Consider the following 115343-nt stretch of genomic DNA (forward strand, 5'->3'; position numbering starts at 1 on the left):
TATTGAAAAAAATCCAGTCTACTTTAATGGACGACCTGACTGGTTATCCAGAAGGCTATAGAAGTATCCCTGTGGCTCTGCAAGATGGTGATGGACATGTCAGTTATCAACCTCCAGCTTTTAATGAGATTCCGCCTCTAATGAGGGCATTCTTTTCCTGGCTTTACACGAGTGTAACTGGGTATGAAAATCCATATGAGACTACATGTGCTGATTTTAATAAGAAGATTCATCCCTTGATTATTTCTGGAATTACTCATCATGTAATAGGTTATATCCATCCATTCCCTGATGGTAACGGGAGAACTGCTCGTGCATTTTCTACTCTGGTTGGTTTAATACACAGTGATCTTGCTACAATAAAGGATGCATTTAGTGTAGAGGAATATTTCGATAAACGAATTGAAGATTACTACGACACGCTAATGGCTGCTACTCAAGGTAACCTAAAACCGTTCATTGTTTTTTATCTGGAGTGTGTCAATGCGTCACTTACCAAGGTTCTTAAAGAATTGCAGCGTTATGATAAAATAAAACACATTCGTGAATTGTTAGGTAAAGGACATGCAAAAACAATGTTTGAATTAATCAGTAGGATGGATGATGGAGAGGTGCTTCATAGAAAATTGTTTGACGATATTCTAGAAGCTTCTCCCTCAAGTATAGCCAAAAATATTAACAAACTTAAGGAGTTAGGTATTATTAAGCCTGGGACTGGACGCGGTGAATATATCGTTTGTATCGTGGAGTAGTTTCTGTTAAAGATCAAAAACGATAACTATAACCATAATAAAGAGCACTGTTTCTCTACATTTGTTGGGATCAGTGCTCTTATCTAATTTCATTGAATTCAATTGTGTTACTGATAAAATTTAAATATCTTTAACCGCATATAAAAAAAGAAGCGTTTTGATTTATATCTAGTCCTGATTGATGCTTTTAGAGGCATTATACAATTTATTATTATAGAAGATGGCTCTGAGCGTTTACTTTTTTTAAGGCTGGGACTGTTCTCTGACCAATGGTTGCTTATTCTCGAAGATCAGGATCGTTTTGCTGCTGGCAATGTAGCCGACAGTTGTATCCAGTTGCTCAGAGATAAATCGCACAGGGACGAAGGCTTTTCCGTTTCGCATTAACAGAGGTGCATCATTCATCATCAGTTGATCATTCACTCGCACCTGCTTGTTATCAGCGTTCCAATGAATGGTCTGATCATTCTGTGTAATGGTAACCTCATGCGCAGCGGCATTCCAGTCCACATGGGCATTTAACTGCTCTGAGATAAAGCGTAAAGGAACGTAAGTCCGACCTTCATCAATGAAAGGTGCTGCATCCAGGGCGTATGCCTGATCCCCCACATAAGCTGTCGTAGAACCTTCAACTAAGCGTTGAAAACTGCCTTGAGGGGTTCGTTTCTGCTCCCGTACATTCATCTGGTTCAACAAGCGCATCGTGTTACTGCCGCTGGTTACATCCAAATAGTTATTCTGTACCGTCAGCCCCCCAGATTCACTCTCGGTAACCGAGGTCTGCACATTCGTAGCAAAGGATACCGAAGCGTTGATATCCGTGATGGTGTTCGTCGTATCTGTCCGAGTAAAAGAGAGCCCCGCGATTGGGCTTAGATCCCACACCCGATTATTGGCTAGTTGAAGCGCCTTGAGCTGGGTCAATGACGCTAGCGGTTGTAGGTCATATATTTGATTCGATTCAGCGTTCAGCTCGGTTAGATGGTGCATGTCTGCAATGGCATGTAAATGCTGAATCTGGTTGCCGCTAATATCGAGCGTCCGTATTCCTGTCATATGTTCAATGGGCGTTAGGTCTAAAATTTCATTTCCCGCCACATTGAGTTTACGGAGGGTGTCAGGCAGATCAGCGAGATCGTCCAGATGCTGAATTCGATTGTTCGCTACGTTCAACTGCTGCAGCTTGGTGGAATGTGCAAGTGGAGAGATGTCTGCAATCTTATTGTTAGCCAGCTCAAGCCAAGTTAGATCAGACAGATCCGTCAGCGGTGTAATATCTGTAAGCTGGTTACCGCTAGCAAAGAATGTATGTAGCCGGGTGAATTCATCAATAACATCAATAGAAGAAATTGAATTATTGCTAATCAAGAGCCTTCCGAGATCCTTCAGATCTGCAAGTGCATCAATAGATGTAATGTAATTGTTCCGTACATCAATCTCTCGAAGCTGGGTCAGATGCGTTAGCGGTGTTAGCGTTTCAATCTCGTTACCGTATAGTCGCAGATGCGTCAGGTTAGACGCCTGTTCAAGCCCTGCTAGACTTTGAATGCCTGCATTGCTCAGATCTACGACGGTGAGTTGCTGCAGATCAGATACGGTTAGGGGAGCATCCAGCGGTTTATTCAAAATAAGTTTCAAGCCATCTTCCAGTGCAGGATCTTCAATGAGTCTGTCACCTGATTCGCCGGTTGAATACGCCAAAGCTTGCCCGGATGAGCCAATACTTAGGATAAATAGTAGTACTAGTAGAGTCACTCTTCTCATTACAACGGTTCCCTCCGATTCTATGAATTGATGATGCGCCATTCGTTTGCATAACTTCTATGTAGTTCAAGCCTTATCGTCATGATATAGAGAGATCAGGATGCACACATCCCTAGTTATTAACCCATCATATGATAAAAGGAACACCTTATTTAGGATAAGCCAATAACTCTAGTTCTATTTTATATTAATAAACCTTACACTGCACACTTCTGAGCATCTTTGCGCCAAAAAATTTAAATGCCTTCTTCTATTGTAATTCAATGCACGTTAAGAAGGGGTATAGATAGGTAAATACGCTATTTGGAGGAGAAGGTGCGAGTATGCGTCAAGCCATGATTATCAGTAATCCATCGTCCGGTAAAGAACAGGCTCAGCAGTATGTATCCCAAGTCAAAAGAATTTTGGCATCACAGCAGTATGAGGTTGTCATCAACGAAACGGCTCAAGAAGGAGATGCGACCAACTTCTGTCTAGATGCATGTAAAAACAGATGTGATCTCGTTATTTCAATTGGAGGGGATGGAACGCTGCATGAGACGATTAACGGCATGATGGAGCAGGATCACCGTCCTACGCTTGGCGTCGTACCCCTTGGTACGGTCAATGATTTTGCACGAGCACTTCATATCCCCCTTGATCCGGAAGAAGCTATTCGCGGGCTGAGTTCGAATCAAGTGCGTGCGGTGGATGTCGGGAATATGAATGGACGACTATTTGCCAATGTTGTAGCAGCAGGTTCACTAGCCGAAGCGTTGTCCTCTGTTTCCTCAGAAGAAAAATCAAAGCTGGGTTCATTTGCCTACCTGAAGGAAGGTCTGAGGGACTTGGTAAATACCCCTGCGAAACGGCTCACCATTGAACATGACGGTCAGATCTGGGAGGGCGACTCTCCCTTATTCCTCGCTGCACTAACCAATTCCGTTGGTGGATTCGAGAAGCTGTCTCCAGATGCGGTGGTCGATGATGGGGTTATTCATTGTTTTGTGATCCGGAACATGAGTATGTTTAACACACTGACTTTGGGCACATCCTTGCTGTTCGGTAGCTTGAAAGACCATAAAGATGTGGAGTATTTTACTGCAAAAGAAGTACGTGTGACATCTGATGAGCCAATTGGAACCAATGTAGATGGAGAGGAAGGGCCGTCGCTACCCATCCAGATTCAAGTTCTTCCTCAGTATATGAAGGTGATTGTCCCAGAAGAAGTAAAGGCCGATGAAGATTAGGGAATAACCGTGCTGTGCGTCATGGTTAGTCACAAACGGTCATTTTTCCATAGAAGAATTCTAAAAACCCATTGAAACCGATTGCAGATGTATGTCACAATCATAGACGGAAGACAAGTACCATCAACGATGATTGTAGCAATACAATTAAACAAATATCCGAATATGGAGGGGAATCATCTTGAGAACAATTAAACTTGGCAGTAGCTCGCTGGAGGTACCGGTTGTAGCGGTTGGCTGCATGCGTATTAATACATTAGAGGGTAAAGAAGCGGAGCATTTTGTTCGTTCTGCAATGGAGATTGGAGCGAATTTCTTCGATCACGCCGACATTTATGGAACAGGAAAATGTGAGGAGATCTTTGCAGAGGCTGTGCAGATGAGCCCTCAAGTTCGGGAAAACATCATCCTGCAATCCAAATGCGGGATTCGCAAGGGTATGTTTGATTTCTCGAAAGAGCACATTTTGAATTCAGTCGATGGCATTTTGCAGCGTCTGAAAACGGACTATTTGGATGTACTGTTGTTGCACCGTCCGGATGCACTTGTTGAGCCGGAAGAGGTGGCAGAAGCCTTTGACCTATTGGAGCGCGAAGGTAAAGTTCGTCACTTCGGGGTATCTAACCAGAATCCGAACCAGATTGAATTGCTTAGAAAATATGTTAAACAGCCACTGGTCGCTAATCAGCTCCAGATGAGCATTACGAATACAACGATGATTGACAGTGGAATCAATGTGAACATGGAGAACGAAGCTGCAATTAACCGTGATGGCAGTATCTTGGACTATTGCCGCCTGCATGATATCACGATTCAGCCATGGTCTCCTTTCCAATATGGATTCTTCGAAGGGGTCTTCTTGGGTAGCGATAAGTTCCCTGAACTGAATGCGAAGATCGATGAGATTGCAGCGAAGTATGATGTGAGTAACACAACGATTGCAATCGCTTGGTTACTGCGTCATCCAGCACAGATGCAACCCGTGACAGGTACGATGAATATTGAACGTCTGCAAGACTGTGTTAAAGCATCGGATGTACATCTTACTCGTCAGGAGTGGTACGACATCTATCGTGCTGCTGGAAATGTATTGCCATAAGTTTAGTAACATTGGAGTAGAGTTCTCTTAGAAACAGTCATGAAAACACGGGTGGATCTTCGCTCGTGTTTTTTATGCTGTTCCAGGTTATCAGGATGACGCTTTTATAGCATAAAATTGAAGGAATATTACGGTGATACAAAAGGATTAAATTGTAATTAATACAAATTAGTTCAAATTATTTTGTTGACCCCTACTTAATAAATACATATAATTATTTTGAAAATATCTTTTATATGGAATTCATTTCATCAACGTGATGAAGTGGATTCATTCGTTTTTTATTTTGGAGGGTGGTGTTCGTTTGGAGTCCACAACCACGATACGCGATCATTTGGAGAGTTATCTTAAGCGTGAGCAGAGGTCTATTAGCTTCTTTTCAGACACGTCAGGCATTAATTCAGGTACGCTGAGTAACATTCTTAATAAAAATCGCCCGATTGCTATGCAGCAATTGGATCGAATTACAGCGGCTATGGGATTAGAAGAAGGTCATTTCTATGAACTATACATAGATGAGTGTTTTGTGCATGCGACTCCTGACTGGCGGAGACTAGGGCCATTCCTCCATCGTTGTGCCGATTTGAGTAAGTTGAATTGTATTGAAGAAGTTATCCGCTTAATGATGGATAATCTATCTTATATTCCCTTGTTATTCGAAGTGGCAGAAGAATTCTACCGTGATGGCAAATACGAACCCGCGATCCTTTTATACGAAACGATTGCTGAGAGTGAGAAAATGCAGCACTCGGAGCGGTTAGCCTTATGCCAATACCGATTGTTCAAGCTCGGCCTGTCCAAGGATCAGCAACGGAATCTGATCATCGCAGCACAGTTTGAATACTATGTAGATCGCCTGGATGAACGATATCAGTTGGATGCCTTAAATGAGCTTATTAATGCGTTTGGTGCACTACATCGTTGGAATAAGGTACAAGAGCTATCTGAAAAGTTAAGAGTGAAAGCAACAATTCATTATGAATTGAATGGTAGGAAGAAGCCGGAAGAAACCAAACGACCCATCATATTTTATATCTTGTATTCATATCTAGCAGCAGGTAGTGCCTGTTATCAGCTCAAAGATTATGATCATGCACTTGAGTACGTGTCACTCTACGCGGTTAACGATTGGGTGAAAGAGTGTAACGAGGAAGAGGCGCTAGTCATCACTCAGTTCCAGGAATGGGCTGTGGGGAATCGTTATATCTACCGCTTGATGGCAGGGCAGTTTGAAGTGTTGCCTGATTATTTGAACTATATATCAACGAGAGAGAATGAGATATTTCCAGCATTATGCGATATCGTTACAGCGGCCAATCGATATAACGGAAATATCGATTTGGTGTTGGAACAGTACGAATCTTATTTCACATATCAGGAACAGAGCAACCGAATTGGGAAGGTCAGCAAACAAGTCACTGATGATCGATATGTACGTCTTTTAGCTGATTTGGCTGCATATTATCTGAAGAAAGATGAGTTTCATAAAGGTATTGAATTTGTCATAAATAGTCTGAAATTTTCACTTGAAATTTGTAGTGGTAGAGGTATGCTTAGAGGTGTCGGGCTGTTTGAGCAATACAGGGATTTTGCGACAGATACCGCTAAACAGCAGTACAAAATTATAATTAGTGAGGTGCAGAAACTCAATGAAGAGAACGTTGGCTTTGCTGATAGCCACATGTAGCATTTGGGTAAGTATCGTAATTCCTGCTCCTGAGCCTGTCTCTGGAAACGAAGCTCCAAGCCCTTCAATAGCGAGACCTGCTGATCATGGATTTGGTACTTAGAACATAACAAAATTAGAAGACGCCTCTGAAGCCTATTCAGGGGCTTTTTAGTTTGGAAAAATAAGTAATGTCATATGACTATAGTCCTACCGATTGACATAATCAGCTAAAATATGACAAAAGGAGGGGACACTATGGAACATACTGCGTTAATCGTCCAGATTGAATCGGCTAGGGAACTGCTGTACACCATTGAGATGAAATATGGGAATCTGCTGCACCCGGAAGTTATTCAGCAGTCCGTAGTGTTAGACGGTCTTATTAATCAATTCAATCAAGCCAAGCAGAAGGCATCCGTGAGATCATGCTAATGATTTAACTTAGCTAGCTTAGCAACGGTTAGGGCTTAGACTCTGGAGTTAATCTAAGTGAAGCAGTTTTAATTTTGAGAAAATAAAGATGAGTATGTATTTGACTATTTACTTTGCTGCCTTCGTGTACTATAGTTAGTTACATGAGTAACCAACCAACTAACTGAATGACAAACCAACTAACACAATAGACACAGATATTATCATTAAATAACGAAAGTTGGATCTGCATGAAATCGACTTTGGATGAATCACAGCCTATTTTTCATCAGATTGCGATGATGATTATGGACGATATTGTAGAAGGCCGACTAAGGGTGGAAGAGCAGGTTCCGTCCACGAATGAGCTTTCACGGTTCTACAATATCAATCCAGCCACAGCGCGTAAGGGACTTCAATCGCTAGTGGACAAAGGCATTATTTACAAACAGCGGGGAGTAGGCATGTTCGTAGCGAAGGGAGCGCGAGATACGTTGCTAATGGAACGAAAGGAACATTTTTACGAAGAGTATATTAGACCACTGCTTGAGGAAGCGCGAAGAATTCATATGAATGAAGATATGATTATTGACTTGATTAAGGGCAAGCAAGATAAGGAGGATGAGTCATGATCCAATTAGAGCAGGTTAGCTACAGCTATCAACAGACCGCCGTACTAAAGAATCTGAATTTACATGAAACGGAGCCTGTCATCAGCGGGTTATGGGGGAGAAATGGTGCTGGTAAAACGACACTAATGAGTTTGATTGCGGGTCATAATCGTCCTGCAAGCGGCACAATCCGTGTAATGGGACAGAATCCATACAACAACCTAAAGGTGCAAGATCAGCTATGTTATATCCAAGAATCGCATCCACTCGGCAAAAGTTGGACTGTTCGGGATCTGGTTCGATTCGGACAGTACTTTCACTCTAGTTGGGATCAGGATTTGGCGGAACGGCTTATTGAGATGTTTGAACTACCTACAAAAAAGAAAATTGCCACCTTTTCCAAAGGTATGAATTCTGCGGCACAGATGATATTGGGACTCGCTAGTAAAGCCGATGTTACCATATTGGATGAACCGACAAATGGATTGGATGCGGAGAAACGTAAGTATTTTTACCGCGCATTATTGGACAGCTATGAAGACCACCCGCGATTAATTCTCGTGTCCAGCCATCATATTGAAGAAATTCAGCCATTGTGTGAGTCACTTATTGTTCTTCATGATGGGGAGATCCTCATACACCAACAGATGGAGGAGATACGCGAACAGGGAATTCTGCTAACAGGGTCAGTTCAAGATGTTAATGAAGTGGTGCAACATGCTAAGGTGCTAGAATCTTCTGAACTTGGCTCAACGTTAAAAGTGATGATCGATGCCCCATACTCTGCCGAGTGGAAGGAACTTGCTCGTGATCAACGCCTTTCCATTGAGAAAGCTACGCTACAAGATTATCTCATAAACATTACACGGAAGTCGGAGGGGGTGAGGGGATGAATGCGATTCGCGGAACACATCGACTGATTCTGGATGATATGCGTTGGTTTCTTAAATTGTTTACCTTGATAACCTTGTTGCTGGTTCTAGCCTATGTCACAGTAGGGCTTATATTTGATGTGAGTTTCCCAGCAGCGGCCTTTGGCCCTATGTATGGGGGGATATGCGGATTTGCTGTTTCAGGGATGGTTGCTATATTTCCTGTTGCCATCGGGCTAGGCAGCACAAGAACTCAGTTTATGAAGTCGTTCTACCTGAACTCAGTGGGGATGGTTATTGGAGGCATTACCGTCCTGAACGTGATTTATGTTCTGATGCATTTACTCCATGCGAGCGGAATACTGGGTGTGACATTGTATCAGCCAGGTCAGTTGTATACGAGTGCGTACGAATGGTACTCCTATTATTGGATCGATCTCATGGTTGGATTACTAATACTGGGTCTTTCTGCATTCGTTACGGTTAGTTGGATACGTTTAGGCTTCCGAAACTTTTTCATCCTATTCTTCACCATTGCGCTTGGACTCACGTTATTCATTACGCTGTCTGATCTAAGTGGACTGATTCGCTGGATTACGGAAACGAACAGTGTCCTGCTATTCACTCTCTTAGGTGCAATCGGTGGTTGCCTGCTACTATCCACTTACCCTATGATGAAACATGCGCCCCTTGTACGAAAAGGTAGCAAAGACTAACGATAAGCCGGTGAAAGGCCTGAAGGGAAAGACGTTTCCCTCGTAACGAACCCAAAAGTGGGCAAATAGTGAGTTAAACACGTAGTAACGCATAGTGATAAGAAAAACACGAGGGAGCATATGCTCCCTCGTGTTTGTTTATGCACGTTTGTTTTATTTAATTTAAGCCTGAGCTTGCGGTTTGAATCCTTCCTCATGAAGATATTCACCAGCTTCACTGCGTGATTCAAAAGCCATCTCTAGATCATGACCGGTAAATACACACCACATGTCATTATCATATTTTAACGTGAGTGTTTGTCCTTCTTCATTGATCCAGACTCCGCCGCCAGACGAGAGTGTAAGTGGGACAAATTCTTGTGGAATGTGTGCTTTCTCAACCACTTCAACTGCTTCTGGATTATAAGACATCGCTTGGATTGTTGCATCCAGCAATGTGCGCAGATCCGCTTCGGAGTAATCACGAATATTGACGAACCCTTTAGCATCCGTCTCGTAATTTGGCAGCAGCCCTGCATAGATATAACCATTACCGTTCGGGTGAATATGAAGCGCTACAACCTTCTTCTCATAGGCGCTGTCCTCGTAGTGGAAATTCACACGCCCAAGAGAAACATTTTTGCGCTGAAGTTGAGGATACGATTCTAGAATTTCAAGCTTTTGTTCAACGTTAAGCATATGTGCCTCCTGTTACTTGTTAGGTAGAGGGATTATACCACAGGTGAAGGTTGTAAACATCTTCTGCTCATGAGGAGAATGCGGCATTACGAACAATCCTCTTCATTATGATCCTTATGCCCCCATGATAATACGTTGCCCGAGCGCTTTCAGGTGTTCCATAACTTGCAGATAAGGGTATGGCCCATAGCTGATTCTTGCTACACCTAGTGCAGCCAGTTGGCTGGGTGAAGGCTCGGGGGAAGTGACCATTACGTTGACGGGAAGCGGCGACTGATCACAAAGTTTTTTGATCCATTGTGACTGCTGTAATCCTGGAACGAATAGACCGCTAGCCCCTGCTTCCGCGTATGCCTGGGATCGTGTGATGGCTTCATTGAGTAACACTTCATTATGCTGCTCTGGAGCCTGTTGCAGAAATAAATCTGTGCGTGCATTGATAAAAAGAGGAATGCCTGCTTGCTCTGCAGCTGCTCGAGCGGCAGATAACCTCAAACACTGCTCTGTGACCGTGTACAGACCTTCGCCAGCGGGAAGCTGATCCTCGATATTGATGCCTACCGCACCATGATCAATGATTTGCGATACATTTTGCTTCACTTCTGACGCGAACCTGCCATACCCTCCCTCTATATCGATGGTTACAGGCAAATCTACGCTTTTTGTAATGCGTGCGAGGTTAGCAAGTACCAGCTGGAACGGCAGAGCTTCTCCATCCTGCTCACCGTGGGCTGCGGCAACAGACCAGCTTCCGGTAGCAATAGCTGCGGCTCCTGTAGATTGAATGGTCTGTGCACTTCCAGCATCCCACACATTCACCAGTACAAGTGGTTTCCCCTTCACATGGTATTGATGAAATTGCTCAGCTTTATCTCTCATCGTGCGTTTGTTGGCGTTCATCTTGACTCACTCCTTTATATAAAGAAATGCGATGCTGAAATTTACTGTAACGACCTCTGTTTCTCGTGTTGGAGAAGCCAGTTTTTGCGAGAGATTCCCCCGCCGTATCCGCCAAGTTCACCACTTGTATTGATAACTCGATGACATGGAATGACGATCGCCAGTTGATTCGCTCCATTGGCTTGAGCTACAGCACGACAAGCTGTCGGTTTACCCAGAGCGATTGCAATCTCTTGATAGGAGCGTGTTTCCCCTGCTGGAATCAAAGATAATTGCTCCCACACCTTCTTCTGAAATGGTGTTCCTAAATAGAACAACGGTGTGTCGAACGTTGTCAGTGTTCCGTCGAAATATTGTTCAAGTTCTTGCTCAATGGATTGAATGGGCGGAGTCATGCCAGGTACAATCGCTGACTTGGTTCGTATCCGTAGGCGTTCTACCTCGCGTTCAAGCCCTCGACGATCAATAAATTCAAGCAAATATAGTTGCTTCTCATCAGCTACAGCCATCATGGGGCCAAGACGGGTGTCAATCCAGGACGCTTTAAGCACTTGGCCATCATTTACATGTGTTGGGGCAGCACCCATAATGCGTGAGAACGCATCACGAAAGCCACTACTGGATTCATACCCTGTAGATAGCTGGCTATCAATGACGGTGTGACCTGAACGGATATTTTTAAGTGCAAGTCCCATACGGCGAGCACGAGCATACTCCACAAAAGTCATGCCAAAGCGTTTTTTGAATTGACGCCTCGCCGTTGATTCATCAATAGACAGGTCTTTGAAATCCTGTTCTTTCCACCTTTTTTCCGGGTTATTCTCAACAGCCTCAACTAGAAGACGTACAACGTCAGATACGTGATTGGGATGGGATAGCGGACGACAGCGCTGGCAAGGTCGGAATGAAGCGAGTAAGGCCTGCTGAGCAGTCTCATAGAACTCGCAGTTTTCGAATTTTGGTTTTCGAGCTGGACAAGTTGGGCGGCAGAATACACCTGTTGTTTTGACTCCAACATAAAACAGTCCTTCATACTCTGAGTCTTTGGCAAGAAGGGCTTGATAATATTGTTCTTTCAGATCATCAGCAATCATGGGCACACATCCTTACGTTCTGAGAGTGGATCATCGAACTACATGCTTCTAGTATAAAAAAATCCCACCTACATTATCGCCGAAAATCAGGCATGGATTTTTTATTTTTTTTAGCTATTTCCGTCGAAATAATGCGTAAATGATAGATTTATGCTTATTTTTATAGAAATCTGCCGATGTTGTTCAGAATTTGTTTAGAATGGAGTGGTATAATGTACCTACCTACAGGGATTAGTATAGGTCTATGATACCTACTTACAAATATAGGTGAGAGGGAGTACTGACCCTTGAACAAGTGCAAAATAATAAACGGATTACGCATTTGTAGCGTGATGACTGAAGACATCGGAGATAGACAAATTGCGCGATTGTTGTTTGAAGGTCCAGGGGGGATCATCATGCGCTCGTTACATATAGGAATAGGAGCCAGGTTCGGAGGTTGACGAATTGATGAGACACTCAACGTATCAGAGCATTTATAAACCGGTGAGTTCAGCATCGGTCCAATGGAGTACGGGCGAGCTTAGAAAAAAAATATTTCAACTTAAGGCGCGACCGTTGTTATTGAAAATTGCCATCATCTCTCTTATTGTGATTATTGGTTGTAGTACGATGTTGACTGCATTTGCAGGCGGAGAGGAAGACCTGCTTTCGGGGAGAAAGGTCATTGTTTCCCAGGGGGATACGCTATGGAATCTTTCCGTAGAGTATAAGCCGCAACAAATGGATACGCGGGTATTTGTAGAAGTGTTGAAAAAAATAAATAAGCTATCTTCTAACTCTATTCAAGCGGGGCAGGTCTTAATTTTGCCTCAATATGATGATAAGTAAAACAGTATGGCGTTATGATTAGCCCATGTGTGTAGCCGCCTCAATGGTCTGCTACGCCGAAGATAAAGCAAACTAAAACGAGCCTAAATATCAGAAATGATATTTAGGTTTTTTTATGTCCAGCAATAGGGATTACATAATATGGAGCTTCATGAGGAAGGATAACGTGTATTAGTTATTGAGATGGTTCAATAAATGAATACTTTTTTGAACACGTACTTATTGACAGGAGGGATTCAATGATGAAGATAACATGGATGAGATCGACACGTTGGATATTTGCGTTAATATGCATTATGGTGCTAACGAGTGCATGTGGCGCTCGTAACAATAATGAATCCGTACAGGAGCATGCTTATCCGCAGTCGAAGGAGCCTATAGCCGAAGCAGGACCTGATTCGATCCCTAATGCGGATGCGAAACAGGACAATGGATCATATTCTGCGCAATCTGAATCCTCAGCAGATGCTGGAGATGGAATTATGATCGACATCGATCAATCGGACAAGCTTACGGAAGCAAAGAGCTTTCGTTACTCGGTGAAGGGTGTGCCAGAAGGCTACACGTTATCTGAACTGCGGTGGACATCCAATCAGATCACGATCATCAATTCAGTACAAGAAGCAACCGAGCATGAAGTAGGCGAGAATAAAGCAGACGGCAAAAAAGAAGGTTTCTACATCAAGGACAATGGTCAGCTCAATGAATTCAAATACACAGATGAAATGAAGGGTGAACGTGGTAAAGTAACGTTGGTTTATACGAATGAAGCTGGACAAGAGGTTCTGGCGGAGCAGGAAGTTAAGCTGAAGAAATAGACAGCATTTCTAGGCTCGCCCGCTTGAAATGGTATGAGCGCGAATGAATGTGATACGCTAGAAATACAGCACCTCCAAATTCATCAACCGATGTTCAGACGGTTTGATTAGCTTGGAGGTGTGATTTGTTTTTGGATTAAATAGAGCCTTAAATCTAGAATCTGTGATTGCTACATAAAGTCGAAGAAATAGCGCACAACATGGAACATGACTGGTGATGTGTAGGTAAGGCTATCGACCCTGCTTAGGTAGCTTTTTTTGAGTGCGTCAAACTTGTTATCGTCCCCAATCAACAGATCTCGCTTCAATACGGATACGGTCAGACTGCCAAAGAAACCTGCAAGGCTAATCAGCACCCCGATGAACAGGGCGAATCCTGCATCAAACGGCGTAAGGTACGGATGGATGAAGTAGGAGGCCGCTGTTGTAATTACAAAGGAACAAGCAAATCCTTCCCATGTCAAAAATGGATTAGCCGTAGGCACCACTTTTCGCTTGCCCAGATAGAGAGAGACCACATAATGGATGACATCATTAAGCTGAGTTAGCACAACTAAGAATAACACCAGCTTCGAACCATACTCAGGTGTAGCAAAAGGGAAGTAAGCAAGGTGACTGAGTCCGAACACCATGAGCATAAGTCCCCACTGTGTGGAACTCACGCTGCGTAGGAAGCCAACCGTCCCTTTGTTAATTAAGCGAGGGAGAGGCAGCACTAAGAAAACATATAGCGGAATGAAAATGATGAACATCCCATACCATCCAATATAGATCCAGTAGAACTGAGCGGGTACCGCTAGATATGCCCATAGGAACAACCTGCGATCTGCTTTGCGTGTACTGCGGATCATGGAGAAGTATTCCTTGAGTGCGAAGAATGCAAGCACCATAAGGGAGAGCAGGGAAACGATAGGGTTAAATAGTGTAGCGAGGCAGAAGATAACGAGCATGCCCCACCAGGTTTTGATTTTGTTGCCGATGCCCGAATAGTCTTTGTCCGGCTGTAGCTTTGCAATGATTTTGTACACGATATGTATGACAAGTAGTGCAGTGAATATTAAGGTTAATGTGAATAGTGAACTGCTCAACGAAGGATCACCTGCTTATCTAAAATAAGATTCCATAAAAGGGTACCTATGTTATTATGAAGGAATAGTGACCACATGATAAGGGGAAATTTTGTTATGACCGATCAACGCTCCATCTATATCCTGCTCACGAATACAGGAACCTTGTTTACCAAAGTCATTCAGAGTTACACCAAAGCACCCTATAATCATGCCTCGATCTCGTTTAACCGGGAGTTATCCGAGTTATATAGCTTCGGTCGTAAACATCCAAGCAATCCACTGAACGGTGGGTTTGTGAAGGAAGATATCCAGACAGGTACATACAGTAAATATCCGAACACAACATGTGTTATTTACGAGCTTCAGGTGACAGAACGTGAAGTTGAAAAAATGAAACGTGTGCTACATATCTTCATCCGTAGCCGCCAGAAATATATGTACAACCTGCTTGGCGTAATTGGCATTACGCTGAAAGAGCCTGTCGAGTTTAGCAACTCCTACTTTTGTTCACAGTTTGTAGCAGAAATATTACAGCGATCCGGAATCAAGCTGTGGAACAAACTGCCTGCCTTGGTGACCCCGGATGATTTTCGCCAAAGTGAACAACTAGCGCTTGTATATGAAGGGAAGTTGAGCGAGTACAGACCGGGAAACAACGATCAGGACGTGGGAGAATAATATTACACAAACAGCCTGCTGCCATGGATTTCTGGCTAACAGGCTATTTGTGTCATATTAAGTAGAGGGTGATGCAGGACGATTGAAGTCAACTTCTTCGAGGAATTCAATGACTTCACCGTTGGGACTATGAACAACTGCATTTCGAACTTGAAGTGGAGGATTACCAAGTGCAATCCAATCGGGTGGGACATAAGGCCGTGCACCAGAGGCAAGGGCTTTCTCGTATATTACGTCCACATTGTCTACGTATAATGCGAAATGCAGCAGAGCCCCATGTCTTACAGCTTCGGGGGAGGCCGCTGGTTCGCCTTCAGCTGCGATTACGGCTCCCGGGTCAAATAGTTCAATGCATGTGCGTTGATCCGGTGAAATTAGCATGCAGGCCTCGGTAATGCGGAAGGCCGGTAGACTCCAAGAGTGTCCAACTGTAAATCCCAGTACATTCGTATAGAAAGAAAGTGTATTCTCATAATCACGTGCCTGAATCGCTATGTGAGCAAGTCCATTTACACTCATACTCCATCGCTCCCTTCATCAAGTTGTATTCCTAAAATATAAAGGGAGTTGTACATTGGAACCATGCAGTTTCAAAGGATATACGGGAGTATGGCTTACACTTTATTAGCTCTTTTATTCAAATAAACTTATTAAATGAGATTGATTCTTGGGAGGGTCTATAGGTGGGTTATGTTATAGATGAAGTTGACCAACAGATTATGCGTTTGCTTCAACACCATGCACGGATGTCTATTGTACAGATTAGCAAAGAGGTTAACATGTCCCAACCTTCCGTCAAGGAGCGAATCCTCAAATTAGAGGAAAACGGAATTATATCGGAATATTCGACGATCTATGATCTAGCACAACTAAATCGAGGTACAACAACTTTTATTTTGCTCAAAACAGAGCGCTGTGAGGAATTCGTTCGCTTCTGTGAGCAGGCTGTTGAAGTCACCGATTTATATCGGATTAGTGGTGAGTACAACTATCTCATCAAGGTACAGACGGCAACGATTGAAGAGCTTGCTGAGTTTCAGGAATCCCTTGTAAAGCTTGGTCCATCCAAATCCCATATTAGTATGAAAAATATAATGGAACATCGCGTGCTGCTCTAAGGGAACTATAATCAAAGCATGTTCAACAAGTGCATGGGGGGGCTTCCCCTTGGAATCGAATGTATATAAGAACTGTAGGTAATTGCAGATCAATATGATATTGCAGCGCTTCTCTCCAATACCAATAATAATTGGGAGAATTCACGGCTCATCCTGTTCTTCTAATCACTGTTCGTTCATAGAGGACTCCTCCATAACCTTCGTGTCTCTGTTGGCACGCAAATAATCAAGATGTGATTTTCCCCAACCACACATACCATCTAGAAGAGTCCCTACAGTCTGTCCGTGCTCAGATAAGCTATACTCCACCTTAGGAGGGACATCTCCATAGAGCGTGCGAATAATAATCTGATCCTGCTCTAGCTCCCGCAGTTGTTTGGTTAATGTCCCCTGTGTAACGTCAGGAATCATTCGTCGTAATTCTCCAAAACGTTTAGTGCCTTCCTTCAGCAAAATAAATAAGATGAGCGGTTTCCATTTTCCATTAATGGTCTCCAGTGTGGTCATTACTCCTTGTAAACGTGGTTCTTGTAAATCCATAGTATTCACCTCAATTTATAGATATATATATGAGATTATTCTATCATACTCGATTTCTAGGATTTGAGATGAAATAAACCTGTCCAATTAGACTGCATGTTCTCCATGAGTGGTTTTTAGTGCCCGCATGGTGAGCTGAAGATCACCAACCTATAGTACGAAATTTCATACTTAGTACGATTGAATTGCGTACTGTTCAACATCCTTCATTTCATTAATAATGGACAAATCATTGGTGCATAGCCAGTAATTATGATGTGAAGGGACAGATAAGGAATGAGACAATATGCATTGCAAAACCAACGTGTCGTTATTATTGGGGGCAGCTCGGGAATTGGACTTGCAACAGCGCTGGAAGCAGCGGAGGCAGGAGCGCATGTAATTATTGCCGGCAGATCAGCCCCCAGGCTGGAAGAAGCAAAGGAGCAGATTGCTCGTGAAGCGAGTACGTCGGGGAAACGGACAATTGAAGGTTACGTGTTAGACAATCAGGATGAGGAGCAACTGAAATTATTCTTCAATCACGTAGGCGAGTTCGACCATCTATTTACTCCTGGAGCTGTATATACCCGAGGATCACTGAGTTCAGATCGGGAGACAGCTGAAAGTTGTTTTAAGGGAAAGTTTTGGCCTCAGTATTTTGCCGCTAAATACGCTGCTCCACAGTTGTCTTCTTCCGGTTCAATAACGTTAATGTCTGGTGGATTCAGTCAGCGTCCTTTGGATGGAGGAGCCTCTTATGCCGCATGTAATGGAGCTATTGAGAGCTTGGGTAAAGCACTTGCTGTTGAGCTTGCGCCAGTACGCGTAAATGTCGTTTCTCCGGGAACGATCTGGCGGGAAGGGCAAGAAGGAACTCCGCGAGGGGAGCACTTCAAGGACTATGAGAAGCTTGCGTTACTCCAGCGGGTGGGACGAAATGAGGAAATTGCGCATACTGTTACCTATCTGATGACTAACACGTTCACCACAGGCAGTACATTATTCGTCGATGGTGGGTATACGCTAATCTGATGGTAAAGATTCGATCTATTGTAGATCGGGTCTTTTTTTCTTTGCGCATCCTCCATGTTCAGAATCGGTCCAGAGCGTTTTACTACAATACAAATAACACAGAACGGGAGGACAGAATACATGTTATTCAAGCGGTTTATCAGTTTTATGTTGGTTGTAGTGATGTTGGTGCCACTCATTAACGTGGGGGGCGTAGCCAGTGCAGATGAATTATCGCCTCGTGAACGTCTTAATGAACAGAGGAATGATTATTTCAATAACTCAGGATCGAACATAATTGCTAATGTCCAGAGTATTTTGGAGGAGCCGGAATTCATTAGTTTGCCGGCTGACTATAGTTTATTAAGCAGTAGTCAAAGATTGGAGATTGCAGAAGGTGTAGTGAATTTCTTCTCGAACAATGTCCAGTATGTGGAGGATCGCCAAGTTGAGTATACTGCACATCTTGTATACAATTTAGTGAAACTTAATATCCAATTAGATGCAGCTATATTTCAGGAGACATCAGAGTCACTGTTTGAATTGTTTGATCAAGTGAATGATTACTTTCCAAGTGATAGTGATCAACAATTGAATCAAATTCGTTATAGTGGCTCATATCATACTCTATTGGGCGTGGATAAAACGCTGTTACTCAATACGGCATACTTTAAGTACGTAAAGGCAAACTTTGGTGATCATGTCTCTTATGAAAGCAAGTTAAGTTTTATGACGACGCAATTGGCTCTTTTTAATGGTGTGAACGGTACAAGTGTTAGTTCTGCTTTAAATCAACTTTATAGCATATATGCTGCTACTCAAGATTATATTCAGCATCAAGATAGCAGCTTTCCGCCATTTGCACTCAATTTGAGTAAAATGTCCGAGATTGTTAATGATGATGAACTTAGCGAATTGACGGATTGGATCATTGATAACAGACCAGAGAGTGGATATTATGACACTGTCGCTCAAGTGCAATCTGCATTCGATTCATTCTTCGCAGGTGTACCATGGTTGGATCAGTATAACGAATTCAAAAAGACTGCTAACGAGAATAATTTGGAAGATATCGAGAAAGCGATAACGTTCTTTAGCGATGAGCAATTCTTAGTTTCACCTGAGTTTAAATCTCTTTCTACTGAAGATCAGCAGGCAGTAGCAGCATACTTATTAAGAATTGAAGCTCAGACAAGTGCCGGATATACAAGTCAAGGACAAGTTCAAATCATGGTCGAAGTAGCTATGCGGGCACTCGATGTGATGCACCAGATTGGAGGGCCAACTGCGAAGACTGCACTTGATGCGTTCTATACGAAACAAGCGGAACGTGTGATTTACTTTAATGATGCCGCTGAAAGAGCGGAATTCTATCGTCTCGTTAATGCATATCTCACTTCCTCTGATCTTGAAAAGCGCATGACGGCATACCGATTCGAAATTAGGCTCAGTACAAACTCAGCGATCAATCGCGTCATAGGATATACCGAGTCAGCGGTGGAATTGACTCCATATCTTAACCGGATTGAGACGAAAGAAGATATGAAGGATGCAATAGAGAAAATTGCTTATATACAGAGCAATGTCGAAACATATAACACCAACAATCCGACTAAACCGATGGAGGAGTTCCCGCTAGATTTCAGTGAATTCAATAAGCTAACTGGTACGGATAAAAATGAATTGGCCATGCATATGTTGGAGAAACGTCCGAATGCAGGATATTTATCCTATGCAGATATTCAACATGCTTTTGATCAATATTTGAATCCGGATATTGATAATGGTAATAAATCTGATCTGCGTGATGTGAATTATGCAAGAGAGGACGAAGATACAGATGATATGATCATGGCTATAGAACATCTGGAAGACATCACGTTGCCTCAGGAATATTCCAACTTCACGCCAGAATTAAAAAAATATGTAGCTAAATTCTTGATCTATCAAGTAGGGGAAGACTATGAAACAGAGTCACAAGTTCAATATATGATTGAACTGGCTGTGCAGGCACAATTAGTCTGGGAGCAAAAGGAACTGAGTGTCCTTCAGAATAAACTAGATATTCTAGCCCAATCCTTGTCCGATGGTCTTGAGCACTTTAATGATCGCAAGACAGAGGATCTGCATAATATCGGGCAGCGTTATCTTGAACTCAGTAGAGCGAACAAAACTATTTTTGCATATACCTTCTTACACTTATTGGCGAAGGAGAAGTTGGAAGGAACATCAGCAGGGGACATCCCCAACCCTGAGTTTATTCTTGAACTACTCTCTACACCGTACGAACCAATTGAGAATGCTATTACGGTAGACCAAATGGATCAATGGCTTGATACAACGATGAAGGATCAGTTGAGTGGTGAACAATTTTTCCATGGCAAAAAGTTCGACTTCTCAGGTTCCATTAATCTGTCCAGAAGAGTTGGACTTAGCAATGCAGACAAAAAGGAATTAGCAGAATGGGTTCTGGAGCATAAAGAGAATGGTTATAAGAATGTTCTCCATTTGCAACATGTCATTGACCAATTCTTCACCGCTCCTAATGTAACAGCGGACAACACGAATAAGAAATTAATCGGTCTAGACTCTACCATGGAAATCTCCTTTGATGGAGGTCTGAACTGGCTTGATTTAGCATTGATTAACCGTTTGGAACTTAATCGAAATGTAACTGTGCTGGTACGTTATAAAGCGATCGAAGATGAACTGCCAGGGCGTGCTCTGAAATTTGTCTTCACAGCCAAAGACTCAGATGGTGGTAATACAACAACACCGCCAACGACACCGACTAATCCATCAACACCTAGCCCATCTACGTCAACACCAGTTACTGGAGGATCAAATACAACACCTGCTCCAGCTACGAAACAGGAACAGATTGTTGTAGATGTCAACGGTGTTAACGGCACGAACTTGACCAAGACACCAATTACTCGTACAACTGAAACGAATGGTGTCATCAAAGATTTGGTGAAGATGAGTGAAGCGATTGCGAAGGAGTCCGTAGAAAAAGCAAAACAGCTTGGCACAGATACAGCACGTATTGTCATTCCAGATGCCCAAGACGCTGTGTCCGAGACACGGATTGAACTGCCAAAAGCAGCCGTTAAGGAACTGAATGATGGTGCACTTAAACTTGAAATCTCTACAGGCAATGTCGTAATTTCTGTTCCAACGAGTTCGATTGCTGGATTCGATCAAGACTTGTATTTCCGCGTTGTTCCACTGAAACTGGAATCGGAGCGTAAGGAAGTAGAAGAACGTGCGAAGAAGGAGCGGTTGATTCAAGAAATTGCTCCCGATACGAATGTACGTATACTGGCTCGTCCAGTTGAAATTGAAACGAATATGCAAAGCAGAGAAGTAACGTTAACATTACCACTGCGTAATAGCTTGCCGACCGATCTAGCTGCACGTCAGCAAGCATTGGACAACCTAGCAATCTACATTGAACACAGTGATGGTACCAAAGAATTGATTCAAGGTAAGCTGGTGAAACTCACAGATAATAGTGAAGGCATTGAGTTTACTGTAACTAAATTCAGTACGTTCACACTTGTTGTCGTGGATGGCTTGAAAGCTTCGCAAAGTTCACAGCTTCCATACATTCAAGGTTTTGGAGCAGATTTCCGTCCAGATGCGTTGGTAACACGTGCGCAAATGGCGGCCATGCTAGCTCGTAACCTGACTGAGGGAGCTGGATCAAGCTCTGCTGCTAGTGTGAGCTACACGGATGTATCTGCAACGCACTGGGCTATCAGTGAGATTCAGAAGGCTCAATCCGCAGGCATCATGAACGGGTTGAGCACTACAAAATTTGCGCCGGAAGGCTCCATTACCCGTGCACAGATGGCAACGATTGCGTATCGTTGGATGCAGCAACAAGCAAGTGAAGCAGAAGCTTCGTTCACAGACGTATCTGCAGACCTCTGGGCATCGGATGCGATTGCTTATGTACAGTCTTCAGGCTTGATGGTTGGTTACAGCGATGGTACGTTTAAGCCAAATAACAAACTGACACGTGCGGAAGCCGTGAAGGTACTGAATGTGCTGTTCAATCGCACACCACTCACAGGAGCGGTGACACTTTCCTTCAGCGATGTACCAGCTACACACTGGGCATATGCGGACATAGAAGCGGCAGCGCAAAAATAGTATTTCATACAGAATGATAGATTCTAGAATAGTAGGGAAATATAGCAGATAAGAAAAGAGCTGTTCCAAGTGCCATACATTGGCTAGGGACAGCTCTTTTTTGAGTTTTCGTCTAACTTACACTACTTTGTCGAATCATCTAGTTCCGATGCTTTCCAATCTAACGAATCGAGGAGACGCTACTTACAGCAAATTCAACAAACCGAATATCTAACGAATTATAGCGACGTTATTCCACGATAAAGTAGAAGATTTGGCTACTTTGGAAGCTTTCTTTTACAAATAACTTCGCTCAGGTTCGTTATAATCGGCATCGCAGCTTTATCGGTCATATAAGACTTGTATGATTCGTTAGCGCCTCAGGTTTGGATTATTGGAGAGAAATGATGGGACTCCTGTTAATCCATTTTATATAGAGAACTCATTTATGCGCTCAGGGGATTCCAGACATTATCGTTATCGTAAAATACTCATTCTTGCGCAGAGCTTGGATAGAAGCTACCCTCTTGCAGCTGGTTTACAAATCCCTGAAGCCAAATATAATATTGCTCCGCATGTTGAAGTTTGTGCAGGTCACGCAGTGCCTCATTTCGGTCTTCTGGCAAGGTATGCTCCGAAAGGATGATCGCCGACAGATCAGGAATGACTGCTCGTATGCCTTCTAACATCACATCTACTTCCCGTTGTAGCTTCGATCCGAAGAAGTTCTGAAAGGTACGATAGAAATCCGTTTCCGCCAGATACTGATCCTGACGATCTTTCTTCTCATCTAGTTTATATATCATCTGTGACTCGGTAAGTGAACGAACCGCATAACTCATATTGCTTTTACTCATGTTCATAGAGTTCTTCATCTCTTCAAGTGTCATGGGTCGATCCTCAAAATACATAATTCCATACAGCTTGCCAAACGTATGATTAACCCCATATAGATCCATCGTGTTCGCGATGGCGTCGATGACTTTCTCCCTCAGCTCATACCGATCGGGTAATGAAGAATGATTCGGGTTCCCGGTAGTTTCTTTCACCACTATGTCACCTCAAGTTTATGATAGCGTTCCCACTAGCTTCTTCATATTTTACATGAATCAATTCAATTTTAACATAACTATGAAATAGATTTTTCAATACAAGTGTACAATCATTTTTGTACGGAATAAACAAAAAGACGTTTCATGCCAAATATTCCTAAAAGATTAAAGAAAAATTGAACATAAGGAGTGGGGGAATTGCGATTAAAGCTATGGAGGGAGTCTGAAGCGGTATTCTTCACGTTGCCGGCTCTAATTCCGTTGCTGGTGTTCTGGCTGGGGCCTCTCGGATATATCGTTTATCTCAGTTTCACCGATTGGGACTTCATGAGCCCAGACAAGTTATTTATTGGTTTAGATAATTACAGCTATCTGTTGACCAACTCTGAATTCTACCAATCTTTGAAAGTAACGTTGTTATTCGGATTAGGAAGTGTAATTCCAACCATCGTGGGTGGACTAGCACTCGCTATGCTTATGAATAGCAAGATCAAATCAACGGGCATCTTCCGGACTTTACTCTTCTCACCATGGGTAACGCCAACCGTTGCGGTGTCCATCGCATGGTCCTGGATTTTTGAGCCAGAGGTGGGACTTGCCAATCTCATGCTTGGCTGGGCGGGAGTATCTCCTATTGGTTGGTTGCGTGACATGGATTGGGCACTGGTTGCGGTACTGATCGTTACCTTGTGGAAGTCGATTGGTTGGGCAATGGTGTTCTATCTGGTTGCACTGCGAAATCTTCCATCTGATCTGCTCGAAGCGGCCTCCATTGATGGAGCAGGTAGTTGGGACAAGTTCCGAAGTATTACACTACCGCTGATCTCACCAACGACGTTCTTCCTTTCCATTATTCTGACGATTCAGTCTCTTCAGGCTTACGACCAGATTAACGTCATGACTCAGGGTGGACCGGCGGGATCGACAAGAACGTTGCTGTATATGTATTACCAATCTGCATTTGAATCCTTCAATGTAGGTGAGGCTTCATCCATCGCTGTTGTAATTATTCTGATCTGCGTATTGCTCTCGGGAGTCTCCTTCCTGCTCGGCAGACGTTTGGTGCACTACTAATGACAATGACGATGCCTAATAAGAAAGTCCAGAAAAGGATGAAGCGCAAGGAGATGCAGAATGTGCCGTTAAAACTGAAAATAAGTAAAATCATCCGCTATCTGTTATTGGCAATTATTGCGCTCGGTACAGCATTTCCTTTCTATTGGATGGTTATTAGCGGATTTAAGACGAATGATGAGATCTGGCAGTTCCCGCCGACCTTCTGGCCGGAAACCTTCCTGTGGAGTAACTACGTGGATGCTTGGAATGCCGCGCCATTTGCTCGTTACATCCTGAACAGTACCGGGGTAGCCTTGGCTATATGTCTATTCCAGATCGTTAACTCCAGTATGATGGCGTATGCACTGACTCATATGAAATTCCGCCTCAAAGGTACGCTGACCTCCTTAATTCTGGTGGGTTATATGATCCCGAGTACGGCTGTGTATCTGCCTAGTTACATGGTGCTTAGCGAGCTTAACTTGCTGGATTCCTACACAGGCTTGATTGTATCCAACTGTGTTAGTGTGTTCTCGATTTTCCTGATCCGCCAAGCATTCATGCAGGTATCTCATGAATTGGTAGAAGCCGGACAGCTGGATGGTGCATCACATTTCCGAATCTTATGGACCATTATCGCGCCATTGGTTCGATCAAGCTTCGCCGTAATGGTACTGATTACGTTCATCGAGCAGTACAACAATTATTTCTGGCCGATGCTGATCACCAAAGACCCTGATCTGCAGCTCGTATCGGCTGGTCTGAGAAGCTTCTTCGTCGAAGGCGGGGCATATGGATTGGCGTGGCCGCAAATTATGGCTGCGAGTGCCTTCACCATCGCACCACTCCTTGTTCTCTTCTTATTCACCCAGAAAACGATCATGCAGAGTGTCAACATGACGGCCGGTGTGAATAAGAACTGATTTGAATCACCGAACATCCTGCATCATCTAGATACACGGTACCAATTGTACGAACCAACATTTCACCTAAACGGGAGGAACAACAATGAAATGGAGTCAAGCGAACATGACATGGAAAAACAAACTGAGGTCCAACTGGAAGGGTGGCATGTCCCTCGTACTAGCAGCGAGTTTTGCTCTACTGACAGCTTGTGGATCATCTGCACCAGCTGAGTCCGACACAACAGCTGCTGCAAGTGGAACAGAAACTCAGGCGAAGGCGCCGGTAGAGATTGAGTTCTGGTATGGTCTCGGTGGTAATCTGGGTGACAACATGAAGAAAACGATTGATGCGTTCAATGCTTCTCAGGACGAAGTCGTTGTCAAAGGCATTGTACAAGCAGATTACACGGAGACAGAACAGAAGCTGCAAGCAGCAATTGCTTCCAAGAAGGTTCCGGCGGCTGTGCTGAGTGCCAATATCGACTGGGCGCGCAAAGGTTATTATGCACCTATGGATGAAATGATCGCAGCAGATTCGAATTTCCAAAAGGATGACTTCATTCAAACGTTCCTGAACCAAGGCGAAGTCGACGGGAATCAATACTTCCTACCGATGTACGGAACAACTCAAATCATGTATTACCGCATGGATACGCTCAAAGAGAACGGAATCGATCCAGCAAGCCTGACTTCATGGGAGAAACTTGCTGAAGCAGCAGCGAAAATGAGCAAACAAGAGAATGGCAAGACCACCTTCTACGGATGGCAACCAATGTGGGGTAAAGACAACATGATTGATGCCGTAATGGGTAAAGGTGGACAGATTCTTAGTGATGATGGCAAGACCGTTATGGTTGATTCCCCAGAGTGGATCGAGACATGGGATCTGTTCCGTAAATGGATTCACGAAGACAAGATCATGGGCATTGAGTATGGTGGTCAAGGTTGGGAATATTGGTACAAAACGATTGATAATGTGATGAAAAACAAGGCAGCAGGCTACACTGGCTCCAGTGGTGACCAAGGTGACCTAGACTTCAGCATTGTCGCTGCGATGCAACAACCAGGATGGGAAGGTATTGGTGAGGGTAAACCAGTTGCCAATGCGATTCTGGCAGGTATCCCGGCAGCAGCAAGCCCTGAGCAACAACAAGCAGCTTATAAATGGCTGACGTATTTCTCCAAAACTGAGAATACAGCTGCATGGTCGATGAACACAGGTTATATCGCAGTTCGTCAATCTGCTCAAGAAGATCCAGAGTTTAAGAAATTCAGTGAGGAAAATCCACAAATTACAGTACCTCTTCAACAGGCAGCTCATGCATCTGCTCCATTCCGTGATCCAACAGGTGGCAAGATCAATGATGCATTGAAGGATGCAGCCGATAAAGTGCAGATCAACAACGTTCCTGCAGCAGAGGCGCTGAAGGAAGCGAAGGAGAAAGCTCAGAAGGAGCTTGATCGTATCGCGAAGTAAGATTCAATTTCTCTATACTAATAAACAGATTAACCAAGCCGGGAGGGCGGTACATGCACGATGTACCGTCCTTTCGCTTCATTACGATCGTAGATAAGGAGTTTAATCAGATGCAACAAGAGGGGACGTATGTAGGGGGATCACCCCATCCGATTCAAGCAGTCCTATTTGACAAAGACGGGACGTTACTTGATTTTACAGGTATGTGGGGGTTCTGGACCGATTGTGTACTGAATGACTTCAGAGAACGGTTGGCTACCAGAGACATGCATATTCATGCGTCAGATATTCCGCAGATCTGGGGCACGTTCCATGATGAACAAGGACGTATGAACGGGTATGATGTGCGCGGACCACTTGCCATGGGAACGATGGATGAGGTATATGCCGTGCTGACCTGGCATGGATACCGAGCAGGATTGAGCTGGGCTGAAGCCAAGATTATGGTGCGAGATTGCCTGGCGCATGCAGAAGAAGCGATGGAGATTCATCGTCCAGCACGTCCGCTACCAGGTGTCCGTGAATTCTTAGAGCAATGCCGTAACCAAGGTGTTGCAATGGGGGTTGTCACGGCAGATGATACCCATAGTGCGGTGAGACATCTGCAATGGATGGGGCTGGATGCATTCTTCGACGTCATAATCGGTACGGATCTCGTGGATCGCGGCAAACCTTTTCCTGATATGGTGTCGCTCGCCTGTGAGAAGTTAGGTATACCTGCTTCGCAGGTCTTGGTTATTGGTGATACGGACGGTGATATGGAGATGGCACGTGCGGCTGGTGCAGCTTACAAGATTGGAATCGGAGAACTGGGGCGACTTACACTCGCGGATCGAACGATTCAGTCATTTCATGAACTTCTGAATGGTGGGGTAGCAAATGACTAATGCTCAAACATATCTGGGTTGGGTACTGCTCGCCCTCGCCATTGGACTGGAGCTGAGTGCCACCATTTTGCTCAAAGTATCGGATGGTTTCTCTCGGTTATGGCCTTCCGTTATGATGTTTGTCTGTTATGGAGCAAGCTTTACGTTTCTCAATTTCGCGGTGAAATATATGCCTCTAGCGGTGGCTTATGCGATCTGGTCTGGCGTCGGTATTACACTTATTGGTATTGTGGGTCATTATTATTTTGGTGAACGTCTTCGGTTGACCTCTATGGTATGGATTGGCTTTATACTGATCGGCATTATTGGACTGAAATGGAGTGATTCCTGATGAAAAATGAACATTTGCCTGAGCTGCCACTGGCCAGCTTTCAGGTGATTACGGATACGCATGTACGAGATGATGCAGATCATATTCATAACCGGCATTTGGAGCAGGCTTTGGCCGATATAGCTACCTTCAGTCAAGGAAGCAGCGGTATAATGCATGTTGGCGATGTGACGGATCGGGGGCTACCGAGTGAGTATCGTGAACTAGAGCGCATACTGAAGCAACACGCTGGGAACTTGCCTGAGATCCGTTATACATTGGGGAATCATGATATTGGCGCTATTGTATTTCAAGACCCTCCACTGTTTCTGGTGGGCATGACGTCTACCGAAGTAGCAGGTTTGTTAGAGCAAGATGAACATGTGGAGCCCACGATAACGCAAACGAAGGCTGAATCGGCTGCATTGGTTGAGCAGTTATCCCGCGGGTTGTATACTGTACCTGCTCATGTTTCATCAGATGGGAAGCCTGCTCCTTCAGAGGCTGAGCCGATTACGATTGCCGAGTTGTGGCATCGTCGATTGAGTGATTTTAAAATAACTACAGGTATGAAACGTCCTTATCACGATCACTGGATTGATGGGTATCACTATATCTTCTTAGGTACGGAGCAGCCTCATCCGAAGGATTGCGAGTTGTCTGCCGAACAATTGGTATGGCTTGAACTTACGCTGTCTGAGCATGCGACGCCAGATCGTCCGATCTTTCTGTTCCTGCATCAGCCACTCATGAATACAGTGGCAGGATCCATGAAGGAACAAGGGTGGTATGGGGTGAATCAGGATGCTGAGCTTAAGGCTGTTTTAGCCCAGTATCCGCAGGCTATTCTTTTCACCGGACACACTCACTGGCAGCTTGAAGCACAGCGTACAATGTACGATGGAGAAGGGCACATGCCAACCATGTTCAATGCCTCTTCTGTTGGTTATCTCTGGACAGATCAGGATGAGCATTTGGAGGGCAGTGAAGGTCTCCATGTGGAGATCTACAAGGATCGGGTCGTTGTGAAGGGGCGGAACTTTGTGACGGGTGAATGGATTGAGGGTGCAGAGTTTACGGTACATTATCCGGTATTAGATTAATCATGAGATAATTATAAATGAACAGAAGCAGTCCACAAGCGGTGAGTTATATAAGAGGGTCATCCTTAGATAAGGATGGCTCTTTCGGTTTTAGGTAGATTATACCAATCAAATTTTGGTACAGTGTAGATTGGATTGGTTTAACATGGCTTCGCTGCAACTGAAAGTATACATACAGCATATCCATGAGGACATTAGTACTCATGGATCAGTCCAGAAAATATGGAAGGAAGGAGTGTCCCTGTTATTCATACATATCAGCTTAATCGTATCGGATGTTTCTTTTATGGATTAGATTAGATCATACAGAGGTGGAACTTACGAATGCCGCAAGACAGAAGTTACAGTTTGAAAGAGGTAGTTAAACAACTAGGAGTAATACTGCTACTGCCTGCAATCTTTTTTATCATTACATCCTTAATATTAGAGATGTTAGGCGTGAAAAATGTAGATACAACGTTTGTGTTCATATTGTTTCAAATCATAACGTATACGTGGTTCCTTGCTATTAATAAAAGGTTCAGAGAATACATACGTGATCCATTATGCTCCAAAGTAAAGATAAGAACGGCAGCCTTCTATATCATCGCTGGGTTTGTGTTGATGGCACTAACTTCAGTGCTAGTCTTAGGCACTGGAATAGAAACGAATGAAGGTCAGCGAGAGACCTTTAGTCTGAGTAGTCTCCATTCCGTCATGACGCTTCAAAATATTTTTGTTATTATAGCCATTTCTATAATTATTCCGTTCTTCGAGGAGCTGCTGTTTAGAGGATTGTTCTTCACGACACTCTCCAGTAAATATGGACCATGGTGGGCATTAATCATCTCTTCGGTGGTTTTTGGTATGTTGCACGGTGGTGTTTTTATAGCTACATCCATTTTTGGACTCGTGTTTGGCTACATTTTTTATAAAACAAAATCACTGATTCCAGGGATTTTACTCCATATGATCTGGAACTCATTAAGTGTGTTTCTCACATAAGACACGCCTACAGAAAGGTCAAGTTTATATAAGAAAGTTCCACGTGAAACGTAGTTGTAGGACGATATCTGGGTAAAGTTGTAAATGGGTATGCCAACGATTTATACTCAAATAGATACACATGCGAATCACTAAAAGTACGTGTTCAGAAGCTTACTTTTTGAAAAACCTTTTAAATGTTAGTTTAACTATCCATGGAGAGGAAGTAGAAGCGGCATGAGAGAACTTCAAGTTGAAACGAAGTATGGTACAGTTCAAGGCGAGCTTTTGCATGGTACACGTGTGTGGAAAGGTATCCCGTATGCCAAACCGCCAGTAGAGGAGTTGCGTTTTCAAGCGCCAGTACCACCGGAATCATGGGATGGAATAAGACAGGCTACACAATTTGGGCCTGAGAATATACAGCCTCGTCACGAATCAGATTGGACAGGTGGGCAACGGCCAGTGGAATCAGAAGACAGTCTATATCTGAACATCTGGGCACCGGAAAAAGAAAGCACTAATCCTCTACCTGTTATGGTATGGATTCATGGGGGCTCATTCGTATCGGGCTCAGGCAGTCAGCCGATGTACGATGGGACACAATTGGCGCATAGAGGCGATGTTATCGTTATCACCATCAACTACCGACTCGGGCCACTCGGTTTCCTGCATATGGCTCCACTCGGTGAATCCTATGTGACGAATGCGGGTCTGCTTGATCAAGCGGCTGCGCTACAATGGGTGAAGGATAACATCTCGGCGTTTGGCGGGGATGCGAACAATGTCACGGTATTCGGAGAGTCAGCAGGCAGCATGAGTATTGCAGCTCTAATGGCTATGCCTGCCGCTAAAGGATTGTTTAACCGTGCCATCATGCAGAGTGGAGCTTCACAGTTCATCACTGCAGAACAAGCATCTGCGATGCGTGAGGGGATGTTGAAGATTCTTGGCGTTGAGCCAGACAATCTGCAAAAACTGAGAACCATTCCGGCAGAGGAGATTATCGCAGCAGGTGAGATTCTTAAACAGCAGATCGGAGCTGGGATGGCTCTGTTATTCCAGCCTGTACTGGATGGCAATACCCTACCTCAGACTCCACTTGAAGCGGTGAACGCAGGTTCCGCGCAGGACATTCCTGTATTGATTGGAACAACACGGCATGAAGGTGCTCTGTTTATCCAGCCACATGTACCTTTCTCACCCGAGATTGATATGGTACAAGGTGTGGACTTTATGGCACCAGATCTGGAGAACCGTGTGGCCATTGCAGATCGTTATCCCAAAACGGCAGATGGCCAAGCTCAAGTCATGACGGATCTTTTCTTCTGGCGCTCATCACTACAATATGCGGCGGCACAGCAGAAGCACGCACCCGTATGGATGTATCGTTTCGATTGGGTGATGCCAGAGCATCCATTGTTAAAAAGAGCCATCCACAGTATTGAAATGTTCTTTGTGTTCAATACATTACCTGTGTTGAAATTCATGAATGCTGAGCCGGACGAGGCAGCGGCAGAGCTTGCACTTAAGGTACAGGATGCATGGATATCCTTTGCCAAGCATGGTAAGCCGGAGACTGCGGGTGTAGCTTGGCCTGCATATGAACAGGATCGTGCAACGTTAATTTTTAACCATGAAATTGAAGTCGTGCATGATCCTGAAGCGTCTAAGCGGGAGTTACTAGGTCTATAACGTATAATGTGTATAACGTGATATAACGAAGTTCGTTACTCTATTTTCCCAAGAGTATGAACACCGCGGTGCACATTTGGATTCTCATATTTAAAGGTCAGCTGGGTTGGAACAAGAATAAGGCGACTTCCATTTTACTGTAGATGGGAGTCGCCTTTTCTTATGCAGATTGATGGACGTTAGTATCTATAGAAGCCTACATCTATTTTCTAGAGGCGCGCGTGTGGGATACCTCGTCAAAGTAGAAGGAACGTTTGCCTCCAGAGAACAGCACCATCAACACATGAATGATAAGGATGACGTAAACGACCATGTACAGCATAATCATACCCACCGACAGCCAGATCAGATAAGGCTGTAGGAGCCCATCATGTGTATTTTGGAAGGCATAGTCGTTAACCAATCGAATGATCGTAAAGGACAGCCATGGCACATAAAGAGCAATGAATCTTTTGAATATAGAGCTGTACGTAGGTTCACCTGTCTGTTGATTAACATAGCGGAATTTCAGGATGGCCGAACCTGGAGTTACTCCGTTTCGAAGCCATGGAACACAGAACAGTACAATAAATATACCTACGGAAGTGTTCAACACGTCGTTGATCACATTCGAATCGGTGAAGATTGACATCACATTAGAGATAAACACGACGATAATCCCATCTATCATCAATGCGAGCAATTGTGCCACAGGATATACGCGGTTCTGCTCCACGATCTGTTCGCTTTTCGCTTGGATGCTTGCTCGTGAGGGGAACAGTGCGAGTAGAATGGGTGCTGCAAAATATCCAAGCACGGCTCCTGACGTGTTGGCTAATAGATCATCCACATCAAATAGTCGGTAGGGACAACTGTAATAACCGTAAAGTCCAGTGAGCTGCGTTAGCTCGAAGAATAAGGAAAGTCCGAAGCCGCTAAACAAAGCAACTTTCCAGTGAGATCTCTTTTGCAAGAAATATCGGATATACACACCCAGCGGCATGAGCAATAGAATGTTAAACAAAACCTGCAGGAAAGCTCTGCCCTGAATCATGCCAAGATAGGTGGAGGGCTGTGACCAGATGATGGGTGTCTCTCGCATGATATCCTTCACAAACGTGAACGGAACGAGGTTGTAATAGATCGTGTCAGCCGCTTGCTGCACACATGTGTTCCGTGTTGATGGCAATGGAAGAATGACGAGACAGTAGGCAGCCAAAATGTAGAAGATAAAAGAGAAGCTAACGAAAAAGCGAGACCAGCTAAAGAAGCCGTCTTTGCGATAACCGTAGATCAGCCATGGAACGAGCAGGAACATGGACATGACAACAAATATAGCCAATGCCGCCTGTACAGGAAATACATAAGAAGACATGAGTGAGAACTCCTTTATATCGAATTATAGTAAGATTGTGATATGTGCTCCCTCAGGGGGAAGATTTATCATTTATCGTTCAGCGTGTTGTATTGGATAGTTATATGTTAAAGCGATACCCTTAATGTAAGGGATGATTGAACCTTAAATTTGGTTTAAATCCGGTGAATTCACGTTAGACTTAGGTCGTATCTAGGTGGAAGAATGTGACGTAATCCCTTATACTTGCGAGGAAGCCAATATAAGAGGTTGTAAGAAGGAGAGTTTAATACATATGTCTAATTTGCCTAACTGCCCGAAATGTAATTCCGAGTACACCTACGAGGACGGAAACCTGCTCGTTTGTCCAGAATGTGCTCATGAATGGTCTTTGGACGCTGAGAATGAGAACGCAGAAGATAGCAAAGTTGTGCGGGACGCGAACGGAAATGTGCTTAATGATGGGGATACGGTAACGGTCATCAAAGATCTGAAAGTGAAAGGCAGTTCGCTCGTCGTGAAGCAGGGTACGAAGGTGAAGAATATTCGTCTAATCGACGGAGATCATGATATTGATTGCAAAATTGATAGCCTGGGTGCGATGAAGCTCAAGTCCGAATTTGTGAAAAAAATCTAGCTATATCTTAGTCTAAGTCGTAGTCCAGCCACCTATAAACTGAATTAAGTATTAAAGAACGTTCAATTTCGCATGATTGCGGACTGGATGTTCTTTTTTGTTATTAGACACTTCGATAAATAAATGAACCTTTCTAAGCACGGCTTTGTCTATAGATTTGAAGCAGGCAGAAGTACAGAAAGGAGGGTGGATTTTGAGCGATAAAGAATTGTTCGAGATGTACAACAAGGATGTGTACCGCACCTGTTATTACATGCTCCATCATGCGCAGGATGCGGAGGACGTGTGCCACGATGTATTCATCACCGTATTTCGGCAGGACTGGAGAAAGGTTGAATATATGAAGACGTGGTTGATGAGAATCACGGTAAACCATTGTCTTAACTTTTTGAAGAAGAAGCGCTCTGCTAAAGAGCGGGAGAAAAAGCAATTTATGCTCACAGCGCAGACCACGGCTCATTCCGCTGATCAGGCGATGGAACAACTAGAGGAATCGGAAGCGTGGAAACAATGGATTCATGAATTACCTGAGAAGATACGTTCAGCTATATTGCTGCGGTATGTGAATGAACTGAGTTTGTCAGAAGCTGCAGAGATTCTAGAGGTGCCGATCGGAACGGTGAAGTCCAGAGTGTATAAAGGGCTGCGATTATTACGAAAGAAATGGGAAAAGGCCAGAAAGCTTCATCAGAAAGGGGAAGTGTATGGTGAAAAGTACAGAAAATCAATTGTCTCATCATCTGAAAAATGATAAAGATATGCCTTATCCTGACTTTGATGCAATGTGGAATCAGATTAGCCAGGATCAAGAACGTTGTCCCGCTTTACATGTGTCAGGAACCAGAGAATACGCAGGACGACGTATACAATTCAAGAAGACGGTACTGATTGGAACGGCCGCAGTTGTGTTGTTGGCAACACCGGTATATGCAGCAGTTCATTATAACTGGGATGATCTTCTGGATGGCAGAAGTGGGATTCAGCATGCTTTACAGATGGAGCTTGGACAGCAGCTTAACCAGTCGATGACGTTAGACGGAGTAACGTTGACGCTGGATACTGCTTTTACAGATGATAACCGTACGGTCATCTTGTATACACTTGATCCGGGGAAGTATACGGGCGACAACATCGAGTTCTCCTCTATCGGTCTTCAGGGCGAGGATGGCAAGCTGATTGAGGGCAGGTATCACCATGTATATGATACGGATGAAAGCAAGTTTAAGGGATACTTTGAGACCGAGTGGACACCGAAAGGCAAGCTTGCAGATGTTCACTTTACCGTGGGCGGCATTCAGATGTTAGTTCCTGCAGAGGCTCCACTTACGATTGATCCGTTGCAAAAGGATGTGCAGACCTTCAACATCGATAAGGATGGTCTGGGTACGTTAGAAGTAAGTGCGTTCAACGACAAGCAAAATCAGGTGATGTTGTCTACGTCTCTGACTTTTGAGCAACCTGAGGTTCGTGAATATGCGTTTCCACAGGTGATTATCTATGATCACGATGGAAATGTAATCAAGGAAAGCACCGGTGGTGTCTTTGGTACACCGGGCGATCATGGCGAATACACAGCAGAGCAGAACTACAACCTAGAGACGCTGAAGCAATCGGCTGCATCCTATGTGCTGGCCTATAATAGACAGGAAAGTCAGGTGAGTCAACCGTTTAACATCGGCATTCAGTTGGATAAGACGGAGATGCTCAGTGGAACGAGTACAAGAACTCTGGACTTACCTATGGAAGGTCTGCCAGAAGGGGCGCAGATCAAAGAGGCCATTATTACCCCTACACAGATCAGAGTGATTATTAGTCACCAGGAGAAATATATGCCATTGTCCTATGTGAATTACACACTGGATGTGGAGGGAGCAACGTTGTACGGTGGGTTGATGAACAGTGGCCTGGAGTATGAAACGGAGCTTCGTTTTGAGATAACGCCGGGTATGGAAGTGAATCAGGACACCCCGATCACCTTGATTGCTAGTCACAAAATCAACCGATTCCACGGTGAATTTGAGCCGGTTACGCTGACACAGATCAGTGAAAAGCCACAACAATTGGATACCGTGCTCGGGGGTTACGTTGTTCATTGGACATATTATCGCAAAGATGGGGATTTGTATGTGGAGCGATATAGCGACGATCCTCGCTTTGGCGGGGTGAATCAGACATATATGATCGAGAACGGTAAACGAAACTATGGCAAAATGTCTAAGGCTCAATTCTCCGGTGATGGCGATAACAAAGGTATTGATCAATACAAGCAATACACATCCGATACGGCAACTGTGTACCCTTGGGCGTACAGCACTGAGGAGCCTGAAAGTGAAGTATCGGTTCAATTGCAAGAGAGAACGAAATAAGATTGACAGGAAATATATGGGTGAACTATACTGGTTAGAATTTATTGATCTAAACGATAAACGCGATGATCAGGAGTATTAAGGATTACGGTTGGTTCAGAGAACTGTCGCTATGGTGTGAGGCAGTCCAGCCCGTCCCCCAACTCGCCTGTGAGTGGCAGGATTGAATGGTGTATATGCGGTTTATGCCTAGGCCCGAGCTGAAGTACATGCCGAATATACAGAGCTTCAGTACAAAGCCAAGCCAACTGTAGATCCTGACGGTTCATCTCCGTGATCAGATCCTAAGATTCTATGACTTATTCATATGTATATGATGAATTCTGTCATGGATGAAGAAGAGTGGTACCGCGAAGTTCTAACCTGTCGCCTCTTAGCTGAGGCGGCAGGTTTTTTACTTTTTTTTCAATCTACATACTCAGAAAAGGACAGGTGGATAAAGGATGAAGAGAGAGCGCATTATTGATTACTATTCGGGTTTCGATGAGTGGGGAAGGCTGGAACGAGAACCGCTTGAATTCATCATTAATATGCACTACATCAAGGAGCATCTTCCGGCTGATGGCTGTATTCTGGATAATGGCGCTGGGCCAGGGAAGTATGCTATGGAGCTGGCTAAATTGGGGTATCACGTTACCTTGTCTGATCTGACACCTGTCTCGGTCGATATTGCACAGCAGAAGGCGCTGGAGCTTGACTTGATAGAGCAATTTGATGGATTCCATGTGCTTGATGCAACTTCGCTCTCAGGTATCGCGGATGAAACGTATGACGCATCCCTGATGCTGGGGCCGTTATATCATCTACAGACCGAAGAAGAACGCGTGGCTGCTGTACAAGAATTGCATCGGGTGACCAAACGGGGAGGTATGGTCTACATCGCTATGCAGAGCCGAATGCGTATGAGTATCAATTCGTTGCGGTCACCGCAGCAATGGAAGCCGAACGATAGTATGGGAGCCATCCGTTCTTTTGTAGAAAAGGGGACTTTCGATCATCAGGATGAGGGACGATTTACGGGAGCATATTACTTCAACATTCAGGACGTCACCCCGTTTATGGAACAGCATGGCTTCGCGACAGAAGCGTTAATTGGTTCATCCAGCCTAGGCGCTATGCTCACAGATGAGCAGCAACAATATTGGCGAGATCGCGGCGAATATGACGAACTGATCCGTTATATGATTGAAGCGGCGAAAGACCCGTCGATACTGGGTGTCTCGTCGCATCTGTTGTACATCGGAAGGAAAAAGTAGTACCCAATTAACGTTGGAGATACGTATAAGCAACCTATAAATATAGAAAAAATAAGAAAAGTGCCCTCTGAAGACAGAGGGTACTTGTTTTTTTTCTCAAAATAGTTCAATATTAAGACATATTACAAAAGGTGATCTACTTACAATAGGTTAGATAGATGACGGATCGCTTCATACCAGGGAGGAACAGGACAATGGAAATCGGAATTAGTACATTTGTGGAGACGAACCCGGATGTAAAAACAGGAGAATTGATCAGTCATGCACAGCGGATTCGCGACGTAGTTGAGGAAATTGTGTTGGCAGATGAAGTGGGGTTGGATGTGTATGGCGTAGGTGAACATCATCGTGCCGATTATGCCGCTTCATCACCTGCCGTTATTTTGGCAGCAGCAGCTTCACAGACGAAGAACATTCGGCTGACTAGTGCAGTAACGGTATTATCCTCGGATGATCCAGTACGTGTATTTCAGGATTTTGCAACACTGGATGGTATTTCGAACGGACGTGCAGAGATTATGGCAGGGCGGGGCTCATTTATTGAATCCTTCCCATTGTTCGGCTATGATCTGAACGATTACGACGAGTTGTTTGACGAGAAACTGGATCTATTGCTGAAATTGCGTGATTCGGAAAAAGTAACCTGGGAAGGCAAACACCGCCCTTCCTTCAACAACCTGGGCATCTATCCACGCCCGGTACAGGAGAAACTACCGGTATGGATCGGCAGTGGTGGTAACCAAGAGTCGGTTGTGCGTGCAGGGTTGCTCGGCTTGCCGCTGGTGCTTGCTATTATCGGTGGTCGTCCTGTGCAATTTGCACCATTGGTAGAACTGTACAAAAAGGCAGCTGCTCATGCAGGACATGATGCATCCAAACTGACCGTTGCTTCTCACTCTCATGGCTTTATCGCAGATACGATGGATGAAGCGGTAGAGAAATTCTTCCCACCAGCACAAGCGGTGATGAACATGCTGGGACGCGAACGTGGCTGGGGACACTACAGCCGAGCAACATTTGATGCGGCACGCAGTCTAGAAGGCGCATTGTACGTAGGTGACGTGGATACCGTAGCTCAGAAAATCATCTACCTGCGCAAAGAAGTGGGCATCACTCGCTTCATGTTGCACACCCCACTCGGCACAATGCCGCATAATGAGGTTATGCGTGCAATTGAGCTGTTAGGTAAAGAGGTTGCTCCAATTGTACGCAAGGAAATTGCACGTTGGGAAGCAGAGAACGGCGAGAATAATTAATAGAATAAATTTAGTTGTGGGATACTTGACTTGGGAGATGTAATTCCCATATAATATCCGATAACTTCAATAACTAGAAAAAGCTGTGAAGAGAAAGAGTACCATGGTGATATCTTTCAACAGAGAGCCCCGGTTGCTGAAAAGGGGTAAAGAATAACCTTGGGAATATGGTCTCTGAGCTGCGCACCGAAACCTCATGTGGTGGTAGGCTGCGCCGGAACCCGCCACCGTTATATGGCTAGGGTATACGCGCAGAGTCTGCGTTGTACCTGAAGAGGTCAATGTCGTGAGGCATTTATAAATTTGGGTGGTAACACGTGAGCACAACTCTCGTCCCTTTGGGGATGAGGGTTTTTTTGTGTCCAAAAAAAAGGAGGTTGTTTGAAATGAAGCATGTTTTTATTGGTGGTGCTTGGCCCTATTCCAATGGTTCATTGCATTTAGGACGTCTTGCAAGTCTGCTTCCAGGTGATGTCCTTGCCCGGTATTATCGTGCGAAGGGGTCAGAAGTGCTGTATGTATCGGGAAGTGATTGTCATGGTACACCCATTGCCGTCAGGGCAGGTCAGGAAGGAGTTACACCAAGTGATATTGCTGACAGATATCATCAGGAATTTGTTGGCTGTTTCCGCAAGCTTGGATTTTCGTATGATCTGTACTCAAGAACGGATCAGGAGACGCATCACCATATCGTGCAGGAGATTTTTTCGAAATTATTACAGCAGGAATACTTGTATACTCAAACGGTTCAACAAACGTATTGTGAGATAGATCAGCGCTTTTTACCTGATCGTTATGTTGAGGGAGATTGCCCCGTTTGTGGTCATCGTGCACGAGGAGATCAATGTGATTTTTGTTCCTCCTTACTTGATCCCGTTGATTTGACCAATCGGACCTGTAAACTATGCGGACACCCTCCTGTAGAGCGTCCAACAGAGCATTACTATTTTGCACTTTCGAAGTTTCAAGATTTCTTAAGTGAGTATGTGGATCTTGCTGAGGGTTGGCGGGAGAATGCTACACAGCTAACTCGACGTTATTTGGAAGAAGGGCTACACGATCGGGCAGCTACACGTGATCTTAATTGGGGCGTGAACGTACCAGTAGAGGGATTTGAAGAGAAAAAGATATATGTATGGATCGAAGCAGTATGTGGATATTTGTCCGCAAGTAAACAATGGGCAGCAGAGACCGGAGGACAGTGGGAGCCATTTTGGCTAGGGGAGGATCGAGAAATTCTTTCTTATTATGTACATGGTAAGGATAATATCCCTTTTCATACGTTGATATGGCCAGCAATATTGCAGGGAACTGGCGAGTCTCTACATTTACCAGATCGAATTATATCTTGTGAGTATATGACGCTGGAAGGCAAGAAGTTCTCGACAAGTAACAACTGGGCGGTATGGGTTCCTGATATTCTTGAACGCTATCAACCGGATTCCATTCGTTACTTTCTTATAGCCAATGGCCCGGAGAAAAGGGATGGGAACTTCTCGTGGCGTGAGTTTATTCATAGTCATAATGGGGAGTTATTAGGTGCATTCGGTAATTTCGTTAATAGGACATTAGCTTTTGTTGAGAAGTTTTACGATGGTCTCGTTCCTGAAGGGACAATAGATTTGGATTGGGAGCGTGTAACCGCACAGCTTTATTTGAAAAGTGGTCAACTCATAGAAGAAGGCCATCTGAAGGAAGCGGTTGAGCATATTTTCACCTATATTCGTCTGGCCAACAAATATGTTGATGATACCAAACCGTGGATCCAAATAAAGGAGGATAAGGCTTCTTGCAGCAATACATTGTTTACTTGTATTCAAATCATAGCTAATTTATCAAATGTGTTAGAGCCGTTTGTACCTTTTGCGTGTGAGAAAATTAGACGTTTCCTTACGTTGGAGCAACCTAGTTGGCAGCCTATTAAGGCTCCAGCTAATCAGAAGATCCGCGAACTGGAGTTATTATTTGAAAGAATTGATCCCACTCGAATTGAAGAGGAGGAGCAACGACTCGCTAATCAATAAGTGTATGGTTGGGCGCTGTTCACGAGAATACTTTGAGAGGTTTCTCAAGAACAGCGCTCTTATGAAGAAAGGAAGAGCTAACACTCTTACTAAGCCACATTTATATCTAGGGCACCGATCTTCGCAAGTTATCCTTGCACAGAAGGGTTGATCAGTGTGTTCATAATCATCGTTACAGTATGGTCATAGAGCCTCTTGGCTGCTTCTTCACTCTCGATGTGCCCACCTAAATATAGATGAATTACACCATGCAGAGGAGCCCAGATTAGGCGAACGGCAAGTAGAGGATCCTTCTCCTGAATGAGACCTTGCTTAATCGCAACTTCAACGAGTCCGGAGATCTGTTTCAAGGCTGTTGCTGTTCCTTGCAAGCTCTCCGCATCTGGCTTGAATTCGGCAAACGAACCACCAAACATCAGTTGATAAAAGCTGGATTGCTGTATGCCGAAGTCCCAGTAAGCCTGAGTTAGATCTCGGAAATAAATATCAAATGCTGCTTGCGGTAGCACGTTCTCGAACGTCTGAGATAGAAGAGAGCACCCTTCCATATACAAATGCTTCGCTAACCCTTCCTTCTTACCGAAGAGGTTGTAAATAATTTTAGTCGAGCATTCCATCCGTTCTGCCACACGACGCACAGTGACTGCCTCTGGCCCATGCTCTTGAAGAAGGGCGGCAGCGGCATGAACAATATTTTGCCGTAAGTTCTCAGAATGCTGAAGTCGGGCTTCTTGGAATGTGGTTACATTATGTGTTGATTCCTTCGAATTGGATAACTGATCCTTCATTTCTTTCATCCTCATAACCTTATTGTTGTTGAATTGAAACCATATTTCTTATGGTCATTCTACTGTTTAACGCAAGATAACGTCAATTGGATTGGGGATGAGTTGACAAGGTCAATCACTCAAAGATACAATGGTTTCATTAGGAAACACTGTTTCCAATGGAAAACGTAGTTTATACTATTTGCGAAGGATGGTTGAATTCATGGAAAAGGAACAACTGCAATGGGCTCTTATTACGGGTGCCTCATCAGGGATTGGAGAGGTTTTTGCGATTGAAATGGCATCAAAAGGGATGAATGTTGTCCTTGTAGCTAGATCTGTATCTAAGTTAGATAACCTCGCAGCACGAATTAAACGTACATATCAGGTCAAGGCAGAAGTTATTGTAGCCGATCTATCACAAGCAGAAGCACCAAAGCAAATATATGAGGAGTGTCAGCGTCGTGGTCTTCAGATCAACATGTTAATTAATAACGCTGGCTTTGCTACACATGGACTCTTTGAGGAGTTAGATAATATGAGGCAACAAGAGGAAATCATGTTAAACGTGTTGGCGGTATCCAACTTGACCCATCTCTTCTTGCCAGCTATGTTGCAGAATCGGAGAGGGACAGTTATTAATGTTGCTTCCACGGCTGCATTCCAGCCCGATCCCTATATGGCCGTGTATGGAGCAACAAAAGCTTTTGTTCTATCTTTTACCGAGGCATTATACGAAGAAAATCGGAAGCGTGGCGTTCAGTTTTTGGCATTGTGTCCTGGCTCGACGGATACGTCCTTCTTTGACATCGTGGGTGCAGAAGAAGCCTCCGTTGGGAAACGGGATACACCCCAGCATGTGGTGCAGGTTGCAATGAAGGCACTAAAATCGGGCAAACCCTATGCAGTACCAGGGATTAGAAATTACTGGGTTGCTCAGTTCGTTCGGCTCATACCGCGCAGACAGATACTACAGATCGCAGGTAACATGCTTCGTCCTCGTAACAAAAGCAGTAAAGTCCAGGCTCAGGCGTAGTTGATCACATCGAGACGAAACATGTAAATACGGTAAACAGGCGCTGGCCGCGAAAGTACTTCTCACGAACAGCGCCTTTTTCATACAAGCTTGTTAACTACCAATTCATGCACAAGTACAAGCCAACAAACCCATTAATTCGTATGCAATGCTGCAAATAGGATGCTAAGCGCAGATGCGCTTAATGCGGTCAACTGCGGTTTGAGACCCAGTCCTTTGAAATCGAATACGGTGGGTAGCAGCCAGTACAGCATAAGAAGTGTCCAGCAAACACTCGCGATACCTGCGATGAGCAGTTGTTTGCCTGAAATATCCCGTACCGCTGACCCCAACAGACCTGGGAACATCGTGTCACCCATTAATCTCACATTCCAGTACGCAATGAGGAAGAAAATAAGTACCACCAGCATAGTACCCATAATCATCATTGTATCTTTACTCAGCCATAGCTTGATCGCTGTCTGATTTGCACGTTTCATGCCACCGAAGCCGATCAGAAAAAATATAAATCCCACAACTAGCCCAGTGCCAGACGCGGCAGCGCATAGAATTTGAAGGATGATTCCGGCGATACCGACAATCCATACGATCATTCCATCACCTGTTTCCAAGAATGAGGCAAGCTTGAGAAACTGTACAATTGTTTACTACGTCAGTTCGCTACTTGTTAGTATCATTCTATATTGTTATGACTCATTGTACGCCCCATCTTCGTTAGACTCAATATGAATCCACGGTATGTTAGTACATCACAGACCACATAGGTACAGGTAACTACTCGTCAGCTTGTTCGTAGTTTTCTCGGTGCTCCTTCTTCATTTGCACATAATCGGAATCAGACTTGGCAATCTCCCATTGTGCTTTGAAAATAGCTGCGGCCTCTGCTTTTACCTCGTCGTTCTGATACGGCAGAATGGAGCCATCCTCCTTCGAATACTTGCGTCCACCTTTATGGTTGGTGTATCTTCTGGCTCGGGTGTACCCCATCTGGAGGAATTTGCGCGCCATGTCCATTCCCACAAAATCTCCTTGTTCTTTATATTCCAAAAACAGATCATAGATCTTCTGCGAGGATTCGGTTGCAATCTCTGGTGTTTTGAATCGCCAATGCGGAAGGATTTCGCTTTTGTATGGTTCAACCATGAGCACCCCTTGCTCTCCGCGTCCTACAGTATACAGTTCAGGCTGCTTGCGCAGGTCAAGCTCTTTGTAATTCAGGTCGTAATCGAACTTTTTCATCTGCTTGTCATCCTCCTTCATAGTTTTGATTAGGGCTTGCTCTCACATTGGGGAAGACTACTCTGTTTAGTTATTCATTGATAACGTTATACCCGCGAAGATAATATATGAAAAAAGAATAATTGACATATAATATGTCGTTTGTATAATGAGAATAAGTGAGTGACATAAAATACGTCAATAGGGGAGTAATATGAGTCGAGTGAATATGGCATCAATGACGGTTCTGCAATACTTGGCGATTGTCCATCAGTTATCTTACACCGAGTTGTGTAAAACAATCGGAATGACGCCTCAACAATTCAATGATTGGGTCAAGAAACGACGTCCAGTCCCACAAGATCGACTACAGCAAGTAGCACAATTTTTTCAAATAGACTCTTCAGTACTCGTATATGAGACCAACTATTTACGTGATCTCACTCCAGAGAACAAAGTACAGGTGCAGATGATTTATATCAAGCAGCAGCTTGAGCAGGAGGGTGATGCAACTGAACAAGAGGTACTTAGACAAAAGCTCATTCAGCTACAGGAGGAGAAACGAAAACAGACCTTAATCACTCAGTTTGCAGTAGCTGTTAACCAAGCGGATGAACAGCTACTTCAGGAGTACGAGCAATTGGTAAATAGATTAAGCACCTCAGCTAATAGAGATGCACGTTTAGTACGAGAGGAGGACAAGGAATGAGCACGGCTTTCACACTGCAACTACAGGGAACAACTTGGGTATGCAAAAACCAGGATGTTATCTACGATGGTGTCTATCTGTTTACAAATCAACGAGGACTAAGCAAAACAGCCTTGATGCCACCGCCCTCGATTCCTGCAACTTGGATCTCTGTCTATGGCAGTCTTACTATCTCTCAGGTAGGCAAAGAGAATCCGAATGGAGGAATAAATGAAGCGGGTCTTGTTGTTGAACAAACAACACTTTGGTCAAGTGAATATCCAACAGTTGATGAGCGTTCTGCAATAAGTGAGTTGCAGTGGATGCAGTATCTTCTGGATACTAGCAGTACGGTCGAGGAGGCGTTGAAATGTGTTGAAAATATTCGCATAGCCCGAGCCACGTCTCGACTGCATTATTTAATCGTGGATCGTAGCGGAGATTACGCCATCGTTGAATTTATTAGTGGTCAGATGTTTGTGCACCGCAGACCGTTACCGTTTGCTGCGATTACTAATACAGCTTACTGTGAGGCAATTCATGATTTGAAGGCAGGACAGAGTGAGTGGGCATCTAAGACGGACTATGAGCTTAATTCGATGGAGCGTCTCCAAACGGTCACCGATGCTCTTGCTAGTACGAGTCCTAGGCTGAATTCTGGAAACATAATGAATCTTTTTGATCTGCTAGGTTCCTCTAGTCGTCCAGACACTGTTTATTCTTTGGTATATGATCTCGAACATTCCGAGATTCGTATAACAACTAAAAATCACGCGAATTGTATTGGGAAGATACGGCTGAAGGATTTTAACTTCGATAAGTCTTCGCCTGCTCAAGTATTAGATGTGCAAACGGGATGGGGAGCACATAGAGCATTGGTTTTCCAAGATTATTCGGCTGAGCTGAATATGGCAGCAGTGCGTTCCTTTTTCCGAGATCCTGTATTAACATCTGTGTTCCAATGGGAGATTTCCGAGGAAATGATCCATCATATAGCTCATTATCCCGATTCTTGTGTCTGAACAGAGGTTAATGGTGGACAAGAGCAATCATCGTTCAGGAGGGATAAGACTATGGGAATGTCCGGCAGATATGTTGTGGTTACCGACGAGTTAGTTGAATCCATCAAGTCGGGAGAAGTCAGCGTGCACGATTGTCCCGTTGATCTCGATATTGATAAAGTGTGGCAGATGCTGCAGTTCACGTTGACAGGGAAAATGGCAGAAGGTGAGCCACCTCTCGGCTACGTGGTGCCGCTCGCAGGTGAGCAATATCTGGGGAACTACTCGGATATGGATCTGTTTCTACTTACGAACGAACAGGTATTGGAGGCCTACATGGCGATGGAACAACTGGATCGCGATGAATTGAAGGCACGTTTTAGCTTACAGGACATGATGGATAAAGACGTCTATCCTGTGATGGAAGGCTGGGATGAAGAGGCGACATTCCAAGAAATTCTTCAGACCTTGGATGAGGTTCAGGCATTGTACCAAGCGACGGCTGGGAGCGGAAATGGGATAGTCTTTTATATTTTCTAGGTGCGAAGCTGTAACCTGTTTGACCCACCTATAATCGGGTTATTGATAGAAATAGGGCTTACGCCTTAATCTATAAATCCGGTAGAAGAGAGGGAATAGGATATGACACAAGAACAGAACCAGAACGCTGAGAATGAAGAAAACAAAGCCATTCAAGACGATGAACCGGATCAATTTGAAACGCCTGTAACTGCGGAAGACGAAGAGTCGAACAGCGGCAGCGAGGAGAACTCTGGAGCATAAGTGAAGAGCTTGTCTGATATATAGTATTGTGACGAAGACCGGAACTATTTCCGGTCTTTTTTGGCATTTTTTTGTTAATCTGGTTTACAACAATTACCTATAGCCTTCATAATAGGAGTGAACCGTATTATTCGAAGGAGGAGATCATATTAAGAATCGAAGGTTAGCTAAATGGATCGCCGTGCCACTTGTTTTAATGATGGTTGCGCTTACGGGGTGTCAGGCTGTAGGCGGGGTTGATATTAGCAAAGCAATGGCTCAGAGCACAACGGTGAAGTCTGTTGAATCCAAACAATCACTGAAAATTAACATTGAACCAGCAACAGAGCTGGCAACTGCCAAAGACCTTGAAATGATTGAGCTTATTAACTCTATTTCTCTAGATATTAGTGATGCAAAAGTGAAAGACACAAGCACAGCATCCATTGAAGGTGCAGTTGGTTTTCAAGGGAAGAAGTTGCCTTTCCATCTCTCCATGAATGAGAAGGAAATGGTGATTGATATGGAAGGAGCCCAGAAGCCTCTTTACATATCTCTGGAGTCACTTGAGGGACAGGACGACCTGCTCATGATCGACACGGAGGCACTTGAGAAGCAGTTCGAAGAGCTTTCTCCTAAATTGCTTTCTTTTGTAATGAAGCATCTCTCTAATCCGAAAAACATCTCGGTAACACCAGTGCAGGAGTCCGTAAACGGTGAAACGCTAAGTCTCTCGAAATTGCACATGGAGATTACCGGTGAAGAATTGCTCGCAATGGTGAAGCCGTTCTTGGAAAGTGTAGCGAAGGATGAGCAAGGACTGAAAGACCTGATTGGTGATCTGTATGATGTAGTTGTACCGATTATCGCAGCTGTTAATCTGACAGAGCCTACCGACGGCGTTGACTTGAATGCAATGATTCCTGAGTCCAAGGAAGTTGCTGTTGCATCCATGTACGCGATGGTGAAGACAGGTCTGGATGAAATTCTGGTGAGTTATGATCAGGAGCTGGATAAGCTGTTGACCGAGACACCTGAGCTGAAAACGGTGTTTGGTACAGAAACTAAGCTTGTACTCGACTATTTCCTGGACAGCAAACTCGACATCCGTAAACAGACTTTTGAGATGAAGGTAGCATTGCCAGCATCCCAGGATCTTCCGCTCCAATCTGTGACCGTATCAGGTGACAGTGAGCAGTGGAATATTGGCGGCGAAGTGACTGTGGATGCAGTAGACACATCTGCAGGCGTACTCGATATTATGACAACAGAGATCACTCCAGGTACAATGCTACGTAATTTCGATTCAAATTCTGTGATGTATCAGTTGTTAAAAGATGAAGTAGGCATCACAAACAAACATGTGATGTTGGCACCAGATGATGAGTACTTTGGTGTGGTAACTGAGAAAAATACAACATTTGTCCCGCTTCGTTACCTGTCTGAGCAATTGGACGCTGAGGTGAAATGGACAAAAGGCTCGGATAAAATCGTTGTCATTGACGATATCACAGGCAACGAAATTGTGCTGACAGTAGGCTCTAACCAAGCCACCGTCGCAGGTGAGGAAGTTACACTAACTCACCCAGCTTATGTGAACAAAAGCGGCACAACCTATGTTCCACTTCGCTTTGTAGCTGAAGCTCTCGGAGCGACAGTAGACAAGGAGAAAGAAACAGGCTGGATTTACATCGTACGTCCATAAGTGTTAAGAAGCAAAAGACCTTCTCCAGTAATAATTAGGGAAGGTCTTTTTTTAAAATATTCATAAAATGAACGATACACTTACATCTGCTGTAACATTTGAAGCCTTTTGCTAAATCCAGTGCTCCCAGCCGTATAACCCATCTGTGCATAAAACTCATGAGCAACCTGGCGCTCTGGTCGATTGCCGCTGTTCAGAGAAACTGTTGTGATCCCATGGGCAGATGCCCAATGTTCCGCAGCTTGAATGAGAATTCGGCCAATGCCGGTGCCTCTATGTTGCTTATGAACGACCAGAGCTGCAATGCGACAATGACTACCATTTTGCTCATACATATAGAATGTCTGCAATCCAATCATACCGACTGCTCGCCCGTGTAACTCCGCCACCAGTGTCGTATAACTAGGATCTGAAGCAAGATAGGTATAGCGCTCTAGCATATCTGCATACGTTGTTGGATACCCAAGCTGATCCATGAGAGTGACCAAATCTGGAAGATCATCCGGAGAGCTGTGCCTTATCGTAACATCTGTATTCATCCACTCTTCGCCTCTTTTCGTCGTTGTTGCAGGGAGAGTTCAATAATGGAATCCAGCAGTTTGGTAAAAGAGATACCCGCAGCATCTGCACTCTTGGGCAGTAGACTGTTGCGAGTGAGTCCGGGAAGCGTGTTGACCTCAAGCACATAAGGCATGCCATCCCGGATGATCATGTCCACACGTGCATAGACGCTGCATTTTAACACGCGATAACAGGTTAATGCGGTAGCCTCCACATTTTTATGGATGTCGGCAGGTAATTGAACAATCCGTTCCTCGGCGCCGCCGTCATCATACTTGGAGGCATAATCGAAGAACACACCACTTGATCGAATCGAAATGACAGGCAGCATCTTGCCATCCAATATGGCACATGTAATCTCTTCACCCTCAATATATTGTTCAATCATAACGGTATTGTCCCAAGCCAGTGCTGCCTCAGTAGCTTCACGCAGTGCACCAGGCTCATGTACAATCTGCGTGCCGATGCTGGAGCCGCCTGAGTTAGGCTTCACGACCACCGGATAGGAGAGTTGTGCTACTTTTGTGGAAGACAACTCCTCCAGATCACTGACTTGCAGCCATTCTACCGTGGGCACACCAGCTTGCTGCATAATTCGCTTGGAGATATCCTTATCCATGCAGACACTACTTGCGAGTACACCACAGCCTGTATAAGGAATACCCAGTGAATCAAGTGTACCCTGAATGGTACCATCCTCGCCGTATTTGCCATGCAGAGCGAGTAGCGCAATATCCAACCCTATGGACTTCTCAATGAGTTCTCGTTTGTTATTGATAACGACGGGGATAACCTCATACTTCTGTGGATCCAGATGCTTGATCATCTCTTGTCCGGTAAGCAGAGAAATGTCCCGCTCCGAAGATGTTCCACCCATGATGACGCCAACCTTCATGCGTAATCCTCTCCATTCCATAGAATTTTAGCAACTACATTCAACCAGGTATCACTGCATCGTTCTTGCCGTCTCACCTATGATCCCAATACCTTTGCGTATATTGTCATCGCTCACTCTGGAGAAACCCAGACGCATCGTGTTCAGCCCCTGTCCGGGTTCGAGATAGAAGGTATCTCCTGGAGTGAAGGTGACCCCCTTTAATTTGCAGGCAGTAAGCAGATCCCTTGTGCGGAATGCTGCTGGGAATTGTACAAATAAGTGCAGTCCTCCTTCGCCGGATATGCGGCACATGGGGAGATGCTGGCGCAAGCAACGAACAACCAGCTCATATTTGCGCTTATATTCGGTTCGAGCACGCTTCAGATATTTATCGAAATTACCATTGCTCAGATATTGATAGAGCAAGGATTGGTCCAGTGTTGAGGTATGAATGCTCCGAGCCCGTTTCATACTTTCCAGATAATCAATCAATGCAGCATCCGCAATGACCCAGCCTACACGCAGACCCGGAAAAAGAACTTTGGAGAAGCTCCCCAGGTACACCAGCCCATTCCCTTTACCCATGCTGGCGATGAGGGGAGAGACGTGAGAGCCGGAGTAACGCAGTTCTTCATTGAACCCATCTTCGATAATGGGTACGTGATATTGATTCATTAAACGAATAATCTCAGCCCGTTTGGCGGGTGATGTCACAATGCCTGTTGGATTATGGTAGGAAGGCACCAGATAAGCGAGATCATACGAATGCTTCATCAGTTCCTGTTCGAGTTGCCCTAGATGAAGGCCATCTGGCTCCATTTCCACGCCGGTAAGGTGGAAATTATGAAGCTTTAGGTTTTTGATTGCCGTGTGGTGGGTGGGATTCTCACATAACGCTCTACCGCTTTTTTTGCGAAGAGCTCCAAGCACAAGATCGAATCCTTCCGTGAATCCATTCGTAATAAGAATGTCCTTACCACTCAGATCCACGCCTTTGTTCTCCATATATTGACGGAGATACTTCATCAGAGGGCGGTACCCTTGGGCATATCCGTAATTCAGGAGCACTTCTCCTTCAAGCGACATTCGATCAAGGAAAGCCCTCTTCACGTTGTGAAGATCAAACAGCTTCTCATCTGGCGCAATGCTGGTGAACGAGATTTCTCCACGTTCGGCGCCAGAGCCATGCTTCATCAGATCGTATTGCTCCGCCTGAATCGCATAGTCGCTAACGTGACTGTTCCAATCGAGCGTCCAACCCGAAGTCGATTCTGGTGTATCCACCGCAGCACTGACATAGTTTCCTTTGCCTTTGACGGCATAGATCAGTCCTTCCTCTTCAAGCTCGGCATATGCGAGCAGAACGGTGCTTCGGCTTACTCGCATAAGCGTACTTAGTTCTCGGGTTGAAGGAAGCTTCTGGTCTGCCTGTAGGCCGCCTTTGAGTATGAGTCGCTTCATATAATCTTTAACTTGTATATATACAGGGCGGTCGTCCGTCAATTGTAGATCGGAATACATCCCATCACTCCCTCTATGTGCTATCTTGCCATATTATAAATACGCCGGAAAGAACCACGATACCTTTGTTTCGCAGCATAGGTGGTTAAGTAGCTATTAGAGGTTGTTCAAAAAGTTCGCTTTTGATTACGAAGGATGCCTAGCAGCATCTCAGCATCGAATATGGAATTCAGCCGAAATAAGTGGGATGCTTACGAAGGTTGTTTCCTTCGGAAACAATGTAGTTGCTCACGTAGCTTTCCCTACGCTCCGCTACTCCATTTCGATCTTCATCCCATCTTCTCGGTACTGAAAACCGACCTTTTTGAACACGCACTATTGTTCAAAAGACAAATAAAAAAGCCCTGGCTTCTGCCGGGCTGTCTGGTAAAACTAGATCCTGTTTTTTTCTATAGTTCTGCTGCTATAACGTTCTAAGATTGCATGGCATGACTAATCTCTCTAGGATCAAAAGCTACTTGTCCTTCTACGTGTGTCTATTTAGTTCGTACGACTATCATTGCAGGCTTTCTACATGAATCCATTGCTATAACATTCGTCAATCTAGTTCTTGCTACGTTTGCTTGCTGCAAGGGTCGAATAGATGATAAATCTAAAAGCTGTTGGCTAATTGTGACACCGACTGTACTCTTATGTGGCCACATGACGAATTCAGTATGAAAAAGAGTGCCAATCATAGGGTACAATAGACGTGAGTAGATATAAAGACGTATGTCTTAGTGCCCAATTTCTTCCTCATACCCCTATAGTACCACTTTGAATCAGGGAAGTTAACCTTTTTTTTGAAATATTTGTCGTAATAGTTGAAAAAAGCGTGAATTGTGCGTCTAATAGTGCAAATTCAATAAGAATGGCTGGTTGAATGACATCTTTTACATTGAGATGCATTAGGCATCCGTCGTAATTAAAAGTAGAATTTTGGAACAAACTAACAGAATGAAATAGTCTCCTTTTACAATATGTGATAGGATGTAAGCCTATAGATAATGAGGAAGTGAGCCAATTGATTCAAATTACTGTGCCAACACCAGATGTCACCATCACGAAGCAGGTTAATCCACAGCTTAGCCATATTTACGGATTTACTGATTTTCATCTCATCACACGTGAACAGGGCGGCATTTATATGTTCTACAATGCTGATGAAGAGTTGTTATTTGTCGGAAAAGCGAGAAAATTAAGACCACGCATTAAGAAGCATTTTGAGGACACTGTATCCCCAATCAAGAATCACCGTGAAGAAGTGACGAAGATTGAAGTATGTCTGGTTGAAGATCCGATGGATCGTGAAATTTATGAGACGTATATCATTAACACGATGCGTGCGAAATACAATGTAGATAAAGTGTTGTATAAGTAAGTTTACGAGTACGAGTAAGCTGAACAAGTAAGGTAAGGTGAAACCGCACTGTTGAGGGCTATCCTTCTCAGGTGTGACTTACGGACACGGGTGTGATCTTACGGTTACATCCGTGTCTAAGTTTCTTCAGAACAAGGCTGTAGTTAAGACCGAGATGAACGGGGTGTGACTGACCCTCGTGGATTGCAGGAGTTATACCGTACCCAAAGAGATGCGTATAGATGCAATAGTAGTAGTATAACAACCAACCAGCATCCAACACCAAGGTAGATTAAGCTCTAATAGAAGCACAAGTAGAAGTTCTATAGGAAACAGACAATTAGAGTGTATTACGTTTTTGAGCATCAACATTACATAGAAGAGGTGATTGGTTTGATCGGTCGTAGTGGTAATCCGACACTGAAAGAAAGTACATTTGAAGGCAACAGAGGATATGGAGATGATCGATATCAGCAATTCATGACGATTAACGGTACAGTTAACAAGGCATTTATCACGTTGATCATCTTGCTAGGTAGTGCATTTGCTACGTGGATGATGTTTTTTAACGGACATGAGGTGCTTCCACTGGCTTATGGTGGGCTGATCGTTGGTTTTATTCTAGCGCTAATTATTTCATTTAAACCAGTAGCTGCTCCCTACCTTGTACCGATCTATGCCATCGCAGAAGGTATGTTCCTCGGTGCGTTCTCCGCAGCATATGAATCGTTGTACAACGGAATTACGTTGCAGGCAGCTCTGTTGACGATGGCTGTCTTTGTCGCATTATTAGTGGCCTACAAAACAAGATTGATTAAGGCGACGGAGAACTTCAAGCTGGGCGTTGTGGCTGCAACTGGCGGTATTATGATTATGTATCTTCTAAGCTTCGTACTGCGTTTATTCGGAATTACAGTACCTTACTTGCATGACAATAGTCTGATTGGGATCGGCATCTCAGTGGTAATCGTCATTGTGGCAGCGCTGAATTTGGTGCTTGATTTTGACTTTATCGAGCATGGGGCAGAGCAGGGAGCACCCAAATATATGGAGTGGTACGGAGCATTTGGTTTAATGGTCACGCTGGTGTGGCTATACATTGAGATTGTGCGTCTTCTCAGCAAATTGCGGAGCAGAAACTAAGGGCAGTATTAGTTGGATTAGCTAGACCAAGGCTGTAGGAATAAGCAATAGAGCTAACGCGTGTCTATACACAACGTTGGCTTTTTTTGTTTATACTCCTTAATTAGTAGGATAACCATACGAATTTCACAGATATAGATTGACCTTACGAAAAATAATATGATACCTTAAATGATAATGGTTCTCATTTATCCGAAAGGAGTCATCTCATGATATTCGATAAGGGAACACATGCCGCTAAACCAACACATGCTGAATCAAGACCAGTGACGAGCCGAAGCACCAAGACAGATATCGCTAAAGTTAAGACATATATGGCTCAACATTATAACTTACCATTATCTATTGCTGATCTGGCGGCAAGAGCCAATATCAGTCCCAAATACTTTGTAGATTTATTCAAGAAAACCTATGGGCAGAGTGCCATGGAGTACTTAACCGATCTTCGCATTAATCATGCCAAGCGATATCTGAAGGAGTCTGGAGATAAGTTACGCGACATCGCACTGAAGGTGGGGTATAGCGACGAGTATTATTTTAGCCGGAAATTTAAAAAAGAAGTGGGCATTTCTCCATCAGATTACGCAAGAAATACGAAGAAACGCATCGCCACATACTCCTCCAATATGATTGGGCAGCTTCTGGCGCTTGGTGTCATGCCTGTTGCTGCGCCCATCGATTCAAAGTGGACAGCATATTATTATAATGCGTATCGCACAGAGATTCCGTCTCATCTGAAAATGACAGACCCTTATACAAGCTGGCGAATGGAAGTGAATGTAGAGAAGCTGGTGCATATTCGTCCAGACGCGATAATTGGTAGTGACGAGATTAGTGAGCAGGATGAGGCGAAGCTGGCCGAGATTGCTCCGTGCTGTGTCGTACCTAAGCATCCATCGGATTGGCGTACACAATTGCGTACGATTGCTACTTTTTTGGAACGAGAAGAGCAGGCAGAACAATGGATCAATGCATATCATCAGCGGGCGCAAGAAGCGCGGAAACATGTACAGAAGGAAATGGGTCAGGAAAAGGTACTCGTACTTCGTGTGTATGGCGAGTACCTCTATCTCTACAGCAATCCGGGTATACAAGAGGTATTTCATCATGCGCTCCAACTAGATACAATGCTCGATATGAACGCTAGTGTACCTATAACAATGGAGAAACTCGCTGCGATGAATCCAGACCACATGCTCGTGATGGTGTGTCCTGAAGCGGCATCACGGGCAACATGGCTCAGCTTACAGCACTCGCCTATATGGCGACGGCTTAAGGCAGCGCAGCATTATCAGATCCACCTGATCGCAGGTGATCCGTGGTTCGACTACTCTGCTGTCGGCGTGATGCGTATGCTCAGCGAAGCCTTGCTTATGTTTACGGGATATTGTCCAAATGGTTATCTGGATACTGTCCATGGTGATTCACGAGTGACATGACATATAATCCTACTATCTAAATGAGAATGTTTATCAAGGGGGATATATCATGTTTCCACAGAGTCAATCAAAGAGACAGCAATTTGTTGCTCAAAAACTACGTCATGTACGGGTGTCTGTCTTCGTTTTACTATTGCTTATCGCGGGTCTATTATCTGCCTGTAGTTCCAATTCAAGTGCAGAGCAAGCCGGGGAATTGCAGCAAGAGCAGCCGACAACGGAAGCCGCAGCGCCAGCATCCTCTAACACAGATGTGGAGGAGGATCAGGCTCAGGAGGCAGTGGAGGAGCGCACAGTAAAGGATGAGCTAGGCCATGATGTCATTGTCCCGACTAATGTAGAGCGAGTCTTCGCACCCTATCTGGAAGATTCCCTGCTCACGCTGGGAGTTAAACCTGTTGCGCAATGGGCGAGCGGCACGCAGGGGCATGTGTATTTGCAGGATCAGTTAAGCGATGTTCCAACGCTCGACTTCTCCAGCGGGTTGCCTGCGCCTGAGGCATTAATGGCGTTCAACCCGGATTTTATTATTTTGCATACAGCGAATTATGCGGAGAATGGTGTGTACGAGAGTTATTCCAAGATCGCACCAACCTATGTATTTAGCAACGCTTCGGGTGATGTAGAGAAGTCCTTGGAGGTCATTGGCGATCTGTTGGGTAAATCCGCTGAGGCGAAACAGGCGATTGAAGACTATCATGCAGAAGTCGAATCAGCCAAAACCAAACTGGCTCAAGTGACGGAGGGTAAAAAGGCAGCGATCATCCGGTTTGCCCCGCGTGGCATCACCTTGATGGGAGGAAACTATTTCAGCGGTTATGTCGTGTACGAGCAGCTTGGCTTAGGGAAGCCAGCATTGGTGGAGACGGAGAATAGCGCGATGGTATCGACCGAGATATTGCCTGAGATCGATGCAGATTTTATTTTCACGGTAGAGCAAGGCCCTGGTAGCATGAAAGAAATGACGGAGACCGCAGTATGGAAAGGCATTCCTGCCGTAAAAGCAGGCAATGTGTACGACGTTGAACCAGCCTCTTGGCTAGGCGGTGGATTGATCGCATATCAACGTGTAATTGATGATACGTTAAAGGCATTGACGGAATAATAGAGAGTTGAAGTGGCTCCCATAGAGGTGCTGGTAAGGAGGATTAACGATCATGACGTTTCAGTCCAAGCAACCCCAATTAGATGCACCTGAACAAGAAAATGCACGAAGTGTGGTGAAGATTCCACGCGCCGAACAATGGAGTATGAACCCCAGCACAGGAGGTCATGCGTATCAGATTATGGTTTATGAGCCAGCGGAGGAAGCCCCTGCGTCAGGGTATCCGGTCATCTATGTGCTGGATGCGAATGCTGTATTCGGTACGATGGTAGAAGCCGTTCGTCTGCAGGGTCGTAGACCAGAGAAGACGGGAGTAATCCCGGCCATTATTGTAGGCATCGGTTATCCAACAGAGGCGACCTTCTCACCTCATCGATATGCTGATTTTACCCCGGAGGCCACTACGGAGTATACAAATCAACCGGATGGTACACCTCTGCCGCCACAGGGTGGTGCAGATCAATTTTTGCAGTTTATTGAAGACGAATTGAAGCCGAGAATAGAAGCACAATATCGAATTAATCGGAGTAGACAAGCGATCTTTGGCCATTCTCTGGGCGGGTTGTTCGTTCTACATACACTGCTGACGAAGCCAGAAGCTTTTCGTTATTATATCGCTGGCAGTCCGTCACTGCATTGGAATCAGAAGTTGATGCAGACGGAGGAAGAGGCATTTATTGCCCGTTTGGATTCAGATCCGATTCAGGCCGAGGTATGGATTGGTATAGGAGAACAGGAAAAGATCCATCCTGCTGGTAATAACGGCAGAGCCTTAGGGCTCACGGAGCGTCTATCTAGCGTGAATCATCCAGGTTTGACGATTCAATTTACGGAGTTTGAAGGCGAGAATCACGTATCGGTATTGCCCTTTCTGATCAGCCGCTCGCTTCGCTTGGCATGTAGCCCGGAGACAATCTGAGGTATAAAATACAACACAAAAATAAGGGGCAATTGCCCCTTATTTGCGTATTGCTTGAATTAAATCGTGAACCGTAACGACATCATACGTTGTAGGCAGTGCTAATCCTACAGAACAGGCTGCCAGCATATGTCCATCATCCAGTCGCTCGCTGTGAAAGCGATAGGCTTCATCCTGCTCACAATGCCAATCTCCCTGATCATTAGGAAGAATGGCGAAGGAGTCCAGTGGTATGGAGAGCCCTTTGCCTACGGCCTTAATGTAGCTCTCCTTGAGCGTCCATAATCGATAGAAGGTTTCAAGCTGCACATCGGCTGGCTGGCTGATCAGATAACGATTCTCCTGTGGAGCGAAGAAACGGTCTGCAATCTGAAGGTCAATTGGTTTTATTTGCTCCACATCGATTCCCACAAGATCATGTCCACCCGAGATCATAACAACCCAGTCTCCAGAATGGGAGAGGTTGAAGGGGAGATCTGCATGGTCACGCAGGAAAGGTTTCCCGTACTCATTCTGGCTAAACGATATATCCCTCACCTGTCCACCAATCTGATCGGCCAACGTAACCCGAGCCAATGCTTCGCCCAGTACAGAACGATAGGCATCCGCCTGATGTACATAACGAGCTGCACCCGCACGTCGCTCAGCGGAAACCATAGAGAGTAACAGTTCCCATTCGTCTTCCAGCAATATTGAAGGTACTTGCATAACTTGTAATTTCAACATTATTTATCACCTGTCGATAGATTCGACATGTAGCAGCACCAATCCTGTTTAGCACATGGAGCGACTCGATAGTACAGCAGCATACATTCAGCAGTCATAGCTCTAACAAAACGACAGCTTACGTGCAATGTCTCTTACAGCTCGCTTGCTTAAACACCGTATGCATAGTGTTCTCAGCTCTTTTGTGTTCTCTTCCAGTCCTCGTGTGCGGTCTGTACCTGCTTCCACATCTCTTCGCGTTCCATCTTACTGTACCGTATCAACGTTTCATGAAATACGTCAGTGAGTGTGCTAATCCACTCGTGGAAGGTTCTAATCTCCATCTTACGAATACCTTCAGCATCATGGATTCGTAGCATACATCCACGTAGTTCATGACTACGCAGGGCGTCTCTTTGACGAAGAAGAAATGTGTTATGCCAAGGTGACTGGATCGACTGGCTGTAGAATTCATGCTTTGGAATGAACTCATCCAGTTGGCTGACCCAATCCGGGGCATAGTCCACACCTAGACTTGGACCGTTCGGTTCATATTCGAGCCTCCAGCCCTCCGCAGCTACTGATGATGAAATTAGATTATACGTGAAAGGTGCCTGCCCATAGGTACCATAACGCAAGGGAAGCGGCTGAAATGGCATACCACCAAGCCCGACATCTACAATCCATTGTTCTTCTTGATTCTCTGATCCAGGTAGCAGTACAGATAGTCCTAAATGAAACGAGTTAACGCGTGGTTGCTCCCCATGGGGTTGCACACCTGCACGATGCCATCGCACAGTGTATCCAAGCGAGTGAAGCAGCACGCTAAACGCACCATTCAAGTGAAAACAGTATCCGCTACGCCCGTTCAATATGAGCTCTACAGATTCTCGAAGGTGAATTCCGGCGGGGCGACCTGCAAAAATATCAACGGTCTGCCAAGACAGGTACTCTACATGTGCCGCTTGCAGCTCGGATAGAAATTCAAGTGTTGGCGGCTTTATCTCATCAATACCTATCCGTCTAAGATAGGCTTTAATTTCAGTTGGATTCAACGTGTACATTGGCCTAACCTCCAATCATATGTGGAGCCATCACATGTTTCATTGATAATGGCTCCTTCATCTATTGTAGGTACGGCACAGGTTACTGAACACCGCCGTTTCTCTCCATTGTACCGGTACAATTTTGTGTAAGCAGAGTCTAAAATTTCGTGAACTTGCCTCTCATTTCGCTATATTGAATATGAATTCGGTTCTCTGGATGTTTGTCTGTAGTATATAGAACCAGTAAGAAGATCCATTCCAGAGGTTTCATGAGTAGATAGACAAGATCCGCTGTCCAGCGGGAACGAATATGTTTACTCACCGGATAGCCATAACGATCATATAACCCACGAATTAGGCGATGGAATCGGGGCGTGTACTGTTCCAATACATGTTCAAAAGCATTTGCGATCATTAATTGTCGATTCACTTTAATAACGTGGCCGTGTCGTATGCCATCTCGCACTGGTTTGACCCAATTGGCATGTCCACCAGCCGCAACGGTGCACAAATAGTGTCCATTACCCGGAATGATATCAGGCGGTGGGATAGGGAGACGAGAGTAATTGTAGCTGCTCGTATCCAGGAAGGTTCGAATGGCACTGTCAGGTCGCTGACCAAATAAGACAAGAATGAGCTGGACCACCAGTTGTAGTGGGAACATGAGAATCACCCAGACAAGCGATGCAGTGCGAAAACGAATGATATGCCGATACAGGAATCGTTGCCATCCAGGCAGATGCTCCATATCCGTTAGCAAACGCTGTCCCTCAACATGAGCTTGTACAAAACCATCCCACGAGCGCTTCAGGCGACCAACATATAGGAATATGAGCGATAAGTAGCTGCTCTGTAACGTAAGCACGGAAAACGTTATGAGCAGTCCTGTTTCGTAATACCATGAAAGACCTGTATGTGTAATATAGGCGATTCCCCAGACGATACTGAGAACGAGAGCGCTGTTGCATAGTGTGTACACGATTGGCGAGAGTTTATTTGAGCGACTAAACAGCAGGATATACGCCAACAAACCAACGATATGAGTTGTAATAAATACAGGAAGACTGTAGTGGCTAATCGTCGCATAGTTGGAAGCCAAATTGCCTGTATCTTCATACACAGACAGTGGTTCTCCCCCGTTAACACCTGAAGAATCGAAGGCTATGCCTATGGCAAAGCCAACGACTGTAAATCCCATTATAAAAATTTCGCATACGGTGAGGAATATTCGTCCATTCCCAGCCGCCTTTTTGATGAAACTATTCAGCATAACCCATCCTGATGCAGCCGGGATAATTAGAAACAAGCCTAGGAATTGAAGTGTAGCAATCAAGAGATGTCCTCCTTCGATTTCAGTATTCCTATTGTAGGTTAGTGAGAGCTTGTTGGCAATATTAACCATTATAATATTTAGGTCTAACGTCTCATATTAGGGGAGGAAAAACCCTACTTGGGGTGGGGAGCTGATCGTATAACCGAGCTTACCTCGGAGCGCATACACTTCTTCCCATGTATGGGAGAGTGGATTCTCTTTTTCTTGGGTATGTTAACCGTTTAGAGTGGATATAGGTTAGAATAGAGATAGAAAGCAGGATTAGGAGATGTTAATATGGCTAATGATGAAGTGATTTTGACGCAGGAAGGCTTGGAAAAGCTGGAGGACGAGCTACGGGAATTAAAGACAGTTAAGCGTAAAGAGTTGGCCGAGCGTCTGAAACTCGCGATTAGTTACGGTGACCTGAAGGAAAATAGTGAGTATCATTCAGCCAAAGATGATCAGGCATTTATGGAAACCCGCGTTTTGATTCTAGAGAAAATGTTGAAGAATGCACGAGTGATTACAGCGGACAACATGGACTCGAATAAAGTGGGCGTTGGCTCCACAGTGTTGCTTAACGACATTGAGTTTGCGGAGAAAATCGAATACAAACTTGTTGGACCTGCTGAAGCTGACGTTTCAGATAACAAAATCTCGTACGAGAGCCCTCTAGGCAAGGAACTAATGGGTAAAGAAGTGGGTAGTACCATTCATGTTAATGCACCGATGGGCGTGATCAAATATGAGTTGCTCGAAATTCGGATCTAATCACGAACGTCGACTTTTCAATTATGAATAAATTAACCTTGTTGAATAAAGAGAGGATTCGAAGCTAATTATAGCCGAAGAACCTCTCTTTTTTTGGTATTTGTGAAACATCGGGAGTGAAATTCGAGCTTTATCACATACTGTAAATAAACAAGCTTGATGGTAATTCCCTTTAAAGCGTTAGTGTAAAAAAATAACATTATGATTAATTTCATTTTTTCAATGACCTGACACGATGAGTAGTATATAATTACGGGAAATAATAGAACAGATGGAGTAGATAAGATGAATTTTAGTAAGTCACCTCTAGAACAGAACAACTCGGGCAAGGGTGAACGCTTCTCCCGTGCAGGATTCATTTTGGCTGCCATCGGTAGTTCAGTTGGACTTGGTAACATGTGGAAGTTTCCGTATATTACGGGAGAGAATGGGGGCGCAGCGTTTTTCCTGCTCTTTATCGTCTGTCTGTTACTCATTGGTCTGCCTGTATTGCTGGCGGAGCTTGCAATTGGTCGAAGTGGGCGCGGAAGTGCAGCTACAGCGTTCATCAAAGCTGGCGGACATAAAGGGTGGCTAGCAGCAGGACTACTGCAAGTTTTGACACCGTTTATTATCCTTTCTTTTTACGTGATCATTGCAGGCTGGACACTCCAGTATGCGATCACCTCTTTCAGTGGTAGTCTGTTTAGTAACGCAGATTTTGGTGGGCAATTTGATTCCTTTATCGGTGGGTATATGCCGATTGTATGGCAGTTCGTTTCCGTGCTGATCACAGGCTGGATTGTAGCTAAAGGGGTCTCTAACGGAATTGAGAAGTTTAATAAAGTGCTCATACCAGCGATGTTGGTATTGCTTATTATACTGATGATTCGAGCCATTACATTGCCAGGAGCAGGTGCAGGGGTTTCCTTCTTCCTGAATCCAGACTTCTCTCAATTAACGACCGAATCGGCATTGGTTGCACTTGGACATGCCTTCTTCTCCCTATCTCTAGGGATGGGTATTCTCGTGACCTATGGTTCGTATGTTGATAAAAATCAGTCTCTTGGCGCGGCGACAGTAGCCGTTGGTGCGGGTGACCTCATCTATGCCTTTATCGCAGGTTTAATTATTTTCCCAACGACATTCTCGTTTGGTATCGCACCGGATCAAGGGCCTAAACTGATCTTCGTTGCGCTGCCTGCTGCATTCTCAGCAATGCCGCTGGGCTTCCTGTTTGGCGGATTGTTCTTTATCCTGTTGGCTATTGCAGCATTAACATCAGCCGTATCGTTGCTGGAAGTTCCAGTTAAGTATTTCATGGAAAGATTGTCTTGGAGCCGTAGCCGTTCTGTATGGGTTATTTCACTGGCGGTCTTCATTGTAGGACTTCCTTCTGCTCTGTCCATGGGACTTGTTCCTGAATTCAACATTAACGGTACGAACTTGTTCGACTGGATGGACTTCATGGCGTCCAACATCATGCTTCCGGTCGGTGGATTGCTTGTCACAATATTTGCCGGTTACTTCTGGAAGACAGCAGCAGAAGCTTCAGGTCTGAAATCAGGCTGGTTCAACGTTTGGCTGTTCATGCTGCGCTATGTGGCACCAATCCTGGTACTTCTGGTATTGCTACACACATCCGGAATTATTCACTTCTAAAGTGTACAGGATGGTAATGAGTATCAGGATGACTACACAGATTTACCAAGCATAAAACCTCTTGGAAGAATTGCAAAAGCCCTTGTGTTCCAACGACAATTTTGGGACAATACGGAGTAGAGGTTTTTTTGAAGTAAAAACCGATGAGCCATATGCTTTTTTTCGAAAAGAGGACTGCGTAATGAACCAATCATCCATTTATGGATTAACATTAGAGCAATTACGTTCCTGGTTGCCGGAACACGGGCAGAAGAAATCCCGTGCTTCCCGGATCTGGGAATGGTTATATCAAGAGCGTGTGCATCAGTTTACAGACATGACCGATGTGCGCAAGGAATGTCTGGACGTGATCTCCGAACACTTTACGATGAACTCTCTGAGTGAACATGTGAAGCAAGAATCGGCAGACGGCACAGTGAAATTTTTGCTGCGCTTGCAGGATGGGAACCTGATCGAAACAGTACTTATGCGTCAAAAGTACGGTCTCACGGTATGTGTAACGACTCAGGTGGGCTGTAATATTGGCTGCAGCTTCTGCGCGAGCGGGTTAATCAAGAAGAGCCGTGACCTTTCCAGTGGCGAAATTGTAGAACAGATCATGCACGTACAACGGCATCTCGATGCAGCAGGTCAAGGTGAGCGAGTGACCAACGTTGTTGTGATGGGGATTGGCGAGCCGTTTGACAATTTCGAGAACATGAGCAATTTCATCGAAGTGGTGAAGGATCGTAAGGGACTAGCGCTTGCAGCGAAACGGATTACGGTGTCTACAAGTGGTTTGCCAGACAAAATCAAAGAGTTTGCAGACAGCAGTCTCCAGGTCAATCTAGCTATTTCCCTACATGCACCGAATAATGACCTACGCACACATATCATGAAAATCAATCGGGCTTTCCCGATCGAACAACTGATGGATGCAGTCGATTATTACTTGGCTACGACGAATAAACGTATTATGTTCGAATACATTCTGCTCCGTGATGTAAATGATCAACGTGAGCATGCGGCTGAGCTGGCTGAACTATTATCCAGCCGGAAGAACATGGTCAGTGTGAACCTGATTCCTTACAACCCAGTGGATGAGCACAGTCAGTATCAACGGAGTACAGAAGAGTCGATTCTTGGCTTCTATGATACGCTCAAAAAGAATAATATCAACTCCACAGTTCGTATGGAGCATGGTACAGATATCGATGCAGCCTGCGGGCAATTGCGGAGCAAACAGATGAAGAATGATGCATCTGAGCCGCAAGCGGGTCGACTTGCCCTGGGATAAGGTCATACTTGAAGTAAGGGCGATGCTCTCAGAGCAGTGACCCTAGCTTCAGTGTCTAAATAGTAAACGCCTCTGTAGATCACTAAGAAGTGGTGACAGAGGCGTTTTTCGTGTAATTATTTTCAAGCGTGCCCTAGTTTCTTGACCATCAATAGATGCGGAATGCCATCTTCCATAAATACATCGGATGCTGGGGCATACCCAAGCCGTTCATAGAATCCGGAGGCTTGCACCTGAGCGTGTAACTTGGCTGTCTCTAGTCCTTGGGCTAGAGACATCTGTTCCAGTTTATCGATAAGAATACGACCAAGACCGTGCTTGCGGTATTCCAGCATGACGCAGATTCGTTCCAGCTTGGCAACATCTTCCACAATGCGCAGTCTGGACGAAGCGGCAGGCACACCATCTACATAGAGAAGAATGTGTCGGGCTTCCGAACCCAGTGCATCATAAGCATCGAATTCATCTTCAGCAGATACACCTTGCTCTTCAACAAAAATAGCGGTGCGGATAGCAAAAACAGCTTCAAGTAATTCCTGATTGTTGACCTCAACAACAGTGATGTTCATTAATGTGTCTCCTTCGTTCAATCGTAATGGTATGCTGACATGGTAGACTATCCAAAATCATATTTGAGTCAAACCATATGCGATCTACCCAATTTGAGATTATTATTTAAAATTAGTTATATCACTATTTTTGTTGTGAATGCAACATAATATCAAACAAGGACGTGAGTGCAATGAAGGATGTATTACGTGAAATTGGCATGATAGCGCGCTGTCTGGATTCCATCAGCAACGTCGAATTTCAACATTTGAATCTATCACGGGGGCAATACCTATACCTATATCGCATATGTGAGAATCCTGGCATTATCCCGAACCAGCTCGCCGAGCTCATCAAAGTGGATCGAACGACAGCGGCTAGGGCAATCAGTAAGCTAGAATCCGACGCATTTATTCGTAAGCAAGCAGCAGTCGATAATAAGAAGAACAAGGAGTTATATCCAACCGAGGCCGGTCTTGAGGCGTGGGAGTTTATTCGTAGAGAGGGGGCTCACTCTGATCAAGTGACCTTGGCGGGATTAACGGAAGAGGAGATTGAGACGGCCGTATCTCTGCTACGCCGGATGCGTCACAACATTGAGGTTGATTGGCGGTTCGTGAAGAAGGGTGGGCGTAGACCGTATATGGATCAGGAGGAATGATCAGCTCTTCGATCGATCACTTTCGAGGAAAAATACAGGAGGACAAGATGAGGAACATGAGCCGGAAAGGGCTGTTATGGCTGCTTATTGTCGTTGCTAGTATTATGGCGGGGTTAATGAGCTATATAAAGGGGTATTGGGTAGTGGATGAACCAACTCCAACAGCTGTATTTGTCCAGCATCATATGACCAATCCGAACGGTACGCTGGCTTCTTACCTGAAGGATGCTATATCGGATACGCCTGATGTTGTAGCAGGTCGGGAAGCGTTGTCCGAGTCCCTGGGGTTATGGATGCAATATGCTGTTGCCAAGAACGATGAGGAATTATTCAAGCAAAGTTACGATCTGCTAACGACCTATTTTCTAATGCCGCAGAAATATATTGCCTGGAAGCTTGATGCTGAAGGGGAATCTTTGGTGACCACCAATGCACTAGGGGATGATCTGCGAATCATAGGTGCGCTGCTATCGGCTGCGGAACTGTGGGAACAGGACAAGGCCAGAATACTTAAGACGGCTGCAGAACTCACCCAAACATTGAATCAATCGGTGCAGATGAAAGGCTATTATGTCGATTTTCATGATTTTGCGAATGGAATCTCTTCAGATACATTAAGTCTGGTGTACGTGGATTTACCAGCGTTGAAAGCGATGGAGCAGCATGAATTGCTAGAGCCGGGGACGTATGAGAAGTACGAGTACATGCTAAAAAGCATGCCGGATGATGGTGTATTTTATCCTAAATCGTTCAATGTTATCACCAAAACATATAACTATGATGAAAAGGTAAACCTGATTGATCAGTTAATCGTGGCTAATCATCTGGCAACAACCAGTCAGAAGCCGGATAAGCTTATTTCTTTTCTAAAACAAGAGTTTGCGACCCGCAAGCAGTTGGCAGGACAGTACCAACGAAGTGATCGTACGCCAGTCGTATCCTATGAATCTCCATCTGTATATGGACTTGCGATTCTACTTGCAATCAAGTCAGGTGATCCAAAATGGGCTAAACAACTGTATAACCATATGATCACATTCCGGAGCCAGGATTCAAATTATCCGGGTGGTTACGTATTTAACGGGGACACGCATGCATTTGATAATCTTTTTCCATTAATTGCTGAGACAGAATTGAAAAATAATCTTAAAAAGTAATATTTCCGTCATTTTATCAAATGGCTAATATGATAGCATGTATTTTGTATTATTTTGTCGCAAATTAGTGAAATATTCAGTAGGGCATATAAATAACATAATTTACATGCAGAAGGGAGAAAAGATGAGAAATAAAGCACCTATTCGCCGTATTGGATGGGGGTATGCCAGCTTGATTGGACTCGCTGTAATTCAGCAACTTGTTGTATATCTCAAAATATATATGAATCAAAGTTATACCACGCTAGACGTCATTTTTAGTGTTGTGTCATTAGCTGCACTAGTTCTCGGTTTTATATTACCTGTCGGTGTATCTGTTGTTGTCATATTTGTGTACCTGGTTTCTTATTTTGTGTGGTTGGTAACCTATGCCGATGTTAATGTGCTTACATTCTCATGGTGGTTACTCATTCCCGCTAATGTTGCTGTGGCTGCATTCATCAAGGCCAGTCTTGTGCGGAGCGCACGGATTATGGATCGCTTGCAGGAGATGCAGGATCGCAATCCAGAGATTGATCTCGATACCTCGCTTGGCAACAAGGAGGCACTGACGGATACGGTCATTAAGCAGAGTAATCTTGCTAAACGGTATTCAGAGCATTATGGATTCAGTATGGCGATGTTTAAAATTGAATTTCTACCCTTGGTTATGGAGTCTCTCGGATCAGTGAGATATGCGCAGTTTCTGTTGGAGTTGTCCAGTACGATCCAGAAGCAGATTCGATTTGAGGATTACAAATTTTTTGTGGATCGTGGGCGTTTTGTCATTCTATGTCCGATGGTGAACGTAGAGTATCTTCCCGTGCTTACCCAGCGGATCAAAAGTGCAATGATGGATCTATCTTTTATTGATAAGAAGGGAAATGAACTACAGACGGTTATTCGCTCAGGAGCACTCATTTTTCAGAAAGAAAATTTCAGTAAGTACGAAGATATTGATGCGGTTATTGCTGCGCTTGAACGGAACACAGAGACAGATCTCATTGGTGAATATATCTAAACTAGCTAGAAGGAGAGAAGCTCCGTGAACTATGTAACCTGGTTCATCCCCATATGTATCGCTATTAGCTGTATTTTTATGTTGTGTACAATAGGCTTAACCATTGCCACGCTTCGATTCCGCTCAAAAGTCTATCGCAAATATGATCGGAGGAAATTAAGTGGCTGATATTCTTTTACTGTTATCAATTTTTAGTATCTGGATAGCTGTATTTGAGTCCATCCTCATCATGACAGGAGCCATTCGTTTCATTCATAAACAGGAGAAAATAGGCGTTCATATCCCTAAAGATATGGATCATTATCCGACAGTAACAGTTATGGTACCTGCTCATAATGAGGGTTTGGTTATTGTAGCTACCGTGGAACATATATTGCAGATGAATTATCCCGAAGAGAAGGTACAGGTTATTGTTATTGCAGATAACTGTACAGATGATACTGCTGCGAAACTGCATGCCTTCCTAAGCAAAACCCGTTATGTCCATCGTAATGTAACTGTGATGGAGCGCAAAGGAACTGGAGGAAAGTCCGGTGCATTAAATGACGGATTGGAGCTAGCGACTGGGGAGTGGATTTGCATTTTCGATGCGGATGCAGCTCCAGAGCGCAATTCATTAATGTTTCTGGCGCAGAAGTCATTGGAAGACCCGGAGAAGTATGGCGTCGTATATGGGAGAAACAAGGCTCGGAACAGAGGGCAGAACTTCCTCTCGAAATGTATTAATCTGGAGCTTATTACGGCACAACGTGTCTATCACACCGGCCTTTGGGAGCTGTTTAAGCTAGGCACAATTCCAGGTACTAACTATATTATTAAAACGGAACTAATCCGTGATATCGGTGGTTGGGATGTTACAGCCATTACCGAAGACACAGCACTTTCTTTTGACATTCTCGCGCGAGGACAATTGATTGCACTGGCTCCCCAAGCCGAAGCGTACCAACAGGAGCCTGAGAAGCTCAGTGTATACATGAAACAACGTGAACGTTGGGCAAAAGGAAACTACCAGGTTGTTCTGGATAATTTTCTGAACCTATTCAACCGCACTAACTGGCGTAGCAAGGTGTTATTACTGTACTATGCTATCAGCTATTTTTGGTTTATGATTGCGATCATCGTATCCGATATTATCTTTATCGTTAACCTGGTATTTCGGATCATCGGTATATTTAATCCAGAAGTAAGTTCTCCGTTCCAGTTCTCTGGAGACGTGTATGTGTATCTGGTCATCGCTTGGGCGTTAATGTACTACATTTATGTTCTGCAGATTAATCTCGCCCTGGCCTCTGATATTGGACAAAGTAATATACGCAATTTTATATATGCCTGCCTATCCTACTTTACCTATGCACAGTTATTCATCCTCATCTCCATCAAGGCATCGTATTCGTTAACGATGGATAAGATCCGGAAGCGTGAGAGCAAGTGGTATAAGACACAACGTTTTGGATAATCAATTTCATTCTATGGTCATCAGGCTACTTTCTGAATATTCCCGAAAGTAGCCTTTTGCTATAGGTGGACGGACGTACAGACTTCAGGTATACTCATGCGAGCAAATATATAGAGGTTGTTCAAAAAGCACATATTGGAGGCGATGAGGCTGGTGGACAGGGGATCGGATTTCTATGATAATGAGGCTAATTTTGAGAAGTATATGGAGCGACGGCAGTGGCAGGAGAATGCGAACGATACGCTGGAGAAGCCGATTATGCTAGAGTTAATTGGAGATATCGCAGGCAAAAGCGTATTAGATCTAGGCTGCGGCGATGCCAAGTTTGGTGCAGAATTGCTTGGGGCACAGCATCGGGCGGCTAGCTACACCGGGGTTGAGGGGTCAGTTAACATGGTAGATGCAGCCCACGAATCGCTAAAAGGGTTGAATGCTCAGATCAAGCAAGCGTTTCTTGAGGACTGGAATGATGAGGCGCAGACCTATGACGTGGCAATATCCAGATTAGCTATTCACTACATCGAAGATATCGATAGCCTATTCCAAAAGGTATATCACACCTTAAAGGACGGAGGAACGTTTAGCTTTTCGGTTGAACATCCGGTAATTACATCCACCTTACAGCCTTCAGGTACTCGGACAAACTGGATCGTAGATCAATATTTCGTCGAAGGATTTCGGGAGCAACAGTGGTTAGGTGGTTCGGTGAAGAAGATGCACCGTGCACTTGAATCATACTACATAGCATTACAGAAGGCGGGATTCCATGTGGAGCATTTACGGGAGTCAGCGCCACAGCGTCAGCATTTTGTGAATGAAGAGACTTATCTGCGGCGTCAACGGATTCCGCTATTCTTATTCTTATCGGCTCGCAAATAAAAGGATGAACTTGCACAGCTTACTGTGGATAATTCATCTAAGCGCCATCAGCCCAAACTTCTATCCACATGTGGATAAGATGTTTGGGCTGATGAATTAGAGCTCTATACACAGAAATGTGTGTACAACATAGCAATAGATGTTGATGAAATAAGCTAATTATTGTTCTGCTGCCCTAACATACACACGATCTCCGTGTCGATCCACTTCAACTGGAGCTTCAAAGAACTGACTGAGTACATCGGCATTCATCAGCTCGCTGGTTAACCCCTGGCTGACAACTTCACCTCTACGAAGTAGCAGACTATGGCTAAATACAGGCAAAATCTCTTCTGTATGATGTGTAACATAAATGAGAGACGGAGCATCAGGACGCAGGGTCAGATTATGAATGCTCTCTAGTAGTCGCTCTCTAGAGAATAAATCGAGGCCATTACACGGCTCGTCCAGAATAAGAATGCGCGGGTTGGCCATCAGTGCTCTTGCAATGAGTAGCTTCTGCTTCTCCCCTTGGGAACACGTGCGATACTCTCGATCCCATAGATGTTGGCAACCAAGCGCGCTCATCAGTTCCTTTGCCTGTTCGAGATCCTCATCCGAACATTGGTCATACAGCCCGATCGTAGCATGCTTTCCACTGATAACAACATGTTGCGTACGGTCACTTCCATGTAATTTCTCCTGTAGGGAAGAGCTAACCCATCCAATCGACTTCCGAAGCTGCCGCAAATCGACATCCCCGTAGGCATGTCCAAGCACAGAGATGTTACCTTCAGATGGCCACTGATAACCGGTAATCATGTTAAGCAGTGTCGTTTTACCTGAACCGTTCAGACCGAGAAGTGCCCAATGCTCACCTTTGCGTACAGACCAACTGACATCATTCAACAAGGTGATCGCTCCTCTTCGCCAGGATACATGCTGTACATCAATTATCATATTCATTCCTTCTTTCTGTATCCTCGCTTCATTTATTGTAGTCACAAAATGAAAGAGGTTCAACGGCGATCACACTGTCCTTGGTCGATCTCTGCGCAGAAATACAGCACACACACCAAGCAGTGGCAAAAACGAACATAACTTGATAACAAACGCAACGCTGGTTACGTCAATTAAGGAGCCTAGCACAACCGAGCCAAGTCCAGCCATGCCGAACGATAGGCCAAAAAACAACCCAGATACCGTTCCAATATGACGAGGAAGCAATTCCTGTGCATAAACAATGATGACGCTGAAGCCGGACATCAGGATTAGTCCAATGATTCCACACAACACCATGGACAGGACGGGTCCTGCATAAGGCAGCAACAGCGAAAACGGTGCAGTGCCTGCAATGGAGAACCAGATCATCGGTTTGCGTCCGTAACGATCAGCGAGCGGGCCTCCGAGCAAGGTTCCGACCATGCCTGCAAATTGCAGAATGAACAGACAGATCTGTGCCTGGGAGAGAGGCAAGTGATACGCATCGGCATAATAGAAGGCGTAGTATCCGGTCATGCCAGCGATATATACGAACTTGGAGAACAGCAGCAGGATAAGAATTCCCATTGTAAAAGCGATGAATCCCCGGCTTACAGGCCGAGTTACAGATTCTGCGTCGCTTGATTTTAGAGGCTGTTGCTGACGAATGCGAGTCTCGGCAAGCCTGTCTCTGTACCAGCGACTGACCAAAGACTGAATGAAGATACCGATCAGGGCAAATCCCATTAGCCATAGAAAACTAAGCTGCCCATGTGGCAGCAAGATGAAGGCAACCAGCAATGGAGCAAGTGCCTGCCCCGTGTTGCCTCCTACCTGGAAGATCGACTGCGCCATGCCGCGTCCGCGTCCGGCTGCCATATGCGCCACGCGTGAGGATTCGGGATGGAGAATGGATGAACCTATACCAATCAGTGCTGCTGAAACAAGCAGCATCCATAACTCGGAGGACAAGGCTAAGCCTAGAACACCAATCAAGGAGAATAACATGCCTCCAGGAAGCAGGATTGGCATCGGTCTGCGATCTGACATATAACCGACCAGAGGTTGAAGAACGGATGCGGTAATATTCAGGGTGAAGGCAATCCAGCCCATCTGGGCGAAACTGAGCTGCATGGTCTGCTGAAACAGCGGGAACGCAGATGGAACAACCGTCTGCACCGCATCATTCAGCAGATGGGCGAAACTAACTCCGGCGAGTGCCCAATTGGCGGAGGAGTTGATTTGCATTTTGCTTAAAGTGGCCTGAGCCATGGGAGATCACCTCGAATTATTTTTTTCTATGATAAAAGATGGGGGCAGATCATGTCTTTGTGAAAAGTGCTTGGAAAGTGAGCACGATTTGCTATAATGTCAGCAGGTGAGGAAACGATGGAATTAAACATGACGCTAAATGGGTTGAAATTATGGAAAGCTACCGGAGGATTCGCCAATGAGCCTCATGTGCATGACGACTGGTATCAGCTAACGCTGCCGGTCAGAGGCCAATGTCATCTGGTACAGGAACGACATGCATACCCTCTGAAAGCAGGCATGGGGATTATTGCCCATCCTCAAACGGAGCATAATTTTGAAATAGGTTCAGATTCGGCTGTCATAGTGATTAAGTTCCGTAAACCGCCTTTAGGAAGTTACGAAGGCGCGGAGTTAAGTGGGGGACGGACTGAGTTTCGGCCTGCCCAGAATTTCGATCCGGCGGAGATCAGCAGCTTGTTTCGAAGCTGGCATTCCATTTTGTTAGATGACATGCCCGACTTGCTGCGAGTACAGGAAACAGAACTAGCGATTGAGACATATCTAAGACGTATGTTGATGGGGCAGGAAAATGAAATAGAAACGGTAGATACCGGTACATTCATTGATCCTCATCTCCGCCGAGTGCTTGATTACATTCACAGTGCCTACACAGGCCCAATGGATATTGATTCGATGGCGATGGTTGCGCATCAGAGCCGGTATCATTTTATGCGTTCTTTCAAGGCTCTTACGGGATCAACACCTTACCAATATTTGCTGAATTTGCGGGTAGAAGAAGCGTCTAGAAGGCTCCGCCTTACGACTGATTCAGTAACCACAATCAGTTATGAGTTGGGATTCTCCAGCGTCAGCCAGTTGTATAGAGCTTTTCAGCGAGTGTATGTTATGACACCGATGGAATATCGGAATCAGGTCTAAATTATCATGGGCAGTCTCGCTTATGCGAGACTGTATTCAAGAAAGTTACAGCCGGACACTGATTTTTGTTGTTGCCAAATAAGATAGACTTTGCTAAGATGATTAAAAGTTTATGTAAGCGTATACATTTAAGTTAAAATTACAACGTTGTAATTATGGGTGCAGATTATTAACTCAGCTTCACACCATCAGATCAATTAGCACTTTATGCTAATTTAATCATGTTTATTAACCATAATTAATTTGCTGAGTGGGTGTGATTATGGAAAAAAGATTTAATTCTATCCGAAAATTCAAACGTTGTAATTTTATGATGAGGGGGAAGGATTCAAGGTGAAAAAACGGATGTCCACGTTGTTCAGCCTAGTCAAACGGGATAAGTATCTGCTGCTTATGTTCTCTCCAATCTTTCTGTATTACGTGATTTTCATGTATGTTCCCATGCCCGGCATTTTGCTCGCTTTTCGGAATTTCATACCCGGTCAGGGAATGTTTAGTGGCGAGTGGGTTGGCCTAAGGTGGTTTGATCAGTTTGTGAATTCCATCTATTTCTGGAGGCTGCTGCGCAACACGTTTCTGCTCGCCTTCCTACCGCTCCTGTTCGGATTCTCCATCCCCATTCTGTTCGCTGTCTGTATCGTTGAGATCAAGAATCGAACCTTCAAGCGATTTGCCCAGACCATTACTTATCTTCCGCACTTTATCTCCACCGTCGTTGTGGCAGGGATGATTATCAATTTTCTGTCCCCTACAGACGGAATCGTTAATACCCTTATCGCCAAGCTTGGTATGGAAAAAGTGAACTTCATGATGGATGCCGGATGGTTCCGTACCATCTTCACTAGCTCCGATATATGGCAGAGCTTTGGCTTCAGTTCAATTATTTACATTGCCGCGATTATGGGCATAGACCCCGAGATGTACGATTCCGGCAAGATTGATGGAGTCAACAAATTTCAAGAGCTTTGGCATTTGACTCTTCCGAGCATCAAACCAACGATTGTCATTCTGCTGCTTCTGTCGCTAGGTGGAATTATGAGTGTAGGCTTCGAGAAAGTATATCTGCTCTATAACGGGGCTACCTACGAGACGGCCGATGTATTATCCACTTACGTATACCGGATGGGGATTGAAGGGCAGAATTACGGTTTTGCAACAGCCGTGGGTCTGTTTAACTCGATCATCACGTTTGTACTTGTATTTGCAGCCAATTCAATGACTCGGCGATTGACCAAGATGTCACTCTGGTAAGACCATTCCCCCAAAGGAGATCTGATATGCAAAAATCGAGAAGTGACCGGTTATTCTACGCATTTATCTATTTGCTGACCATCTTGGCAGTCGCTGTTACGTTATATCCTTTCCTGTACGTTGTTAGTATTTCATTCAGTTCGGTGGAAGCCATAGACAAACAACAAGTGGTCTTGTGGCCAGTAGGTTTTACGCTCTCGGGTTATAAAATGGTGCTGCAATATAGCGAGTTATGGGTCTCTTTTTACAATACCCTGTGGTACACCGTCGTAGGTACGCTGCTTAATATTGTTGCGACCTGCCTAGCGGCATTCCCTTTATCAAGACAGCAATTTTTCCTGCGTAGAAAGTTGAACTTTTTCATCGCCTTCACCATGTATTTCTCGGGTGGACTCATTCCCGTCTACATGTTGATTACATCTCTCGGATTGTACAATACACGCTGGGTCATGGTGCTGCCTGTGCTGGTCATTACATTTAACGTGATGATCTGTCGCTCCGCATTCGAAGGCATTCCGAATGAAATTTTTGAGAGCGCAAGTATCGATGGTGCCAACGAAATGACGATGCTATACCGCCTGGCGGTGCCTATTATCAAACCAACATTAGCTGTTCTAACGCTGTATTACGCCGTATTTCACTGGAACAATTTCTTCTCTGCGCTACTATATCTCGGCAAGCAGGATATGCAGCCCTTACAGATGTTCTTACGCCGAGTATTGATCATGGCCTCACCTGAGGTGATGCAGAAGATGGGGGGCACCATGACTTCGGGTGCGCTGGCAGTCTCAACACTTCAAGTCCGGTATGTATCTATTGTGGTCAGCATTCTACCGATTGTATCGATCTACCCATTTATCCAACGGTACTTCGTCAAAGGGATTACCCTCGGAGCCGTGAAAGGATAGCCTTACTTACTTGATCACCGTACGACCAAGGTTGTTCATAACAAGGAGGATTAGCGGATGAGAATTAGAAGAGCAGGAAGAAAAAGTATCATTGCAGCCATATTGGCGATCAGTCTGGCAGGATGCAGCGGCGGTGCAGGAACAGGAAACGATGCAGGGAATGCCCCAACAAGCTCAGAACCGGCATTTAATTACACTGGAGCAGGACCGGTTACCGATCAGCCTGATGCGAAGCTGTCCGTTCTTGGAACGAATGCGTGGACGACCAACGTAGATCTATCTACTGCCGCCATCGTGAAGAAAATTGAGAGTAATGCAGGGGTTGAGGTTGATTGGGATCTGATTCCACCTCAGAACTATGCGGATGCAGTGAATCCACGGCTGGCGGCAGGTACCGGCTTACCCGATATCGTCTACTTGCCTGATCAGGATCAGCTTATGAAATACATTAACAGTGGATTGTTTATTCCATTGAATGAGTTGATTGATAAGTACGGGGTGAATCTCAAAAAAATATATGAACAATCGCCTGCGGTCAAAGCCAGTTTAACAACGCCAGATGGTAAAATATATTATGTTCCGCAGCAAACGTTAACTAAAAACTATATGCCTGTAATGATGATCAACCAGCGCTGGCTGAAGAAGCTCGGCTTGAATGAGCCAACAACGCTGGATGAATTCACGGCAATGCTGCGCAAATTTAAGACCGATGATCCGAATGGAAATGGACAGGCGGATGAAATTCCATTGTCGATGGAATCCAAGTTTATTCCGATGGCATTTGGGCCAGTTTTTGGCTTGGATCTGTCGAACCAATTCTACGCTGACGATCAAGGCAAGGTTCATTTCAGCTATTATGAGCCTGCCTATAAGGAATATCTGACCTATCTGAACGGGCTTTATAAGGAAGGTCTGCTCGGTGTAGATTATGCCAGCACAACAAGTGATCAGGTAACATCTCGGATCTCGCAGGATTTAACGGGTGCAACGTTTAATTTTAGTTGGTATATGTCTATGGTCTACAGTCCGCTGTACAAGGATTACAACCCAGCTGAGCCCATTTTCAAAGGCATCTTGCCGTTGAAAGGGCCGCATGGCGACCAATTCTATGTTGGACGTACACCGGTGAGTGGCATTTTCGGAATTACCCGGGATAGTAAAAATCCAGAGCTAGCCTTCCGTTTCCTGGATTATGCGGTAAGTGAGGAAGCGCAGACGTACTACACATGGGGTATTAAGGATGATACCTATACCGAGGAGAATGGTGTGAAGACCTTCACGGATAAAGGTAAAGACAACGAATACATTCAGAAGCTCGGTATTGGTCCGGTCAATCTGCCGAATATTCAATCCACCGATTCTGCAGATTCGGTCGTAGCAGAGTGGCATGCCAAGCTGGATAAGGAAATGGAACCGTATATTCGTGAACCGTTCCCGTTTGTGTATGCTCTGCCAGATGAAGCTAGTGTAGAGAGCATGTCCATGCCAGATATCACAACGTATGTGGAAGAAATGAACTTCAAATTTATTAGTGGAGATACAAGTCTAGATCAGTTCGATAGCTATATTGAGACATTAAAGAAAATGAACATTGAGCAAGTTATTGCCGGCAGACAGGCGCAATATGACCGGTACAAAGCTGCACAGCAATAAGTTTCCCAAGGTATGAGAGGTGTTGATTTCTTTTGATAACCATTAAGGACATTGCCAAACTGGCAGGGGTGAGCTATAGCACGGTATCCAAGGCGCTCAACGGTGATCCTCGTATCAAACCTGCGACGAGACAGAAAGTGCTCGCGGTGGCAGAGAAGCACCAGTATCGAAAAAACATTATGGCTCAGCAGCTCTCCACTGGCAGAAGCAACATCATTGGCTTTGTTCTTGATGAACTCAGCAATCCATTGTTCTCCAACATATCAGGCAATTTACATGCGGAACTCAAGAAACGGGGCTATCAGATGATCCTCGTTGTAGCGGATGATGGGGTGGATATATTCAGTCAATTACGTGTGGACGGCTGTATCCTCTGGGATTATGCACTCGAAGATCGGGAAGCCTTCTGGAAAAAATTCGCTACCTTGAACATGCCTTGTTTTGTACTCGGTACGGATGAAGCTCCGAATTCTCCTTACATCAAGATTGATCGCAAAGAAGGAATTTACAAGGCTGTACAGCACCTTCAATCCCTCGGACACAGTCGGATTGGATTCATCGGGAACTCCCAGAATATCAAGCTGGAAGGATACCGAGAAGCGTTGCAACGTACAGGTCTTGAATTTGAACCTCACTACGTTTTGCCTGCCCACTCATCGTGGGAGGATGGATATTTTGCTATTCGAAATTATACATTTGGGCCGGAATCGCCAACAGCGTTTATCGGGCTTAACAACCTGGTGACCCGGGGGGCGCTACGTGCGCTTCTCGAAGCTGGTTATAACGTGCCTAAGGATATCTCATTAATCGGTTATGATGATCTGCCGGATATGCAGTACGCCGAAGTCGCGCTCACCACGATTGGTCCGCCGCTGGAGGAACTGGCGGCACAGGCAGCAGAGCTAATCGTATCGTTAATTCGCGGTGAGCAGACGGAATATCCGGTGGTGATTCAACCGCAGCTGAATCACCGCAGTTCAACGGCAGTTTCTCGGAAGTGATGACCTGAACATCAATAACAATAACAGGACGTTTGAGGATCGAGTTTGCAATATACAATACCGTATCACATCCTAGGAGGTTGATTTTATGCCAATACAGACACAGTTATCCTGGTCTGAACGAATAGCAGAGACAATTGTAGAGCAATGTGACAATGACGGTTATCATGCATTTCCTTCTGAACGCTGGGCTTATGTTCAAGGCATGACTCTTATGGCGATGGCGCAAACGGGTAAACAGTATGGCAAAGATGAATATATTGATTTTATGAAGCGGCATATGGATCTATATATTCAAAAGGATGGTTCGATCGCAACGTATTCGCTTGAAGAATACAACCTGGATCAGATTAATCAGGGTAAGAATTTATTTAGGCTAATGGAAGATGCTGAAGATCAGCGTTATGAGGAAGCGGCGCATCTACTCGCGGCACAACTGGCGGGACAGCCAAGAACATCGGAAGGTGGCTTCTGGCACAAAAAAATCTATCCATTCCAGATGTGGCTGGATGGACTGTACATGTCCTCCCCTTTTCTCGCACAATACGCGAAAAAGTTCAATCGTCCGGAATTATGGGATGAGGTCGCTCACCAGATTTTGCTGGTTGAGCGTAAGACCCGCGATCCGCGAACAGGTCTGCTCTATCATGGATGGGATGAATCGAAGGAGCAGGTATGGGCAGACTCCACAACAGGGTGTTCCGCACACTTCTGGAGTCGAGCGATGGGATGGTATGCGATGGCCATCGTGGATAGTATAGAGCATTTCCCGATCCATCATCCGAAGCGGGGAACCATTATCGGCATCTTCGAGCGGATGTGTAACGCATTGGTACGCGTGCAGGAGCAGGAGAGTGGTCTCTGGTTCCAGGTGCTAGATCAAGGGTTCCGCAAAGGCAATTATCTGGAAGCTTCAGGTTCAAGTATGTTTGTGTACGCACTTGCGAAGGGTGTTCGATTGCGTTATTTGGAGCCACAGTTCAAGCAAGCGGCTGAGAAAGGATGGAAAGGTCTAACATCTAGGATGGTAGAAGAGACGGCAGATGGAGTGAAGCTGAACAGCATTTGCCACGGAGCTGGACTCAGTCTGGATCGGGACGGATCGTACAGTTACTACGTGAGCGAGCAGATCGTAAGTGATTCCTTCATGGGGACAGCACCACTTCTACTGGCTGCGCTGGAAATGGAGCGATTGTCATGACCAAACGTATGCTGCCACCCACCGATCTGAGCCAGAGCACTATATGTTATACCGTGGCAACCGACGGAAGTGGTGATTACACGACTATTCAGGCTGCAATCGACGCAATTCCTGATCATGTTGAAGCCAAGCAGGAGATTCGCATTAAACCAGGGGTGTATGTTGAGAAGCTGCATATTGAGAAGTCTAAGGTTCACCTCATTGGTGAGGGAGCCGAGCAGACGATCATCACGTATGATGACCATGCCCTCAAGACATTCCCGAACGGCGAGCTGTATCACACATTTCATTCCTATACTGTGTTTGTTGGGTCTGATGACTTTACCGCAGAAGGGCTCTCATTCGTAAACTCGGCGGGGCCAGGTAAGCTTGTTGGTCAGGCTCTGGCGATATATGTTGACGGAGACCGGGCAGCCTTTCGGAACTGCCGATTCATTGGGCACCAAGATACAATTTTCACCGGGCCGCTTCCGGAGCAACCGTTAGATCGAAGCTTTTTTGGCGGGCCGCGCGATGGGGCTGAGAGGCGTAAGCTACGACAATACTATGAAGGCTGCTACATTGAGGGCGATGTTGATTTTATTTTTGGCTCGGCGACGGCGGTATTCAAAGATTGTGAGATCTTCTCTAAGATTCGTGTGTCCGGTGCAGATCAGGTACAGGGAGAAGTGCAGGGCTATGTTACTGCGGCTTCCACTCCTGCGGATGTGAAGTATGGTTATGTGTTTATTGACTGTGATCTAACCAGCAACGCACCCCCTGAATCGGTGTATCTTGGACGACCATGGCGTAATTATGCAAAAGTGTGCTTTCTCAACTGCTGGATTGGAGCCCATGTGAAGCAGGAAGGCTGGCATAACTGGAACAAAACCGATGCAGAGAGCACCGTGGTATTCGCAGAGTATAACAGTTCAGGGCCAGGAAAAGTACAGGCAGGCATTCGTGTACCATGGGCTGACCTCCTAACGGAGCAGGAAGCGGCTGAATACACGATACCTCTTATTTTGTCGGGTGAAGATAATTGGCAACCTTTCTGTGCTTCATCCCCGATTGAAAAGCCCAGTGAATAGCAGCTCTCGTATCATTCTACTACACTAAACGTTTCTGCTATTGCACGAAAAGCCTCCATACCTTCCGCCATGGCGAAGGGAGTGGAGGCTTTGTGAATCTATTGGATCGATATTTAATTCAACGGATTAGAAGTTAAAGTTATCCGGGTCAGGTCCAACGCGTTGATCTTCATTCAGCGCATGGATTCGTTCCATCTCTTCAGAAGATAGCTCGAAATCAAAGATCGAAGCGTTCTCTTCAATGCGATGTGCCTTAGTGGATTTTGGAATAGTAACGACACCGTTCTGTAAATCCCAACGCAAAATGATCTGTGCAATTGACTTGCCTTTTGCTGATGCAATCTCTGTGAGCACCGGGTTGTCCAACAGCTGACCCTGCATGAGCGGGGACCACGCTTCAAGCTGAATGTTGTGTTCTTCACAGAAGGCTTTCAGCTTCGTCTGCGTCAGACGAGGATGATATTCTACTTGATTCACCATAGGAGTGATCGTAGCGTCCTGCATGAGATCTTGCAGATGATGAATCTGGAAGTTACTTACCCCGATCGCTCTAATCCGGCCTGCTTGGTAAAGTTCCTCGATGGCTTTCCATGCAGCTTTATATTTACCCGCTTTTGGCCAGTGAACCAGATATAGATCCAAGACCTCGAGTCCTAGCTTGTTCATCGTTGTATCGAAGGCAGCAAGTGTCTCTTCGTACCCAAGGTCAGCATTCCATACTTTGGAGGTGATGAAAAGGTCTTCGCGCTTAAGATTGTTCTCTTGCAATGCTTCAGCAATCGCTTGTCCTACACCAGCTTCATTGCCATATACCGCAGCGGTATCAATACTGCGATAACCATATTTAATGGCATGTTTAACCGCTGTGATTAACTCAGCTCCTTCTTCTACTTTGAATACGCCGAGCCCAAACCAAGGCATGTGAACGCCGTTATGCAATGTTGTTGTCGATTGTAAGTTTTGTGCTGTTGTCATGAAAATTCCTCCTTGATGTGTATACAATTCGTTACTTCGTGTAGAATTGCTATTAGTTCATGATACAAAATCAAATCATAGTAGATCAAATTGCAATCAACGTATATTATATAATTATACACTGTTTTGAAACCGGTTCCCTACTCAAGATAAGCTCTTAGATTGAAGAGTATCTAGAGTTGGTAGACTTTAGTGAGAGAAGTTACTTATGTGCCGGTACATGCATTTCTTTACGGTCAAGCACTCTCGCCCAAGCGGTTAGGATTACCGCAGTGAGTACCATGAGTGCTCCTACCCATGTTGTATGGATTAAGCCTATGGAATCCGTGATTACACCACCGAGATAGGCGCCTATTGCGATACCAGCGTTAAATGCAGCAATGTTAAAGGCTGAGGCTACGTCTTTTGCCTGCGGCGCATATCGCTCTGCGAGTGTCACCACATGCATCTGTAATCCGGGGACATTCATAAAAGCGAGCATACCCATCCCTAGGATCGTAACCAATGCTGCCGTTTTGAAGGGAACTGTGAAATATAGTATACCCAGAATTACGGTTTGGATCATAAACATGTAGAAAAGTGCCTGTAGTGGACTGCGGTTGGCTGCTTTTCCTCCAAGAATATTACCAATCGCAATGGCGATCCCGTACACAAGTAGAATGAGTGCTACCGTTGGCTCTGCGTATCCGCTAATATCATGTAATAGTGGAGACAGATAGGTGAAGACAACAAATGTCCCTCCATATCCGACGGCCGTAATGACAAAGGCAAGCAGCAGTCTTCCGTTGGTTACAAGTTTCAGTTGGTTCCGGAAGGCAGTGCGTGTTCCGCGCTCCAGTGTAGAGGGCACGAGCAGCAGGTTACCAACCAACGCGATGAGCCCAATGACCACGATGAGAATAAAAGCTGCACGCCAACCCCAGTGCTGACCAATAAGTGTGCCTAACGGTACACCGGTTACGGTCGCAATGGTTAACCCGGAGAACATGATGGCGATCGCACTGGCTCTACGATTGGCAGGTACAAGATCTGCTGCAATCGTTGAACCAATCGACATGAATACACCATGGGATAGGGCTGTGATGATTCTAGCAATGAGCAGCAGCGTAACCCCGCTAGATAAGGCCGCAAGCGTGTTGCCTGCAATAAAAACAAGCATGATTGCAAGTAACAACGTTTTGCGTGAGACGGTAGACGTTAGAGAGGTTAGGATAGGTGCTCCAAACGTCACGCCAAGTGCATATAAGGTAACGGTTAATCCTGCTGTGGTTACAGATATGCCGAGATCATCTGCAATAAGCGGCAACAGACCTACGCTGATAAATTCAGTGGTGCCGATGGCGAATGCACTGATTGCGAGTGCCAGCAGCGCGAGTGTACTTCGTTTGGAACTTTGTAACATATATAGCTCAACTCCCTGGAATGTGGATTTACGTACTGGCAAATGCTATTATGAGATATTCCATATCAAATGAATAGTACGTACTTTTCAGTACCGTACGTACTTTTTGGTGCCTATACCGTTAATGAAATCGACCAGGGAGGAGATATACCATGGAGAGGAAGAAGTACAACATTTCTGTTGAAGCAACCCTTGAGGTCATCGGTGGTAAATGGAAATGTGTGATTCTATGCCATCTGACCCACGGAAAGAAACGTACCAGTGATCTTAAGCGCATAATGCCTGCTATTACACAAAAGATGCTGACACAGCAATTGAGAGAGCTTGAGGATGATGGCATTGTGAATCGAATCGTCTATAATCAGGTTCCACCGAAGGTGGAGTACGAATTAAGCGATTATGGTCGGAGTTTGGAACCGATACTCAATGCACTTTGCAATTGGGGCGATCAGCATATCGTAAGGGAATATGGCGATAAAGCGTTGATGTTGGAGGACAATGGGTTGAATGATTTTGGTTCTGAAGATCACAAGGAGCTGATGAAGCAATGAATTATGAGATTCTGCATCAAGGTGCGTTTGCTATGCTCAAAGTTAATCTAGAACGCGGAGAACGGTTCAAGGCTGAGAGTGGAGCTATGGTATCCATGACACCTTCAGTTGAGCTGAGAGGCTCGGCAGAAGGTGGGATGTTCGCAGGGTTCGGACGCATGATTAGTGGGGAGAAGTTCTTCTTTCAGGAGCTTACGGCTACAGGCGGATCAGGAGAGGTTCTATTGTCCCCTTCTAGCATGGGAGATGTGCAAGTAGTCGAGTTAGACGGTTCATACTCTCTCTATGTGCAGAAGGATGGATTTCTCGCGGGTACTGAAGGTATTCAGGTGAATAGCAAAATGCAGAATCTCAAAAAAGGTCTCTTTTCTGGAGAAGGTTTCTTCATTATTGAGATCAGTGGTCGGGGAACCGTATTTCTGTCTTCGTATGGTGCAATCCATGCCATTCATCTGGCTGCGGGCGAAGAGGTCATCGTTGATAATGCACATCTCGTTGCATGGCCTCATTATATGAATTATCGCATTGAGAAAGCCTCACAGGGCTGGCTGTCCAGTGTGACTAGTGGAGAAGGATTGGTGTGTCGCTTCAGGGGAGAAGGAACGGTCTTGATCCAGAGTCGCAATCCGCAAGGGTTCGGACAATGGGTAAAGCAATTTATCCCTTCGCGTTAAACCGCCATGAAAAAAGATACAAAGTTGCAACGGATCAGATGGCAAAATCGTTATAAGAATAATTAACCTGCAATGCCTAGACATAATGGTTGTCCAAACCCATGATATAGCCGTCATGAGCCGGTTCATGTGACGACCATTATTCTGTAATATTCTCTAGTATATGTAATGAATTAGAATTCTAAGGCATCGGTGATGGAGGAATTGAGATGAGTTCACAGTTTAAAAATGCAAATGAAAGTCCAGGACACCTGTTATGGCAGGTTACGACCATGTGGAGTAAAGAAATGAGACGGGTTCTTGAGCCGCTTGGGTTAACACACCCACAATTTGTGCTTCTACATGGATGCTTATGGTTGAATGAACGCGATGAAGAGGGTAATGGTGTTACTCAGGTTCAAATTTCTCAATTTACGAATGTCGATGTTAATGTAACATCTCAAGTTCTTCGTGCGCTTGAAAAGAGAGGGCTGATTCAACGTACTCGTCATAAGACGGATACAAGAGCAAATATCATTTCTACAACTCCAGAGGGCACAGCTCTTGCCAATCAGGGGATTCAGGTTGTAGAGGCTGCGGACAAGGCGTTTTTTGATCTGGTAAGTGATCGTAAGGAAGAGTATATGGATATTTTACGTGCGTTTATTAATAATAAATCCGAATAACTGACTTATTGGATTTTTTTGTACATTATTAAACTACATGTTGTAGTGAGAGAAGAGATTATCCTACATAAAATGATACTCAACCATTGAAAACCTCCCTGACGTTGCAGCCGGGAGGTTATTTATTTTGTTAAGCTATCTCATAGTTTTAGAGAAATTATGATGAACTATGAACGGATGTAAGTTTAGGTTCATGATTATTCACTTAGCCGGTAGGTTGCAAAAGGTTCTCTGTGACGGAACGAATCACTAAGCTGATCCAGCTCAGCCATCATGTCGGACGTCAGCTTGAGTTCAAGGCTCTGGAGATTGTGCTCCAGTTGTTCTGTATGTGTGGCTCCAACGATAACCGTTGAAACTGCCGGACGTGCCAGCAACCAAGCGAGGGATAACACACTTGGGGAACAACCATGTTCCGCCGCTTTCTCGCTAACCTGTCGTCCTAAATCAATATTGTGCTCCAGCAGGAAACGATTGAAAGATGGATCGGTGTCTGCCCTAGAGCCGGATGGTACAGCTTGTTCTCCATTGTACTTGCCAGTTAAGATACCGCCAGCCAGTGGGAAATATGGGATAATGCCAACGCCTTGATCTAAGCACAGCGGTACCAATTCTAGCTCAGGTGTACGGTCAGCGAGAGAGTAGCTCGTTTGCGTTGAAATATAACGAACATAGCCCTTCAACTCGCTCGTGCCGAGAGCTTTCATCAGCTCCCATGCTGCGTAGTTGGACGCTCCGATGTAGCGGACTTTGCCGGAGGATACCATGTCATCCAGCGTGCGCAACGTTTCATCCAGCGGTGTGTGCGAATCAAAGGTATGGATCTGGTACAGATCCATGTAGTCCGTCCGCAGACGACGGAGACTATGCTCCAGCTCTTGTTGCAAATGATAGCGGGAGGAACCCCGCCCATGAGGACCATCGTGCCGGGGTAGTCCGGCCTTGGTAGCAAGCACAGCGTTTTCCCGTTTACCTGCAAGGGCTTGTCCAATAATTCGTTCGGATTCGGTGCCAGCATAGATGTTAGCGGTATCGATGAAGTTAATCCCTTGATCCAGTGCGGCATGAATAATACGGGTAGATGTCGGTTCGTCGGCACGTTTGCCGAATGCGTTGGTGCCCAGACCGAGTGCAGATACGCGTAGACCGCTGTTGCCTAAATGTCGAAATTCCATCATGTATCGCTCCTTTCTGTGCCATATCTTATCATGGCGATTATAACCTAATCTATTGAAATGGTGTTATTAATATAGTTAAATGATTCTTAGAAACCGCTCTTATAGAGTTAAAGGAGATATCATGGAAAACAGTGCAGCTCATCTAACCAGACGGAAGCCGAAGAAACCGAAGAAGAGATGGAAGAAGCCCCTGATCATTACCCTGAGTGTGCTTGTTTTGTTAGGCGGGCTTGGATTTATTTATCAAAAACAACTGGTCTTACTGGCATTTAACATGTTCGCTTCAGATACGGTGAAGGAAACACTGGATGATTCCTATAAACCAGCGGGTAATGAAGATGCACCAGTCGTGGAACATACCGATCCTTTCTCGCTACTACTGCTCGGAATCGATCAACGTGACAATGAACCAAGTCGTTCCGATACCATCATCTACTCCGTCGTTCGCCCAGAAGATAATAAAGTGCTGTTACTGTCCATTCCGCGGGACTCCTATACGGAAATTGTAGGTCGGGATGTAAAATCGAAGATTAATTCAGCGTATGCCCACGGTGAGGCCAAGATGGCTATGGATACTGTGGAGAAGCTGCTGGAGAACAAAGTAGACTTCTATGCGGCCATTAACTTTAATGGTCTGAAAGATATTGTTGATGCGGTAGGCGGTGTTGAGCTGCCAATCAAGAAAAATATTGAGAACAAGCTAAAAACACACGAAAAGCTGTTCGTCGAAGCGAACAAACCGATCTATAACGGAGAGGAAGCGCTGGGATATGTGCGTTATCGTGAAGACTCCGATTTTAACCGGACGATGCGTCACCGGATTTTCCTGAGTGCATTCATGAATCGTGCGCTTGAGGTCAAGAACCTAACTAAGATTCCAGATGTCATCAAGATTGCTGGCTCCAACTTTACAACGAATATGAATTCCGATTTTATTGTTAAATTTGCCGAGTCATTGTACATGAAAGATAACATCCCTACGATCAGCAATTATATGCTACAGGGCACGGGTGCGATGCGTAGCGGTGTCTGGTATTACGATCTATCGGAAGAAGATCTGCAATATGTACGGACGATGATTGCCAGCTGGCTTGATCCAGATGCAACCGAAATTATAGAGCCAAGCACAGACGATACAACAGAATCGACAGATGCGGCATAAAAGGGTGAATCAGACTCTTCTTGCTATCCTAGAATGGATACGAGTACAAATTGTGTGAAATGTAAGCCTGAAGAAGCTCATTGCTTCTTGGGCTTTTTTTGTTTTGTCGTAAGCGAAAGGGGAAGAGAACAGCAGAGTTATTTCAACATTTACATCTTTTTCAGATCACAATAGAGTAAAATATAGGGAAACAAATCAACATCGACCAATGGAGGAAAGGTATGAAAGAGTTCAAGGATCGGCTTCATCAGGTGCAAGAGCAACAGAAGCAGTTGGTTAAGGAGTATAACGAACTGCTTCAGGACTACCAATCCGATGATCTGATTGTACAGAACGAACAACTGCGTGAGCAGTCTGAAGCGTATAAGCTCAAGCTGAAGCAGTTGGAGATCCGGGCGCGTCAGATGGAAGAAGAGAATGGTCGCCTTCGGATGGCGCTGTCTGAACAGATGCTGGATGAGAAATTGAATCTGATCCGTGTATCGAAGGAGAAAATGGAGACGTATTTCCGAGGAAAGACGGCTGTACATCATGATCGGCTGGAGGCTCACGAGCATCGTACCAAAGCAAATCTTAATTCCATCTATAACCGGGCTGCGGAGGAGCTGCAAGAAGATGAGCATGAAATCAAGGAACGTATTGCATATTTAGCTGGGGAAATAAGAGAGCGAATAGAGCGGCAACGGCAAAAGCTGTGGGAGCGGGAAGAAGCGATACGTCAGCAAATGCATCAAGGATATGATCATATGGCTGAGGAAGAGTTGAGTGAGGAGACAATTAAGCAACGCATTCGCCAAAACCGCATGGAGATGAAGATTGGTTTAAGCTGGATCAACAAGTTGGCCATTTTACTTCTTATTCTAGGTGTGGGTGCAGCATTCCGATACTCGTATTCCACCTGGTTCAGTGATCAGATGAAAGGTGCTGCCTTTTTCTTATTAGGTGTGCTTATGCTCGCTGGGGGAGAGTGGTTGTTCCGTCGTAAGCGGCAGACGTTTGCCATGGGACTGTTAGGTGGAGGCATATCCATCTTGTTTGGGTCTATTTTCTACAGTTATTTCTTGCTGCATATCATTGGACTGTATACGGCTCTAGGGTTATCCGTACTGGTATCGGCTGTCTCTGTCGTCCTGTCGCTGAGGTATCGATCCAAAACGATCTGTACGCTAGGACTTGTTGGAGGTTATTTACCGTTATTTTCGTACATGGGGTACTTCGGGCTGGAAGGACGCGCCGTCTATGCGGCGATGATCTATTTACTGCTCTTAAATGGCATTATCGTACTGATCTCGTTCGGTAAACGCTGGCCCATTGTGCACTATATCAGCTTCTTGTTCAACACACCGTCGATGCTCATTATGCTATGGTTATCGCCGAGCAATATTGTAGGCATGTTGTATTCGATTGTGACATTTGCGTTATACCTGGGCATTACGCTGGCTTACCCGTTCAAACATCGGGTGAAGCTAACCTGGTGGGACTTCGCCTTACTCGCCATGAATACAAGTATCAGCTGTCTCATGCTCTATGTGCTGTTCAGGGCAGAGGGCTGGGACGATGCACAAGGACTGCTGGCTCTAGTATTCTGTCTGGTGTACTTCGGGTTGGCTCGATTCGTTCGTCGTCATATGGTGCAAGAAAGACAGATGATACTTTTGTTTTACATCACTTCGTTAACCTTTGCGGTTCTGATTATACCGTTCCAGTTTGGAGCGGAATGGTTGTCCTTAGGTTGGTTAATCGAAGGGATTTTACTCATTACCCTTGGTCATCTGAAGCGATTCAAAGCGGTTGAACGTGCCGGATGGGGTGTGGTGCTGCTCTGCATCGTTACATTCATTTATATTGATGTGCTGGTGATGTTCATCATGGGAATGCAGTCTCACTTTATGCTGAAGTATTCATGTATCACACTAGGTTCGCTGGCGATTACGCTGTATTACTCATTGGTTAATCAAGGAGCGTTATCTGCCCCAAGAAATCAGCGTTATCATGCAGTTGAGCACGGCTGTCTGAGAGGATTCCAATATGTTACGCTGGTGAACCTATGGTTCTATGTTCTGTATGAATCGAATGAACTGTATAGCAGAGCTGTGGATGACAGTTTCCCGTTATACCTGTTCTACAAATTCATTCTATTTGCCTCGCTAACAATCGCGTTAGCCTATGGACTGAGCAAAGTGAAGCCATTACAAGGCCGATTTGTACGCTATTACACGAACATTCTACATGCTGTGGGTTACTGTATAGCACTAGCGGTAACGTTAAACCTGCCAGCCTTGCAACCAGATGTCCAGCAACATACGGCTGCTGAGATCGTTGGACTTATTGTACTGATCATCTTCAATGTGGGGGTATTCTTCGCTGGAAGAGATCTGTTAATTACAGCTATCCGTGGGCAGTTCAAAAGTATTGAATGGTATCCTGTCATTGCAGGGGTTTACCTGTTAGGTGTAATCACCGTTTTCATGACGGTACAGTTCCAATGGGGAGATGTAGGGTTGCTCTTCAGCTTAATCTACCTGATACTTGCCATCCTCTACATTGCTTACGGATTCCGTAGAAAATATGTGATGATTCGTCGCCTGGGTCTAGGCTTGACCCTGCTGGCTACGGGCAAGATGGTTTTCTATGATGTTAGTTTGCTGACCGCAGGCAGTAAGATTATCGCGTATTTTAGCTTTGGTATTTTACTTCTGGGTATCTCTTATCTTTATCAAAAGGTGTCAAGCAAGATGGAGGAAGTTCACGCTCAAGAGAATAAGCTGAATGAACAGGATTCATCTGCTGAATCAGATAAGGAACAACATAACAATGAGGTCTAACGACTAATAGACATAACAATAAGCTCCTTGATCTGCCTAGCAGACTGAGGGGCTTGTTGGTTGTTGTGAGTGATCGGTAGAGATGACAATCGTGAAACGTTTATGGGAGTGAACGCGTTATAATAAAGTAAGTTTATTGCATGAGTATGTTGCTAGTATTTAGGGCTGGATGCTGGTATGTATCCATGACGTTTCCGTCGTTGCTTGCTTGCCATTCAGGGACTCCCCGCGTTCACCGTTCATGTGGGATAGGACTGTGAGTGTAATGGATAAAGCAAAAGCAAGCAGCACATATATGCAAATGTTCTTTTTGTTCATATTTAGGTACCTCTCTTGTTGTAAGCTAGTGACTGTCTATCATGAGAAAAAAAGCACAACGTCTGGTATAGTAGAGAAAAGCATAGAACGACGCCATGTATACACTATATAAATTGTCATGAATGCAAACAATGGAACAAATCTGATGAAGTTATCATTATTACTGATGAACGTAGAGATAGAGACTAGGCTGTTTAAATTGAAGTTAAGAGTATACAGGAACGGAGAAGACAGAAATAACGTGAAGAAGCGAAGCGTTCGCCTTTATCTCCGGATTTTCCCTTTGAAAAAGGGATTCAAAAAAATCTGGGGATAACAGCGATCGGAAGGTTATTCTGTCATCGGAGTGGCAAGTGTACATCTTTTTAGTTTAATTTAATCAAGCCTAGAGAGTAGAGAGAGTGAATTTTGAAGGTGGGGGAATAACATGCGGGAGACGGCAAAAATCGTCATTCGTACACCTGGACAGGAAAGTGATGGTTCATTTGCTTATGTACGGCAAGGGCGCTCCATAACGGTAGGGCGTTACACAGGAGGCAGTGAACTGGATCTGTCCGTGTACAATCAGATGATTTCCAAACGGCACTGCCGTATTCATTATGATACACAGTTTCAGCTGTGGGTCGAGGATCTGGATAGTAAAAATGGAACGGAACTGAACGGGCAACGCCTTGTTCCATATGAGAGGTATCCTTTTGCAGAAGGGGACAGCCTGACTCTCGTGAATGGACTGATCCAGCTTCGGATCGAGAACGACTTGGAGGAGACGCGGGAGTATCGTCTTTCTGACCTGCTTGGTGAAGGAATTAGAGTGCACGATCATATGCAAACTGTACAGATTGGCGAGGTGGAGATTCCATTATCGAAGAAGGAGTTCCAGCTGTTCAAATTACTTTATAGTCAGCTAGACCATTTTGTGACGCGTGAGCAGATTGTCAGTCAGGTATGGCCTGAACGTAGCATATTGGAAAGTGAACCGGTGGGGATCGATGAGATTAACTCCTTGATCTACCGTACGAATCGAAAGCTCGGCATTCATTTTACGATCAAATCGGTGTATAAAAAAGGTGTGTACATGAAATCTCATGTACCGGATTTAACGAACTAGGTTGTTTCCTTGATCCTGATGGGTTGGGAAGTAGCGCTATTGATGATCAACATCTTCAACTCCCAAAGGATGAGGTTATATGTCCATCATTCCATGGCTATTCGCCGTGTTAACCTTAATAGCTGTCCTGTCCATCGTGCTTGTTAGCTGGAAAAATGGAATCTCCCCGATGCCCACGTCCCGATTGGTCAGACGCGTTGTCATTCAGGAGGTAAATCGCATTCCTGGTTATGGCGATGTAATCGAGGCAGGCTCTGGATGGGGCACACTCGGCTTGGATGTCGTGCGGTATTGTCCGGGTAAACGGCTCACGGGTATCGAAAATTCTCTCCTGCCTCTGTGGGTTTCTCAAGGAATCACATATCTGAGTGTACGCTTCCGTGAGGCCAAAGGTCGACAACAATCCATGAAGGGTAGACTGCGGTTCATCCGCGGCAATATCTACAATAGCTCCTACGAACATGCTGATTGCGTCATCTGTTATTTGTTTCCCGGAGCGATGAATCGTCTGAGTGATAAGTTCACACGTGAATTGCCGCCAGGTGCGAGAGTGATTAGTGTCTGTTTTGCATTGCCGGGCAAGGTGCCGCTTCGCACGATTACCTGTCCGGATGCTCTGCGTACGAAGGTATATGTCTATGTGTTCTAAGCGAATAGAATGGTATTGGCTCTGCTCTCGAAACACGGATGATCATACGCAACAGGATATATAAATGAACGAAACTAAGGCTCCGTACACACTCTTTAAGTGGATTCGGAGCCTTACGTCTAGCTTGGAATAGATACGTTGTTTATTGAGTTGTTGCACAGATTCAAATTTGAGCTAGCTCGTTGTTTATTTTGCTGAATCGGTTGTACTTGTGCTGTCAGAAGTAGTGTCGGATTGTCCGCGGCCTCTTCCGCCTCCAAATCCACCTTGACCATTACCTCCGCCAAAACCGCCCATGCCGGATCGAGCTGTAGTGACACCTGATTCATTGACCCAAGTTACATTGCTTGTGGATTGGAATGCGACGATCTTAGTTCCGCCACTATAGGTGCCATCTGTGTACAGTCCATCTACGGCTGTGCCTGTAGAAGTTCCACCAGAGTAGATGACATAAGATCCGTCTTCTTTCAGGTCAGGGGAGCTAACGACTACGGATTGGTAATCCTTCGCTGGAGCGAATGTCAGAATGTTGTTGCCTTCACTGTCTTCAACATGAACGAGTGTTCCTGCTTGTTGAGTGGCAGGGAATGTCATGACAATTGCATTTTGAGTAGACGCATCGGATGTACCTTGTGCCATGCCTGAACTTCCGGCTGCGATCAGATATCCGCCGCTCATCTCAAATGTGCCATCATAGTCGAGTGCTCCATTGCCATTATCTGTTGGACCATTGACGATTACAGTACCACCAGTCATGGAGATCGAACCGTTCGCATCCAGCCCGTCACCGCCTGCATTCACAGTGAGTGATCCACCGTTAATATGCAATTCGTTGTTGCCAGATGATTCACCCGGCATACCACCAGGTCCGCCGTTTTGTTGAGCTGCATTCGTGCCAGTCTGATCAGTAGTGGATGTCGTGCCTGTTGTATCCGTGTTTGGACTAGCTTCAGCGGTAGCGGTGGTTGTAGTCTCTTCACCACCAGCTGCGTTAACGCCATCATCGGATGCAGTGACATCCACATTTCCATCATTCAGTGTAATGATTGCACCTTCAAGTCCTTCATAACTATTCGCAATCGTGATATCTCCACCATTAATGGTAAGTGCCTGATCTGCATGGATTCCGTCATCGCCAGACTTTATGCTGAATGTTCCGTCATTTACTGTGACATTACTGTTGCTATGCAGAGAGTCATCCATGGAATCAATTGTGTACGTACCACCGTTAACGGTGAGATCGGTACCTGCTTTGAGCGCTTTGGCGCTGATGGATTCCTCTTCTGTTGTCGTGGTGGCTGTGTCTGCATCGGCATTGGTTTCCGTCGTTGCTGTATTCGCAGAGCTGGATGAAGCTGCGTTGTTGGTGCCTGCTGCAGCATTCCCGCCAGCATTATCCGGCATATCGGCAGGACGCTCGCCATCCGGCGGTGTACCCATATCGGTAGGTGGCGTCCCCATGTCTGTTGGAGGTGTGCCACCGCCAAATCCACCGCCCCCACCGCCAAACGGTCTTTCCTCTACTTTGGCTGGTGCATTTGCACTTCCACCAGCAGTTACAATATTGTATGTGCCGCCATCCGTAACAAGGGCAGTCTCAGCCTGAATACCGTCGCTACCACTTTCAATGTTGAAGGTACCATCTGCAATGGCGACAAAGCCTTTAGAGGTATCGGTATCATTAGTAGATTTAATTCCGTCCCCTTCTGCATCAATAGTGATTGTGCCTGCCTGAATCGCAACCATGTCTTTACCTTTAATGCCGTCATCGGCAGCCTTAACATTGATCGTGCCGCTGATAACTTTCAGATCATCCTTACTCGTAATGCCCTCATTATAGTTACCTGTAACCGTTAGCTGACCTGTACCGTTGAACGTCAGATCTGCTTTGCTAAAGATAGCTGCATCCGGCTCGTCCGTCGTATCATCGGCGTATACGTAGGTTTTGCCATCCGAAACTTCGTTTTTCGTTCCTTTTTCAAGTGTAATGACGGCTTTGCCAGCCTTCTGAATGTAGATCCCTGCACTATCGTTATCATGAATCTTTGCCCCGTTTAACACGAGGTGCACGACGCCTTTATCCGCAACGTTGACTACAATTTGCCCATCTGTCAGTTCACCGCTAAGCACATAAGTACCGGCTTCTGAGATGGTTACCGTACCATTTGCTGCTTTGGCTCCCGATCCAGTCACCGCTGCGGTTGTCCCGTTCAGTTTGATGATGGTGGAGTCCGTTTCAGTCCAGCTCACATTGGTATCATCTGCATCGAGTGAGACGAGGTCGGCGAATTTGACCGAAGTTTGTTCACTCACGGAGACGCTTTTGGTGGTTCCTGTCGTTGTTGTTGTTGCAGCATTGGCTGTTGTATTCGTTGCTGCTGGGGCGCTGCATGCTGTTACCAGTGCAGTAATCATCGCTATAGACCACAGTTTGCTTCCGGCTATCACTTTCTTCTTCATATGTTATCGATCCCTTCAAATTTAAATTAATAGAGTTTTAATAGTCGGTGGTTGGGCTCATCGTTAAGGAGATATCCAGGTTGCCGTTCCGTGTACGGATCGCGTCAAGGAATTCCTTCTGGCTAACACTTTCGTGGATAGTTACGCTATATACCAACTCGTACAGACTACCAAGTTCGGTCGTTCTGATTTTTTTCAGATCAAAAGGTACGTTGAATGTATGGAACACTTCGTTCAGTGCTTCTTCATAGCTTAAGTTCTCTGGAATAGTTACTTTCAGTGTTTTCTGCTGGCTCTTCTTGCCGCCGAAGTTGAAGCGACTCAGGACAAACATCAGTACACACAAGACAACTGTGAACAGAACCGCGTATCCAAAGGCACCAACTCCGCACGCTAGACCAGATGCCATCGTGAACAATACGTATGCGATATCTTTCGGGTCACCAGGCGCACTCCGGAATCGGATAATGGAGAAAGCACCCGCCAAGCTGAACGCTCGGGCAATGTTACTGCCGATGAGCAGGATGATGATGGCGACAATGACGGGCAGAACAACCATGGTTAAGGTGAAGCTCTGTGAGTAGGTGCTCTGATTGGTCTTCATGTAAGTGAGACTAATGATAAGTCCCAGAATAATTGCTAGTCCGATGGTAATCACGGAACTGCTAAAGGTTAGTGTTGCATCATCTAATGCGGAGCTGAATAATGAATCAAGCATATAGGACACGCTCTCTTTCTCTAATGGATTGTTCTTGTTCCATCGCAGGTTCGAAGTCTGTACCTGGTACGAGCACCCGCTCTGTCTGGTAATTCAGGTTCGTTGTTCTCGCCAGATGTCTGTATTCGTTGCCGTATTTGGAGAATCCAGTACGGTAGAGACCGTGTTCGGATAACAGTTGAGATAGCCAGATTGGAACCGTTTTCTCGGCTTTCACTTCCATAAGCCATCGACCGTCCTTCACGAGCGGTTCGCCGTAATCTCCCTGTTCCAGCTTCAGATCGTATCTGCGGCTGCGAATGTTGGTATCAAAGGTAATGCGGAGATCGCGGCTGTTTTTGTCAAACAACGCTTTGCGTTCATACGCTAGATACACTTTCGGTTCAAGATCATACAACCGGAGGAAGTATTTGATCTCCTCAACGACCTGTTTGTTCATGTAATCAGCGAGTTCCGGCGCCTGCCCAGTACGAACGAACTCGTAGGCTTCATCAAGCTTCAGGGCTGTTCTGCGCTTGTTGACCAGGCCGAATACTTTCTTTTTGATCTCTAAGTACACTTTGGCATTCTCCTCAGGTACACCGTATGCTCTCAGCCGCAGCTTCTCTTTGTATTTCGGTTTGGAGAGACTAGCACGAATCAGTGAATCTTGCGGTGTATCGAAGTAAAGGTTACTAATCGAGTAAAACTCGTGTTTCTTGTTATACGCATCTAGCTCCATATATTTCAGCAGGTCGCTGTAAAAATGTTCATACTGCTCTTCGGTCAGAAGATATTTGCTCTCATATCGGTTGAACACCTCAATAGCCATGTCACGTCATTCCTTTCCTTGTGTCGTTTTATGTTGTGGTACATTTTGTCTTGCTGTCATGTCTGTATCTTAGAGGGTTAACCTTGAATGAATCTTAAATGATTTTACATTCCGTTAATCTTTTTTTACCTTCCTATAATAGTGCTCAGCCAAAACATAAATTAAGATTGATTCAAGGTTCCACAGATATAATCATTGGTATAATAGATGAACATGTTCACAACCAATCCATATAGAGGGATGAATACAGATGAGAATACTAATTGCGGAAGATGAGATTCATTTGGCAGAAGCCGTATCACAGATATTGAAGAAAAATAATTATTCCGTAGATATGGTGCATGACGGAAGATCGGGGCTTGATTATGCACTCAGTGGCATTTATGATCTATTGCTGCTCGACATTATGATGCCGGAGATGGATGGAATTACGGTACTGAAGACTTTACGCAGCGAAGGCAACCATACACCGGTGATTCTGTTAACTGCTAAGGGAGAGATTGGTGATAAAGTCACTGGGCTCGACTATGGAGCAGATGATTATATTGCGAAGCCATTTGCAACAGAAGAGCTTCTAGCCCGCATTCGCGCAGCACTGCGACGTAAAGGTGAGGTTGTACCTGAGGATGCTCTCAAATTCGGAGATATTGAGCTGAATACCGTGCAACTGAAGCTCTCGGTGCAAGGCAAAGAGATGAAGCTTAATCTGAAGGAAAACGAACTGCTAGAGCTACTGATTACGCGCAAATCGGCGATTACCTCCAAAGAGCAGATCATTGAGAAGCTGTGGGGATTCGATTCGGAAGTGGAGTATAACAATGTGGAGGTGTACATCTCGTTTTTGCGCAAAAAATTAACCTTCTTGAACTCCGCGGTTCGCATTAATACCATTCGGGGTGTGGGTTATGTACTTGAGGTGACAGCCTGATGTTCAAGAAACTCAGAAATCGATTCCTTATCGTGAACCTGGTGTCCATCTCGATTATGATGCTGGTCGCCTTCGCAACGATCTATACAATTACCTACCAGAATGTGCAGCGCGAGACCAATATGGAGCTGTACAAGGTATCTGATTTCTATCACGGTCCTTATAATTCTTCCAAAATGCTGCGTGGCGAAGATGGGCTCTCTGGTGTAACAGGAGGGTCAGGTACGTCGGGTGCGTCAAGTGCGTCAGGCATAGGATCACCGCCAGCGGATGGACTCGGGGAGAATGGAGGAGGGCTGGGGGAAGATCCTAACTCTCCGCCTGCACGTTCTGTATCGTTTATGATCCAGACAGATAATGATTGGAAGATTACCAATACACATTCTCGCTTCAATATGGATGCTACCTTTTATGAAGAGGCTCTGGGGAAGGTCGATCAGGATAAGCTGAGCAGCGGCAATCGTCAGACGGGGCAGTTTGCACTGGATAGCACCGAGTGGGCTTATGTAATTAATCAGAGCAGTGATGGGTATATGGTCGTGTTCATTGATGTAACGGCACAACAAGGCATTCTTACGAATCTGATCTATACGTTTGCGGTTGTGGGGCTCGCGATGCTGATCGTCATTTATTTCCTGAGCCGCTACTTCGCGAATCGTTCCATTAAGCCTGTTCGTGAAGCATTCGAGAAGCAGAAGCAATTCATTGCCGATGCATCTCACGAACTGAAAACACCGCTTGCGATCATCAATACCAATGCTGATGTGTTACTCGCCAATAGCGAGGATACCATTGAACATCAAGCCAAATGGCTTCATTACATTAAGTCCGAGACAGAGCGGATGTCCAAACTGACGAGTAGTCTGCTCTATCTGACCGAGATTGATGATTCCCGATCTACGATGATTCATGCCAAGTTTAATATGAGCGATGCAGTTGAGACGATTATTTTGACGATGGAAGCGATGATATTTGAGAAAAGCATTTCCCTTGACTACAGCATAGAGCCTGAGCTTATGGTTCATGGCAACAATGAACAGATTAAGCAGGTCATTCTGATCCTACTCGACAATGCCGTGAAATACGCTAAATCCAAGGGTGCAGTGAATGTTACGTTGAAGAAGCAGAATAACGAAGTAGTGCTTGCGGTGTCTAACACTGGCGAGGGTATTGCCCCTGAACATCTGGATCGAATCTTTGATCGTTTCTATCGAACGGATGCCTCCCGTGCCCGTCAACATGGTGGACATGGTCTTGGACTTGCGATTGCACGATCTATTGTGGATCAACATAAAGGTCAGATATATGCTCGGAGCGTGGTTAGAGAAGGCGCGACGTTCTACGTACGACTAACCTAGATGATCGGGTAACAACGATCGGAAGGTTGTTCTGTCATCGTAGTGGCGAGCAGCAATATTTTTGTTCAGGTTAGTAGATGGAGTGGGCGTTGTATGTATTAGCCGAGGAATATCTTTAAAAAGAGATTACCGCCAAGCATAAGATGTGCCAGTAACGGGTTAACCTATGCTACAATAGCAACAGCATGTATGAACCAAGGAGCTGACTGAATTGACCGAGACGAATCCAATTAATGAACAAGAAATGATGCAATATATTGCAGATAAAACAAAAGCAAGTCAAGCGAACATTGCGCTTGTTCTGAAGCATGAGCAAGCTTACATCAATAAAGCACATGAGAATGCCAAAGGTGATGTAGATATCGATGGCGATGATCTGGCGGATTACATTGTGAGCCGCAAAGACGTGAAGCTGGATGAGCTGACTGTGGAGAACATCCTGGATGCTGAAATGGATTACTTGATGGACAAGGGCCACGCAGGGTACATTGATTAAGTTTTGAAGTATGGTAACAGTTGAAAGACCTGCAACGAGAATGCAATAAGCATATCTCGAAGCAGGTCTTTCAACTTATCTATCTATTTCATTGATAATGTTGTATATGGTTTATTGACCAACCATTCCGCCGTCCACAGTGTAGAGGGAGCCTGTGACATAAGAAGCTTCTTCGGACAAAAGGAAGTTCATTACGGCAGCAACTTCGGCTGCTTCGCCATAGCGACCCATTGGAATAGTAGAGACTGTTGCAGATTGATAATCATCCACATTACCAGAGTTAGCTTCAATCTGACGCATCATACGAGTATTGATTGTTCCTGGCAATACGGCGTTAACTCGGATATTGGAAGAAGCCAGTTCATTCGCAGCTGTACGGGTAAGACCCACTACAGCATGTTTAGACATAATATATGGAGACATCCCTGGAGCTCCCATTAAGCCTGCAAGGGAAGATGTGTTCAGAATCGCTCCGGATTTTTGTTTTTTCATCACAGGAATGACATTTTGCAACCCTAGGAATACACCACGTACGTTGACATTGTATACGAGGTCGAGTGCTTCAACACTCAGTTCATCAATGGAGCCAGTTGGCCCTTCAATACCTGCATTATTGGCGAAGTAATCAATTCTTCCAAAGGCATCAAGTGCTTTTTGCACATAGTTTTTAACGTCTTCTTCTTGAGATACGTTGGCTTTTACCGCAATGACATGCTCTTGGTCTAGATTAAGATCTGCAATGGTCTGCTCAATCGCTTCTTGATTCAAATCGACCAGCACCAGATTGATTTTGCGTTCAGCAAGGCGGCGTGCTAATTCTTTACCAATTCCTCCGGCTGCACCAGTAATTACGGCTGTATGTGTGTAGGATGTACTCATGATCTAATCCTCTCCTTCGGTGAAATGTTGTTCAGGCGATCATCTCTATAAAAAAAATGATTCATCCTGTCGTCTATATTTCCTGTCTTAATGTTAAGATATACATAAGAATGTGACAATCGTCATTGACAACGCAAATGTCAGCTATCGAACACAGATGTAAGCGGTGTTCATTTAGGTTACAATAATGGACAAAGGAGGCGGGAATGTTGATTATCGAACATCCTCAGGATCGCAGAGCACGAAGAACGCAGGATGCAATCATCGCTGCGGCGGTTTCTTTAATATTGGAAAAGGGAGCGGACGCTGTTACGATTCGGGACATTACGGAGCGAGCGGACTACAACCGAGGTACGTTCTATTTGCACTTTCCAGGCAAGCCGGAGCTACTTGAATTTATTTTGGAAGATTTCATGCAGGGTGTGGGACAAGCGTATGCAGAACCATATGCGCATTTAAAAGAAGTGGATATGACCGCATTGCTGCCATCTACAATGCCGGTTTTTAATTATATAGAAGCACATCAGGACATCTTTCGTGCTTTAATCACGATGCACAGTGATATGAGTTCCAGGCTATGTAATATGTTTCGTACCTACTTAACACAGGATTTTGTTCTTGTCACCGAGGATAGCGAGCACGTCATTAATTACGACATTATGCTGAGTTACCTCGTATCGGCAACAGTTGGTGTCATTATGCACTGGGCGGAGATCGGGTTTAAATATTCTGCACATTATATGGGTGAACAGTTAACGGCGTTGATCAACATCAAACCGACCCGTCTGCTGATTGAACCAGGGCAGAAGGGTCGGACGATTCACGAACGTATGCTGTTAGATTGAGATAAGAAAGGGAGGATGGCTATCCAGTCATAGAAGCGTCAGCTGCGCGTTGCAGTTGTAACAATTGTTCGCGCACACGTACAGCCTCTCCAATGATAATTAAAGCCGGATTATTCACACGTTCAGAGACTGCGAGCGATTGCAATTCAGCGAGTGTGCCCGCAATGATTCTTTCCTGCGAAGTAGTTCCCCGTTCTACAAGGGCGGCTGGTGTGGAGCTGGGTTTGCCATGACGTAATAGCTCCCGTTGGATATCGGCCAACTGACTGATTCCCATGTATATGACCAGGGTATCTACGCTGTGAGCCAACAGATCCCAGCGAACCGATGATACGTTACCATCACTGCCAGTTCCGGTGACACAAGCGAAGGATGAAGCCAGTCCGCGGTGGGTCAGTGGAATCAAGGTGGATGCGGATGTACCGACAGCAGAGGTGATGCCTGGAATGACCTCAAAGGCAATGCCGGCCTGTGCTAGCACAAGTGCTTCTTCACCGCCGCGTCCGAAGATGAACGGATCACCGCCTTTGAGGCGAACAACTCGTTTTCCTTCCGCTGCATGGGTGATGAGCATCCGTCCAATCATCTCTTGGCTCATCGAGTGTAGCCCAGGAGCTTTGCCGCAATAGATACGCAGTGCATCTTCAGGAGCCTCGGCAAGCAGTTGATCATTGACTAGACGATCATAGAGAATGACATCGGCCGTTTGGATTCGTTTCAAGGCTTTTACCGTGATCAGTTCAGGGTCACCAGGACCGGCACCGATAATACTGACGAATGATGTACTCATGATCGTGTCCCCACCTTCTGTGCTGAATCTGTACTTGTTAAGCCCGAACGCCCGCCCTGAATGGTTGCCAGTTTGGAAGAAGAGTGGGAGGAAGTCCCCCACGTATGTGCTGCATACAGACCTAAGCCAGTGAAAATGGCTCCGCCAATAAGATTTCCGGCTAACACGGGAATCTGATTCCATAACCACCAATCGGCGATGCTCACATTAGCGCCTAGCATCATACCTGCCGGAATGACGAACATATTCACTACGGCATGCTCGAATCCTTGCGCGAAAAATATCGTGATGGGCAGCCACATCGCAACGATTTTACCAATGGTGGACGTAGAAGTCATAGCCATTACTGCGCCGAGGGTTACCATCCAATTACATAATATCGCTTTGATTACAACGAGACCGATACCTGCTGCGCCTAAATGTTGATACCCTAATGTTTTAGCCTCACTTGTCTGAATCAACGTTTGAATGAGTGGGCTGCTCAGATCTGTGCCCATTTTGGTAAGTGTGAGCCCGTATAGAGCAGCATAGAATAAACATCCTAAGAGATGACCGACAATAACCCAGCAATAATTACGCATCATGCTCATCCATGTAACTCGTCGTTTCAGTAGTGCTAATGGAATCATGGCGAAGTTGCCTGTCACAAGTTCCAGTCCCAGAAGAATGATAATGACGAATCCCGCTGGGAAAATCAGTGCACCTGCCAAACCAACGGAAGTTTGAGATACAGCGGTATAAGCAAGTGTTGTTGCAAATGCGAGGATAGCGCCTGCCAGAAAACCGCGAATCAGCATCTGAATCCGATTCATCCTGGCTTTATTCTCACCTGCTTCCACCATTGATTGCAGTACTTCTGCCGGTTTAACAAAATCCATAGTGCACTCCTCCTTGCTGTCAGGCCACCGCAAATAGTGACGATCTAACCTGCGATAGTAATATAAATTTCCCCACTAGCTCCATCAATCTCTGTTTTGTACGTATTGAGACAACCGTCATCCGGTTCATGTACTTTGCCGTTACGAAGATCGATCTTCCAGTCATGGAGCGGACAATGGACAGACGTCCCACATACCATACCTTCGGACAACTTGCCGCCCTTATGAGGGCAGCGATTTTCTACCGCATGTAGGCTACCATCGCTGAGCTTGAAGACCGCGATCTCCGTATCCTCTACCATAAACGTACGTGCACCCTTTTCTTCAATATCTGCAAGGTGTCCAATGTGCAATCTATTCATCGCTGTTCCTCCTATTCTAGTGGGCTGCATTTTGAGTGCTCGCCAGGGGTGTGAAGTTTTTGCGTAAGTTCTCATCCTCAATGATTTCTTTCCAAGGATCAACGGTGCGACCCAGCGTTGCTTCGAGCCGCTCAACCAGTGCCAGACGTACGTCACGATCCTCCAGCGCTGTCTTCACATGATCCAGACCTACGCGTTCAATCCAAGCCGCTGTTCTCTCGTTCCAACGTGCATTCTCTCTATAGTATTGCAGGTAAGCATAGGTCCACTCTTCGACTTCAGCATCGGTTTTCACTGTGCAGAGAAGTTCGGCAGCGCGGACTTTGACGCCTCCATTACCGCCAACATGCAGTTCCCATGCACCATCAATAGCGACGACACCGAGATCCTTAATGGTTGCTTCTGCACAGTTCCGCGGGCATCCGGAGACAGCTAGTTTTACTTTGGCTGGAGCAACCATCTTATCGAGTTTTTTCTCAAGTCGAATTCCCATTTCGATGGAGTCCTGGGTTCCGAAGCGACAGAAGGTATTACCTACGCAAGTTTTGACGGTACGGAGTGCCTTGCCATAACCGAATCCGGACGGCATATCAAGTTCTTCCCAGATCTTCGGCAGATTCTCCTTCTGTACACCGAGGAGATCCAGTCGTTGTCCACCTGTGAATTTCACCATCGGCACATCATATTTCTCCGCAATGGTAGCAATTTTGATCAGCTCTGCCGGAGAAGTTACTCCGCCGTAGATCCGTGGGATAACGGAATACGTACCATCCTTCTGAATATTGGCATGATAACGCTCGTTAGTGAATTTGGATACGCGCTCGTCTTCATACTCTGTATGCCAGATCATACCGAGATAATAGTTGAGGGAAGGGCGACATTTGGAGCAGCCTTCAGGTTCGTTCCAACCAAGGACGTTCATGACTTCCTTAACACTTTTTAGTCCCATTTCCTTGATCTGTGCAACCAGTTCATCCCGATCATAGGACGTACAGCCACAGATGCCTTCTTTGACCTGTTCGCCCACATTATCACCTGCATAATGCGTGAGAAGAGATTCAATGATGGGTTTACATCCACCGCAAGAAGCGGAAGCTTTCGTACAGGATTTAATTGCGCCGAGGGTATTGCAGCCTTTGTTCAAAACAGCGTCCCCAATGGTAGCTTTGGTAACACCGTTACAGCCGCAGACGATCTCGTCATCAGGCATACTTGCCATGCGTTCAGCTACAGATGGACCAGCGCCTGAGCCGCCAGAGGGTACTCCGAGCAAAATTTCTTTTTCACGGCCGCTAATGTCCTCGCCGCTTTTAATGAGGGAGAAGAGTGATGCTCCGTCGGTAGTATCCCCAAACAGCACCGCACCAAGGAGTTGGCCGTCACGGATGACCATCTTTTTGTAGACACCATCCACATCATCTTGAATGCGAATGCTGCGTGTATCAGGGGAGTCCTTGAATTGTCCTGCGGAGAATACGTCCACGCCGGACACCTTCAGCTTCGTTGAGGTAACGGAGCCTTCATAGCCTTCGGTTGCCGCACCTGCCAGGCGTTTAGCTAACACCATGCCTTGTTCATATAATGGAGCTACCAAGCCGTAAGCGATCCCGCGGTGCTCTGCACATTCACCTACAGCAGAGATTCCTGGAATGTTGGTATTCATATAGTCGTCTACGATTACACCGCGATTAACATCCAACCCGGCTTGACGAGCTAATTCGATCTGAGGACGAATGCCGACAGCCATAACAACCAGATCAGTCTCTAGTACGGTTTGATCCGTGAACCGTAGGGATTTCACTCGGTTCTTACCTGTGATTTCTTCGGTGTGTTTGTTCAAAAGGAACTTCATACCCTGTTCCTCCAACTCCCGTTGAAGCATCAAGCCTGCAGGTAGATCTAGGTTTCGATCCATCAAGTGACCATTGATGTGAATAACAGTGACATCCATGCCGAGGTTAAGTAGACCACGAGCTGCTTCTAAGCCGAGCAATCCGCCTCCGATGACGGCAGCTTTGCGATATTTCTGTGATGCGGCCATCATGGTTTCACAATCCTTTATGTCACGGAAACCAATGACGCCTTCTTTATTAGCCCCGGGGAGGGGGAGGATGAATGCCGAAGAGCCAGTTGCCATAATAAGCTCATCATACGAGGCGCGAACACCGGACTCCGATACGACCTCTTTGCGCTCAGCATCAATCTGAACGACCGGATCACCAGGGTACACACGAATGTTATTCTCCTCGTACCAGTTCCAGTCATTAATGACGATATCTTCGATGCTCGTTCCACCTGCCAGCACAGAGGATAGCATGATCCGATTGTAGTTCGGATGCGGCTCTGCGCCAAAGATCGTAATTTCATATGCATGCGGAGCAAGCTTAAGAATATGTTCGATAGTGCGTAAACCTGCCATACCATTTCCGACCAACACCAGTTTTTTTGTTGAACTCATTATGATTAGCCCCCTTAGATCCATTCTGCAAAATGCTCACAACAATCATGTCCAGTAATCATGTCCAGAAAAATATAAAAAGCCTGTCATGCCTCGGTGGATTGCGTAAGTACACACGCATCCCTTGCTCCGAGATTGCAAAACAGGCTTCATTGCCGTTTCAACCAGCTACGCCGTTGTAACTGTGATCGATTCAAATATGGAGTTGTTATGGCATAACTATAAAAGATCCTTCTTCTCATGTCAAGATAGTTAACATAAAAAAGTGTTTGAAATTTAAAGTTAATTATGTTTACATGTGTGTAATGGAAGTTGAAATGAACGAAGAGAAGTATCGTCTAAATAGGATCGGTAATTCGATCAAATTGTGAGGTAATGTAACACGAATCCGAAGAAGCAATCATGCAGGCATTTGATTCTAATGGATTTGTTATAGATGTAATAGGGAGGGATTGATCCATCATGCGATCTTTATTGGTCATCCGTGTACAACCAACGATAGCTGCCTCGTCCGATGCAACAATCCCTCTTACACCGGAGCAGTTACTTACAGCGAACGGATATCATGTGCAGGTGACGGATAGCGAAACCGAGGCGCTGAAGTTGATCAGCAAAGCTGAAGCTTCCATTCTTCATCTATCTCTGGCCGATGTAGAGCACTGGGTTCACTGCCTGGGAAAGGGAAGGTCGGATGCGCCATTGCTCTGGTGGTGTGCACCAGATACGGCAGCATCTTCGGTAGAATCATGCGAGGTAGAAACTTCTTTTGACGGAATACTTACTCCATCTATGGCTGGATCGGAGATTCATTGGACGCTGCATTTTGCAGCCAGGCGTTATATGGAACGGAAACAATGGGAGCAAGAACGTAAGCAGCTGCAATCCAGATTAGAGGATCGGAAGTGGATCGATATGGCTAAGGCTATCCTCTGTGATCTGAAGCAGATCTCCGAATCGGAGGCGTATGATCTGTTACGGAAGAAGGCTATGGATGAACGCAAACGGATGGTTGATGTCGCCACAGCTATTGTGAAGGCACATCAGTTACTCCAGTCTTAATTGGAAGGAGGGATCGTCATGAATATGTCTGAGATTCTCAGGGAAGTGGGACGGGGCAAACGAGGTTCACGTGATTTAAACTATGCCGAGGCATTGGCTGTTGCAGAGAAGATTCTGAAGCAGGAGGTATCACCAGCCCAGGCGGGAGCCTTTCTGATGGCTGAACGAATGAAGATGGAGAATGTTGAAGAACTCGAAGCCTTCATTCATGCATGCCGCAACAGTGCGGACAGAATGTCTTTTTTCCATAATGGACTCGATTGTGCAGGACCCTATGATGGACGAACGAAGTCGTTTATGGCGACGTTTCCGGTTGCCTTTGTATTAGCTGCTACTGGTGTCCCTGTAACATTGCATGGGAGCGAGCCTTTGCCTCCTAAGTGGGGAGTAACGTTACCGGTGCTGCTAAGAGAAGCGGGAATTCATACGTCTACAATGGATCGGGAAGATGCCAAACGTGCAGCTTCACGTACCAATGTCATGTTTGTTTCTTCAGAAGACTGGTGCATTCCGTTGAAGCAGCTTCGGCCGCTTCGGGAGGAGCTTGGCTTCCGCACGGTATTCAACACAGCAGAGAAGTTAATTGACTTTAATCACTCGCCTTATCTTATTTTTGGTGTGTTCCATAATACATTTCTAGATCGGATTGCGAAGCTGCTCACCAAATTTAACTACCGCCGAGCATATGTTGTGCAGGGTATGGAAGGCTCTGAGGATCTGTACATTGATCGACCTACGCGGGTATACGCGGTGGAAGCTGGGGAGATGAAGCTTGAACTGATTGATCCTGCTGCATATGAACTGGATATTCCTGTACCTGATTTGGTCTGGACGGCTGCGAAGCAGTTGGAAGTGGCTGAAGCGGTGCTAAGTGGTTCAGGGCATACAGCCTTTGTGAACCAGGTTCTGTTAAATGCTGGATTCCGTCTATATGCTGCTGAGCGTGTTGGGTCTGTCGAGGAAGGTATCTACACGTGCCAGAGTGTGCTGGAAAGCGGAGCGGCATATCGCTTATATCAAGAATGGTGCGTCTCGATGGGTGGAGAGCTGCCGGATAGTAGAACGGTGTCTGCCTATCCGGCATCGTCCGGATAATCTCTAATCTATATCAGTCCCAAGGATAATTAACGGTCAGGAAGTCAGCAAATTTCTTGCTCTCTTCCCGCCGCTGCTTCCGCATGGCCGCCCGAGCTGGAGCGGTCTCATAGAGTTTCATTTCTTCTTCCGTCTCCGGGATCAAGCGTGGAACGATGAGTTTGCGGTTATTTTCGTCCAGAGCAACAAAGGTCAAGAAAGCAGTCGCAGCGATTTTTTTCTCACCTGTCTTCAGATCTTCGCGGATCACCTTCACAAAAATCTCCATGGAACTGCGTCCTGTCCAAGAAGCGAATGACTCCAGTGTCACGGAATCCGTTGGGTTGATGGGATACAAGAAGTCGACAGAATCGGTTGAAGCGGTCACGGTATTGACTCTGCATAGTTTGGAAGCCGCAATGGATGCAATATCATCAATGTAGGACATCAGCTTGCCGCCAAATAACGTATTATGATTGTTACAGTCGGTCGGAAATACCCTTGCTGTCTTGTAACAACGTGTCTCACGCACGTACTTTTTCTCCACTTGATCTAGCTCTGTAGGTTTAGGGATCTCTCTCATGTTGTTTCCTCCTGACAGTATGGCGGTGCTTATCTGTAAGCTTGCCTGGTACATCCTCCACTTATCTCTATGGTCTCTTTTTTTCTATAAAGTCATGCTTTTTTAGAAGTCGCTTCTAGTATAGGTTTCGGTTGTTTTCATATACAAATGTAGCGAGTTTTCAGACACGACCTAGAGTTGAAATCAAAAAAAACCGCCAGGCGCGGACCGGCACGCGGGCGGTTAGTATTTATTGTGCACCACTACGAACCTGATGCTCCCAAGTTAGAGGCCTTCAAGCACATTGCTTGGAGGCTTCTTCTTCGTGGATGCGGATAGCATGCATGTATGGCTTGCTGGTATGTTAAGCCTTAGGTTTGAAAATGCCCGATGGGCCTCCGATTGGCAAGAACTCCCGTCCGAAGTGAGCGTTCAGTACAGAAGCACCTGTGCCATACAATGACACGATTCCGATCGCAAGTTCTGCATAAGCTGCGATGGTATGGAAGATGTGAGGAGCTACGCCGAAAGCATCAAAGGTCAGACCAAGGAACAAGAAGTCAATCAGAATAAAGATAATAAGCAGCACTTTGTTGGCTTCCACGGCACCCAGGGTCATGAAGAGGGTGAACACGAGATATCCGGCAAAAGCAAATCCGAGCTGTTTACCATCAGTCTGTTCCGCCAGCGTTGAGCCGAATACACCCATTTTGATCATCCAGTTTGCTCCCATTGCAAACCAGAAGAAGGCATATGCGCCAAAGGCGGTGGTACCAAAGGTATTGTTGCGTTTGGAATCTTGAATGCAGGCGAACAACTGAGCGAATGCACCCAGGAAGATCGCCCAAGGAATAGCGTAGCTGAGTCCTTCGGTGATGCCAAGCTTCTGGGAAGAAGCGACAAGTGTAACGATAGCCAACCCAAATAACCCCATTGCGCTGGGATCGGCGTTTATGATTTTAACTTGTGTCCGTGAATCAGTTTGCATGGTGTTGATAAGCCTCCAATAATATCATATCAGGATTATGGGCTTGTATAAGCCGTCCTCTAAACTATATCGTTCGTATCCGCCGGGTCCGGACACACACATCGCCCTATTGTACCCGAATGAATCGGTTATGGAAAGGGATTTTATTACCTTATGATGGCCGTTGTGGACATTTATTAGACAAATGTTAGCCGCATTTATACAAATAATGGGGTTAGGTGAGCTAAAGTGAGATAACGAAATAGATTAAATAAGCTCTAAATATATATAGTGCCCCTCTGTTTACTGGGAATTAACCCGGCGGGTAAGCTTGTAGGCGGGTGGGGTGCTTTTCTTAAAGGGGTACACAATAATGACACATTTGTTAGTAGAACATTTGAAGGAGGGAGCGGGTAAAATAGGGAAGGAAATAAAGGCGTTATATTAAGGGTTTGGGGTAAATATTAACCTAACGATGATTCTAACTATCAAAAATTGGAGTAAGATACAAAACATCCATGGCTCTTATGCCATATGTTAAACCAACTATAGATTGACAGAAAAATCTAGAATATAACACAGAAATAAGGAGGTCTTAGGCAAATGGTTATGAGTTTGGATTTAATTAATCGGATCGAGAAAGCCAGACGTAGCCTTCACATGTTGGTCGAACATCATGGGGGCGGGCTAGGGCATCCCGATGTCATTCGGCAGTCCATGGCTTTGGATGAATTAATCAATGAATACAATCGATTACATCGGAGTCAGACAAGGGCGAGAATGATATAATTCCAAGCGATATCAATGAACATATTCAACCTTTTTACATATAGATCAACATTGTTGCATCCTATATTCGATGCTGAGATGTTGGCAGGTATCCTTGTAATCAAAAGTGGACTTTTTGAATAGTCTCTATAAATCGATTATCCCTATGCGGACATGAAAAGAACTGGAACATACAGCGCAAGAACAAAGGGCTGTATCATTCCAGTTCGGTCATGTCCGTATATTATTATGCGCTGAGCTCCCTAATGTAGTAAGCGCTTGGCTTCCAGATAGAGAACTTGGACGAATTTTTTCGTGTTAATGCGCGTTTGGGACAAGGATGGTTCCACATTGTTTTGTAGCTCAAGCATTTTCTTGCGGATCTCCGTAAAGTCGAAAAATTTGGATGCGTAATTCTCAAACTTAGGATGGGTGTAATCCGTCAGTCCTAATGAAACAACATGGCTTAACGTTTGGAAGATCGCTCGACGAACGCGTTGCTCCGACGCTTTTACTTCCTTAGTTATTTCAGCGGCTGAAGCATCGGCTCCCAGCTTACGGAGGGCCACATTGTGAAAAATATCTTTGAGCGACGGTAGCGTATACGTGGATAACTTCTGGTCTTCCGTCTCGAGCTGTTCCAGATATTCAAGCATATCCAGAAGGTCTCTGCTGCCTGCCTCACCAATCATCCCCATCTCGGATAGGAGGAAGTGTCCTGCCGTTGCAATGGTTTTGTCAGGGGCGTGTGAAGCTGTGCGTTCTGAGGTTTGCAGTCGGGACAAGCCTTGAAGTGTACGTTGAATATCCTGAATCGATTGTTGCATGCGCAGACGCTCCTCGACTAAACGCAGAACAGACATAATCTCCAATCGATTAATGGGCTTCGTAACATAGTATTCCACCCCAAGAGAATAGGCTTCCCCTATCATGTTTTTGGACTCAATCTGGGAGATCATAACGACCTTTCCATTGAATCGTCCTTCTAGTGCGCGTACGGTTTGTATCCCGTCTCGTTGCGGCATGAGAAGATCAATGAGCAGGACGTCTACCTTATGCATCTCTAACAGATCGGCATGAATATGAATTCCGTCCTCGGCTTCTCCAGCAATTTCCCCAAGCCCCTCATCTTCAATAATATCAATTAGCATAGAGCGAACTCCCGCATCATCATCAACAATAAAATAACGCATTCTCAGTCTCCTCCCCTCTTCTAGAGGTTGTTCAAAAAGTCCGCTTTTGATTACGAAGGATGCCTGAAGGCATCTCAGCATCGAATATGGGATTCAGCCGAAATAAGTGGCTGTTTACGAAGTTTGTTTCCTTCGGAAACAATGTAGTTGCTCACGTAGTTTTGCCTACGCTCCGCTACTCCATTTCTATCTTCATCCCATTTTCTCGGTACTGAAAACCGACCTTTTTGAACATGCACTTATAAGGGATGTAATTGGCACATCAATAGACTAAGACGGTATCCCGTCACCGTTGTCCGTTGGTTGAACATCATTATTCTTATCATACTTCGTTCCCTATCCCGATGTGAAGACCATGGCATCCCATTACATCATGTTAGGACATGTCTGAAAACTCGCTGAAGTGCATCTTTCACTGTCTTTTCGCCCCCTACTGCGTCACTTTCCCTTGACGTGCCCCGGCACGCCTGCGGAAAACTTCCTTGTTTGGAACGAAAATTCGGCAAAATCTGCGTCCTTCGGAGTTTTTAGACACGCCCTACTGGGTCATGTTGAGCCTTATCCACACTTATTGAAGAAAGCTTAGTGTATCAGATACGGTTCTTTTTTTGAATGGTGATGTTAGGTAACATAACAGCATTTGAGCCGAAGTTCGATTTTTTATAAAAAAATTAAATAATTCGATGTAGGTATTTGTCGATTTCCGTAGTTGAGATTGTAGTATAGGTAACATCTATAAGAGTACAACCATGCTTATGTGTAATGGTACAAACCATATGCACTTAACGACAAGTGTATCCAGATTCGAGCAGCCCATTCTGGGCGACTCATATTGTGCATGAATCTAGGATTGGAACAACATTTCAGTCGTGCAATTAGAGGGGTTATATAACGAACAAAAATGTAAAAGGGGGCGTTGCCGATGGAGCAAACAATACAAGATATCGTTGTCAATTTCAACGATTTTCTATGGTCTAAGCTATTAATTATATTGTTGGTCGTATGTGGTGTGTATTTTACAACCAAAACCAAGTTCATGCAGTTCCGTATGATCGGTGATATGGTGAAGGTGCTCGCTGAGCCTCGAAGCAAGGAACCGGGTAAAATCTCGCCGTTCCAGGCTTTTTGTATTAGTATGGCTGCACGTGTAGGCACAGGAAACATCACAGGTATAGCCATTGCTATAGCACTTGGTGGCCCTGGAGCCGTATTCTGGATGTGGATCATCGCCATTATTGGTTCCGCCTCCAGCTTCGTGGAGAGTACGCTTGCTCAGATCTATAAAATCAAAGACAATGGTGGATTTCGCGGAGGCCCTGCCTATTATATGGAGCGCGGGCTTGGTAAGCGCTGGATGGGTGTTCTTTTTGCGATTCTCATTACATTGTCCTTCGGGCTTGTCTTTAACGCTGTGCAGTCAAACACGATTACAGTAGCATTCCAAAATTCATTTGGTATGGATCGGTTGACTGTTGGAATCGTAATGGCCGTGATATTTGCAGCCATCATCATGGGTGGTGTGAAGCGGATAGCCAAGGCATCGGAGTACATCGTTGTTGTTCTGGCTGTCTTGTATATTGGCGTGGCAGCATTTGTTGTGTTGTCGAACATCACACAGCTTCCGGCCATGATTGTCCTTATTGTCAAAAATGCCTTCGGCATTGAACAGGTAGCCGGCGGTACGCTAGGAGCGGCATTGATGAACGGGGTTAAACGTGGTTTGTTCTCCAATGAGGCAGGTATGGGTAGTGCGCCGAATGCCGCAGCCACAGCAGATACGTCTCACCCTGTGAAGCAAGGACTTATCCAAGCCTTTGGCGTGCTGACAGACACACTGATCATCTGTACAAGTACTGCGATGATTATTCTATTATCAGGCGTGTATCAAGGCTCTGACTTAGGTGGTATTGAATTGACCCAGGCTGCACTGAGCGTGCATATTGGATCATGGGCTTCTGGTTTTCTTGCAATTATGATATTTCTATTTGCCTTCAGTACACTTATCGGAAACTATTATTACGGCGAAACGAATATTGAATTTATCAAATCCAATAAGGGATGGCTATGGCTGTATCGTGTGAGTGTTATTGCTATGGTTCTGTTCGGAGCAGTAGCTAAAGTACAGCTGGTTTGGGATCTGGCAGACTTGTTCATGGGACTTATGGTTGTCGTGAACCTGATTGCAATTCTAATGTTGTCCAAAGTAACGTTTGCCGCTCTGAAAGATTATAAGAAACAAAAAGCTGAAGGACATAACCCAGTCTTTACGCGTGATCGAATTCAGATCCCGGGTGAAGTAGAGTGCTGGGAATCTGAGGCGGAAGTAGTGACTAACCAGAGTAAAGCGTAAAGTGTAGCTTCGATGTGGCTTGTGTGGACAACAGACCATGCACACTAATGTAAAATAGTAAAATAAACAGGGCTTCTACAATCCCGTAAAGGGATGAAGAAGCCCTGTTTGTCAAATTCCCAGTGAAGGGTGGAGATGATCCACCTGGGAAATTCATTTTCGTTTATTTGGAGATCGAGTAGCTGATCAGTTGCTCGGACAAAGTTTTCATCTGTTCGCCGGTCTGGTTCAGCTTCTCAATGACATCGGTGAAGGATTGAACCAGGTTAGCTTGTTCTTGGGAAGAAGCCGCAATCTGGGAAACCTCAACCTCCATCTGTTTGATTACATGTTGGACATCTTTCAGGCTGGCATCAATATCTGTCGTTGCTTGTTTGGCATCCACAGACAGCTTACGTACTTCAGAAGCTACAACGCCAAATCCTGCGCCTGCTTCACCCACGCGTGCTGCTTCAATCGCAGCATTAAGTCCGAGTAGATTCGTTTGTTCGGAAATCTCACGAATGAATCCAGCGACTTTGTTAATCTGGGAGGAGTTCTGCACAGCAAGGCGCGCATTCTCTAGGATTTGTTCACTGGTTGCCTGCAATTCCTCGGCATGAGCCGCAACGTGCTGAACCATATCCACCAGATTTGTATTGATATTTTGATTTTCCTGTATAATATCCTCAAGTTGATTCTGGTTTGTCTGATCATAGGATACGCAGAAAACCGCCACAACGCTGTTATGGTCATCAAAGATCGGAATATTCAGTGTATCAAGCTCACGGCCAAAAACTTCTACGGGAAGTTTTGAAAGTGTAGCTTCACGTCCGTTAGTCAGTACAGCAAAATTTCTATAACTGTCCAACAGATCCATCCCTTTGCGGAAACCAAGGTCAACGAAATTCTGCGTCGTAAGCACTTCTAAGACTTTTTCATGATCATAAAGGGTCAAGCTAGCAGGTTCTCTAAGAATCAGACTAATATAGGGCATAGCTTTCGTAAGAGCATCGATCACATTCATGGTTTAAAGCCACCCTTTCCATATTTTAAATTTAATTTGATATAATCGGACGCGCGCAACACTGTATCTTTCATCGGATTTAAGAACGTAATCCTGAACGCTTTTTTAGATAAAATAGTGACAGTTTTCAGTCTTATTTTTAAATTGTCTTCCATTAAAACTGATTTATTGGATATAAGTGCTAGTTGTAACTGTTTTTATATCAAGATATTTGTAAATGTGCATATCAATTTTGGGACATATGTCCGTTTCTGTGCGTTATTAGGGTAAGAGGAGGTTTGGCTGGATGAGAGAAATTATGGATTTTGAGCGGATGCGTCAGCTTGCACGTGACCATGGATTAGACCAGGTGTTGGATCAATCTGCATTCGCTGAGCTCAGACTGCTTGAGGCTTCTAAAGGGGAAATCATCTGTGCCAAAGGAGAACGACCCGAGCGCCTGTATTTTCTAGTTCAAGGTAAACTCAAAATCTATACCACGCTGCCCAATGGTAAATCTCTGTTGCTTCGCTTCAGCACCCCACTTGCACTTGTATGCGATCTGGAACTGGTGAACGGCAAAGAAGCGAAAAATACAGTCGAATCGGTTAACAAAAGTTTACTGCTCGCTGTTAGCTATCGTTACCTGCAAAACACCTATGCTGAGAATGCAAAGTTCCTACATTTCATGCTTGAACAGGTGACACATAAGCTGTACACGTTCTCTAACCTATCGAGTTTAAATCTGTTGTATCCGGTCGAAAGTCGGTTTGCGAGTTATATGCTGTCTATCATGGAGCAGGAGAACGTGGTGACTGAAGAGATTCAGACCTCCAAGCTGACCGAGCTTGCGGACATGTTAGGCACGAGTTACAGACATCTGAACCGTGTTATTTTTGACCTGAGCGAGCGAAATATTATACGCAAAGAGCAGCGCAAGATTGTTATTAACAATCTAGAAGAGCTGCGCGAAATTGCAGGTGGAAATATGTATGAGTGACAGAAAAGAGCACCCTTCTTGCCAAATGCAATGAGGGTGCTAATTCATTTTAAGCGATTCCTATTCGTTCGATCTCCGAACTGTTAAATCTCTCCTCGATCCTCGAACAATTGAGCAATCTCCACAATAACCTGAGTGGCTTTTACCATGTTATCAACCGATACATACTCGAATTTACCATGATAGTTCTCGCCACCTGTGAAAATATTAGGGGTAGGCATGCCCATGTAGGAGAGTTGGGAGCCGTCTGTTCCGCCACGGATTGGACGAATGATTGGCTCAATATCAAGGCGCGTCATGGCTTCATGTGCAATATCTACAATCTGACGCACAGGTTCAATTTTCTCACGCATGTTGTAGTACTGATCGTTGATCTCAATGGTAATGCTCTTCTCGCCATATTTGGCTTTGAGTTCATTCGTTACATTCAGAAGGTAGGTTTTACGTTCTTCGAACTTCTCGCGATCAAAGTCACGAATAATATAGCTCATTTTGGTCAGTTCAACGTCGCCCTCGATGGATAAGAGGTGGTAGAACCCCTCATAACCTTCGGTGAACTCGGGTGCTTCTTCTACTGGCAGACGACGATTCAGTTCCATCGCAATTTTAGCGGAATTGACCATTTTGCCTTTCGCTGTACCAGGATGCACATTGGTGCCCCGCACTGTAATCTTAGCTGCTGCGGCATTGAAGCTCTCATATTCCAGCTCTCCGAGTGGGCCGCCATCAACTGTATAAGCGTATTTCGCTCCGAATGCAGCCACGTCAAACTTATGTGGGCCACGACCGATTTCTTCATCAGGGGTAAACGCGACCCGGATTGTCCCATGCTTCAGTTCCGGATGTTCAATCAGGTAGGCCATCGCCGTCATAATCTCAGCAATGCCCGCCTTGTTGTCTGCACCGAGAAGTGTCGTGCCATCGGTTGTAATTAAGGTATGCCCTTTGTATTCAAGCAGTTCTGGGAAGTCAGTCGTAGACAGAACAACATCCAGCTCTTTATTCAATGTAATATCTTGTCCATCATAATTGGAGATGACCTGTGGTTTAACATCTTTGCCCGTAAAATCGGTAGCCGTATCCAGATGTGCGAGGAAACCAATCACAGGAACGTCTTTGTCTGTATTGGAAGGGAGCGTTGCCATCACATACCCGTTCTCATCCATGGTAACGTCCTGCAGGCCAATGGATTGGCACTCTTTAACAAGTAATTCACCTAGCGCCAATTGACCTGGAGTGGAAGGGCATGTTTCATTGTTTTCATCAGATTGTGTATCCATTTGCACATAAGTGGTTAATCTTTGGATTAGAATGTCTTTCACCATTAATCGCTCCTTTAGATTTAATCTCTACTGGTATAATATCACGTTTAACTGGGTGTTTGCTGAGTAGCGTTTACAGGCGAGGTTAGGTATAAAAAAGGGTACTAGGGCACAGAAATGTACGTACTTGTATTCCGGTAGGTAAAGTTCATAATAGAAATGACGCAAGCTAACAGGCTCAAAAATATATATCAGAAGATTTGAATAGGAGATGTAATCCATATGTCAGAGACTTTATTTTCTCCCTATCAGTTCAAGGGATTACAGTTAAATAATCGTATTGTTATGGCGCCAATGTGCCAGTATTCCGTAGATGCTAAGGATGGTATTCCTAATGAATGGCACCAGGTGCACTATGTGAGTCGTGCTGTTGGAGGCACGGGTCTGATCGTCATTGAGATGACAGACGTTGATCCAGATGGACGCATTACCGATAATGACCTCGGTATATGGTCAGACGATCACATTCCAGCTTTTAGCAAGCTGATTGATAGCATAC

109 protein-coding genes and 1 other annotated feature (2 of these 110 only partly in view) are annotated in these 115343 nt (G+C 45.1%); of the genes, 71 read left to right on the top strand and 38 right to left on the bottom strand.

Annotated elements, in window-relative coordinates; all coding sequences use genetic code 11:
- Nucleotides 1-752 carry the 3' portion of a Fic family protein gene (locus MH215_RS14215; RefSeq protein WP_239290997.1) on the top strand. The gene continues 391 nt to the left of window position 1, outside the view, so only the last 752 of its 1143 coding nucleotides appear in the window; the start codon falls outside the window, past its left edge; the stop codon is at nt 750-752.
- 243 nt (nt 753-995) lie between these two features.
- Here the strand turns inward: MH215_RS14215 and MH215_RS14220 are convergent, their stop codons facing one another.
- Nucleotides 996-2516: a leucine-rich repeat domain-containing protein gene (locus MH215_RS14220; protein ID WP_239290998.1), complete on the bottom strand. Its 1521-nt coding sequence runs from the start codon at nt 2514-2516 to the stop codon at nt 996-998.
- 323 nt (nt 2517-2839) lie between these two features.
- On the opposite strand from MH215_RS14220, the gene MH215_RS14225 reads away from it, so the two are divergent.
- The 7 genes from MH215_RS14225 to MH215_RS14255 all read left to right on the top strand — a co-directional run bounded on the left by MH215_RS14225 (nt 2840) and on the right by MH215_RS14255 (nt 9123).
- The gene (locus tag MH215_RS14225) at nt 2840-3745 is read left to right on the top strand and encodes a diacylglycerol/lipid kinase family protein (RefSeq protein ID WP_239290999.1); all 906 of its coding nucleotides are present in this window, start codon (nt 2840-2842) and stop codon (nt 3743-3745) included.
- A gap of 181 nt (nt 3746-3926) precedes the next feature.
- A complete protein-coding gene (locus tag MH215_RS14230) occupies nt 3927-4844 on the top strand; it encodes an aldo/keto reductase (RefSeq protein WP_239291001.1) in 918 nt (305 codons plus the stop codon).
- A gap of 304 nt (nt 4845-5148) precedes the next feature.
- Nucleotides 5149-6531: a transcriptional regulator gene (locus tag MH215_RS14235; protein WP_239291003.1), complete on the top strand. Its 1383-nt coding sequence runs from the start codon at nt 5149-5151 to the stop codon at nt 6529-6531.
- 237 nt (nt 6532-6768) lie between these two features.
- On the top strand, nt 6769-6945 hold the full coding sequence (locus tag MH215_RS14240; RefSeq protein WP_239291004.1) for an aspartyl-phosphate phosphatase Spo0E family protein: 177 nt from the start codon (nt 6769-6771) through the stop codon (nt 6943-6945).
- A gap of 230 nt (nt 6946-7175) precedes the next feature.
- The gene (locus tag MH215_RS14245) at nt 7176-7556 is read left to right on the top strand and encodes a GntR family transcriptional regulator (RefSeq protein WP_239291005.1); all 381 of its coding nucleotides are present in this window, start codon (nt 7176-7178) and stop codon (nt 7554-7556) included.
- Entirely contained in the window at nt 7553-8428 is an 876-nt protein-coding gene (locus MH215_RS14250; protein ID WP_239291006.1) for an ATP-binding cassette domain-containing protein, read from the top strand. Before MH215_RS14245 ends, MH215_RS14250 begins: the two co-directional genes overlap by 4 nt.
- Nucleotides 8425-9123 (top strand): hypothetical protein, encoded by a 699-nt coding sequence (locus MH215_RS14255; RefSeq protein WP_239291007.1) that lies wholly within the window; start codon nt 8425-8427, stop codon nt 9121-9123. The genes MH215_RS14250 and MH215_RS14255 overlap by 4 nt, the downstream gene beginning before the upstream one ends.
- A 162-nt stretch (nt 9124-9285) precedes the next feature.
- On the opposite strand, the gene MH215_RS14260 is transcribed toward MH215_RS14255, so the two are convergent.
- From MH215_RS14260 to MH215_RS14270, 3 genes are all read right to left on the bottom strand, one after another.
- The gene (locus MH215_RS14260; RefSeq protein ID WP_239291008.1) at nt 9286-9801 is read right to left on the bottom strand and encodes a hypothetical protein; all 516 of its coding nucleotides are present in this window, start codon (nt 9799-9801) and stop codon (nt 9286-9288) included.
- Between the two features lie 114 nt (nt 9802-9915).
- On the bottom strand, nt 9916-10701 hold the full coding sequence (locus MH215_RS14265) for an isocitrate lyase/PEP mutase family protein (RefSeq protein WP_239291009.1): 786 nt from the start codon (nt 10699-10701) through the stop codon (nt 9916-9918).
- Between the two features lie 41 nt (nt 10702-10742).
- Complete coding sequence (locus MH215_RS14270; protein ID WP_239291010.1) at nt 10743-11795, bottom strand: bifunctional transcriptional activator/DNA repair enzyme AdaA; 1053 nt, start codon at nt 11793-11795, stop codon at nt 10743-10745.
- Between the two features lie 450 nt (nt 11796-12245).
- Between MH215_RS14270 and MH215_RS14275 the strand changes: the two genes are divergently transcribed.
- Nucleotides 12246-12626, top strand: coding sequence for a LysM peptidoglycan-binding domain-containing protein (locus MH215_RS14275; protein WP_239291012.1), 381 nt, complete (start codon nt 12246-12248; stop codon nt 12624-12626).
- Between the two features lie 239 nt (nt 12627-12865).
- Nucleotides 12866-13444 carry a hypothetical protein gene (locus MH215_RS14280; protein ID WP_239291014.1) on the top strand — a complete coding sequence of 193 codons (579 nt, stop codon included), beginning with the start codon at nt 12866-12868 and terminating at the stop codon, nt 13442-13444.
- 170 nt (nt 13445-13614) lie between these two features.
- Here MH215_RS14280 and MH215_RS14285 read toward each other — a convergent pair whose 3' ends face one another.
- A complete protein-coding gene (locus tag MH215_RS14285; protein WP_056703162.1) occupies nt 13615-14532 on the bottom strand; it encodes a phosphatidate cytidylyltransferase in 918 nt (305 codons plus the stop codon).
- A 96-nt stretch (nt 14533-14628) separates the two neighbouring features.
- On the opposite strand from MH215_RS14285, the gene MH215_RS14290 reads away from it, so the two are divergent.
- Nucleotides 14629-15192 (top strand): hypothetical protein, encoded by a 564-nt coding sequence (locus MH215_RS14290; protein WP_239291016.1) that lies wholly within the window; start codon nt 14629-14631, stop codon nt 15190-15192.
- Nucleotides 15193-15249: 57 nt separating this feature from the next.
- On the opposite strand, the gene MH215_RS14295 is transcribed toward MH215_RS14290, so the two are convergent.
- On the bottom strand, nt 15250-15711 hold the full coding sequence (locus MH215_RS14295; RefSeq protein ID WP_239291018.1) for a VOC family protein: 462 nt from the start codon (nt 15709-15711) through the stop codon (nt 15250-15252).
- A 164-nt stretch (nt 15712-15875) separates the two neighbouring features.
- On the opposite strand from MH215_RS14295, the gene MH215_RS29235 reads away from it, so the two are divergent.
- Nucleotides 15876-16310 carry an Lrp/AsnC family transcriptional regulator gene (locus MH215_RS29235; RefSeq protein WP_239291020.1) on the top strand — a complete coding sequence of 145 codons (435 nt, stop codon included), beginning with the start codon at nt 15876-15878 and terminating at the stop codon, nt 16308-16310.
- Between the two features lie 165 nt (nt 16311-16475).
- Here the strand turns inward: MH215_RS29235 and MH215_RS14305 are convergent, their stop codons facing one another.
- Complete coding sequence (locus tag MH215_RS14305; protein WP_239291022.1) at nt 16476-16850, bottom strand: winged helix-turn-helix transcriptional regulator; 375 nt, start codon at nt 16848-16850, stop codon at nt 16476-16478.
- A 276-nt stretch (nt 16851-17126) separates the two neighbouring features.
- Between MH215_RS14305 and MH215_RS14310 the strand changes: the two genes are divergently transcribed.
- Both MH215_RS14310 and MH215_RS14315 read left to right on the top strand, forming a co-directional pair.
- Nucleotides 17127-17864 carry an SDR family oxidoreductase gene (locus MH215_RS14310; protein WP_239291024.1) on the top strand — a complete coding sequence of 246 codons (738 nt, stop codon included), beginning with the start codon at nt 17127-17129 and terminating at the stop codon, nt 17862-17864.
- Between the two features lie 120 nt (nt 17865-17984).
- Nucleotides 17985-22001, top strand: a complete 4017-nt coding sequence (locus tag MH215_RS14315) for an S-layer homology domain-containing protein (protein ID WP_239291026.1) — start codon at nt 17985-17987, stop codon at nt 21999-22001.
- A gap of 470 nt (nt 22002-22471) precedes the next feature.
- Here MH215_RS14315 and MH215_RS14320 read toward each other — a convergent pair whose 3' ends face one another.
- Nucleotides 22472-23032: a GbsR/MarR family transcriptional regulator gene (locus MH215_RS14320; protein ID WP_481857438.1), complete on the bottom strand. Its 561-nt coding sequence runs from the start codon at nt 23030-23032 to the stop codon at nt 22472-22474.
- A 198-nt stretch (nt 23033-23230) separates the two neighbouring features.
- Between MH215_RS14320 and MH215_RS14325 the strand changes: the two genes are divergently transcribed.
- From MH215_RS14325 to MH215_RS14360, 8 genes are all read left to right on the top strand, one after another.
- Nucleotides 23231-24106 carry a carbohydrate ABC transporter permease gene (locus MH215_RS14325; RefSeq protein ID WP_239291030.1) on the top strand — a complete coding sequence of 292 codons (876 nt, stop codon included), beginning with the start codon at nt 23231-23233 and terminating at the stop codon, nt 24104-24106.
- A 62-nt stretch (nt 24107-24168) separates the two neighbouring features.
- Nucleotides 24169-25011 (top strand): carbohydrate ABC transporter permease, encoded by an 843-nt coding sequence (locus tag MH215_RS14330; RefSeq protein ID WP_481857439.1) that lies wholly within the window; start codon nt 24169-24171, stop codon nt 25009-25011.
- An 85-nt stretch (nt 25012-25096) separates the two neighbouring features.
- A complete protein-coding gene (locus MH215_RS14335; RefSeq protein ID WP_239291032.1) occupies nt 25097-26470 on the top strand; it encodes an ABC transporter substrate-binding protein in 1374 nt (457 codons plus the stop codon).
- A gap of 53 nt (nt 26471-26523) precedes the next feature.
- The gene (locus MH215_RS14340; RefSeq protein ID WP_239291034.1) at nt 26524-27357 is read left to right on the top strand and encodes an HAD family hydrolase; all 834 of its coding nucleotides are present in this window, start codon (nt 26524-26526) and stop codon (nt 27355-27357) included.
- Entirely contained in the window at nt 27350-27688 is a 339-nt protein-coding gene (locus MH215_RS14345; RefSeq protein WP_128104115.1) for a DMT family transporter, read from the top strand. Before MH215_RS14340 ends, MH215_RS14345 begins: the two co-directional genes overlap by 8 nt.
- On the top strand, nt 27688-28770 hold the full coding sequence (locus MH215_RS14350; protein WP_239291035.1) for a metallophosphoesterase family protein: 1083 nt from the start codon (nt 27688-27690) through the stop codon (nt 28768-28770). The genes MH215_RS14345 and MH215_RS14350 overlap by 1 nt, the downstream gene beginning before the upstream one ends.
- Nucleotides 28771-29094: 324 nt before the next feature.
- A complete protein-coding gene (locus tag MH215_RS14355; protein ID WP_239291036.1) occupies nt 29095-29754 on the top strand; it encodes a CPBP family intramembrane glutamic endopeptidase in 660 nt (219 codons plus the stop codon).
- A 216-nt stretch (nt 29755-29970) separates the two neighbouring features.
- Nucleotides 29971-31428: a carboxylesterase/lipase family protein gene (locus tag MH215_RS14360; RefSeq protein ID WP_239291037.1), complete on the top strand. Its 1458-nt coding sequence runs from the start codon at nt 29971-29973 to the stop codon at nt 31426-31428.
- Between the two features lie 202 nt (nt 31429-31630).
- Here MH215_RS14360 and MH215_RS14365 read toward each other — a convergent pair whose 3' ends face one another.
- Complete coding sequence (locus tag MH215_RS14365) at nt 31631-32782, bottom strand: VanZ family protein (RefSeq protein WP_239291038.1); 1152 nt, start codon at nt 32780-32782, stop codon at nt 31631-31633.
- A gap of 274 nt (nt 32783-33056) precedes the next feature.
- Here MH215_RS14365 and MH215_RS14370 point away from each other — a divergent pair, with 274 nt between their 5' ends.
- The 6 genes from MH215_RS14370 (at nt 33057) to metG (ending at nt 40300) form a co-directional block, all read left to right on the top strand.
- Nucleotides 33057-33398: a zinc ribbon domain-containing protein YjdM gene (locus MH215_RS14370; protein WP_239291039.1), complete on the top strand. Its 342-nt coding sequence runs from the start codon at nt 33057-33059 to the stop codon at nt 33396-33398.
- A 193-nt stretch (nt 33399-33591) separates the two neighbouring features.
- Nucleotides 33592-34149, top strand: coding sequence for an RNA polymerase sigma factor (locus tag MH215_RS14375; protein ID WP_145044896.1), 558 nt, complete (start codon nt 33592-33594; stop codon nt 34147-34149).
- Complete coding sequence (locus MH215_RS14380; protein ID WP_239291040.1) at nt 34103-35764, top strand: DUF4179 domain-containing protein; 1662 nt, start codon at nt 34103-34105, stop codon at nt 35762-35764. Before MH215_RS14375 ends, MH215_RS14380 begins: the two co-directional genes overlap by 47 nt.
- Nucleotides 35765-36207: 443 nt before the next feature.
- Nucleotides 36208-37020: a class I SAM-dependent methyltransferase gene (locus MH215_RS14385; protein WP_239291041.1), complete on the top strand. Its 813-nt coding sequence runs from the start codon at nt 36208-36210 to the stop codon at nt 37018-37020.
- Nucleotides 37021-37214: 194 nt separating this feature from the next.
- Nucleotides 37215-38276, top strand: a complete 1062-nt coding sequence (locus tag MH215_RS14390) for an LLM class flavin-dependent oxidoreductase (protein WP_239291043.1) — start codon at nt 37215-37217, stop codon at nt 38274-38276.
- Nucleotides 38277-38352: 76 nt separating this feature from the next.
- Nucleotides 38353-38617: a binding site (T-box leader), on the top strand.
- 45 nt (nt 38618-38662) lie between these two features.
- Nucleotides 38663-40300, top strand: a complete 1638-nt coding sequence (gene metG / locus MH215_RS14395) for a methionine--tRNA ligase (protein WP_239291045.1) — start codon at nt 38663-38665, stop codon at nt 40298-40300.
- A gap of 128 nt (nt 40301-40428) precedes the next feature.
- Here the strand turns inward: metG and MH215_RS14400 are convergent, their stop codons facing one another.
- Nucleotides 40429-41088 carry a TetR/AcrR family transcriptional regulator gene (locus tag MH215_RS14400; RefSeq protein WP_239291047.1) on the bottom strand — a complete coding sequence of 220 codons (660 nt, stop codon included), beginning with the start codon at nt 41086-41088 and terminating at the stop codon, nt 40429-40431.
- A 202-nt stretch (nt 41089-41290) separates the two neighbouring features.
- On the opposite strand from MH215_RS14400, the gene MH215_RS14405 reads away from it, so the two are divergent.
- On the top strand, nt 41291-42103 hold the full coding sequence (locus tag MH215_RS14405) for an SDR family NAD(P)-dependent oxidoreductase (RefSeq protein WP_239291049.1): 813 nt from the start codon (nt 41291-41293) through the stop codon (nt 42101-42103).
- Between the two features lie 134 nt (nt 42104-42237).
- Here MH215_RS14405 and MH215_RS14410 read toward each other — a convergent pair whose 3' ends face one another.
- Complete coding sequence (locus tag MH215_RS14410) at nt 42238-42696, bottom strand: hypothetical protein (protein WP_239291051.1); 459 nt, start codon at nt 42694-42696, stop codon at nt 42238-42240.
- A 181-nt stretch (nt 42697-42877) separates the two neighbouring features.
- The gene (locus MH215_RS14415) at nt 42878-43342 is read right to left on the bottom strand and encodes a DUF4385 domain-containing protein (protein WP_239291053.1); all 465 of its coding nucleotides are present in this window, start codon (nt 43340-43342) and stop codon (nt 42878-42880) included.
- Nucleotides 43343-43535: 193 nt separating this feature from the next.
- On the opposite strand from MH215_RS14415, the gene MH215_RS14420 reads away from it, so the two are divergent.
- From MH215_RS14420 to MH215_RS29240, 5 genes are all read left to right on the top strand, one after another.
- Complete coding sequence (locus tag MH215_RS14420; RefSeq protein WP_239291055.1) at nt 43536-44030, top strand: hypothetical protein; 495 nt, start codon at nt 43536-43538, stop codon at nt 44028-44030.
- Nucleotides 44027-45031 (top strand): carcinine hydrolase/isopenicillin-N N-acyltransferase family protein, encoded by a 1005-nt coding sequence (locus MH215_RS14425; RefSeq protein ID WP_239291057.1) that lies wholly within the window; start codon nt 44027-44029, stop codon nt 45029-45031. The genes MH215_RS14420 and MH215_RS14425 overlap by 4 nt, the downstream gene beginning before the upstream one ends.
- Before the next feature lie 51 nt (nt 45032-45082).
- Nucleotides 45083-45550 carry a YfbM family protein gene (locus MH215_RS14430; RefSeq protein ID WP_239291059.1) on the top strand — a complete coding sequence of 156 codons (468 nt, stop codon included), beginning with the start codon at nt 45083-45085 and terminating at the stop codon, nt 45548-45550.
- A gap of 102 nt (nt 45551-45652) precedes the next feature.
- Nucleotides 45653-45793 (top strand): hypothetical protein, encoded by a 141-nt coding sequence (locus tag MH215_RS14435; RefSeq protein ID WP_239291061.1) that lies wholly within the window; start codon nt 45653-45655, stop codon nt 45791-45793.
- A 181-nt stretch (nt 45794-45974) separates the two neighbouring features.
- Nucleotides 45975-47477, top strand: coding sequence for a copper amine oxidase N-terminal domain-containing protein (locus MH215_RS29240; RefSeq protein ID WP_239291063.1), 1503 nt, complete (start codon nt 45975-45977; stop codon nt 47475-47477).
- 80 nt (nt 47478-47557) lie between these two features.
- On the opposite strand, the gene MH215_RS14445 is transcribed toward MH215_RS29240, so the two are convergent.
- The 3 genes from MH215_RS14445 to pdxR are packed head-to-tail and all read right to left on the bottom strand — an operon-like array spanning nt 47558 to nt 50436.
- Nucleotides 47558-48016: a GNAT family N-acetyltransferase gene (locus MH215_RS14445; RefSeq protein WP_239291065.1), complete on the bottom strand. Its 459-nt coding sequence runs from the start codon at nt 48014-48016 to the stop codon at nt 47558-47560.
- On the bottom strand, nt 48013-48933 hold the full coding sequence (locus MH215_RS14450; RefSeq protein ID WP_239291067.1) for a D-alanine--D-alanine ligase: 921 nt from the start codon (nt 48931-48933) through the stop codon (nt 48013-48015). Before MH215_RS14450 ends, MH215_RS14445 begins: the two co-directional genes overlap by 4 nt.
- 51 nt (nt 48934-48984) lie before the next feature.
- Nucleotides 48985-50436, bottom strand: coding sequence for a MocR-like pyridoxine biosynthesis transcription factor PdxR (gene pdxR / locus MH215_RS14455; RefSeq protein ID WP_239291069.1), 1452 nt, complete (start codon nt 50434-50436; stop codon nt 48985-48987).
- Nucleotides 50437-51439: 1003 nt separating this feature from the next.
- On the opposite strand from pdxR, the gene MH215_RS14460 reads away from it, so the two are divergent.
- The 5 genes from MH215_RS14460 to MH215_RS14480 all read left to right on the top strand — a co-directional run bounded on the left by MH215_RS14460 (nt 51440) and on the right by MH215_RS14480 (nt 56381).
- Nucleotides 51440-51796 (top strand): nucleotide excision repair endonuclease, encoded by a 357-nt coding sequence (locus MH215_RS14460; protein ID WP_239291071.1) that lies wholly within the window; start codon nt 51440-51442, stop codon nt 51794-51796.
- A 372-nt stretch (nt 51797-52168) separates the two neighbouring features.
- Nucleotides 52169-52918, top strand: a complete 750-nt coding sequence (locus MH215_RS14465; protein WP_239291073.1) for a Bax inhibitor-1/YccA family protein — start codon at nt 52169-52171, stop codon at nt 52916-52918.
- A gap of 209 nt (nt 52919-53127) precedes the next feature.
- Entirely contained in the window at nt 53128-54357 is a 1230-nt protein-coding gene (locus MH215_RS14470; RefSeq protein WP_239291075.1) for an ABC transporter substrate-binding protein, read from the top strand.
- A gap of 49 nt (nt 54358-54406) precedes the next feature.
- Nucleotides 54407-55462, top strand: coding sequence for an ABC transporter substrate-binding protein (locus MH215_RS14475; protein ID WP_239291077.1), 1056 nt, complete (start codon nt 54407-54409; stop codon nt 55460-55462).
- A 52-nt stretch (nt 55463-55514) separates the two neighbouring features.
- Entirely contained in the window at nt 55515-56381 is an 867-nt protein-coding gene (locus tag MH215_RS14480; RefSeq protein ID WP_239291079.1) for an alpha/beta hydrolase, read from the top strand.
- Nucleotides 56382-56420: 39 nt separating this feature from the next.
- Here MH215_RS14480 and MH215_RS14485 read toward each other — a convergent pair whose 3' ends face one another.
- The 3 genes from MH215_RS14485 to MH215_RS14495 all read right to left on the bottom strand — a co-directional run bounded on the left by MH215_RS14485 (nt 56421) and on the right by MH215_RS14495 (nt 59465).
- A complete protein-coding gene (locus MH215_RS14485) occupies nt 56421-57107 on the bottom strand; it encodes a 4'-phosphopantetheinyl transferase family protein (protein ID WP_239291081.1) in 687 nt (228 codons plus the stop codon).
- A gap of 173 nt (nt 57108-57280) precedes the next feature.
- Nucleotides 57281-58150, bottom strand: coding sequence for an arylamine N-acetyltransferase family protein (locus tag MH215_RS14490; RefSeq protein WP_239291083.1), 870 nt, complete (start codon nt 58148-58150; stop codon nt 57281-57283).
- Between the two features lie 139 nt (nt 58151-58289).
- Nucleotides 58290-59465 (bottom strand): DUF6688 domain-containing protein, encoded by a 1176-nt coding sequence (locus MH215_RS14495; protein WP_239291085.1) that lies wholly within the window; start codon nt 59463-59465, stop codon nt 58290-58292.
- Nucleotides 59466-59741: 276 nt separating this feature from the next.
- On the opposite strand from MH215_RS14495, the gene greA reads away from it, so the two are divergent.
- The 3 genes from greA (at nt 59742) to rlmN (ending at nt 63135) form a co-directional block, all read left to right on the top strand.
- A complete protein-coding gene (greA, locus tag MH215_RS14500; RefSeq protein WP_056703281.1) occupies nt 59742-60218 on the top strand; it encodes a transcription elongation factor GreA in 477 nt (158 codons plus the stop codon).
- A gap of 285 nt (nt 60219-60503) precedes the next feature.
- On the top strand, nt 60504-61859 hold the full coding sequence (locus MH215_RS14505) for a sodium-dependent transporter (RefSeq protein WP_239291086.1): 1356 nt from the start codon (nt 60504-60506) through the stop codon (nt 61857-61859).
- A gap of 181 nt (nt 61860-62040) precedes the next feature.
- The gene (rlmN, locus tag MH215_RS14510; RefSeq protein WP_239291087.1) at nt 62041-63135 is read left to right on the top strand and encodes a dual-specificity RNA methyltransferase RlmN; all 1095 of its coding nucleotides are present in this window, start codon (nt 62041-62043) and stop codon (nt 63133-63135) included.
- A 122-nt stretch (nt 63136-63257) separates the two neighbouring features.
- Here the strand turns inward: rlmN and MH215_RS14515 are convergent, their stop codons facing one another.
- Nucleotides 63258-63704, bottom strand: coding sequence for a GNAT family N-acetyltransferase (locus MH215_RS14515; RefSeq protein ID WP_239291088.1), 447 nt, complete (start codon nt 63702-63704; stop codon nt 63258-63260).
- Nucleotides 63705-63877: 173 nt separating this feature from the next.
- On the opposite strand from MH215_RS14515, the gene MH215_RS14520 reads away from it, so the two are divergent.
- The 5 genes from MH215_RS14520 (at nt 63878) to MH215_RS14540 (ending at nt 68837) form a co-directional block, all read left to right on the top strand.
- Nucleotides 63878-64345, top strand: a complete 468-nt coding sequence (locus MH215_RS14520; RefSeq protein ID WP_239291089.1) for a MarR family winged helix-turn-helix transcriptional regulator — start codon at nt 63878-63880, stop codon at nt 64343-64345.
- A 56-nt stretch (nt 64346-64401) separates the two neighbouring features.
- Nucleotides 64402-65502, top strand: coding sequence for a glycosyl hydrolase family 8 (locus tag MH215_RS14525; protein ID WP_343224583.1), 1101 nt, complete (start codon nt 64402-64404; stop codon nt 65500-65502).
- 124 nt (nt 65503-65626) lie between these two features.
- Nucleotides 65627-66502, top strand: a complete 876-nt coding sequence (locus MH215_RS14530) for a diguanylate cyclase domain-containing protein (protein ID WP_239291091.1) — start codon at nt 65627-65629, stop codon at nt 66500-66502.
- A gap of 160 nt (nt 66503-66662) precedes the next feature.
- Entirely contained in the window at nt 66663-67958 is a 1296-nt protein-coding gene (locus tag MH215_RS14535; protein WP_239291092.1) for a glycosyltransferase family 2 protein, read from the top strand.
- A 144-nt stretch (nt 67959-68102) separates the two neighbouring features.
- Nucleotides 68103-68837, top strand: coding sequence for a class I SAM-dependent DNA methyltransferase (locus tag MH215_RS14540; protein ID WP_481857440.1), 735 nt, complete (start codon nt 68103-68105; stop codon nt 68835-68837).
- Nucleotides 68838-68996: 159 nt separating this feature from the next.
- Here MH215_RS14540 and MH215_RS14545 read toward each other — a convergent pair whose 3' ends face one another.
- Together MH215_RS14545 and MH215_RS14550 are read right to left on the bottom strand one after the other, a co-directional pair.
- Nucleotides 68997-69782 (bottom strand): ABC transporter ATP-binding protein, encoded by a 786-nt coding sequence (locus MH215_RS14545; RefSeq protein WP_239291093.1) that lies wholly within the window; start codon nt 69780-69782, stop codon nt 68997-68999.
- A 63-nt stretch (nt 69783-69845) separates the two neighbouring features.
- The gene (locus MH215_RS14550) at nt 69846-71069 is read right to left on the bottom strand and encodes an MFS transporter (protein WP_239291095.1); all 1224 of its coding nucleotides are present in this window, start codon (nt 71067-71069) and stop codon (nt 69846-69848) included.
- A gap of 117 nt (nt 71070-71186) precedes the next feature.
- On the opposite strand from MH215_RS14550, the gene MH215_RS14555 reads away from it, so the two are divergent.
- The 7 genes from MH215_RS14555 to MH215_RS14585 all read left to right on the top strand — a co-directional run bounded on the left by MH215_RS14555 (nt 71187) and on the right by MH215_RS14585 (nt 79074).
- Entirely contained in the window at nt 71187-71990 is an 804-nt protein-coding gene (locus tag MH215_RS14555) for a helix-turn-helix domain-containing protein (protein ID WP_239291097.1), read from the top strand.
- A gap of 333 nt (nt 71991-72323) precedes the next feature.
- On the top strand, nt 72324-73241 hold the full coding sequence (locus MH215_RS14560) for an ABC transporter permease (protein ID WP_235540943.1): 918 nt from the start codon (nt 72324-72326) through the stop codon (nt 73239-73241).
- 26 nt (nt 73242-73267) lie between these two features.
- Complete coding sequence (locus tag MH215_RS14565; RefSeq protein ID WP_056703312.1) at nt 73268-74149, top strand: carbohydrate ABC transporter permease; 882 nt, start codon at nt 73268-73270, stop codon at nt 74147-74149.
- A gap of 57 nt (nt 74150-74206) precedes the next feature.
- A complete protein-coding gene (locus tag MH215_RS14570; RefSeq protein WP_239291099.1) occupies nt 74207-75802 on the top strand; it encodes an extracellular solute-binding protein in 1596 nt (531 codons plus the stop codon).
- Nucleotides 75803-75834: 32 nt separating this feature from the next.
- The gene (locus MH215_RS14575) at nt 75835-76803 is read left to right on the top strand and encodes a LacI family DNA-binding transcriptional regulator (protein ID WP_239291101.1); all 969 of its coding nucleotides are present in this window, start codon (nt 75835-75837) and stop codon (nt 76801-76803) included.
- Nucleotides 76804-76891: 88 nt separating this feature from the next.
- A complete protein-coding gene (locus MH215_RS14580; RefSeq protein WP_239291102.1) occupies nt 76892-78004 on the top strand; it encodes a glycoside hydrolase family 88/105 protein in 1113 nt (370 codons plus the stop codon).
- Nucleotides 78001-79074: a pectinesterase family protein gene (locus MH215_RS14585; protein WP_239291103.1), complete on the top strand. Its 1074-nt coding sequence runs from the start codon at nt 78001-78003 to the stop codon at nt 79072-79074. Before MH215_RS14580 ends, MH215_RS14585 begins: the two co-directional genes overlap by 4 nt.
- 126 nt (nt 79075-79200) lie before the next feature.
- Here the strand turns inward: MH215_RS14585 and MH215_RS14590 are convergent, their stop codons facing one another.
- Nucleotides 79201-80049: an aldo/keto reductase gene (locus MH215_RS14590; protein WP_239291104.1), complete on the bottom strand. Its 849-nt coding sequence runs from the start codon at nt 80047-80049 to the stop codon at nt 79201-79203.
- Nucleotides 80050-80251: 202 nt separating this feature from the next.
- Nucleotides 80252-81451 carry an MFS transporter gene (locus MH215_RS14595; protein WP_239291105.1) on the bottom strand — a complete coding sequence of 400 codons (1200 nt, stop codon included), beginning with the start codon at nt 81449-81451 and terminating at the stop codon, nt 80252-80254.
- 152 nt (nt 81452-81603) lie between these two features.
- Here MH215_RS14595 and MH215_RS14600 point away from each other — a divergent pair, with 152 nt between their 5' ends.
- The 3 genes from MH215_RS14600 (at nt 81604) to MH215_RS14610 (ending at nt 83341) form a co-directional block, all read left to right on the top strand.
- On the top strand, nt 81604-82002 hold the full coding sequence (locus MH215_RS14600) for a winged helix-turn-helix transcriptional regulator (protein ID WP_056703330.1): 399 nt from the start codon (nt 81604-81606) through the stop codon (nt 82000-82002).
- Nucleotides 81999-82676 carry a TIGR00266 family protein gene (locus MH215_RS14605; protein WP_239291106.1) on the top strand — a complete coding sequence of 226 codons (678 nt, stop codon included), beginning with the start codon at nt 81999-82001 and terminating at the stop codon, nt 82674-82676. Before MH215_RS14600 ends, MH215_RS14605 begins: the two co-directional genes overlap by 4 nt.
- Before the next feature lie 209 nt (nt 82677-82885).
- Nucleotides 82886-83341: a MarR family winged helix-turn-helix transcriptional regulator gene (locus tag MH215_RS14610; RefSeq protein WP_056703339.1), complete on the top strand. Its 456-nt coding sequence runs from the start codon at nt 82886-82888 to the stop codon at nt 83339-83341.
- A 197-nt stretch (nt 83342-83538) separates the two neighbouring features.
- Here the strand turns inward: MH215_RS14610 and MH215_RS14615 are convergent, their stop codons facing one another.
- Entirely contained in the window at nt 83539-84516 is a 978-nt protein-coding gene (locus MH215_RS14615; protein WP_239291351.1) for an aldo/keto reductase, read from the bottom strand.
- 124 nt (nt 84517-84640) lie between these two features.
- Between MH215_RS14615 and MH215_RS14620 the strand changes: the two genes are divergently transcribed.
- On the top strand, nt 84641-85681 hold the full coding sequence (locus tag MH215_RS14620) for an LCP family protein (protein WP_239291107.1): 1041 nt from the start codon (nt 84641-84643) through the stop codon (nt 85679-85681).
- A gap of 221 nt (nt 85682-85902) precedes the next feature.
- Complete coding sequence (locus MH215_RS14625; protein ID WP_239291108.1) at nt 85903-88506, top strand: DUF2339 domain-containing protein; 2604 nt, start codon at nt 85903-85905, stop codon at nt 88504-88506.
- Between the two features lie 159 nt (nt 88507-88665).
- On the opposite strand, the gene MH215_RS14630 is transcribed toward MH215_RS14625, so the two are convergent.
- Nucleotides 88666-88824 (bottom strand): hypothetical protein, encoded by a 159-nt coding sequence (locus tag MH215_RS14630; RefSeq protein ID WP_156395581.1) that lies wholly within the window; start codon nt 88822-88824, stop codon nt 88666-88668.
- A 427-nt stretch (nt 88825-89251) separates the two neighbouring features.
- Between MH215_RS14630 and MH215_RS14635 the strand changes: the two genes are divergently transcribed.
- Both MH215_RS14635 and MH215_RS14640 read left to right on the top strand, forming a co-directional pair.
- Nucleotides 89252-89932 (top strand): FHA domain-containing protein, encoded by a 681-nt coding sequence (locus MH215_RS14635; RefSeq protein WP_239291109.1) that lies wholly within the window; start codon nt 89252-89254, stop codon nt 89930-89932.
- 79 nt (nt 89933-90011) lie between these two features.
- A complete protein-coding gene (locus MH215_RS14640) occupies nt 90012-90581 on the top strand; it encodes a class I SAM-dependent methyltransferase (RefSeq protein WP_239291111.1) in 570 nt (189 codons plus the stop codon).
- A gap of 186 nt (nt 90582-90767) precedes the next feature.
- On the opposite strand, the gene MH215_RS14645 is transcribed toward MH215_RS14640, so the two are convergent.
- The 3 genes from MH215_RS14645 to MH215_RS14655 are packed head-to-tail and all read right to left on the bottom strand — an operon-like array spanning nt 90768 to nt 94570.
- The gene (locus MH215_RS14645; protein ID WP_239291113.1) at nt 90768-93041 is read right to left on the bottom strand and encodes a carbohydrate-binding domain-containing protein; all 2274 of its coding nucleotides are present in this window, start codon (nt 93039-93041) and stop codon (nt 90768-90770) included.
- A gap of 37 nt (nt 93042-93078) precedes the next feature.
- Nucleotides 93079-93759: a DUF4956 domain-containing protein gene (locus tag MH215_RS14650; RefSeq protein WP_239291115.1), complete on the bottom strand. Its 681-nt coding sequence runs from the start codon at nt 93757-93759 to the stop codon at nt 93079-93081.
- Nucleotides 93752-94570 carry a polyphosphate polymerase domain-containing protein gene (locus MH215_RS14655; RefSeq protein ID WP_239291117.1) on the bottom strand — a complete coding sequence of 273 codons (819 nt, stop codon included), beginning with the start codon at nt 94568-94570 and terminating at the stop codon, nt 93752-93754. The genes MH215_RS14650 and MH215_RS14655 overlap by 8 nt, the downstream gene beginning before the upstream one ends.
- A gap of 250 nt (nt 94571-94820) precedes the next feature.
- Here MH215_RS14655 and MH215_RS14660 point away from each other — a divergent pair, with 250 nt between their 5' ends.
- The 3 genes from MH215_RS14660 to MH215_RS14670 all read left to right on the top strand — a co-directional run bounded on the left by MH215_RS14660 (nt 94821) and on the right by MH215_RS14670 (nt 97352).
- Complete coding sequence (locus MH215_RS14660; RefSeq protein WP_239291119.1) at nt 94821-95498, top strand: response regulator transcription factor; 678 nt, start codon at nt 94821-94823, stop codon at nt 95496-95498.
- Nucleotides 95498-96856, top strand: coding sequence for a sensor histidine kinase (locus tag MH215_RS14665; RefSeq protein ID WP_239291120.1), 1359 nt, complete (start codon nt 95498-95500; stop codon nt 96854-96856). The genes MH215_RS14660 and MH215_RS14665 overlap by 1 nt, the downstream gene beginning before the upstream one ends.
- Before the next feature lie 244 nt (nt 96857-97100).
- Complete coding sequence (locus tag MH215_RS14670) at nt 97101-97352, top strand: hypothetical protein (RefSeq protein WP_128104660.1); 252 nt, start codon at nt 97101-97103, stop codon at nt 97350-97352.
- A 111-nt stretch (nt 97353-97463) separates the two neighbouring features.
- On the opposite strand, the gene MH215_RS14675 is transcribed toward MH215_RS14670, so the two are convergent.
- Nucleotides 97464-98231, bottom strand: coding sequence for an SDR family NAD(P)-dependent oxidoreductase (locus MH215_RS14675; RefSeq protein ID WP_056703368.1), 768 nt, complete (start codon nt 98229-98231; stop codon nt 97464-97466).
- Between the two features lie 206 nt (nt 98232-98437).
- On the opposite strand from MH215_RS14675, the gene MH215_RS14680 reads away from it, so the two are divergent.
- Nucleotides 98438-99076, top strand: a complete 639-nt coding sequence (locus MH215_RS14680; RefSeq protein WP_239291121.1) for a TetR/AcrR family transcriptional regulator — start codon at nt 98438-98440, stop codon at nt 99074-99076.
- Nucleotides 99077-99095: 19 nt separating this feature from the next.
- Here MH215_RS14680 and cobA read toward each other — a convergent pair whose 3' ends face one another.
- Genes cobA through nirB form a run of 4 tightly spaced genes read right to left on the bottom strand, consistent with a single transcriptional unit; the run spans nt 99096 to nt 103564 of the window.
- Complete coding sequence (cobA, locus tag MH215_RS14685) at nt 99096-99866, bottom strand: uroporphyrinogen-III C-methyltransferase (protein WP_239291122.1); 771 nt, start codon at nt 99864-99866, stop codon at nt 99096-99098.
- Nucleotides 99863-100744 carry a formate/nitrite transporter family protein gene (locus MH215_RS14690; protein ID WP_239291123.1) on the bottom strand — a complete coding sequence of 294 codons (882 nt, stop codon included), beginning with the start codon at nt 100742-100744 and terminating at the stop codon, nt 99863-99865. The genes cobA and MH215_RS14690 overlap by 4 nt, the downstream gene beginning before the upstream one ends.
- A 44-nt stretch (nt 100745-100788) precedes the next feature.
- The gene (gene nirD / locus MH215_RS14695; RefSeq protein WP_056703377.1) at nt 100789-101106 is read right to left on the bottom strand and encodes a nitrite reductase small subunit NirD; all 318 of its coding nucleotides are present in this window, start codon (nt 101104-101106) and stop codon (nt 100789-100791) included.
- Between the two features lie 16 nt (nt 101107-101122).
- On the bottom strand, nt 101123-103564 hold the full coding sequence (gene nirB / locus MH215_RS14700) for a nitrite reductase large subunit NirB (protein ID WP_239291124.1): 2442 nt from the start codon (nt 103562-103564) through the stop codon (nt 101123-101125).
- A gap of 462 nt (nt 103565-104026) precedes the next feature.
- On the opposite strand from nirB, the gene MH215_RS14705 reads away from it, so the two are divergent.
- Nucleotides 104027-104623 carry an ANTAR domain-containing response regulator gene (locus MH215_RS14705; RefSeq protein WP_145044800.1) on the top strand — a complete coding sequence of 199 codons (597 nt, stop codon included), beginning with the start codon at nt 104027-104029 and terminating at the stop codon, nt 104621-104623.
- An 18-nt stretch (nt 104624-104641) separates the two neighbouring features.
- The gene (locus tag MH215_RS14710; protein WP_239291125.1) at nt 104642-105718 is read left to right on the top strand and encodes an anthranilate phosphoribosyltransferase; all 1077 of its coding nucleotides are present in this window, start codon (nt 104642-104644) and stop codon (nt 105716-105718) included.
- A gap of 13 nt (nt 105719-105731) precedes the next feature.
- Here MH215_RS14710 and MH215_RS14715 read toward each other — a convergent pair whose 3' ends face one another.
- Together MH215_RS14715 and MH215_RS14720 are read right to left on the bottom strand one after the other, a co-directional pair.
- Nucleotides 105732-106244, bottom strand: coding sequence for an acyl-CoA thioesterase (locus MH215_RS14715; protein ID WP_145045202.1), 513 nt, complete (start codon nt 106242-106244; stop codon nt 105732-105734).
- A gap of 379 nt (nt 106245-106623) precedes the next feature.
- Nucleotides 106624-107247, bottom strand: coding sequence for an acetate uptake transporter (locus MH215_RS14720; protein WP_056703388.1), 624 nt, complete (start codon nt 107245-107247; stop codon nt 106624-106626).
- 582 nt (nt 107248-107829) lie between these two features.
- On the opposite strand from MH215_RS14720, the gene MH215_RS14725 reads away from it, so the two are divergent.
- The gene (locus MH215_RS14725; RefSeq protein WP_239291126.1) at nt 107830-108015 is read left to right on the top strand and encodes an aspartyl-phosphate phosphatase Spo0E family protein; all 186 of its coding nucleotides are present in this window, start codon (nt 107830-107832) and stop codon (nt 108013-108015) included.
- Between the two features lie 242 nt (nt 108016-108257).
- Here the strand turns inward: MH215_RS14725 and MH215_RS14730 are convergent, their stop codons facing one another.
- A complete protein-coding gene (locus MH215_RS14730) occupies nt 108258-109187 on the bottom strand; it encodes a response regulator (RefSeq protein WP_239291127.1) in 930 nt (309 codons plus the stop codon).
- Nucleotides 109188-110109: 922 nt separating this feature from the next.
- On the opposite strand from MH215_RS14730, the gene MH215_RS14735 reads away from it, so the two are divergent.
- Nucleotides 110110-111537: an alanine/glycine:cation symporter family protein gene (locus MH215_RS14735; RefSeq protein WP_056703396.1), complete on the top strand. Its 1428-nt coding sequence runs from the start codon at nt 110110-110112 to the stop codon at nt 111535-111537.
- 163 nt (nt 111538-111700) lie between these two features.
- On the opposite strand, the gene MH215_RS29080 is transcribed toward MH215_RS14735, so the two are convergent.
- Complete coding sequence (locus tag MH215_RS29080) at nt 111701-112543, bottom strand: methyl-accepting chemotaxis protein (RefSeq protein WP_275446153.1); 843 nt, start codon at nt 112541-112543, stop codon at nt 111701-111703.
- Nucleotides 112544-112829: 286 nt separating this feature from the next.
- Between MH215_RS29080 and MH215_RS14745 the strand changes: the two genes are divergently transcribed.
- Nucleotides 112830-113522, top strand: coding sequence for a Crp/Fnr family transcriptional regulator (locus MH215_RS14745; RefSeq protein ID WP_239291128.1), 693 nt, complete (start codon nt 112830-112832; stop codon nt 113520-113522).
- Between the two features lie 83 nt (nt 113523-113605).
- On the opposite strand, the gene pepT is transcribed toward MH215_RS14745, so the two are convergent.
- A complete protein-coding gene (gene pepT, locus MH215_RS14750) occupies nt 113606-114844 on the bottom strand; it encodes a peptidase T (protein WP_239291352.1) in 1239 nt (412 codons plus the stop codon).
- A gap of 222 nt (nt 114845-115066) precedes the next feature.
- On the opposite strand from pepT, the gene MH215_RS14755 reads away from it, so the two are divergent.
- A protein-coding gene (locus tag MH215_RS14755; RefSeq protein ID WP_239291129.1) for an NADH:flavin oxidoreductase/NADH oxidase crosses the window boundary here: on the top strand, nt 115067-115343 show its beginning. Its footprint extends 758 nt past the window's final position; only the first 277 of its 1035 coding nucleotides appear in the window; it begins with the start codon at nt 115067-115069; its stop codon lies beyond the right edge, outside the window.

Source organism: Paenibacillus sp. ACRSA, assembly GCF_022346845.1.
Taxonomy (GTDB): Bacteria; Bacillota; Bacilli; order Paenibacillales; family Paenibacillaceae; genus Paenibacillus.

Coding starts and splice junctions, on each gene's coding strand:
- MH215_RS14475 (WP_239291077.1), top strand. CDS start 54,407: ATGTTTCCACAGAGTCAATCAAAGAGACAGCAATTTGTTGCTCAAAAA.
- MH215_RS14585 (WP_239291103.1), top strand. CDS start 78,001: ATGACCAAACGTATGCTGCCACCCACCGATCTGAGCCAGAGCACTATA.
- MH215_RS14630 (WP_156395581.1), bottom strand. CDS start 88,824: ATGAACAAAAAGAACATTTGCATATATGTGCTGCTTGCTTTTGCTTTA.
- MH215_RS14405 (WP_239291049.1), top strand. CDS start 41,291: ATGGAAAAGGAACAACTGCAATGGGCTCTTATTACGGGTGCCTCATCA.
- MH215_RS14655 (WP_239291117.1), bottom strand. CDS start 94,570: ATGGCTATTGAGGTGTTCAACCGATATGAGAGCAAATATCTTCTGACC.
- rlmN (WP_239291087.1), top strand. CDS start 62,041: ATGAACCAATCATCCATTTATGGATTAACATTAGAGCAATTACGTTCC.
- MH215_RS14490 (WP_239291083.1), bottom strand. CDS start 58,150: ATGTACACGTTGAATCCAACTGAAATTAAAGCCTATCTTAGACGGATA.
- MH215_RS14710 (WP_239291125.1), top strand. CDS start 104,642: ATGAATATGTCTGAGATTCTCAGGGAAGTGGGACGGGGCAAACGAGGT.
- MH215_RS14720 (WP_056703388.1), bottom strand. CDS start 107,247: ATGCAAACTGATTCACGGACACAAGTTAAAATCATAAACGCCGATCCC.
- MH215_RS14530 (WP_239291091.1), top strand. CDS start 65,627: ATGAGAAATAAAGCACCTATTCGCCGTATTGGATGGGGGTATGCCAGC.
- MH215_RS29080 (WP_275446153.1), bottom strand. CDS start 112,543: ATGAATGTGATCGATGCTCTTACGAAAGCTATGCCCTATATTAGTCTG.
- MH215_RS14505 (WP_239291086.1), top strand. CDS start 60,504: ATGAATTTTAGTAAGTCACCTCTAGAACAGAACAACTCGGGCAAGGGT.
- MH215_RS14600 (WP_056703330.1), top strand. CDS start 81,604: ATGGAGAGGAAGAAGTACAACATTTCTGTTGAAGCAACCCTTGAGGTC.
- MH215_RS14610 (WP_056703339.1), top strand. CDS start 82,886: ATGAGTTCACAGTTTAAAAATGCAAATGAAAGTCCAGGACACCTGTTA.
- MH215_RS14565 (WP_056703312.1), top strand. CDS start 73,268: ATGCAAAAATCGAGAAGTGACCGGTTATTCTACGCATTTATCTATTTG.
- MH215_RS14305 (WP_239291022.1), bottom strand. CDS start 16,850: ATGGATTTACAAGAACCACGTTTACAAGGAGTAATGACCACACTGGAG.
- MH215_RS14620 (WP_239291107.1), top strand. CDS start 84,641: ATGGAAAACAGTGCAGCTCATCTAACCAGACGGAAGCCGAAGAAACCG.
- MH215_RS14730 (WP_239291127.1), bottom strand. CDS start 109,187: ATGCGTTATTTTATTGTTGATGATGATGCGGGAGTTCGCTCTATGCTA.
- MH215_RS14445 (WP_239291065.1), bottom strand. CDS start 48,016: ATGAATACAGATGTTACGATAAGGCACAGCTCTCCGGATGATCTTCCA.
- MH215_RS14735 (WP_056703396.1), top strand. CDS start 110,110: ATGGAGCAAACAATACAAGATATCGTTGTCAATTTCAACGATTTTCTA.
- MH215_RS14515 (WP_239291088.1), bottom strand. CDS start 63,704: ATGAACATCACTGTTGTTGAGGTCAACAATCAGGAATTACTTGAAGCT.
- MH215_RS14340 (WP_239291034.1), top strand. CDS start 26,524: ATGCACGATGTACCGTCCTTTCGCTTCATTACGATCGTAGATAAGGAG.
- greA (WP_056703281.1), top strand. CDS start 59,742: ATGGCTAATGATGAAGTGATTTTGACGCAGGAAGGCTTGGAAAAGCTG.
- MH215_RS14335 (WP_239291032.1), top strand. CDS start 25,097: ATGAAATGGAGTCAAGCGAACATGACATGGAAAAACAAACTGAGGTCC.
- MH215_RS14390 (WP_239291043.1), top strand. CDS start 37,215: ATGGAAATCGGAATTAGTACATTTGTGGAGACGAACCCGGATGTAAAA.
- MH215_RS14660 (WP_239291119.1), top strand. CDS start 94,821: ATGAGAATACTAATTGCGGAAGATGAGATTCATTTGGCAGAAGCCGTA.
- MH215_RS14640 (WP_239291111.1), top strand. CDS start 90,012: ATGTCCATCATTCCATGGCTATTCGCCGTGTTAACCTTAATAGCTGTC.
- MH215_RS14725 (WP_239291126.1), top strand. CDS start 107,830: ATGGTTATGAGTTTGGATTTAATTAATCGGATCGAGAAAGCCAGACGT.
- MH215_RS14595 (WP_239291105.1), bottom strand. CDS start 81,451: ATGTTACAAAGTTCCAAACGAAGTACACTCGCGCTGCTGGCACTCGCA.
- MH215_RS14220 (WP_239290998.1), bottom strand. CDS start 2,516: ATGAGAAGAGTGACTCTACTAGTACTACTATTTATCCTAAGTATTGGC.
- MH215_RS14520 (WP_239291089.1), top strand. CDS start 63,878: ATGAAGGATGTATTACGTGAAATTGGCATGATAGCGCGCTGTCTGGAT.
- MH215_RS14650 (WP_239291115.1), bottom strand. CDS start 93,759: ATGCTTGATTCATTATTCAGCTCCGCATTAGATGATGCAACACTAACC.
- MH215_RS14480 (WP_239291079.1), top strand. CDS start 55,515: ATGACGTTTCAGTCCAAGCAACCCCAATTAGATGCACCTGAACAAGAA.
- MH215_RS14265 (WP_239291009.1), bottom strand. CDS start 10,701: ATGAACGCCAACAAACGCACGATGAGAGATAAAGCTGAGCAATTTCAT.
- MH215_RS14420 (WP_239291055.1), top strand. CDS start 43,536: ATGAGTCGAGTGAATATGGCATCAATGACGGTTCTGCAATACTTGGCG.
- MH215_RS14665 (WP_239291120.1), top strand. CDS start 95,498: ATGTTCAAGAAACTCAGAAATCGATTCCTTATCGTGAACCTGGTGTCC.
- MH215_RS14310 (WP_239291024.1), top strand. CDS start 17,127: ATGAGACAATATGCATTGCAAAACCAACGTGTCGTTATTATTGGGGGC.
- MH215_RS14245 (WP_239291005.1), top strand. CDS start 7,176: ATGAAATCGACTTTGGATGAATCACAGCCTATTTTTCATCAGATTGCG.
- MH215_RS14690 (WP_239291123.1), bottom strand. CDS start 100,744: ATGGATTTTGTTAAACCGGCAGAAGTACTGCAATCAATGGTGGAAGCA.
- MH215_RS14385 (WP_239291041.1), top strand. CDS start 36,208: ATGAAGAGAGAGCGCATTATTGATTACTATTCGGGTTTCGATGAGTGG.
- MH215_RS14590 (WP_239291104.1), bottom strand. CDS start 80,049: ATGACAACAGCACAAAACTTACAATCGACAACAACATTGCATAACGGC.
- MH215_RS14680 (WP_239291121.1), top strand. CDS start 98,438: ATGTTGATTATCGAACATCCTCAGGATCGCAGAGCACGAAGAACGCAG.
- MH215_RS14435 (WP_239291061.1), top strand. CDS start 45,653: ATGACACAAGAACAGAACCAGAACGCTGAGAATGAAGAAAACAAAGCC.
- MH215_RS14450 (WP_239291067.1), bottom strand. CDS start 48,933: ATGAAGGTTGGCGTCATCATGGGTGGAACATCTTCGGAGCGGGACATT.
- MH215_RS14625 (WP_239291108.1), top strand. CDS start 85,903: ATGAAAGAGTTCAAGGATCGGCTTCATCAGGTGCAAGAGCAACAGAAG.
- MH215_RS14545 (WP_239291093.1), bottom strand. CDS start 69,782: ATGAATATGATAATTGATGTACAGCATGTATCCTGGCGAAGAGGAGCG.
- MH215_RS14360 (WP_239291037.1), top strand. CDS start 29,971: ATGAGAGAACTTCAAGTTGAAACGAAGTATGGTACAGTTCAAGGCGAG.
- MH215_RS14410 (WP_239291051.1), bottom strand. CDS start 42,696: ATGATCGTATGGATTGTCGGTATCGCCGGAATCATCCTTCAAATTCTA.
- MH215_RS14365 (WP_239291038.1), bottom strand. CDS start 32,782: ATGTCTTCTTATGTATTTCCTGTACAGGCGGCATTGGCTATATTTGTT.
- MH215_RS14580 (WP_239291102.1), top strand. CDS start 76,892: ATGCCAATACAGACACAGTTATCCTGGTCTGAACGAATAGCAGAGACA.
- MH215_RS14290 (WP_239291016.1), top strand. CDS start 14,629: ATGACCGATCAACGCTCCATCTATATCCTGCTCACGAATACAGGAACC.
- MH215_RS14745 (WP_239291128.1), top strand. CDS start 112,830: ATGAGAGAAATTATGGATTTTGAGCGGATGCGTCAGCTTGCACGTGAC.
- MH215_RS14605 (WP_239291106.1), top strand. CDS start 81,999: ATGAATTATGAGATTCTGCATCAAGGTGCGTTTGCTATGCTCAAAGTT.
- MH215_RS14380 (WP_239291040.1), top strand. CDS start 34,103: ATGGTGAAAAGTACAGAAAATCAATTGTCTCATCATCTGAAAAATGAT.
- MH215_RS14255 (WP_239291007.1), top strand. CDS start 8,425: ATGAATGCGATTCGCGGAACACATCGACTGATTCTGGATGATATGCGT.
- MH215_RS14635 (WP_239291109.1), top strand. CDS start 89,252: ATGCGGGAGACGGCAAAAATCGTCATTCGTACACCTGGACAGGAAAGT.
- MH215_RS14470 (WP_239291075.1), top strand. CDS start 53,128: ATGATATTCGATAAGGGAACACATGCCGCTAAACCAACACATGCTGAA.
- MH215_RS14615 (WP_239291351.1), bottom strand. CDS start 84,516: ATGGAATTTCGACATTTAGGCAACAGCGGTCTACGCGTATCTGCACTC.
- MH215_RS14275 (WP_239291012.1), top strand. CDS start 12,246: ATGAGACACTCAACGTATCAGAGCATTTATAAACCGGTGAGTTCAGCA.
- MH215_RS14645 (WP_239291113.1), bottom strand. CDS start 93,041: ATGAAGAAGAAAGTGATAGCCGGAAGCAAACTGTGGTCTATAGCGATG.
- pdxR (WP_239291069.1), bottom strand. CDS start 50,436: ATGTATTCCGATCTACAATTGACGGACGACCGCCCTGTATATATACAA.
- nirB (WP_239291124.1), bottom strand. CDS start 103,564: ATGAGTTCAACAAAAAAACTGGTGTTGGTCGGAAATGGTATGGCAGGT.
- MH215_RS14225 (WP_239290999.1), top strand. CDS start 2,840: ATGCGTCAAGCCATGATTATCAGTAATCCATCGTCCGGTAAAGAACAG.
- MH215_RS14555 (WP_239291097.1), top strand. CDS start 71,187: ATGGAATTAAACATGACGCTAAATGGGTTGAAATTATGGAAAGCTACC.
- MH215_RS14670 (WP_128104660.1), top strand. CDS start 97,101: ATGATGCAATATATTGCAGATAAAACAAAAGCAAGTCAAGCGAACATT.
- MH215_RS14240 (WP_239291004.1), top strand. CDS start 6,769: ATGGAACATACTGCGTTAATCGTCCAGATTGAATCGGCTAGGGAACTG.
- MH215_RS14370 (WP_239291039.1), top strand. CDS start 33,057: ATGTCTAATTTGCCTAACTGCCCGAAATGTAATTCCGAGTACACCTAC.
- MH215_RS14350 (WP_239291035.1), top strand. CDS start 27,688: ATGAAAAATGAACATTTGCCTGAGCTGCCACTGGCCAGCTTTCAGGTG.
- MH215_RS14400 (WP_239291047.1), bottom strand. CDS start 41,088: ATGAAGGATCAGTTATCCAATTCGAAGGAATCAACACATAATGTAACC.
- MH215_RS14540 (WP_481857440.1), top strand. CDS start 68,103: ATGAGGCTGGTGGACAGGGGATCGGATTTCTATGATAATGAGGCTAAT.
- MH215_RS14525 (WP_343224583.1), top strand. CDS start 64,402: ATGAGCCGGAAAGGGCTGTTATGGCTGCTTATTGTCGTTGCTAGTATT.
- MH215_RS14260 (WP_239291008.1), bottom strand. CDS start 9,801: ATGCTTAACGTTGAACAAAAGCTTGAAATTCTAGAATCGTATCCTCAA.
- MH215_RS14280 (WP_239291014.1), top strand. CDS start 12,866: ATGATGAAGATAACATGGATGAGATCGACACGTTGGATATTTGCGTTA.
- MH215_RS14705 (WP_145044800.1), top strand. CDS start 104,027: ATGCGATCTTTATTGGTCATCCGTGTACAACCAACGATAGCTGCCTCG.
- MH215_RS14355 (WP_239291036.1), top strand. CDS start 29,095: ATGCCGCAAGACAGAAGTTACAGTTTGAAAGAGGTAGTTAAACAACTA.
- MH215_RS14485 (WP_239291081.1), bottom strand. CDS start 57,107: ATGTTGAAATTACAAGTTATGCAAGTACCTTCAATATTGCTGGAAGAC.
- MH215_RS14425 (WP_239291057.1), top strand. CDS start 44,027: ATGAGCACGGCTTTCACACTGCAACTACAGGGAACAACTTGGGTATGC.
- MH215_RS14570 (WP_239291099.1), top strand. CDS start 74,207: ATGAGAATTAGAAGAGCAGGAAGAAAAAGTATCATTGCAGCCATATTG.
- MH215_RS14415 (WP_239291053.1), bottom strand. CDS start 43,342: ATGAAAAAGTTCGATTACGACCTGAATTACAAAGAGCTTGACCTGCGC.
- MH215_RS14315 (WP_239291026.1), top strand. CDS start 17,985: ATGTTATTCAAGCGGTTTATCAGTTTTATGTTGGTTGTAGTGATGTTG.
- MH215_RS14250 (WP_239291006.1), top strand. CDS start 7,553: ATGATCCAATTAGAGCAGGTTAGCTACAGCTATCAACAGACCGCCGTA.
- MH215_RS14675 (WP_056703368.1), bottom strand. CDS start 98,231: ATGAGTACATCCTACACACATACAGCCGTAATTACTGGTGCAGCCGGA.
- nirD (WP_056703377.1), bottom strand. CDS start 101,106: ATGAATAGATTGCACATTGGACACCTTGCAGATATTGAAGAAAAGGGT.
- MH215_RS14345 (WP_128104115.1), top strand. CDS start 27,350: ATGACTAATGCTCAAACATATCTGGGTTGGGTACTGCTCGCCCTCGCC.
- MH215_RS14550 (WP_239291095.1), bottom strand. CDS start 71,069: ATGGCTCAGGCCACTTTAAGCAAAATGCAAATCAACTCCTCCGCCAAT.
- cobA (WP_239291122.1), bottom strand. CDS start 99,866: ATGAGTACATCATTCGTCAGTATTATCGGTGCCGGTCCTGGTGACCCT.
- MH215_RS14270 (WP_239291010.1), bottom strand. CDS start 11,795: ATGATTGCTGATGATCTGAAAGAACAATATTATCAAGCCCTTCTTGCC.
- metG (WP_239291045.1), top strand. CDS start 38,663: ATGAAGCATGTTTTTATTGGTGGTGCTTGGCCCTATTCCAATGGTTCA.
- MH215_RS14430 (WP_239291059.1), top strand. CDS start 45,083: ATGGGAATGTCCGGCAGATATGTTGTGGTTACCGACGAGTTAGTTGAA.
- MH215_RS14295 (WP_239291018.1), bottom strand. CDS start 15,711: ATGAGTGTAAATGGACTTGCTCACATAGCGATTCAGGCACGTGATTAT.